The 114073-nt window shown below is 69.4% G+C and carries 113 protein-coding genes (1 of these 113 cut by a window edge); 21 read left to right on the forward strand and 92 right to left on the reverse strand.

Features of this window, described 5'->3' with window-relative positions; translation table 11 throughout:
- The 8 genes from DEJ05_RS17750 to DEJ05_RS00040 all read left to right on the forward strand — a co-directional run.
- On the forward strand, nt 1-862 hold an 862-nt coding region (locus DEJ05_RS17750; RefSeq protein WP_220036986.1), incomplete at its 5' end, for a hypothetical protein.
- A gap of 9 nt (nt 863-871) precedes the next feature.
- A complete protein-coding gene (locus tag DEJ05_RS00010) occupies nt 872-1258 on the forward strand; it encodes an SseB family protein (RefSeq protein WP_111109426.1) in 387 nt (128 codons plus the stop codon).
- A 247-nt stretch (nt 1259-1505) separates the two neighbouring features.
- Nucleotides 1506-1991, forward strand: a complete 486-nt coding sequence (locus tag DEJ05_RS00015) for a hypothetical protein (RefSeq protein WP_146244979.1) — start codon at nt 1506-1508, stop codon at nt 1989-1991.
- 1086 nt (nt 1992-3077) lie between these two features.
- The gene (locus tag DEJ05_RS17755) at nt 3078-3740 is read left to right on the forward strand and encodes a hypothetical protein (protein WP_146244980.1); all 663 of its coding nucleotides are present in this window, start codon (nt 3078-3080) and stop codon (nt 3738-3740) included.
- Nucleotides 3741-3791: 51 nt separating this feature from the next.
- Nucleotides 3792-4376: a hypothetical protein gene (locus DEJ05_RS00020; protein WP_146244981.1), complete on the forward strand. Its 585-nt coding sequence runs from the start codon at nt 3792-3794 to the stop codon at nt 4374-4376.
- A gap of 228 nt (nt 4377-4604) precedes the next feature.
- The gene (locus tag DEJ05_RS00030; RefSeq protein WP_146244982.1) at nt 4605-5348 is read left to right on the forward strand and encodes a hypothetical protein; all 744 of its coding nucleotides are present in this window, start codon (nt 4605-4607) and stop codon (nt 5346-5348) included.
- A gap of 1 nt (nt 5349) precedes the next feature.
- The gene (locus tag DEJ05_RS00035; protein ID WP_146244983.1) at nt 5350-5760 is read left to right on the forward strand and encodes a hypothetical protein; all 411 of its coding nucleotides are present in this window, start codon (nt 5350-5352) and stop codon (nt 5758-5760) included.
- 68 nt (nt 5761-5828) lie between these two features.
- Nucleotides 5829-6467: a pyridoxal 5'-phosphate synthase gene (locus DEJ05_RS00040; protein WP_111109432.1), complete on the forward strand. Its 639-nt coding sequence runs from the start codon at nt 5829-5831 to the stop codon at nt 6465-6467.
- Nucleotides 6468-6582: 115 nt separating this feature from the next.
- Here DEJ05_RS00040 and DEJ05_RS00045 read toward each other — a convergent pair whose 3' ends face one another.
- The 5 genes from DEJ05_RS00045 to DEJ05_RS00065 form a co-directional block, all read right to left on the reverse strand.
- Nucleotides 6583-8994, reverse strand: coding sequence for a GNAT family N-acetyltransferase (locus DEJ05_RS00045; protein WP_111109433.1), 2412 nt, complete (start codon nt 8992-8994; stop codon nt 6583-6585).
- Nucleotides 8991-10415, reverse strand: a complete 1425-nt coding sequence (locus DEJ05_RS00050; protein ID WP_111109434.1) for a lysine N(6)-hydroxylase/L-ornithine N(5)-oxygenase family protein — start codon at nt 10413-10415, stop codon at nt 8991-8993. Before DEJ05_RS00050 ends, DEJ05_RS00045 begins: the two co-directional genes overlap by 4 nt.
- Entirely contained in the window at nt 10412-11836 is a 1425-nt protein-coding gene (locus DEJ05_RS00055) for a pyridoxal-dependent decarboxylase (RefSeq protein WP_111109435.1), read from the reverse strand. The genes DEJ05_RS00050 and DEJ05_RS00055 overlap by 4 nt, the downstream gene beginning before the upstream one ends.
- Before the next feature lie 141 nt (nt 11837-11977).
- Nucleotides 11978-13957, reverse strand: coding sequence for a LamG-like jellyroll fold domain-containing protein (locus DEJ05_RS00060; protein WP_111109436.1), 1980 nt, complete (start codon nt 13955-13957; stop codon nt 11978-11980).
- 99 nt (nt 13958-14056) lie between these two features.
- A complete protein-coding gene (locus DEJ05_RS00065; protein WP_111109437.1) occupies nt 14057-16507 on the reverse strand; it encodes an ATP-dependent helicase in 2451 nt (816 codons plus the stop codon).
- 57 nt (nt 16508-16564) lie between these two features.
- Between DEJ05_RS00065 and DEJ05_RS00070 the strand changes: the two genes are divergently transcribed.
- Entirely contained in the window at nt 16565-17236 is a 672-nt protein-coding gene (locus tag DEJ05_RS00070) for a hypothetical protein (protein WP_111109438.1), read from the forward strand.
- On the opposite strand, the gene DEJ05_RS00075 is transcribed toward DEJ05_RS00070, so the two are convergent.
- Complete coding sequence (locus tag DEJ05_RS00075; protein ID WP_111109439.1) at nt 17201-18223, reverse strand: glycerophosphodiester phosphodiesterase family protein; 1023 nt, start codon at nt 18221-18223, stop codon at nt 17201-17203. The genes DEJ05_RS00070 and DEJ05_RS00075 overlap by 36 nt on opposite strands.
- Nucleotides 18224-18329: 106 nt before the next feature.
- Between DEJ05_RS00075 and DEJ05_RS00080 the strand changes: the two genes are divergently transcribed.
- Together DEJ05_RS00080 and DEJ05_RS00085 are read left to right on the forward strand one after the other, a co-directional pair.
- Nucleotides 18330-19352: a DUF817 domain-containing protein gene (locus tag DEJ05_RS00080; RefSeq protein ID WP_111109440.1), complete on the forward strand. Its 1023-nt coding sequence runs from the start codon at nt 18330-18332 to the stop codon at nt 19350-19352.
- A 31-nt stretch (nt 19353-19383) separates the two neighbouring features.
- Complete coding sequence (locus DEJ05_RS00085; protein ID WP_111109441.1) at nt 19384-20256, forward strand: Bax inhibitor-1/YccA family protein; 873 nt, start codon at nt 19384-19386, stop codon at nt 20254-20256.
- A 426-nt stretch (nt 20257-20682) separates the two neighbouring features.
- Here DEJ05_RS00085 and guaA read toward each other — a convergent pair whose 3' ends face one another.
- From guaA to DEJ05_RS00110, 5 genes are read right to left on the reverse strand one after another with little or no spacing between them, the layout of a single operon-like run.
- The gene (guaA, locus tag DEJ05_RS00090; RefSeq protein WP_111109442.1) at nt 20683-22263 is read right to left on the reverse strand and encodes a glutamine-hydrolyzing GMP synthase; all 1581 of its coding nucleotides are present in this window, start codon (nt 22261-22263) and stop codon (nt 20683-20685) included.
- On the reverse strand, nt 22260-22706 hold the full coding sequence (locus DEJ05_RS00095) for a DUF3817 domain-containing protein (RefSeq protein ID WP_017885467.1): 447 nt from the start codon (nt 22704-22706) through the stop codon (nt 22260-22262). Before DEJ05_RS00095 ends, guaA begins: the two co-directional genes overlap by 4 nt.
- Before the next feature lie 10 nt (nt 22707-22716).
- Nucleotides 22717-23451: an SURF1 family cytochrome oxidase biogenesis protein gene (locus DEJ05_RS00100; RefSeq protein WP_181437745.1), complete on the reverse strand. Its 735-nt coding sequence runs from the start codon at nt 23449-23451 to the stop codon at nt 22717-22719.
- 47 nt (nt 23452-23498) lie between these two features.
- Nucleotides 23499-24950: a cation:proton antiporter gene (locus DEJ05_RS00105; protein ID WP_111028990.1), complete on the reverse strand. Its 1452-nt coding sequence runs from the start codon at nt 24948-24950 to the stop codon at nt 23499-23501.
- A 3-nt stretch (nt 24951-24953) separates the two neighbouring features.
- Complete coding sequence (locus DEJ05_RS00110) at nt 24954-25484, reverse strand: cation:proton antiporter regulatory subunit (protein ID WP_017885470.1); 531 nt, start codon at nt 25482-25484, stop codon at nt 24954-24956.
- Between the two features lie 75 nt (nt 25485-25559).
- On the opposite strand from DEJ05_RS00110, the gene DEJ05_RS00115 reads away from it, so the two are divergent.
- Nucleotides 25560-26063, forward strand: coding sequence for a hypothetical protein (locus DEJ05_RS00115; protein ID WP_146244984.1), 504 nt, complete (start codon nt 25560-25562; stop codon nt 26061-26063).
- Nucleotides 26064-26288: 225 nt separating this feature from the next.
- Here DEJ05_RS00115 and DEJ05_RS00120 read toward each other — a convergent pair whose 3' ends face one another.
- The 7 genes from DEJ05_RS00120 to DEJ05_RS00150 form a co-directional block, all read right to left on the reverse strand.
- Nucleotides 26289-28175, reverse strand: a complete 1887-nt coding sequence (locus tag DEJ05_RS00120; protein WP_071245430.1) for a glycerol-3-phosphate dehydrogenase/oxidase — start codon at nt 28173-28175, stop codon at nt 26289-26291.
- 62 nt (nt 28176-28237) lie between these two features.
- Nucleotides 28238-29356 carry a GuaB3 family IMP dehydrogenase-related protein gene (locus DEJ05_RS00125; RefSeq protein WP_027466694.1) on the reverse strand — a complete coding sequence of 373 codons (1119 nt, stop codon included), beginning with the start codon at nt 29354-29356 and terminating at the stop codon, nt 28238-28240.
- Nucleotides 29357-29431: 75 nt separating this feature from the next.
- Nucleotides 29432-29623, reverse strand: a complete 192-nt coding sequence (locus DEJ05_RS00130; protein WP_111109443.1) for a hypothetical protein — start codon at nt 29621-29623, stop codon at nt 29432-29434.
- A gap of 322 nt (nt 29624-29945) precedes the next feature.
- Nucleotides 29946-30752 (reverse strand): ABC transporter ATP-binding protein, encoded by an 807-nt coding sequence (locus tag DEJ05_RS00135; protein ID WP_027466696.1) that lies wholly within the window; start codon nt 30750-30752, stop codon nt 29946-29948.
- A complete protein-coding gene (locus tag DEJ05_RS00140) occupies nt 30749-31639 on the reverse strand; it encodes an ABC transporter ATP-binding protein (protein ID WP_027466697.1) in 891 nt (296 codons plus the stop codon). Before DEJ05_RS00140 ends, DEJ05_RS00135 begins: the two co-directional genes overlap by 4 nt.
- The gene (locus DEJ05_RS00145; protein ID WP_027466698.1) at nt 31632-32618 is read right to left on the reverse strand and encodes a branched-chain amino acid ABC transporter permease; all 987 of its coding nucleotides are present in this window, start codon (nt 32616-32618) and stop codon (nt 31632-31634) included. The genes DEJ05_RS00140 and DEJ05_RS00145 overlap by 8 nt, the downstream gene beginning before the upstream one ends.
- 12 nt (nt 32619-32630) lie before the next feature.
- Nucleotides 32631-33941 carry a branched-chain amino acid ABC transporter permease gene (locus DEJ05_RS00150; RefSeq protein WP_111038505.1) on the reverse strand — a complete coding sequence of 437 codons (1311 nt, stop codon included), beginning with the start codon at nt 33939-33941 and terminating at the stop codon, nt 32631-32633.
- Nucleotides 33942-34267: 326 nt separating this feature from the next.
- Between DEJ05_RS00150 and guaB the strand changes: the two genes are divergently transcribed.
- Complete coding sequence (gene guaB, locus DEJ05_RS00155; protein ID WP_071404638.1) at nt 34268-35770, forward strand: IMP dehydrogenase; 1503 nt, start codon at nt 34268-34270, stop codon at nt 35768-35770.
- Between the two features lie 223 nt (nt 35771-35993).
- Nucleotides 35994-36890: a hypothetical protein gene (locus DEJ05_RS00160; protein ID WP_146244985.1), complete on the forward strand. Its 897-nt coding sequence runs from the start codon at nt 35994-35996 to the stop codon at nt 36888-36890.
- A 215-nt stretch (nt 36891-37105) separates the two neighbouring features.
- Here DEJ05_RS00160 and DEJ05_RS00165 read toward each other — a convergent pair whose 3' ends face one another.
- Nucleotides 37106-37906, reverse strand: coding sequence for an SDR family oxidoreductase (locus tag DEJ05_RS00165; protein WP_071404637.1), 801 nt, complete (start codon nt 37904-37906; stop codon nt 37106-37108).
- A 262-nt stretch (nt 37907-38168) separates the two neighbouring features.
- Here DEJ05_RS00165 and DEJ05_RS00170 point away from each other — a divergent pair, with 262 nt between their 5' ends.
- Nucleotides 38169-39497, forward strand: coding sequence for an ABC transporter substrate-binding protein (locus DEJ05_RS00170; protein WP_071404636.1), 1329 nt, complete (start codon nt 38169-38171; stop codon nt 39495-39497).
- 99 nt (nt 39498-39596) lie between these two features.
- On the opposite strand, the gene rarD is transcribed toward DEJ05_RS00170, so the two are convergent.
- Together rarD and groES are read right to left on the reverse strand one after the other, a co-directional pair.
- Nucleotides 39597-40559: an EamA family transporter RarD gene (rarD, locus tag DEJ05_RS00175; RefSeq protein WP_071406138.1), complete on the reverse strand. Its 963-nt coding sequence runs from the start codon at nt 40557-40559 to the stop codon at nt 39597-39599.
- Between the two features lie 165 nt (nt 40560-40724).
- A complete protein-coding gene (gene groES, locus DEJ05_RS00180; protein WP_017885484.1) occupies nt 40725-41021 on the reverse strand; it encodes a co-chaperone GroES in 297 nt (98 codons plus the stop codon).
- Between the two features lie 160 nt (nt 41022-41181).
- On the opposite strand from groES, the gene DEJ05_RS00185 reads away from it, so the two are divergent.
- Nucleotides 41182-42384 (forward strand): class I SAM-dependent methyltransferase, encoded by a 1203-nt coding sequence (locus tag DEJ05_RS00185; RefSeq protein ID WP_111028986.1) that lies wholly within the window; start codon nt 41182-41184, stop codon nt 42382-42384.
- A 63-nt stretch (nt 42385-42447) separates the two neighbouring features.
- Here DEJ05_RS00185 and DEJ05_RS17935 read toward each other — a convergent pair whose 3' ends face one another.
- The 10 genes from DEJ05_RS17935 to glmS all read right to left on the reverse strand — a co-directional run bounded on the left by DEJ05_RS17935 (nt 42448) and on the right by glmS (nt 51005).
- Complete coding sequence (locus DEJ05_RS17935) at nt 42448-43203, reverse strand: DUF4190 domain-containing protein (protein ID WP_181440615.1); 756 nt, start codon at nt 43201-43203, stop codon at nt 42448-42450.
- 86 nt (nt 43204-43289) lie between these two features.
- Entirely contained in the window at nt 43290-44345 is a 1056-nt protein-coding gene (tsaD, locus tag DEJ05_RS00195; RefSeq protein WP_111023300.1) for a tRNA (adenosine(37)-N6)-threonylcarbamoyltransferase complex transferase subunit TsaD, read from the reverse strand.
- Nucleotides 44332-44877 carry a ribosomal protein S18-alanine N-acetyltransferase gene (rimI, locus tag DEJ05_RS00200; RefSeq protein WP_111028983.1) on the reverse strand — a complete coding sequence of 182 codons (546 nt, stop codon included), beginning with the start codon at nt 44875-44877 and terminating at the stop codon, nt 44332-44334. Before rimI ends, tsaD begins: the two co-directional genes overlap by 14 nt.
- On the reverse strand, nt 44874-45509 hold the full coding sequence (gene tsaB, locus DEJ05_RS00205) for a tRNA (adenosine(37)-N6)-threonylcarbamoyltransferase complex dimerization subunit type 1 TsaB (protein ID WP_111028982.1): 636 nt from the start codon (nt 45507-45509) through the stop codon (nt 44874-44876). The genes rimI and tsaB overlap by 4 nt, the downstream gene beginning before the upstream one ends.
- A gap of 20 nt (nt 45510-45529) precedes the next feature.
- Nucleotides 45530-45952, reverse strand: coding sequence for a GNAT family N-acetyltransferase (locus DEJ05_RS00210; RefSeq protein ID WP_258376054.1), 423 nt, complete (start codon nt 45950-45952; stop codon nt 45530-45532).
- A complete protein-coding gene (tsaE, locus tag DEJ05_RS00215; protein WP_220036994.1) occupies nt 45919-46440 on the reverse strand; it encodes a tRNA (adenosine(37)-N6)-threonylcarbamoyltransferase complex ATPase subunit type 1 TsaE in 522 nt (173 codons plus the stop codon). Before tsaE ends, DEJ05_RS00210 begins: the two co-directional genes overlap by 34 nt.
- A gap of 50 nt (nt 46441-46490) precedes the next feature.
- A complete protein-coding gene (gene alr / locus DEJ05_RS00220; protein WP_181440616.1) occupies nt 46491-47657 on the reverse strand; it encodes an alanine racemase in 1167 nt (388 codons plus the stop codon).
- Nucleotides 47654-48757, reverse strand: a complete 1104-nt coding sequence (gene alr / locus DEJ05_RS00225; protein WP_071406148.1) for an alanine racemase — start codon at nt 48755-48757, stop codon at nt 47654-47656. The genes alr (DEJ05_RS00220) and alr (DEJ05_RS00225) overlap by 4 nt, the downstream gene beginning before the upstream one ends.
- Nucleotides 48754-49149 (reverse strand): holo-ACP synthase, encoded by a 396-nt coding sequence (locus DEJ05_RS00230; protein ID WP_111109447.1) that lies wholly within the window; start codon nt 49147-49149, stop codon nt 48754-48756. Before DEJ05_RS00230 ends, alr (DEJ05_RS00225) begins: the two co-directional genes overlap by 4 nt.
- 8 nt (nt 49150-49157) lie before the next feature.
- A complete protein-coding gene (gene glmS, locus DEJ05_RS00235) occupies nt 49158-51005 on the reverse strand; it encodes a glutamine--fructose-6-phosphate transaminase (isomerizing) (protein WP_111109448.1) in 1848 nt (615 codons plus the stop codon).
- Nucleotides 51006-51121: 116 nt separating this feature from the next.
- Here glmS and DEJ05_RS00240 point away from each other — a divergent pair, with 116 nt between their 5' ends.
- The 3 genes from DEJ05_RS00240 to coaA all read left to right on the forward strand — a co-directional run bounded on the left by DEJ05_RS00240 (nt 51122) and on the right by coaA (nt 53855).
- On the forward strand, nt 51122-52309 hold the full coding sequence (locus DEJ05_RS00240) for an ATP-binding protein (RefSeq protein WP_111109449.1): 1188 nt from the start codon (nt 51122-51124) through the stop codon (nt 52307-52309).
- A gap of 10 nt (nt 52310-52319) precedes the next feature.
- Nucleotides 52320-52805 (forward strand): glutathione peroxidase, encoded by a 486-nt coding sequence (locus DEJ05_RS00245; protein ID WP_071245463.1) that lies wholly within the window; start codon nt 52320-52322, stop codon nt 52803-52805.
- 105 nt (nt 52806-52910) lie between these two features.
- A complete protein-coding gene (gene coaA / locus DEJ05_RS00250) occupies nt 52911-53855 on the forward strand; it encodes a type I pantothenate kinase (RefSeq protein ID WP_111046473.1) in 945 nt (314 codons plus the stop codon).
- 109 nt (nt 53856-53964) lie between these two features.
- Here the strand turns inward: coaA and glmM are convergent, their stop codons facing one another.
- The 13 genes from glmM to infA all read right to left on the reverse strand — a co-directional run bounded on the left by glmM (nt 53965) and on the right by infA (nt 66013).
- Entirely contained in the window at nt 53965-55338 is a 1374-nt protein-coding gene (gene glmM, locus DEJ05_RS00255) for a phosphoglucosamine mutase (RefSeq protein WP_071406153.1), read from the reverse strand.
- A gap of 22 nt (nt 55339-55360) precedes the next feature.
- Nucleotides 55361-55846 carry a 30S ribosomal protein S9 gene (rpsI, locus tag DEJ05_RS00260; protein WP_027466716.1) on the reverse strand — a complete coding sequence of 162 codons (486 nt, stop codon included), beginning with the start codon at nt 55844-55846 and terminating at the stop codon, nt 55361-55363.
- A 36-nt stretch (nt 55847-55882) separates the two neighbouring features.
- Nucleotides 55883-56329: a 50S ribosomal protein L13 gene (gene rplM, locus DEJ05_RS00265; RefSeq protein WP_027466717.1), complete on the reverse strand. Its 447-nt coding sequence runs from the start codon at nt 56327-56329 to the stop codon at nt 55883-55885.
- Nucleotides 56330-56659: 330 nt separating this feature from the next.
- Nucleotides 56660-59725 carry an ExeM/NucH family extracellular endonuclease gene (locus DEJ05_RS00270; protein ID WP_111109450.1) on the reverse strand — a complete coding sequence of 1022 codons (3066 nt, stop codon included), beginning with the start codon at nt 59723-59725 and terminating at the stop codon, nt 56660-56662.
- An 85-nt stretch (nt 59726-59810) separates the two neighbouring features.
- Nucleotides 59811-60554 carry an MBL fold metallo-hydrolase gene (locus DEJ05_RS00275; protein WP_111109451.1) on the reverse strand — a complete coding sequence of 248 codons (744 nt, stop codon included), beginning with the start codon at nt 60552-60554 and terminating at the stop codon, nt 59811-59813.
- Nucleotides 60551-61459 carry a tRNA pseudouridine(38-40) synthase TruA gene (gene truA / locus DEJ05_RS00280; protein WP_111109452.1) on the reverse strand — a complete coding sequence of 303 codons (909 nt, stop codon included), beginning with the start codon at nt 61457-61459 and terminating at the stop codon, nt 60551-60553. Before truA ends, DEJ05_RS00275 begins: the two co-directional genes overlap by 4 nt.
- A 74-nt stretch (nt 61460-61533) precedes the next feature.
- Nucleotides 61534-62670, reverse strand: a complete 1137-nt coding sequence (locus DEJ05_RS00285; RefSeq protein WP_146244986.1) for an aromatic acid exporter family protein — start codon at nt 62668-62670, stop codon at nt 61534-61536.
- Between the two features lie 122 nt (nt 62671-62792).
- On the reverse strand, nt 62793-63371 hold the full coding sequence (rplQ, locus tag DEJ05_RS00290) for a 50S ribosomal protein L17 (RefSeq protein ID WP_071245471.1): 579 nt from the start codon (nt 63369-63371) through the stop codon (nt 62793-62795).
- Nucleotides 63372-63434: 63 nt separating this feature from the next.
- On the reverse strand, nt 63435-64430 hold the full coding sequence (locus DEJ05_RS00295; RefSeq protein WP_017885506.1) for a DNA-directed RNA polymerase subunit alpha: 996 nt from the start codon (nt 64428-64430) through the stop codon (nt 63435-63437).
- A 205-nt stretch (nt 64431-64635) separates the two neighbouring features.
- Complete coding sequence (rpsK, locus tag DEJ05_RS00300) at nt 64636-65034, reverse strand: 30S ribosomal protein S11 (RefSeq protein WP_017885507.1); 399 nt, start codon at nt 65032-65034, stop codon at nt 64636-64638.
- A 9-nt stretch (nt 65035-65043) separates the two neighbouring features.
- A complete protein-coding gene (gene rpsM, locus DEJ05_RS00305) occupies nt 65044-65418 on the reverse strand; it encodes a 30S ribosomal protein S13 (protein WP_017885508.1) in 375 nt (124 codons plus the stop codon).
- A 186-nt stretch (nt 65419-65604) separates the two neighbouring features.
- Nucleotides 65605-65721, reverse strand: a complete 117-nt coding sequence (rpmJ, locus tag DEJ05_RS00310; RefSeq protein ID WP_022903266.1) for a 50S ribosomal protein L36 — start codon at nt 65719-65721, stop codon at nt 65605-65607.
- 70 nt (nt 65722-65791) lie between these two features.
- On the reverse strand, nt 65792-66013 hold the full coding sequence (gene infA / locus DEJ05_RS00315; protein WP_017885509.1) for a translation initiation factor IF-1: 222 nt from the start codon (nt 66011-66013) through the stop codon (nt 65792-65794).
- 294 nt (nt 66014-66307) lie between these two features.
- Here infA and DEJ05_RS00320 point away from each other — a divergent pair, with 294 nt between their 5' ends.
- On the forward strand, nt 66308-67603 hold the full coding sequence (locus DEJ05_RS00320) for an LCP family protein (RefSeq protein WP_111109453.1): 1296 nt from the start codon (nt 66308-66310) through the stop codon (nt 67601-67603).
- A 144-nt stretch (nt 67604-67747) separates the two neighbouring features.
- On the opposite strand, the gene map is transcribed toward DEJ05_RS00320, so the two are convergent.
- From map to DEJ05_RS00535, 43 genes are all read right to left on the reverse strand, one after another.
- Nucleotides 67748-68527, reverse strand: coding sequence for a type I methionyl aminopeptidase (gene map / locus DEJ05_RS00325; RefSeq protein WP_375334827.1), 780 nt, complete (start codon nt 68525-68527; stop codon nt 67748-67750).
- Between the two features lie 59 nt (nt 68528-68586).
- Nucleotides 68587-69177: an adenylate kinase gene (locus tag DEJ05_RS00330; protein WP_110863215.1), complete on the reverse strand. Its 591-nt coding sequence runs from the start codon at nt 69175-69177 to the stop codon at nt 68587-68589.
- Nucleotides 69174-70496, reverse strand: a complete 1323-nt coding sequence (gene secY / locus DEJ05_RS00335) for a preprotein translocase subunit SecY (protein WP_027466722.1) — start codon at nt 70494-70496, stop codon at nt 69174-69176. Before secY ends, DEJ05_RS00330 begins: the two co-directional genes overlap by 4 nt.
- Nucleotides 70497-70643: 147 nt before the next feature.
- The gene (gene rplO / locus DEJ05_RS00340) at nt 70644-71108 is read right to left on the reverse strand and encodes a 50S ribosomal protein L15 (protein ID WP_027466723.1); all 465 of its coding nucleotides are present in this window, start codon (nt 71106-71108) and stop codon (nt 70644-70646) included.
- Nucleotides 71105-71290: a 50S ribosomal protein L30 gene (gene rpmD / locus DEJ05_RS00345; RefSeq protein WP_017885515.1), complete on the reverse strand. Its 186-nt coding sequence runs from the start codon at nt 71288-71290 to the stop codon at nt 71105-71107. Before rpmD ends, rplO begins: the two co-directional genes overlap by 4 nt.
- Nucleotides 71290-72138: a 30S ribosomal protein S5 gene (gene rpsE, locus DEJ05_RS00350; RefSeq protein WP_111028971.1), complete on the reverse strand. Its 849-nt coding sequence runs from the start codon at nt 72136-72138 to the stop codon at nt 71290-71292. Before rpsE ends, rpmD begins: the two co-directional genes overlap by 1 nt.
- Complete coding sequence (gene rplR, locus DEJ05_RS00355) at nt 72135-72509, reverse strand: 50S ribosomal protein L18 (RefSeq protein ID WP_027466725.1); 375 nt, start codon at nt 72507-72509, stop codon at nt 72135-72137. The genes rpsE and rplR overlap by 4 nt, the downstream gene beginning before the upstream one ends.
- A 2-nt stretch (nt 72510-72511) precedes the next feature.
- Nucleotides 72512-73048 (reverse strand): 50S ribosomal protein L6, encoded by a 537-nt coding sequence (rplF, locus tag DEJ05_RS00360; RefSeq protein WP_017885518.1) that lies wholly within the window; start codon nt 73046-73048, stop codon nt 72512-72514.
- A 6-nt stretch (nt 73049-73054) separates the two neighbouring features.
- Nucleotides 73055-73453, reverse strand: a complete 399-nt coding sequence (gene rpsH / locus DEJ05_RS00365) for a 30S ribosomal protein S8 (RefSeq protein ID WP_017885519.1) — start codon at nt 73451-73453, stop codon at nt 73055-73057.
- A gap of 153 nt (nt 73454-73606) precedes the next feature.
- Nucleotides 73607-74197: a 50S ribosomal protein L5 gene (gene rplE, locus DEJ05_RS00370; RefSeq protein WP_042537502.1), complete on the reverse strand. Its 591-nt coding sequence runs from the start codon at nt 74195-74197 to the stop codon at nt 73607-73609.
- Complete coding sequence (gene rplX, locus DEJ05_RS00375; protein ID WP_111028970.1) at nt 74197-74556, reverse strand: 50S ribosomal protein L24; 360 nt, start codon at nt 74554-74556, stop codon at nt 74197-74199. Before rplX ends, rplE begins: the two co-directional genes overlap by 1 nt.
- A gap of 3 nt (nt 74557-74559) precedes the next feature.
- Nucleotides 74560-74928: a 50S ribosomal protein L14 gene (rplN, locus tag DEJ05_RS00380; RefSeq protein WP_017885523.1), complete on the reverse strand. Its 369-nt coding sequence runs from the start codon at nt 74926-74928 to the stop codon at nt 74560-74562.
- 31 nt (nt 74929-74959) lie between these two features.
- The gene (rpsQ, locus tag DEJ05_RS00385; RefSeq protein WP_017885524.1) at nt 74960-75244 is read right to left on the reverse strand and encodes a 30S ribosomal protein S17; all 285 of its coding nucleotides are present in this window, start codon (nt 75242-75244) and stop codon (nt 74960-74962) included.
- A complete protein-coding gene (gene rpmC / locus DEJ05_RS00390) occupies nt 75244-75564 on the reverse strand; it encodes a 50S ribosomal protein L29 (protein ID WP_017885525.1) in 321 nt (106 codons plus the stop codon). Before rpmC ends, rpsQ begins: the two co-directional genes overlap by 1 nt.
- Entirely contained in the window at nt 75564-75983 is a 420-nt protein-coding gene (gene rplP / locus DEJ05_RS00395; protein WP_017885526.1) for a 50S ribosomal protein L16, read from the reverse strand. Before rplP ends, rpmC begins: the two co-directional genes overlap by 1 nt.
- Before the next feature lie 2 nt (nt 75984-75985).
- Nucleotides 75986-76798, reverse strand: coding sequence for a 30S ribosomal protein S3 (gene rpsC / locus DEJ05_RS00400; RefSeq protein ID WP_017885527.1), 813 nt, complete (start codon nt 76796-76798; stop codon nt 75986-75988).
- A complete protein-coding gene (rplV, locus tag DEJ05_RS00405) occupies nt 76798-77190 on the reverse strand; it encodes a 50S ribosomal protein L22 (protein WP_035809257.1) in 393 nt (130 codons plus the stop codon). Before rplV ends, rpsC begins: the two co-directional genes overlap by 1 nt.
- A gap of 25 nt (nt 77191-77215) precedes the next feature.
- Entirely contained in the window at nt 77216-77497 is a 282-nt protein-coding gene (gene rpsS, locus DEJ05_RS00410) for a 30S ribosomal protein S19 (RefSeq protein WP_017885529.1), read from the reverse strand.
- 11 nt (nt 77498-77508) lie between these two features.
- A complete protein-coding gene (gene rplB, locus DEJ05_RS00415) occupies nt 77509-78348 on the reverse strand; it encodes a 50S ribosomal protein L2 (RefSeq protein ID WP_027466728.1) in 840 nt (279 codons plus the stop codon).
- An 18-nt stretch (nt 78349-78366) separates the two neighbouring features.
- On the reverse strand, nt 78367-78666 hold the full coding sequence (rplW, locus tag DEJ05_RS00420) for a 50S ribosomal protein L23 (protein WP_027466729.1): 300 nt from the start codon (nt 78664-78666) through the stop codon (nt 78367-78369).
- A complete protein-coding gene (gene rplD / locus DEJ05_RS00425) occupies nt 78663-79322 on the reverse strand; it encodes a 50S ribosomal protein L4 (protein WP_027466730.1) in 660 nt (219 codons plus the stop codon). The genes rplW and rplD overlap by 4 nt, the downstream gene beginning before the upstream one ends.
- Before the next feature lie 2 nt (nt 79323-79324).
- The gene (gene rplC / locus DEJ05_RS00430; RefSeq protein ID WP_027466731.1) at nt 79325-79981 is read right to left on the reverse strand and encodes a 50S ribosomal protein L3; all 657 of its coding nucleotides are present in this window, start codon (nt 79979-79981) and stop codon (nt 79325-79327) included.
- 12 nt (nt 79982-79993) lie between these two features.
- Nucleotides 79994-80302: a 30S ribosomal protein S10 gene (gene rpsJ, locus DEJ05_RS00435; RefSeq protein WP_017885534.1), complete on the reverse strand. Its 309-nt coding sequence runs from the start codon at nt 80300-80302 to the stop codon at nt 79994-79996.
- Between the two features lie 521 nt (nt 80303-80823).
- Nucleotides 80824-81651 (reverse strand): DarT ssDNA thymidine ADP-ribosyltransferase family protein, encoded by an 828-nt coding sequence (locus tag DEJ05_RS00440; RefSeq protein ID WP_084741336.1) that lies wholly within the window; start codon nt 81649-81651, stop codon nt 80824-80826.
- A gap of 80 nt (nt 81652-81731) precedes the next feature.
- A complete protein-coding gene (locus tag DEJ05_RS00445; RefSeq protein ID WP_111023287.1) occupies nt 81732-82709 on the reverse strand; it encodes a DNA topoisomerase IB in 978 nt (325 codons plus the stop codon).
- 173 nt (nt 82710-82882) lie between these two features.
- Nucleotides 82883-84070 carry an elongation factor Tu gene (gene tuf, locus DEJ05_RS00450; protein ID WP_027466734.1) on the reverse strand — a complete coding sequence of 396 codons (1188 nt, stop codon included), beginning with the start codon at nt 84068-84070 and terminating at the stop codon, nt 82883-82885.
- 147 nt (nt 84071-84217) lie between these two features.
- A complete protein-coding gene (gene fusA / locus DEJ05_RS00455; RefSeq protein ID WP_027466735.1) occupies nt 84218-86335 on the reverse strand; it encodes an elongation factor G in 2118 nt (705 codons plus the stop codon).
- 87 nt (nt 86336-86422) lie between these two features.
- The gene (gene rpsG, locus DEJ05_RS00460) at nt 86423-86893 is read right to left on the reverse strand and encodes a 30S ribosomal protein S7 (protein WP_017885539.1); all 471 of its coding nucleotides are present in this window, start codon (nt 86891-86893) and stop codon (nt 86423-86425) included.
- Between the two features lie 5 nt (nt 86894-86898).
- Nucleotides 86899-87267, reverse strand: a complete 369-nt coding sequence (gene rpsL, locus DEJ05_RS00465) for a 30S ribosomal protein S12 (RefSeq protein WP_017885540.1) — start codon at nt 87265-87267, stop codon at nt 86899-86901.
- 228 nt (nt 87268-87495) lie between these two features.
- Nucleotides 87496-88548, reverse strand: a complete 1053-nt coding sequence (locus DEJ05_RS00470) for a hypothetical protein (RefSeq protein WP_111028969.1) — start codon at nt 88546-88548, stop codon at nt 87496-87498.
- A 190-nt stretch (nt 88549-88738) separates the two neighbouring features.
- Complete coding sequence (locus DEJ05_RS00475; protein WP_111028968.1) at nt 88739-89254, reverse strand: DUF6121 family protein; 516 nt, start codon at nt 89252-89254, stop codon at nt 88739-88741.
- Nucleotides 89255-89281: 27 nt separating this feature from the next.
- Nucleotides 89282-89815, reverse strand: coding sequence for a hypothetical protein (locus DEJ05_RS00480; RefSeq protein ID WP_111028967.1), 534 nt, complete (start codon nt 89813-89815; stop codon nt 89282-89284).
- 227 nt (nt 89816-90042) lie between these two features.
- A complete protein-coding gene (locus DEJ05_RS00485; RefSeq protein WP_111109454.1) occupies nt 90043-90753 on the reverse strand; it encodes a hypothetical protein in 711 nt (236 codons plus the stop codon).
- Between the two features lies 1 nt (nt 90754).
- Nucleotides 90755-91531: a hypothetical protein gene (locus DEJ05_RS00490; RefSeq protein WP_111028965.1), complete on the reverse strand. Its 777-nt coding sequence runs from the start codon at nt 91529-91531 to the stop codon at nt 90755-90757.
- Entirely contained in the window at nt 91528-92580 is a 1053-nt protein-coding gene (pilM, locus tag DEJ05_RS00495; RefSeq protein ID WP_111109455.1) for a type IV pilus assembly protein PilM, read from the reverse strand. Before pilM ends, DEJ05_RS00490 begins: the two co-directional genes overlap by 4 nt.
- A gap of 59 nt (nt 92581-92639) precedes the next feature.
- The gene (locus DEJ05_RS00500; RefSeq protein ID WP_375334575.1) at nt 92640-93503 is read right to left on the reverse strand and encodes a prepilin peptidase; all 864 of its coding nucleotides are present in this window, start codon (nt 93501-93503) and stop codon (nt 92640-92642) included.
- Complete coding sequence (locus DEJ05_RS00505; RefSeq protein WP_111028963.1) at nt 93500-95365, reverse strand: hypothetical protein; 1866 nt, start codon at nt 95363-95365, stop codon at nt 93500-93502. The genes DEJ05_RS00500 and DEJ05_RS00505 overlap by 4 nt, the downstream gene beginning before the upstream one ends.
- Complete coding sequence (locus DEJ05_RS00510; protein ID WP_111028962.1) at nt 95365-96018, reverse strand: PilW family protein; 654 nt, start codon at nt 96016-96018, stop codon at nt 95365-95367. The genes DEJ05_RS00505 and DEJ05_RS00510 overlap by 1 nt, the downstream gene beginning before the upstream one ends.
- Entirely contained in the window at nt 96018-97361 is a 1344-nt protein-coding gene (locus tag DEJ05_RS00515; protein ID WP_111109456.1) for a prepilin-type N-terminal cleavage/methylation domain-containing protein, read from the reverse strand. Before DEJ05_RS00515 ends, DEJ05_RS00510 begins: the two co-directional genes overlap by 1 nt.
- Before the next feature lie 78 nt (nt 97362-97439).
- Nucleotides 97440-97898, reverse strand: coding sequence for a prepilin-type N-terminal cleavage/methylation domain-containing protein (locus tag DEJ05_RS18375; protein WP_309146940.1), 459 nt, complete (start codon nt 97896-97898; stop codon nt 97440-97442).
- 185 nt (nt 97899-98083) lie between these two features.
- On the reverse strand, nt 98084-99316 hold the full coding sequence (locus DEJ05_RS00525; protein ID WP_111023277.1) for a type II secretion system F family protein: 1233 nt from the start codon (nt 99314-99316) through the stop codon (nt 98084-98086).
- Nucleotides 99316-100929: a type IV pilus twitching motility protein PilT gene (locus DEJ05_RS00530; protein WP_309146941.1), complete on the reverse strand. Its 1614-nt coding sequence runs from the start codon at nt 100927-100929 to the stop codon at nt 99316-99318. Before DEJ05_RS00530 ends, DEJ05_RS00525 begins: the two co-directional genes overlap by 1 nt.
- Entirely contained in the window at nt 100926-102593 is a 1668-nt protein-coding gene (locus tag DEJ05_RS00535; protein WP_111023276.1) for a GspE/PulE family protein, read from the reverse strand. Before DEJ05_RS00535 ends, DEJ05_RS00530 begins: the two co-directional genes overlap by 4 nt.
- A 401-nt stretch (nt 102594-102994) precedes the next feature.
- On the opposite strand from DEJ05_RS00535, the gene DEJ05_RS00540 reads away from it, so the two are divergent.
- Nucleotides 102995-103390, forward strand: coding sequence for a VOC family protein (locus DEJ05_RS00540; protein ID WP_071245506.1), 396 nt, complete (start codon nt 102995-102997; stop codon nt 103388-103390).
- 129 nt (nt 103391-103519) lie between these two features.
- Here the strand turns inward: DEJ05_RS00540 and rpoC are convergent, their stop codons facing one another.
- From rpoC to DEJ05_RS00565, 5 genes are all read right to left on the reverse strand, one after another.
- A complete protein-coding gene (gene rpoC / locus DEJ05_RS00545) occupies nt 103520-107401 on the reverse strand; it encodes a DNA-directed RNA polymerase subunit beta' (protein WP_110863230.1) in 3882 nt (1293 codons plus the stop codon).
- Between the two features lie 44 nt (nt 107402-107445).
- On the reverse strand, nt 107446-110934 hold the full coding sequence (rpoB, locus tag DEJ05_RS00550; protein WP_071406174.1) for a DNA-directed RNA polymerase subunit beta: 3489 nt from the start codon (nt 110932-110934) through the stop codon (nt 107446-107448).
- A 385-nt stretch (nt 110935-111319) separates the two neighbouring features.
- On the reverse strand, nt 111320-111964 hold the full coding sequence (locus DEJ05_RS00555) for a hypothetical protein (RefSeq protein ID WP_111028959.1): 645 nt from the start codon (nt 111962-111964) through the stop codon (nt 111320-111322).
- Between the two features lie 332 nt (nt 111965-112296).
- Complete coding sequence (locus DEJ05_RS00560) at nt 112297-112986, reverse strand: response regulator transcription factor (protein ID WP_111028958.1); 690 nt, start codon at nt 112984-112986, stop codon at nt 112297-112299.
- Nucleotides 112983-114073 carry the 3' portion of a sensor histidine kinase gene (locus DEJ05_RS00565; RefSeq protein WP_111028957.1) on the reverse strand. It continues 115 nt past the right edge of the window, so only the last 1091 of its 1206 coding nucleotides appear in the window; the start codon falls outside the window, past its right edge — the gene reads right to left on this strand; its stop codon occupies nt 112983-112985. Before DEJ05_RS00565 ends, DEJ05_RS00560 begins: the two co-directional genes overlap by 4 nt.

Here is a 114073-nt window from a genome sequence, read left to right on the forward strand (position 1 = left end):
CGAGGCGTGGGAGACCATCGTGTCGGTGGCGAAGGTCGTCGTGGCGGTGGGTGGGATCATCGCGATGATCATCCCGGGGCCGTGGACGTTGATCATCGCGGCGATCGCGCTGGTGGTGTTGGCGGACACGTTGTACAAGATGAGCAAGGGTGAAGCCGACGGGTGGGACCTCGCGTTCTCCCTGCTCGACTGCGTCCCCGCCGGCGGCGCGGTCGCCGCTGCAGCTCGAACCGCGCGTCTTGCTGAGGGAGCGGCGAAGCTCTCGAGCCTGTCCTCGACAGCAGGCCGGGTCATTGATGGCGGACGTCGCGCAGCGCAGTGGGTCGGTGGGGTGAAGAACGCCGCCGTCGGTCGCGGTCGCGATGTCATCGACCAGGTACTCTCAGGCTTGCGACGGGGCAAAGGAGACCGAAGTGAAGTGGCATTCGGGCACACGTACTTCGATCAGAATGCTGCCGAAAAGTACTACCTGGAGCCGAATGAGCCTACGGTGGGTTCATCCGGACTGCCGGTCTTCTTCATGTCAGAGAAGGAAGCCCTCGAGCACATCCACAGCCCGTACGATGCGATGGTCCGAACGGGATACGCTCCTCGCGTCCAGCGCGCCGCCGAAACGGGCGAACCGGTGTACGGGCTTCGGTTCCGAGTGGACGGTCTTGAACCAAGACTCCCCACCCGAGCCGACGCCGGGAGTAACCCGCACTTCCTGGAGGGCGGGAAGACCGCCGTTGCGATGGACGGAGGATTCATGGTCAACCCGATCCACGAATTCGTCGTCGAGGGTGGCGGTGCAGTCCGTCCCGGTGACCAAGTCTTCAAGCTGATGGACGACGGCCAACGAATCATCATCCACACATTCTGAGGAACAGCAATGCCACCGGAAGATACAGCACCCACGAACGCTGTAGAGCGCGCGATCGTCGATGGCAGAGCCGGCCGCGTCGACAGCCGATCGGTGGCGGAGGCGGTGTGGGTTGCTCCACTGATCGTGCCGTCCGGGGTCCCCGCACAGGGATTGCACGAACTCGCGCCAATTATCTTCGATCGAGAAGGCGTGCCGATGATCGCAGTCTTCTCTGACCCGTCGCGGGTCCAGGAGCTCGCTGCAGAAGCCCCGTACTTCATCGTGTTGAGCGGCCGGGAGTTGATGACCCGTATGACGCCGGGCCACGGCCTGGTTATCAATCCTCGGACACTACCGATCGGCATGGAGATATCGCCAGAAGGAGTCGCCGAGACAGTGCAGACCTTTGCCTGACCCGTTTCCGCGCCACGGTTGTGAGACCTGCCTCTGGACGTGGCAGCGCCGCGCCACCGTTTTTGATCAGCTCGGCTTCTCCGAATCATCCCGGTGCTGGTACTTCCGGTGCATCGCCTGCGATTCCTATTGGAAGGCGAGCATCGATGCGATATACCCGATCAGTCCCGCAGAAGTGCCGAGCGATCGCACGATGCCAGACGCAAGGGAGCTCGGGCGCGGGGTCGACCAGCCCGAAGGCTGGCCGTTGGAGTTCGATCTCCCCCACGAGCTACCCGAGGTAGTCGAGGTCGATGCCGTTCCCGATCGCCATTTCGAAGGGAACCGGCTCGTGATCCCTCTTGCCGAGAACATCGATACACGGGATGTCCCCGAGCGCTTTCGTGCCCGAATGGGCTTGTTGCGAGCGCTCGCGCTCACCCTGGATGCTCTCGATCCGGAAGTCGACCTGCGAACCGGCAGCACCCACACGTTCCGAAGAGCCGAGTACATGGACGAACTTGGCCATCTTCATGTTGGCTACGGCACAGTTCTCAACCTCGCGACCACCATCGAAGCGCTCCAGACCAGGGCGGTACTCCCGGAGCGCACGGATCCCGGCCTGCCACCGTCGCCCACGGAGAGCATCACCGATCCAAGCGGGTACCTCCGCTCCATCGGGCCGGGTATCGCGGCGCCGACACAGTCGGCGTTCAACCGCGTGGATTTCACATTCGAAGATGCCGACCGCTGACGGAGGCTTCCAGCACGGCGTCCTCGGGCCCGAAGCCCCCCGGGCGGTGGCGCGACGTGGTTCTCTTTGGTTCGCGTTGTCTTCCCGCTCATCCGGTATTCGGACGCCCATCACCGGCGAGCACAGACATCGGGATGCCGCCCGGGTGACCGCGTACGAGCGCACTGCCCACCGCAGGGGCGAGACGACGCCGGCCGCGATCACCGTGGACGCTGAACCGTCCGGCGCGGGCGGGCGGCCCCGCTACGCCGTGACCGTCCTCGTCGACGGTGTCGAGCATGTGGCCATTGAGGACGACGCTTTCGATGCCTTGTCGGCGGTGCGGTTGGAGCTCGAACGAGACGGCTGGCTGCTGGGCGTCGAAGGTGCGCGAGGAGACGTCTGGCCGAGCGGCATGGCGAGGGACCAAGGCGGCGGGCTTCGCGCTTACCGGCTCCGGCGAGGACGCACTCCCCGTTCGGAGGACCTGGTCGACGTGTTCGCACCGGCGACCGAGCACCTGGCGATCGTGGCCGAGCAGCGCTTGGCGGTCGGTGTCGCGCCGCTCGCCCCCAGTGCCGCCCAACGTACGAGGACGATGACGAGGCGGCGGAGGGCGCTAGGCATACTGCGTGCGACTCGGCCACTCAGCTCGAAGCGACAGCATGGTCGACGTCTTGCAACCCGTCTCGGAGACCGTGAGCCTTGCCGAGCAGCGAGCCTTCACTCAGCGATGGGAGAAGAGCCTCGGCTTCGCCGGACGGATTGCATCGGTCTTCCGTCCGAGCGGCGGCTCCCGGCGGTGATCTCTGGGCACGGTTCCGACGGCCCCCGTTACGAGGCCCTTGCCGCGGCCGCGAACGATGCGCTCCGTTCTCAGGCGAGTGCCGATCACGCGCACGGTCAGCAGTGCCTGGATCGACGAGCTTCCTGTCGAACACGCCACCTGCCAGGCCGATGAGGACGGGGCTCACGAGGGCGGGCAGGTCCCTGCTGCCGACATCGAGGTCTTGGCGGGCGCGGCCGGAGCCGGAACCCGATGGTCGTCTCCGCACGATGACGTCCCCGGACCCGCTCTGGCCGGAGTACGGTCGTCTGCTCACCTTCATGAACTGGCTCGAAGACCGCTCCTTCACGATCGCCGAGCATCGCGGGCCATTCCGTCAGCGAGGCAATGAACTCCTCGTTGACAGACGATTCACCGCCGTCGGAAGGCCGTGTTCGATCGCTGACCTCGAGAAGGACTGGTCCTTCGGCGAAGGGATTGAACTCGTCGAACGCCCGGGCGGTCCTGGGACGCCGATCGCTCGACTTCGAGACGGAGGACGAGCGGGTGACTACCGGTACTCGGTCGATCTGCGGATGGCGGTCAACGGAGATACGCTCGTGAACGACGACCGAGACACAGCCTTTCGCGCACTGATCCGTCTCGGTCCTGCGCTCGCTGCCACCCCCACGTGGAACGGTCGCGACGTCCCCGCTGAGCACCCCGCCGAGGCCGGATGGGGACGCCTGCCGTACATCGTTCGATCAATCCAACGGGAGGGCGGTCGGCTCTCGACTCGTGCTCCGAACCAGCGCTTCTCGAAGGCGGTGGAACACTCCGGGACCATCCTCATGCGGGGCCGCTCCACTCTGCAAGACCTCCGACTTCCCGACGGCATGGCGGCAGAACGTCTCGACGACGGAACGACACTGGTCCGGGACTTCCCCGGTGGGTTCGCGAGTGAGCGGGCGCGTTTTGCACTCGTCGTCCTGCCGGATGCCTGATGCCCTTGCGCAGCGCCTCAGCGCCACGAACATGCTCGTAGGGTGGTGAGCGTGCGCATCGCTGCTGTCCCCGTACCCGATGACCTGCACCTGGCGATCGACGACCGCGGCCGGCCCGCCACGATGCCGTACGACCGTGGCGTCGTCGTCGAGTTCGCGTACTCCATCGCCGGGGACCGCCCGCCGGCTGTCGGCACCGGCTCACGGCGGGTGAGTCGTCAGTCGCTGATCGAGGACGAGCGCAGCGGTCGCGCGATCGTGTTCGTCGACGTGGCCGCCGATCACTGGGAGGGATTGCCGGTCGCCGAACGCCCCCGAGCGCGGCGGGGTCTCCTGCCGATCCAGTCGCGAGCAGCACACGCCAGGCGGATGTCAGCATCCAGCGGCATCTGGGCCGAAGTGGTCCTCGGAGTGTCCGTCCCGCACACCGCATGGAAACTGTTCACCTTCAACGCCACCGGGCCGCGACTGCACCTGGTGATCGCCCCGGATCCCGCCCGGCGTCGCATGAAGATCCTCCGGGCACTCGGAGACCGACCGCACCCGGAGATCACCATCGTCGATTCCGTTGACGCCGTTCCACGTGCCTGGCGGAATGCCGCCCGCGCACTCCTCCACGGACAGCACGATGGCTGAGGCTGAGGACGAGCTCGGCCACCTCCACGTCGGGTACGGGGCCGTACTCCGCGGGAAGCCGAGCCTGCAGCTACTCAGCGATCGAGCCGCGTTGCCCGAGGAGGCCGGGGACCATCGCCCGCCCAGTCCGACCGCCCATCAATCGGACTCGGCGGGCACCCTCCTCGCGATCGGACCGGGCGTCACGGCGCCCACCGGACTCCCGTTCAACCGAGCGGTGATCAACAGATGACGATGACGAGCGCGGATCCGACGGCGATCGAGCCAGGATGTTCGGTCTGCACCGCTGCAGTGGCGCGGCACGGCAGAGTCGAGACGTCGATCGGCGTCAGCCACCAGCAGCGGACCTCGTACTTCCGCTGCGTCGCCTGCGACACCTACTGGGGACAGGACGAGCGCTCGCTCCGCGTCGTCGGGGAAGCCGACGTGCCGCTCGACCTGACGAGCGACTGGCGCGACGGCGACGGCAACCTCCGAGCAGCACCGCTTCCGCCGTACCGCCCGTTCGCGCGGCACGCCGATCTCCCGACGGAGATCACCACGACGGCCTTCGGTGACCAGGAGCACCCGCCTGCCGTCATTGACATCCCGTTCGCCCACGAACTCCTCAACTCGGTCCCCGCTGGTCCCCTCGCCGAGCGCGTTGCCGTCTGCCGACAGCTCGCGCGGTTGGCCGAAGCCGTCTCGCCGTCTCTGGGCCGGGCAGAACGAGCGTGGACCTTCCGCCGCGTCGAGTACACCGACTCGCTCGGGCACCGTCACGTCGGCTACGGCTTGGAACTCGACCGGGTTGCGACGTTCGACGAGATCGCATCCCGCGTCAGGTTCCCCGGGTTCGGACCGGGCGTCTTCTCGGCGACTCCGCGGAACGCCACGGTGTCCGAGTCGGGAACCCTGATGACCATCGGTCCGGGAGGCGCGATCGCCCACCCGGGCGTCCCGTTCTTCAATGCGCTGCGGCTCGGTGCGTGACATGACGACCTACGAACGAACCGCTCACCGGAACGGCACGAGCGCGCCGGCGACCGTGATCATCGAGATGGACCTGACGAACCCCGACCATCAGGTGCGCTACACCGTGACCGTGTTGCTGCTGGGCGCAGAGCACGCGGCCACGGCGTACGACGCCTTCGAGGCACTGAGCCTGGTGCGCGAGGCGCTCGACGACGAGGGCTGGCTCCTGGGCGTGCAGGGGGCCCGCGTCGACGTGTGGCCGAGTGGGATGGCGCGACAGCAGGGCGGTGGCATGCGGGCGTACCGACTCCGCCGCGGTCGTCGTCCCCGGTTCAAGGACCTCGTCGACGTGTTCGCCCCGGCCGACGAACACCTCGGCACCGTGCAGGCGCAACGCGCGTTCGTCGAAGCGAAGTTCCCCGACGCCTGACCGGGTGCCGGCGACGACCGTCCGTGACTCCCTGAACACCGAGCCCCCGCGCACGGTTGGGTGGGTACATGTCCTCTGCCCCGCTCTCCGGTGACGACTCCCTGCACCTGCCCGAGTTCGACAACCCGCCAGCGTCTCCGCTCGACCTCGCTCGCGAGTGGCTGTCCGCGGCGAAGGACCGACAGGTCTCCGAGCCGCTCTCGATGACCCTCGCCACGGCCGGTGCCGACGGCCGCGTGTCTGCTCGCACCGTCGACGTGAAGCGGATTGAGACGAACGGACTGGTCTTCGGGACGTCAGAGGACAGCCCGAAGGGCCGGCAGCTCGCCGAGAACCCGCATGCAGCCCTGCAGGCGTACTGGCGCGAGACGATGCAGCAGCTCCGGTTCGAGGGCCACGTCGTCCGGCTGTCGGACGCCGAGTCCGACGCCCTGTTCGCGGACCGCTCCCCGAAGTCACGCGCCGCGACGGCCATCGCCGATCAGTCCGCCGTGCTCGAGCCCCGCACCCTGCAGGACCTGATCGACGACGCGAACGACCTGCTCGACGACTCCGGCGAGGACGTCCCGCGACCTGCACGATGGGTTGCCTGGCGGCTCGAGCCCGACATCGTGGAGTTCTGGCACGGCAGCCGTGACCGGATGCACCGACGACTGCAGTACGCACTCGCCGAGGGCGCCTGGACGGCCACACGCCTCCAGCCGTAGTCGGCGCGGCTTCGGTTGGTGCGAGATTGACCACTCCGTGCGCGCTCGTTGCGCTGCACTGAGTGATCAGGCTCGCACCGAGCGCCACTGTCCCCGGCCGCCGAGCCCGCGCTCCCTACCGCCCGATCGGGTTCGCCATCGCCCCCGCCCGGATGAGCGACGCCGACTGGTCCGCCAGGTCCACCATCGACAGGGTGTTCCGCAGCTGCAACCGGTTCAGGCACGAGTGCTCGAACGTCGGCACCCGCAGGTCCAGGGGACGACGGCGGTCCGGGTGCGCGGCGGCGTGGGCGTCGATGCACTCCCCCACGACCTGCCAGAAGCGGGACTCCGGCAGCACCGCGTCGTCGTCGAGGATCGCGGCGACGAACCGGAGCACCCCGTCGAACACGTCGGTGAACACCGCGAGCGCGGCCTCGTCATCGGACACGGGGTGCACGATCCGGTCGATGTCGGCGGGTACCGGGCGGTCATCGTGTCGGCCGAGCACCGCGGCCTCCTCGCCGATGTCCTTCATCACGGCGCGGACCACGACGCCGTCGCGCACGACGAGCACCAGGTTCTCGCCGTGCGGCATGAACACCAGGTCGTGCACGGTCAGGCAGTGCACGACGGGCAGCAGGTAGGCGTCGAGCCAGCGCCGGACCCAGACGTCGGCGGGCAGACCGGATGCCTCGATCAGCGCCGAGACCACGGCGTTCCCCGAGGCGTCGCGGTGCAGCAGCGCAGCCATCGTCAGCAGTCGCTCGCCGTCCGCCACCCGCGGCAGCGGGCTCTCCCGCCACAGCGCCGCGAGCATCTTGCGCTGCGGCGAGGACACGTCGACCCGGTGGTAGGCGTCGCCCGTGTAGCCGATGGCGGCGTGCTCCCGGAGCACCGAGAACCCGGCGGTGGCGAGCGTGGGGTCGGCGGAGACGATCGACTCGACCCAGTCGTTCACGGCCGGGGTGTTCCGCATGTAGGCGGGCGACATCCCCCGCAGGAACCCCATGTTCTGCACGGCGAGCGCCGTCTTCACGTACGAGCGTGCCGGCTCGGTGCGGTTGAACGCGGTGCGGATGGACTGCTGCGGCTGGTACTCGTCGGGTCCCTCGCCCAGGTCGACCAGGTCCTGTCGGCCCAGGTCGGGTGCGAAGGTCACGGCGATCCGGTGCTGCCACTGCCACGGGTGCACGGGCAGCCAGACGTAGTCGTCGGGGTCGAGCCCGCGACGCTCCAGCGTGGCACGGAACCCGGCCACGACCGCCGCCGACAGCTCGGACTCCCAGTGCGCCTGTTCGGTCCGGTCCGCGGCGAGCGCCAGGTGCGTGTGCTCGCGTCGGGCGGCGAGCCACCGGTACCGGAACCGGCCGCCGGACTCGGGCGCGAACGCCCGGTACTCGTCGAGCCCGAACCCGATCCGGCCGTTGGCGGCGACGAACGCCGGATGCCCCTCGGTCATCGCCGCCTCGACGTCCTGGAACGACGCGACGACGTCCTCGACGGAACCGGACGAACCGGACGATCTGGACGCCTCGGCCGACCCGGCGGACCCGGCCCCGCCCCGCCCCCGCGCCAGCTGCCCAGCCGACGGTCCGCCCCGCCGGTGCTTCGCCGCCGCACTCGCCAGCGTCGACGCGATCTCCTCCAGGTACGTGCCGAGCAACTCGTCGGGGATCCCGAGCACCTCGTGCAGTTCGAGCACGAGCTCCTGCGCGCTGAGCGGCGCCGGCGCCCCCGCACGGGTCCGCGTCAGCGAGGCCTCGTCCATCGACCAGTGCTCGAGCACGTGCTGCCGCGCCCGGAACCGGTAGGTCGACTCCCCCGCCTCGAGCCGCCACCCGTCCCCGTCCGGCACGGGAGCGATCAGCCGTTCGTGGGTGAACTCCGCGATCGCCTTCGCGACGAGGTGCCGTTCGGCGGGCTCCAGATGCTCGGGCCGCAGGTGCGCGGCCGGCCCGTCGTCATCGGGAACGCCGATGCGATCGGTGTCGAGCACCGACAGCAGGGCCCGCTTGCCGTCGACGTCCACCTGTCGCAGGGCGCGGAACCCGACCTCGGCGTTCTTCGCCTGCACGGCGGCGTTCCGCACGTCCGGTTCGACGACGACCCGGCGCGCGCCGAGGGCGTCCCGGCAGTGCTCGACGACGGCACGCATCACCGCGCTGGTCAGGCCGTGCACACGACGGTCAGCGGGCACAGGCGCGACGAGCAGGTGCATGCCGACGTCGCCGGGTTCGGCCGCCCACACGTCGACGAGCAGGACGGCGGAGGGGTCGTAGGTCTCCGCCAGGAAGCACGGTTCACCGTTCCGGCGGCCGAGCCACGCTGCCTGCGCGGGGTCCGCCTGCACGCCGGCCAGGTAGGCGCGCACGCGGTCCACGTCGAGGTCGCCCATCTCCCACCACGACGACGCCGGGTGGGCGAGCCACGACTGCACGACGGCGGCGTCGCGTTCCGGGTCCACGGGTTCGACGGTCAGGAGGCCCGGCTCGGCTCCCCCAGGCGCGGTCGCGTCCGGCTCCGTGGTGGTCACGGTCGTGCTCATGCGGAGACCTCCGCGCGCTCGGTCGCGGGCCGGGCCGGCGCGCGCTCCGCCGCGCCGGGGTGGGCGGTGGACGGCGCTGCTGTTGACGGCCCCGAGGCGGGCAGGCCGAACTCCTGGAAGGCGATCCGGGCCTCCAGGCCGTACACGGGGCGACCCGTGACGGACCGGATGATCGACGCGTTCCGCCACGCACCCATGCCGAGGTCGGGCGCGGTCAGGCCGTGCGTGTGCTCCTCGGCGTTCTGCACCCAGATGCGTCCGCCCAGGGTGTCGACGTGGTGGTCGCGGGCGACGGCCAGGCGACCGCGGGAGTCGCGGGCGACGAGGTGCTCGACCGGGTCGAGGAACCGCGGGACCCGCGGGGTGTACCCGGTGGCCAGCACCAGCTGCTCGACCTCGTGCTCGTACGTCTGGTCGAGCTGCTCGTGGCGGAGCGTCAGCCGGTAGGTGCCGCGGTCGGCGAGCCAGGCGGCGTCGACGACGCTCGTCTCGGTCCGGAGCGTCGTCGGGACGGGGCCGCGCGCACTGATCCGGTAGAGCTGGTCGTACAGGTCGTCGACCAGGTCGGCGCTGATGCCCTTGTACAGGCCGCGCTGCTCCCGCCCCAGGCGGTCGCGGACGGCTTCGGGCAGCCCGTGGAAGTGGTCCGTGTACTCCGGGCTCGTCATCTCGAGGGTGAGCTTGGTGTCCTCCATCGGGAAGAACCGGGGCGACCGCGTGATCCAGTCGAGGCGGTAGCCGTCTTGCCGGATGTCCTCGAGCAGTTCGCGGTAGACCTCGGCGGCGGACTGCCCGCTGCCGACGACGGTGATCGACCCGGCGTCGCGCAGGGCATCGCGGTTCGGCAGGAACTCGGCGGAGTGGACCGCCGGTCCGCCGATCCCGCGCAGCGGGGCGGGGACGGACGGCTCGGTGCCGATGCCCACGACGACGTGGTGTGCGCGGTACGTCTCGGGACCCTGATCGGTCTCGGCGTGCACCGTGAACGTGTCGGTGACCGGGTCGTGCTCGACGGCCGTCACCCGGCGGCCCCACCGCAGGGTGTCGAGCCGGTCGGCGGCCCAGCGGCAGTAGGCGTCGTACTCGCTGCGCAGGGGGTGGAAGTCCTCGCGGATGTAGAACGGGTACAGGCGCCCGGTCTCCTTGAGCCACGCGAGGAACGAGAACGGCGAGGTCGGGTCGGCCATCGTCACCAGGTCGGCGAGGAACGGTACCTGGATCGTGGCGTCGTCGAGCATCATGCCGTGGTGCCAGGCGAAGCCGTCGGCGGCGTCGAGGAACACCGCGTCGAGGTCGGCGATCGGGTCCGTCAGGCAGGCGAGGCCGAGGTTGAACGGGCCGATGCCGATGCCGACGACGTCGTGCACGGCGGGATCGGCGGTGGCGCGGGTGCGGTCGGCGGCGGTGCGGTCGGCGGTCATCGGTTCGCTCCCTCGGTCTCGGTGGTGGCGGCTCGGACGCGCGCGGCCGTCGCGACGACGTGCTCCAGCGACGCGCGCATCTGCTCCGGCGTCGTCTCGGGGTTGAGCAGCGTGAGCTTGTTGCACGGCCGGCCGTCGATGACCGTCTTGGCGATGAGCACCCGGCCCTCGGCGAGCAGGGCCGAGCGGATCGGGGCGACCAGTGCGTCGGCGGCCTCGTCCGTCATGCCGGCGGGCTGCCAGCGGAACAGCACCGTGCTGAGCTGCGTCGGCGCGACGAGCACCAGGTCGGGGTGCTCCTCGACGATCCGGTGGGTGGCCGCGGCGAGGTCGATGACGGCGTCGAACGCCGCACCGATCGCATCGGCACCGGTCGCCCGCAGCGTGGCCCAGAGCTTCAGGGCGTCGAACCGGCGGGTGGTCTGCAGCGACTTGTCGACCTGGTTCGGCTCGGCGGCGTCCTCCGGGTTCAGGTAGTCGGCGTACCAGGCGGTGCGCCGCAGGTCCTCCGGGCGCTGCACGAGCAGGGCGCTCGACGACACCGGCTGGAAGAACGACTTGTGCAGGTCGGCGGTCACGCTCCGGGCCCGTTCGACGCCGTCGAGCAGGTGCCGCCGGGTCGGGGACACGAGCAGACCGCAGCCGTACGCGGCGTCGACGTGCAGCCACACTCCCTCCAGATCACAGACGTCCGCGATCGGCTCGAGCGGGTCGATGACCCCGCGGTCGGTGGTGCCGGCGGTGGCGACGACGGCCATCGGCGTCTGCCCGGCTGCGCGGGCGGCGGCGATCGCCTCGGCGAGGGCGGCGGGCACCATCCGGCCGGCGTGGTCGGTGGCGACGGCGACCACGGCCTCCAGCCCGAGCAGCCGTGCCGACTTCGCGATGCTGAAGTGGGTCTCCGCGGTCGTGAACACGGTGCCGCTGCTGCCGAGGGCCTCGCGCGCCAGCAGCAGGGCCTGCAGGTTCGACTGCGAGCCGCCCGAGGTGAAGATGCCGTCCCCCGCGGCGAACCCGATCCGACCGGCGAGCCAGGCGACGACGTGCCGCTCGATCTCGGTGCCGATGCGGGACTGGTCCCAGGTGTCGACCGACGGGTTCACGGCGGCCAGGACCGACTCGGCGGCGACCGCGGGCAGCGCGACCGGGCAGTTCAGGTGCGCGAGGTACGCCGGGTCGTGGAACCAGACGGCCTCGCGGACGAACAGCTCGTCGAGTTCGGCGAGCGCGCGGTCCGTCCCGAGGGGTTCGGCGTCGAGGTCGACGTCCTGCACCCGGGCCCGGAGGACCTCGGGAGCGGTGTCGGTCGTCGGACGGTCGGCGGCGGCGAAGCGGTCGGCCAGACGGTCCACCGTGGACGTCACGGCGGAGCGGTAGCGCTCGGCGGTGGCGGTGGTCAGGAGTTCGATGGGAGGTGTCACGTTAGGTAAGGCTAACCTCACTAACCGTCATCGTGCCACCCGAACGAGGGGCGCGCCGAACGGCCGGGCGTGTCAGACGCACGTCTGCCGGGCAGCCCGAGCCCCCACCCACCGCACGGGCCAGGCGTCCGCCGCCGGACGTCAGGCGTTCATGAACTCGCTCGGCTGCAGGGCCCGGCCGACGATGCGCACGTCGCCGATCGACCCGACGAACACGTTGTCGAGCTTGTCGCCGTAGCGGTACCCACCGAGCAGCCACGGCTTCCCGATCGTGCTGAGACCGCGGTTCGGGGTGGACGGGTTGCGCACGACCGGGCACCCGTCGACGTACAGCACGGTGTGCGTCCCGTCGTTCACCACGGCCACGTGCCACCAGGCGCCGAGCGGCAACTCGTGCCCCCAGTTCGTCAGCGATCCGTCCTGGCTCGTCGGGTACACGCACCACTGCAGTTCGCGGTCCCCCGACAGGCTCAGCGTCATCGCGGGTTCGTCCGGGTCACCGTCGGCTCCGGTCGCCTTCCCCACCTGGCCGGCGCTCGAGTACTGCGACAGCAGGGCGCTGAACCCGTTCGCACTCGGGTCGAACGTGGTCGGCAGCACGAAGAACGCCTCGACCGTGTAGCCCCGGGGGAAGTGGGTCCGGTTGAGCGGTGCCGTGTCGACGGTCTGCAGGTGGTCGCCGCCGGTCTTGCCGCCCTGCAGCGCGAGGCTGCCGGCGCCCGGCTGGTCGGGGTGGTGCGCCGCCGTCCAGCGCAGCGCCCCTGCGACGGCACCGGTCCGCCGGGCGACCACCAGGTCGTTGCCCTTGCCGCTCTGGTCGCGCACCCGCGTCGTCGGCGCGAGCGCCGCCCCGTCCGGGTTGCCGTCGAACCGCCAGTACGCCAGCGTCCCCGGCACCAGCATGCGTGCCGCCGGCCGGGAGGCCCGTGGTGCGACCGGCGCGAACCCCGCGAAGCGCGCGTCGAAGTCCACCGCCATGGTGAAGCGGTCGACGTCGCCGCTGAGCGCGGTCTCCTGGGCTGCGAGCTCGTTCGCGTCGCCGAGTCCGCCGGCGAGCAGGAAGGGCGACAGCGTCTCGACGTCGATGACGTTCCGCTCGAGGTCGACGTGGTACAGCCGGATCATGGCCGCTCCGCCGTAGTAGCGGTTCTGGTAGTTGGTCAGGTGCAGGGCGACGTCGTGTCCCACGGCGTTCTTCGCCGTGGTGCGGCCCGGACCCCAGTAGTGCCCGTTGAGCGTCAGGAACACCTGGTCGTGCTTCGAGATGAAGGAGTCCCAGAGCTGCTGGCCGTAGGGGTCGAACGCCGCTCCACCGCTGGCGTCCGAGTCGACGAGGGCGTGCGTCGTGAGGATGACCGGGGCGTGCGGCCGGGCCGCGAGCACGGAGCTGGCCCAGGCGAGCCCGCTCGCGCTCGTCCGCCAGTCGAGTGCCAGGACGACCCACTCGCGGCCGGCCGCGGTGAACCGGTGGGCGGTGTTGTAGCCGTCGGGGCTCGAACCGATCCAGCCAGGGGCCTTCCGGAACCGCTGCGGACCGAACACGTCGAGGTACGGGGTCCGGCCGCGCTGGTCGTCGGTCGAGGAGTCGACGTCGTGGTTGCCGGCGAGCACGCTGTAGGGCGCCCCGGCTCGGTCGAGCACGTCGAAGACCGCACCGGACGCGCGCATCTCGGACGCCGCACCGTTCTGGGTCAGGTCGCCGAGGTGCACGAGGAACACCGTGTTGTGCCGGGCCTGCTCGCGGACGACGTACTCGAGCGAGGCGCGCATCGGTGCCTGGTCGACCGCGGCGCCGTCGAACATGTACTGCGTGTCCGGCATCACCGCGACGGTGAAGCGCGGCGAGGTCGTGTCCGGGTGCCACCGTCCGGTGTGGCCGCGCACCACGGCTGCCTGCGCGGCCGCGGCCGATCCGCCGAGCGCTGCCGGAGCCACGGCGGGTGCCGCGGTCAGCGAATCGGCGACGGCCGGGGCGCTGCCGAAGCCGTTCGACGCCACGAGACCGGCGGCACCGGCGAGTCCGGACCCGACCAGGAAGCCCCGGCGGGAGACCGGGATGCGCTTGCTGCGCTCTCCGGCGTGGTCGTGGGCGTCGTCGCGGTCGTCAGGGCTGTTCTGCACAGCACCGCACCGTACGGATCGCGGGGGAACGCCCCGGGTCCGTTCCGTGAACTCCAGACCGGCCGCGACTGCCGGTTCGGTGTGGACCGGTGAGGGCTCCTACAGCTTCTCGATCGGGGCGATCTTGATGAGGAGCTTCTTGCGGCCCGCGGAGTCGAACGCGATCTCGGCGATGCGCTTGGCGCCCTGCCCCGTCACCGCGGACACCGTGCCCTCGCCGAAGTCGACGTGCTTGATGCGGTCGCCGGCGACGAGTTCCATGTCGCCGTTGTCGCGCACCTGCCCGGACACCCGGTTCGCCCACTCGGTCTTCGGACGGGTCTTCGAGGCAGCCGCTGCGCGGTCGTACGAGCCGCCGCCCCAGCCACCACCACCGCGGTAGCCACCGCCGCCGCCGCCACCGCCGCCGAAGCCGCCGTCGCGCTTGGCGTTCAGGGCACGGGGCTGCGTGCCACCGCGGCTGTTCGCCATGCCCGGGGACTGTTTCCACTCGATGAGCCCCTCGGGGATCTCCTGCAGGAAGCGCGAGGGCATCGCCACGTTCACGTCGCCGAACTGGGCACGGGTCATCGCGAGGGAGAGGAACAGGACCTTCTTGGCGCGGGTGATGCCCACGTAGAACAGCCGGCGCTCTTCCGACGGACCGCCGGGTTCGTTGGCGGACATCCGGTGCGGGAGCAGGTCTTCCTCGACGCCGGTCAGGAACACCGCGTCGTACTCCAAGCCCTTCGCGGTGTGCAGCGTCATGAGCGACACCGTGCCCGACGAGTCGTCGAGCTCGTCCGCCGCGGCGACCAGCGAGACCTCGGTCAGGAAGTCCGACAGCGTGCCCTCGGGGTTGTTCTTCTGGAACTCACGCGTCACGGCCACGAGCTCGTCGATGTTGTCGGCACGGGCGGCGTCCTGCGCGTCGGGCGACTTCCGCAGGTTGTCGAGCAGCCCGGAACCGTCGAGCAGCTGCGTCAGGGTGTCGACCACCGGCTGTGTCGGGGCCTTCTCGGACACGGCGTCGAGCAGCGCGGCGAACTCGATGATGGCGTTCCGCACCTTCGGCCCGAACCCGAGCTCCCCCGCGTGCCGCAGGGCGTCGCGCATCGTGGTCTCGTGCTCGTCGGCGTAGCGCTGCAGCGTGGTCTCGGTGACCGAGCCGATGCCGCGCTTGGGCACGTTGAGGATGCGGCGCAGCGCCATCGGGTCGGCCGGGTTGGCGACCGTGATCAGGTACGCCATGGCGTCCTTGATCTCGGCACGCTCGTAGAACTTCGTGCCGCCGAGCACCCGGTACGGGATCGCCGCACGGATGAAGATCTCCTCCAGCGCACGGGTCTGCGAGTTGGTCCGGTAGAACACCGCCATGTCGCGGTAGTCCATGCCGTCTTCACGCAGGCGCTGGATCTCGTCGGCGACGAACTGCGCCTCGTCGTGGCCGGTGTACCCGGTGAAGCCGACGATCTTCTCGCCGGCGCCGACGTCGGTGAACAGGCTCTTCGCCTGGCGGTCGAAGTTGTTCGCGATGACGGCGTTCGCCGCGTCGAGGATGTTCTGCGTCGAGCGGTAGTTCTGCTCGAGCAGGATCGTCTTGGAGTTCGGGAAGTCCCGCTCGAACTCGACGATGTTGCGGATGTCCGCCCCGCGGAACGCGTAGATGGACTGGTCGGAGTCGCCGACCACCGTCAGGGACGCGGGAGCGATCGAGCCGTCGGTCTCGCGCATCCGGGCGACGTGCTGGCCGGAGTCCTCGAGCTTGTCGACCTGTTCGACCGGCACCGGGCGGGTGAGCTCGCGGATCAGGGCGTACTGGGCGTGGTTCGTGTCCTGGTACTCGTCGACCAGGATGTACCGGAAGCGGCGCTGGTACAGGGCGGCGACGTCGGGGAAGGCCCGGAACAGGAACACCGTCTGCCCGATGAGGTCGTCGAAGTCGAACGCGTTCGCCCGGCGGAGTTCGTTCGTGTAGCGCCGGAACACCTCGGTGAACATGACCTCTTGCGGGTCGTTCACGTTGATGTTGCGCGCGTAGGTGTCGATGTCCTGCAGCTCGTTCTTGAGCTTCGAGATCTTCGACGCCGCGGCGCCGACGGTCAGCCCGAGGGAGTCGGCCTCGAGCTCCTTGATGATCCGCTTCAGCAGCGCCTTGGAGTCGGCGGAGTCGTAGATCGTGAACGACTGCGGGAACCCGAACCGCTCGGCTTCGCGCCGCAGGATGCGCACGCACGCCGAGTGGAACGTGGAGATCCACATCCCCTCGGCCTCGCCACCGACCAGGGCCCGGACGCGCTCGCGCATCTCGGCGGCGGCCTTGTTGGTGAACGTGATCGCCAGGATCTGCGACGGCCACGCTTCGCGGTTGGCGAGCAGCAGCGCGATGCGGCGGGTGAGCACGCTCGTCTTGCCGGAACCGGCGCCGGCAACGATCAGCAGGGACTCGCCGCGGTACTCGACGGCTTCCTTCTGCTGGGGGTTCAGACCCGCGGTGAACGGGTCTTCGTACGCGCGGGCACCGGCGCCCGGCTCGGGCGTCGATTCGAAGGGGTCGAGCACGATCGTCATGTTCGGGACATTCTAGGCGAGACCCCCGACAGCGACCTCGTGCGGCAGGATGGCACCGTGGCGATCACACCGGACCGACCTGACGTCTTCGTGCTCCCTGCGATGTCGGCCGCGGTCCCCACCACCCAGGACGTCCTCTGCATCCTGCCTCCGGACGGGCGTGACGACCCCGCCGCGATCATCGAGAGTCACCGTCGGGCCCGTGCTCAGCGGTCTCGACAGGACACGGCGGGGTGCCTGGTCCCGCTGTCGGTCGGCCTGGTCGCCGCTGGGCTGTGCCTGGCCGTACTCGGGGCCCTCGCTGCGTCGACGTTCCCGAGGAGTGCCCGGCTCCTCGTCGCCGTCGTGGTGTTCCTCGTCGTCTCGTCCGCCGTCGCGGTCCTCGTCGATCGACGGCGGCGCCGACAGCCACCGGTGCACGCCCTCCCGGTGACACCGATCGACCCTCGGGTCGCCCGTCTCGCGCCCGGGGACCTGCCCGCGGCCGAGGTCATCCGTGCCTCGGCAGTCCTGCAGGTGCTCGACCGTGCGCGTGCCGACCTCCGGAAGGGCGAACACGACGCCGACCTGACGGACGCGCAACGGACGGTCTCGCCCGGCGACCGGAGCTCGTGGTTCTACCGGCCCGAGGACCTGGCCGGGCTCCGCGCCGCTGCCACGTCCGCACGCGAGGAGGCCACCGAGGTCCTCCGGTCAACCGGCATCCCGCTCGAGGCGCTCGAGGACTGACCGGGCACGCACCGCCAGGTCGGGGTGGTCGGCGAACACCCCGTCGAGTCCGGTGCGGATCACGGACGTGAACCACCGCTCCCAGTCGCCGAACGCCGCGACGTCGCCGCCACGACGCAACGGCGACGGCAGGAACCGGTTCTCCGGCCGGAGGGTCCACGTGTACACCGCGAGTCCGGCGGCGTGGGCGCGGTCGACGATCGCACTGCGCACCGGCGTCGGGTCGTCGAGTGCGACGCTGTCGACGCCGGCCATCAGGGTGCCGAGGTCGACACTGATGCCGTGGAACTCGGTCGCGAACGACGCGAGCGCGTCCTCGGAACGCTCAGCGGCGTAGGTGGGGGCGAGCGATCCGTGGGACGCGACCTCGTCCGCGGCGCTGCCACGGGCCTCCTGGAGGTACACGAGCCGACCACCGGTCCCCCGCTCGCGCAGGTCCCGCAGCACGCCCTTCTCGAAGCTCTCCACCGTGAGCCGCTCGTCCTGCCGCCACCCGGCCTCGCCGAGCGCGGCGTCGACGAGTGCACCCATCGGGAACCCGGCGCGGTCGAAGAACGCGGCGTGCTTCACCTCGGCGACGAGCCCGACCGGGCGGGGCGCCGCGTCGAGGATCGCGAGCAGGTCGACGAGCCGCAGGATCGGTTGCGCACCGTCGTGCTCGGCGGATCCCGGACGCAGCACCGGCAGGCGCTCGCGGGTGCGGAGCGTCTGCAGCTCGGCCCACGTGAAGTCCTCGGTGAACCAGCCGGTCAGGGTCTGGCCGTCGACGGTCTTCGTCGTGCGCAGGTGCCGGAACTCGGGGTGGTCGGCGACGTCCGTGGTGCCCGAGACCTCGTTCTCGTGCCGGAGCACCAGCACGCCGTCCTTCGTGGGCACCAGGTCCGGTTCGATCGCGTCGGCGCCGAGTTCGATCGCGAGCTCGTACGCGCTCCGCGAGTGCTCGGGACGGTAGCCGGACGCACCGCGGTGGGCGATCACGAGGGTCATGGCGCGACCCTACTTGCCGTGGGTGACCAGCGGGGCACCTGTGTCGCGGGACACACCCGGCGCTCCGAGGCCCGTCGTTCCCAGCGACGACGCCGACCATCACCGCATGACCGTCCGTTCGCTCTCCACCGCCGTCGAGGCCCGGATCGACCGCGCCGCTCGCCGCCTGCTCGACGCCGGGCATCAACCGCACCGGCCCGTCCGGGTGTTCGTCACCGAGTTCCTGGTGTTCGGCGCGAAGCAGGCCTGGGCGTGCGCGTTCGGGGCGCTGCTGCTCGCGACCATGGCCGTGGTGCACCTGACCGTGCCGGCGGCGATGCAGAACGACGTCCTGACGATCGCGGCCGTGCTGCTGCAGGTCGGGATGCTCGTGTTCGGGCTCGAGACCGTGCGGGAGCTCCGGGTCGTCCTGCTGTTCCACGTCGTCGGGACCGCGATGGAGGTGTTCAAGACCCACATGGGCTCGTGGACCTACGAGTCGAGTGGGCTGTTCGTCGTCGCCGGGGTGCCGCTGTTCTCGGGGTTCATGTACGGCGCCGTCGGGTCGTACATGGTGCGGGTCTACCGGCTGTTCGACCTGCGGTTCGACCGGTACCCGCGGCAGTGGCTGCTGGCGGTCGTGGCGGGCGGGATCTACCTGAACTTCTTCGGCCACCACTTCGTCGCCGACGCCCGGTACGTGCTGCTCGCGCTCGTCCTGCTGCTCTTCGCTCGCACGACCATGCACGTGCGGATCCACCGGGCGACGCTGCGGATGCCCGTCCTCGTGGCGATGGCCCTCGTCGCGGTGTTCATCTGGGCGGCGGAGAACGTCGCGACCTGGGCCGGGGCGTGGAGCTACCCGGCGCAGCTCGCGGTGTGGCAGCCGGTGGCACCGACGAAGATCGTGGCGTGGTTCCTGCTCATGACGATCTCGGTCGCGCTCGTCACCTGGCTCTACCCGGCGCTGCCGTCGGGACGGGCGCGCTCGACGGGCTTGACGGGCTCGGCTGGCTCGACGGCGGACTCTCGACGTCCTCGGGGCGCGCGTGCAGCGGGCGACCCTAGGCTTCCCTCGACGGAGCCCGCTGGGCCCGCGTCCGCTCGCCGCGAATCCTCAGCCTTCCGCGACCGAGCGCCCCTAGGCTGAGAGGACTCGAATCTCCTAGGAAGAGGACACCATGGCCTTCAAGCCCGGTTTCGACCAGTCCCCCGCCTTCAACGCCCAGGGGGCAAACACCTGGGGCGGGCGCGGTGCTGGTCAGCAGCAGGCCGGCTGGGGACAGACCCCGCAGCAGGCCCAGGGCGGCATGACCCCCGAGCAGCTGCAGTACATGTATGACCGTCCGACTGCGTCCCCGGTGGACACCGACCGCATGTCGTACGAAGACACCATCGTCAAGACGCTGCTCGCGTTCGGCGTGCTCGTCGTCGGCGCGGTGGCCGGTTGGAACCTGCCCCCGGCCGTCTGGGTCGTCGGCGCACTCGTCGGGTTCGTCCTGGCGCTCGTCAACACCTTCAAGAAGAAGCCGTCGCCGGGTCTGATCCTGACGTACGCGTTCTTCGAGGGGCTGTTCGTCGGCGGTATCTCGAACTACTTCCAGACCGCGTTCCCCGAAGCCGACGGCATCGTCGCGCAGGCGGTGTTCGGCACGCTCGGTGTGTTCTTCGTCACCCTGCTCCTGTTCCGCTCGGGCAAGGTCCGCGCGACTCCGAAGGCCACGCGCTTCTTCCTGATCGCCATGGTCGGGTACATGGCGTTCTCCCTCGTCAACCTGGTCCTGATGTGGACCGGCGTGACGCAGAGCGCGTTCGGCCTGATGGGCGTGACGCTCTTCGGCATCCCGCTCGGTGTGCTCATCGGCGTCTTCGTGGTCGTCATGGCGGCGTACTCGCTGATCCTCGACTTCGATCAGATCAAGACCGGTGTCGAGCGTGGCGCACCCCGCATCTACGCCTGGACCGCGGCGTTCGGCCTCATCGTGACGCTCGTCTGGCTGTACCTCGAGATCCTGCGCATCCTCGCCATCATCGCGAGCAGCTCGCGCAACTAGTACCACCGCACACGCGAAGGGCCCCGGCGTTGCCGGGGCCCTTCGTCGTTCCCGGGCCGGTGGGCGCGAGAGCGCCAGCGGCCCCAGTGGTCACAACACCCCGCCGAACGCCCGCCGAGTGGTCACGAAGCGTCGCCCGGGCCGGGGCCAGCCGACAGTTCGTGACCCCTCGGCACCGGGCCCGCGGGGTGTCGTGACCACTCGACGGCCCCGGCAGCACCCACGCCCACAACTCCAGCCGCCCGAGGTCGCACAACACGCCGCACGCGCAGCGCCCGGGTCGCGCGAACTGCCGTCACACGTCCCGGCCGACGGCAGTTCGTGCGACTCCGGCACCGACCCCGGCACCGACTCGCGCGCCGCCACCGGACGCACGAAGGCCCGGCACGCGTGACGCGTACCGGGCCTTCGTGGCTCAGGGGAGCCCTACTCCCACTCGATCGTCCCCGGCGGCTTCGACGTGACGTCGAGCACGACCCGGTTGACGTCGGGCACCTCGTTCGTGATGCGGTTCGAGATCTTCGCGAGGGTGTCGTACGGCAGACGCGTCCAGTCGGCGGTCATGGCGTCCTCGGACGAGACCGGACGGAGCACGATCGGGTGCCCGTAGGTCCGGCCGTCGCCCTGCACGCCCACGGAGCGGACGTCGGCGAGCAGCACGACCGGGCACTGCCAGATCTCCTGGTCGAGACCGGCCGCGGTGAGCTCTTCGCGGGCGATCTTGTCGGCCGCGCGGAGCAGTTCGAGCCGCTCCTTCGTGACCTCGCCGACGATGCGGATGCCCAGGCCAGGGCCGGGGAACGGCTGGCGACCGACGATGACCTCGGGCAGCCCGAGCTCGCGACCGACCGCACGGACCTCGTCCTTGAACAGGGTGCGCAGCGGCTCGACGAGCTCGAACGTCATGTCCTCGGGCAGGCCGCCGACGTTGTGGTGCGACTTGATGTTGGCGGTGCCTGCTCCTCCGCCGGACTCGACGACGTCGGGGTAGAGCGTGCCCTGCACGAGGAACTTGACCTCGGCATCGGAGTCGGAAGCCTTGGCCTCGAGCACGAGTGCCTCGGCCGCGCCCTCGAATGTGCGGATGAACTCGCGCCCGATGATCTTGCGCTTCTGCTCGGGGTCGCTCACGCCGGCGAGGGCGTCGAGGAACTGCTGCTCGGCGTCGATCGTGATGAGCCGGACACCGGTGGAGGCGACGTAGTCCTCTTCCACCTGCTTCCGCTCGTCGGCACGCAGGAGTCCGTGGTCGACGAAGACGCAGGTCAGCTGGTCGCCGACGGCCTTGTGCACCAGGGCTGCGGCGACGGCGGAGTCCACACCACCGGAGAGCCCGGCGATGACCCGCGCGGAACCGACCTGCTCGCGGATGCGGGCGACCTGCTCCTCGATGACGTTGCTGGAGTTCCAGTTGCCGGGCAGGCCCGCGGCACGGTGCAGGAAGTTCTCGAGCACGGCCTGGCCGTACACGGAGTGCTTGACCTCGGGGTGCCACTGCACGCCGTAGAGCTTGCGCTCGTCGGACGCGAACGCCGCGACGGGCGTCGATGCGCTCGAGGCGAGCACCTCGAACCCGGCCGGTGCCTTGGCCACGGAGTCGCCGTGCGACATCCACGTCACCTGGTCCGCCGGCTGGTCGCCGAGCAGGGTGCTGGTGCCGGGGGCGAGGGTCACGTCGGTGGCGCCGTACTCGCGCAGACCGGTGTTCGCGACCTCGCCACCGAGGGCGGTCGCCATGGCCTGGAAGCCGTAGCAGATGCCGAGCACGGGGACGCCGAGGTCGAGGATGTCACCGTCGAGGGACGGCGCGCCTTCTTCGTACACGGACGACGGACCACCGGACAGCACGATGGCCGCCGGGTCCTTGGCACGGACCTCGTCCGCGGTGATGGAGTGCGGCACGATCTCGCTGTAGACGTTCGCTTCACGGACCCGACGCGCGATGAGCTGCGCGTACTGGGCCCCGAAGTCGACGACGAGGACGGGACGCTGTTCGGTCTCGCTCACCGAGCGGCCTCCTTCTCACGCTGCTGGGCAGCGATCAGCTCGTGGTAGGTGTCCATGGCCCGCTGCTGCATGCGGTGTTCGACCACGAAGGACATGAACGGGATGATGCCCCCGAGGGCGATGAGCAGGAAGCGCGACGGCCTCCAGCGCATGATGCTCCACAGACGGAAGTCCGTGAAGAGGTAGAGCACGTACAGCCAGCCGTGGGCGATGAGGATCGCGATCGACAGGTTGAACGTGCCCGGGGTCTCGCCCGCCGTGCCGTTGGGCACGAAGAACGGACCGTTGCCGAGCTGCATCTCGAGCTGCAGCGGCGTGTACTTGATGATGACCTCGACCACCAGGGCGAGCAGCAGCACACCGGTGATGTACGCCGAGACGCGGTACCACTTCACCGCCCCCGGGATCTTGGGGATGTCACGGGTTCGGACGGTCAGGGCCATGCCGGCAATCCTACCGTCGGAGCGCGTCGGCTTCGGTGGCGAGGGCTGCCTCGCGCTCCTCTTCCTGCTCGCGCTCCCAGGCGTCCTTCACGAACCGGTACCAGAGGAACACGGCGAAGCCGGCGAAGACGACCCACTCGATCGCGTAGAACAGGTTGAGCCAGTCGAACTGGACCTCGCGCGACGGTGCACGGTCGGCGATGGTGCCGAGGTCGGCGGCCTTCGCGGTGGTGCCGTCGGCGACGACGTACCCGAGGTACATGCGGTCGTCGAAGGCCTGCCAGGTGTTCACGAACCGGGCGGGGGCGACGGCGGAGTACTCACCCTTCTTGTAGGCGTCCTGGTCGGGCGACTCCGCCGGGTAGTAGCGGCCCTGGATCGTGAGCGTCTGGCCGTCCGCCAGGCGCTCGCCCCCGTCGACGGCGGCCGACCGCTGGTCGGACCACCCGATGACGACCGGGAGGCTCGCCCCACCGTCCGAGTCCACCAGGTGTCCGACGGTCTGGTACTTCCCACCCCCGGTGCGGCCGGTCAGGACGGTGGTGTCGTCGGCGACGAAGGTCCCGGTGACGGTGACCTTCTGCCCGGCGAGACTCTCGCTGACGGGGCGCTCGGGGGTGGTGACCGCCTCGAGCGTGCGGCGGGTCTCGGTGGTCGCCGGCAGGGGCTTGCCGTTGGCGATCGACCGCTCCAGCTGCCACTTGCCCAGCCCGGCGAACACCGCCGCCAGCACGAGCGCCAGCAACAGCAGCGCGATCCACCTCGGTCGTCGGGCAACGGCCCACATCTGTATCAGTACTCCGGATCGCGCTGTCGGACCGGGCGCTCGGGGCGCTCGGCGGGGATCTCGACCGGCGACGTCACGGGGGCGGACGTCGGGTCGGACCCCTCATTGTCTCGCTCGTCCCTGCCAGCCGCCTCGACGAGCGCGAACTCCTCGGCGAACTGGCGGTCCCGCTCGGCCTTCCGCGCCGCGGCGGTGGCGTCCGCCTCGGCCTCGGCCGCTTCGGCGCTCTCGGCAGCGGCTGCGGCGGCGACGGCACGTCGGCCGCCCAGGCGTCCGCGCAGGCGGATGAGCCGGCCCGGACGCACCACGAGGCGGCCGATCCGGTCCGAGTTCACCGCGAGCAGCGGCCCGAGGACGGCCATGCAGAGGACGTAGAGGCCCGCGAAGGCGGTGATCCGCGCCTCCAGCCCGGCGGCAGCCGACAGGGTCGCGAGGATCAGCGCGAACTCGCCACGGTTCACCAGGATGACGGCGGTGTTGATGCCCTGCTGGACGTTGAAGCCGTTCATCCGCGCGACGATCTGGCCGGCGACCGCGTTGAGCACGACCGTCATGCCGATGGCACCGAGGACGGGCCAGAGCACCTCGCCGAAGGTCGACAGGTCGAGGCCGAGCCCGAAGTTGACGAAGAAGAACGCGGCGAAGACGTCGCGCATCGGCAGGGCGAGCTGTTCGATGCGGTCGCGGTACCGGGTCGCTCCGCAGAGCAGGCCGATGACGAAGGCACCGATGGCGTCGGTCACGCCGAGGAGGTCGCCGATGCCGCCGAACATGACCGCGAGTCCGAAGAACAGCACCGTGAACAGCTCGTCGTCACGGGTGGCGAAGATCTTCGACACCCACTTGCCCGCGAAGCGCGCGAGCGTGAACATCACGATGAGGAACCCGAACGCGAGTGCCAACTTGCCGACGACGGCCCAGACGTTGGTGTCGCCGGACAGCACGACGGAGACGATCGCCAGGTAGACGGCGATGAAGACGTCCTCGATCACGGTGACGCCGAGGATCATCGGGGTCTCGTCGTTCGCCAGGCGCCGGAGCTCGATGAGGAGCTTCGTCACGATGGCGCTCGAGGACGTCGCCGTCATGCCGGCGATGATCAGGGCTTCGCGGGTGCCCCAGCCGAGCGAGAACCCGAAGGCGAACCCGACGCCCATGTTGATGACGACGTAGGTGCCGCCGGACACCAGGAGCTTGCCGGCGTTGCCGTAGAACTCCTCTTGGTCGAACTCGAGCCCGAGGTTGAACAGCAGCAGGATGAGCCCGAACGTCGCGATGAGCTCGATCGTGTGGGACTCGACGCTCAGCCCGAACCACGGCGTGTTCGGACTCGCGACGAGTCCGACCACCATGTAGATCGGGATGGCCGGCAGACCGATGGTCTTGCCCAGCCGTCCCAGGACGTAGGCGATGACGAAGAGCACACCGATGGTGAGCAGCTCACCACCCAGGTGCATGCGCTAGCTCTTCCGCGGGGCCTCGGCCGAGGCGGCCGCAAGCTCTCCGCTGCGGTAGAAGGAGAACGCCTTGGCGACCTTCTCGGGGGATCCGGCGACGACGATCGTGTCTCCGGGGAAGACGACGAAGTCCGACGAGGGCGCCGGGTTGGCGCTGTCGCCACGGACCACGGCGACGACGGTCAGGCCGATGAAGCCCGAGTCGTGCAGGTCGCCGAGTGGCTTGCCCGCGATGGCGTCGTCGTAGTCGACGGAGAACCAGTCGATGGACAATCCAGGGATCTCGTCGAGCTTGTCGAGGCCCTCGGTGATCCGGGTGCCGCCGAGCAGTTCGGCGAGCGTGTGCGCTTCGTCCTCGCTGAGACGCAGCGAGACCTTCTCGGACTTGTCCGCGCCGTCGGAGACGTCGGCGAACGAGATGAGGTCGGAGTGCCCCGACCGGTGCGTGATGACACCGCACTTGCCACCGTCGTCGGTGTAGAAGCTGTGCAGCACGCCGACTCCGGGGAGTTTGACGCGATGGACGTCGACCATGATGGCTCCCTCTTCGAGTACCCCCATGCTAACCACCCGGTGGTCCCGCGCATTCCTCCCGCTACTGTTCTGTGGATGGGGAGAACACGGATCGTCGTGGCCGTCGTCGGGGTGCTGGTCGTGACGCTGTACGCATCACTGCTGGCGGTGAACGCACTGGTGTTGGACCCGCTCGCCGCGGTCCCCGGTGCGACCCTGGCGGAGATCCACGCCGAGCTCTCGGAGCAGGGCTTCGCGGTCGGAGCGGACATCGCGACCGTCATCGGGATCGCCGTCGTCGGTGTCCTGTTCGCCGCGGGGCTGTCGGTCCTGCTGCTCATCACCCGGGCGAGGGCGCACGTCATCGCGGCAGTGCTGCTCGCCGTCGTCGTGATGGGGACGCCGATGTCGTTCGTGGCGGCGATCGCCCTCGGCATGGACGTCGCGGACGCCTACGGGGTCGGCGGCGGTGCCCACACGATCTGGTCGGGCGTGCTGTACGTGACGAGCCTCGTCGCGCTGATCGGGATCCCGGTGGTGCTCGTGGTCGGCCAGGCGGCGCACGTGCGCCGCGCCGCCCTGCGGGCGCACGCCGCCTGACGGACGCACCACGGGCCTCCAGTCCGGTCTTCCGTCCTTCCGGTCTGGAGGCACGGGTGGACTCCGCAAGACGCCGTCGTCTTGTCGAGACGCCTCGTCGACACCGAGACGCCGCCGGATCGGGCGGCGTCTCGACGACCAGACGGCGTCAACACGACACGACGGCGCCTTGTTCAACCCGCAGACGCCGGCGTCTCGGCGACACGACGGCGTCTGCTGGCCTCGCTACTCCGGCTCGCTCGTCTTCTCCCCCACCACCTGCTCGTCGGACGCCTTCGCGCCCTCGGCGCCGTCCGAGCGACCGCCGCCCACGACCACGTCGTCCTCGTCGAAGCCGAACGCGATGTCCGGGGCCTCGAGCCGCACGCGGTCCGCGCTCTCGTCGTCGGGCTGCAGCTGCGACTCCCGCTCGGCGGCGACGCGCTTCAGGTAGTTCGCGACCTCGTGCTCGGTCGTCTCCTGGTCCCACCCGAGCACGTCCGCCATGAGCTTCGCGGCGACGGGCGCTGCTGACTCGCCGCGGTCCCAGGCTTCGATGGAGATGCGGGTACGACGGGCGAGGACGTCCTCCAGGTGCAGGGCGCCCTCGTGCGAGGCGGCGTAGACGACCTCGGCGCCGATGTAGTCGTCGGCCCCCGGCAGCGGCTCGGCGAGCGCGGGGTCCTGCTCGACGAGCTGCAGCACCTCGGTTGCGAGGGTGCCGTACCGGTTGAGCAGGTGCTCGATGCGGACCTTGTGCACGTTGAAGCTCCGTGCGGTGCGGGCGCGTCGGTTCCACGCGGCGGGGTAGCCCTCGGCGCCGAGGAGCGGGATGTCCTCGGTCGTGGACTCGGGGATCCTGCCGTCCATGGCCGCGACGGCCTCGTCGATGGCGTCCTTGCCCATCACCCGGTAGGTGGTCCACTTGCCGCCGGCGACCACGACGAGGCCCGGGACGGTGTGCGCGACGACGTGCTCGCGGCTGAGCTGCGAGGTCTGGTCGGACTCCCCCGCCAGCAGCGGGCGGAGGCCGGCGTAGACGCCCTCGACGTCCTCGCGGGTGAGCGGGACGGCGAGCACCTTGTTGACGTGCTCGAGGATGTAGTCGATGTCCGCCGCGGTCGCTGCAGGGTGCGCCTTGTCGAGGTACCAGTCGGTGTCGGTCGTGCCGACGAGCCAGTGCCGGCCCCACGGGATGACGAAGAGCACGCTCTTCTCGGTGCGCAGGATCATGCCCGTGTTCGACTGGAACCGGTCACGGGGGATGACGAGGTGGACGCCCTTCGACGCCCGCACCTTGAACTGGCCCCGGGTGCCGATCATCGCCTGGGTGTCGTCGGTCCAGACACCGGTGGCGTTGACGACCTGCTTCGCGCGGATCTCGAACCGCTCGCCGGTCTGGATGTCGTGGGCCTGCGCGCCGACCACGCGCTCCCCGACCTTGATGAATCCCTCGATGCGGACGCGACTCGCTGCCTCGGCGCCGTACGAGGCCGCGGTGCGCACGAGCGACGCGACGTAGCGGGCGTCGTCGACCTGGGCGTCGTAGTAGGTCATGCCGCCGACGAAGGCGTCCTTCTTGAGCCCGGGCATGTTCCTGAGCACCTGCTTCCGGCTGAGGTGCCGGTGGTGCGGGACGCCGGGCGGACGGCCGCCGGACCAGCTGAACACGTCGTACATCGCCATGCCGATCCCGATGTAGAAGCGCTCCCAGACCCGGTGGTTGAGCGGGTAGAGGAAGCGCACGGGCTTCACCAGGTGCGGGGCGATGCGCTGGAGCAGCAGGCCGCGCTCGATGAGGGCCTCGCGGACGAGTGCGAAGTTGAGCTGCTCGAGGTAGCGGATGCCGCCGTGCACGAGCTTCGACGAACGGCTCGACGTCCCCGAGCCCCAGTCGCGGGCCTCGACGATGCCGACGCTCAGACCGCGGGTCACGGCGTCGAGCGCGCTGCCCGCACCGACGATGCCGCCGCCGACGACCAGGACGTCGAGCTCCTTGGTCTTCAGCGTCTCGATCGCGGCCGCACGTTCGTCCGGCCCGAGCTTCGCCGCGGGGTCGAACCCCACGCCGGGCGCGACGTCACGCGGACGTCCGGCCGTGCTGGTCTGCTTCGTCGTGCTGGACTTGGCCATCGTCGCCTCCGGGTCACGGTCGGCGCCGTGGCGTCACCCGGGTTCGTGCCCGGGTGCCACCGTCACTGGTGGTACGGCGCCACGACCACTTCTACTCGCTGGAACTCCTTGGCGTCGGAGTATCCCGTCGTCGCCATCGAGCGGCGGAGGGCACCGACCAGGTTCGCGCGGCCGTCGTGGGTCGGCGTCGGACCGTTCAGGACGTTCTCGAGCGGGGCGATCGTGCCCACCTCGACCCGGCGGCCGCGGGGCAGCTCGGGGTGGTGCGCCTCGGCACCCCAGTGGTAGCCGCCACCCGGGGCCTCGGTCGCGCGGGCGAGCGCGGTGCCGAGCATGACGGCGTCGGCACCAACGGCGATGGCCTTGACGATGTCGCCCGCGGTGTCGAGCCCGCCGTCGGCGATGACGTGCACGTACCGGCCGCCCGACTCGTCGAGGTAGTCACGACGGGCACCGGCGACGTCCGCGACGGCGGTCGCCATCGGGGCGTGGATGCCGAGCGCGGCGCGGGTGGTCGACGCTGCGCCGCCACCGAAGCCGACGAGCACACCGGCGGCACCGGTGCGCATGAGGTGCAGCGCCGACGTGTACGTCGAGGCACCGCCCACGATCACCGGGACGTCGAGCTCGTAGATGAACTTCTTGAGGTTGAGGGGTTCCTCGGTCTGGGAGACGTGCTCGGCGGAGACCGTGGTGCCGCGGATGACGAACAGGTCGACACCGGCGTCGACGACCGTCTTCGAGAACTCCTGGGTGCGCTGCGGGCTGAGCGAACCGGCGACCGGCACTCCGGCTGCGCGGATCTCGGCCAGGCGTGCGGTGATCAGCTCGGCCTTGATCGGCTCGGAGTAGATCTCCTGCATGCGCTTCGTGACGTTGCCGTCGGTGAGCGACTTGATCTCGTCGTAGTACGGGGTCGGGTCCTCGTAGCGGGTCCACAGACCTTCGAGGTCGAGCACACCGAGGATGCCGAGCTTGCCCATCTGGATGACCGTCGCCGGCGAGGACACGGAGTCCATCGGCGCCGACAGGATCGGCGACGCGAACGTGAACGCGTCGATCGACCACTGCACGCTGACGTCGCGCGGGTCACGCGTCCGCCTGGAGGGGACCACCGCGATGTCGTCGAACGCGTACGCCCGACGTCCGCGCTTGCCTGCACCGATCTCGACTTCGCTCACTCGGACAGCCTACCGGGCGGGCTCTGCGGCGTGCACGGGCCGGACGGTGCGGGCGGGGACGTCACCACGCAGCCGTCAGCGCGGACGCCGCGGGGCCCGTCGGCGCTTCCGGAGCGCCCGCAGCACGAAGCCGAGCAGGAGCGCGAGCACCACGAGGACGACGAGCAGCGCGGCCGCGACCTTGACGAGCAACGCGGCCCCGACGAAGAGCGCGATGAACACGAGCCAGACGAGGGCGTCGAGCACGAGGGGTCCGGAGGTGCGCACCCGCGGAACGATACCGACCCGCGCGGGGCGAGCCGCGCCTCCTGGCCGGGTACGACGGGCGACGCCGTCGTCAGCCGAAGACGCCGTCGTCAGCGCAGGACACCGCCACGCCGTCGAGACGCCGCCGAATCCGAGGCGTCTCGACGGGACCGCGGCGTCGACGAAACACGACGGCGTCATGCGACCACAGCCATGCAACCAGGGGCGAGCCGCGCCTCCTGGCCGGGTACAGGAGCGGGGCCGTGCGGCGCGAAGCGACCACGCACGGCCCCACCCGTCACGGATACCACCCCCACAGCGGTACCCGTAGCCGACGACAGCGCTAGCGCTGTGCGTCGACGTCCTTGGCGAGCGTCCCCAGGTAGAGCTCGATGACCTTGGGGTCGTCAGCGAGTTCCTTCCCGGTGCCCGAGTACGCGTTCTTCCCCTGGTCGAGCACGTACCCACGATCGCAGATCTGCAGACAGCGTCGCGCGTTCTGCTCCACCATGATGATCGACACACCGGCCTTGTTGATCCGGCGGGTCCGCAGGAACGTCTCGTCCTGGCGCACGGGGGACAGTCCGGCGCTCGGCTCGTCGAGCAGCAGCACCTTCGGGTCCATCATCAGCGCACGGGCCATCGCGACGGACTGCCGCTCACCACCCGAGAGCGATCCGGCCCGCTGGTTCCGCCGCTGCGCGAGGACCGGGAACAGGTCGTAGATGACCTCGAGCCGCTCGGCGAACTTCCGGGGCCGCAGGTACAGCCCCATCTGCAGGTTCTCCTCGATGGACAGCGAGGGGAACACATTGTTCGTCTGTGGTACGAAGCCGACACCGGCCTGCACGAGCTTGTTCGCCTTGAGATTCGTGATGTCGTCCCCCTGCAGGGTCACCGAACCCTCGCGGATGGACACGAGCCCGAACAGCGCCTTCAGGAGCGTCGACTTGCCCGCACCGTTCGGCCCGATGATGCCGATGAGCTCGCCCGGGTAGCAGTCCAGGTCGCAGCCGTTCAGGATGTTCACGCCCGGCAGGTAGCCGGCGACGAGGTTCTTCGCGCTGAGCACCGGCTCGCGTTCCAGCGTGGCCGCCGGGGACGGACTGGAGGCACTGCTCGCGTTCGTGGGGTCCGTTGCGTCCGTCATCGGGTCGTCTCCTCTGCTGCGTCCTCTTCGGCGACTTCCTCCGCCAGTTCCTCGAAGGTCTCCTCGGTGAGGAGCGAGTCGTCACCCAGGTCGGTGTCGTGGTGCGCACCGAGGTAGGCGTCGATCACGGCCTGGTCGTCCATCACCGTGTCTGCCGGGCCCTCGGCGACGACCTTGCCCTCGGCCATCACGACCACCCAGTCCGAGATGTGCCGGACCATGTGCATGTCGTGCTCGACGAACAGCACGGTCATGCCGTCGTCGCGCAGGGACTGGATGTGCCCGAGGAGCGACTGGGTGAGCGCGGGGTTCACGCCGGCCATCGGCTCGTCGAGCATGATCATCGTCGGGTCGGACATCAGCGCCCGGGCCATCTCGAGCAGCTTGCGCTGCCCGCCGGACAACGAACCGGCGTAGTCGTCGGCCTTGGTGTCGAGCTTGAACCGGGCGAGCAGGTCCTCGGCCTTGGCCGTGATCTCGCGCTCCCGCTTCGCCCACACCGGCTTGACCAGGGCGGCGAAGAAGTTCTCGCCGGGCTGGTCGCGGGCACCGAGCAGCATGTTCTGCATCACGGTGAGCCGGGACAGCGCCTTGGTCAGCTGGAAGGTGCGGACCATGCCCTTGTTCGCGATGTGCGTCGCGCTCGTCTTCTGCAGCGTGGCGCCGTTGAACTGCGTCTTCGCACCCGGGCTCGGCTTGTCGAACCCGGTGAGCAGGTTGAAGAACGTGGTCTTGCCGGCGCCGTTCGGGCCGATCAGGGCGGTGATGGAGCCGCGCTGGACCTCGAGGTGGTCGACGTCCACGGCGGTCATGCCCCCGAAGCGGCGGGTGACGTCGTCGACGGTGAGGATCGGGTCGGCCTTGGGGTGGCCGTAGGTCTCAGACACTGAACGTCAGCTCCTTCTTGTTGCCGAGCAACCCCTGTGGACGGAACACGATGAGCAGCATGAGCGCGACGCCGACGAGCACGTACGAGAACTGCTCGGCCTGCTGCGCGTTCATGATCGAGTCGGGGATGAAGTCGCCGGCCAGCGTGCGGATGAAGAGCCGGACGACGAAGAAGAGCACGGCTCCGAGCACCGGTCCGAACACCGTCGCCGCACCACCGAGGATGAGCGCCGTCCAGATGAAGAACGTCATCGAGCGGCCCATGGCGTCCGGTTGCACCGAACTCGGCAGCACGTAGATGATGCCCGCGATCGCACCGAGCGCCCCACCGAACACGAGCGCCTGCATCTTGTACGAGTAGACGTTCTTGCCGAGCGAGCGGACGGCGTCCTCGTCCTCGCGGATGGCCTTCACCACGCGGCCCCACGGGCTGCGCATGAGCAGGAAGAGCACCAGGGTGAACAGGGCGACCATGGCCCACGCCGCGATGCGGATCCACCAGCCGTTGACGCCGTTGTTCGCGTACGTGAACCACAGGATCGTGGTGGTGCCGTCGGGCAGCGGGCTGAGGGCGGTGAACGGGTCGCGGTAGCTCGACCCGGTGATGCCGTTCGAGCCACCCGTGGTCGAGGTGAGCAAGCTCGAGCGGCCCACCATGCGGATGATCTCGGCGCCGGAGATCGTGACGATCGCCAGGTAGTCGCCGCGCAACCGCAGGGTCGGGATGCCGAGGATGATCGCGAACACGATCGCGACCAGCAGGGCGATGAGGACCGCCATCACGAACGGCAGTCCGTTGGTGATCGAGATCGCGAAGCCGTAGGCGCCGAGCAGCAGGAACGCCGCCTGGCCCATGTTCACGAGGCCGGTGAGCCCGAAGTGCACGTTCAGGCCGATCGCGGCCAGCGCGAACGCCGCCGTGGTCGGGGCGAGTGCCTCCTGGGTGAGCGAGGACAGCAGGTTGAGGATGTAGTCCATGCGCGTGCTCCCTTAGCCGATCCGCTCGGCGCGGCCGAAGATGCCCTGCGGCCGGAACAGCAGGATGAGGATGAGGATGACGAGGGCGGTGGCGTACTTGAAGTCACCGGGGAGCACCAGGTTCGTGAGCTCCACGACGACGCCGATGATCATCGAGCCGACCAGGGCGCCGTACGCGGTGCCGAGGCCGCCGAGCGTGACCGAGGCGAACATGAGCAGGAGCAGCTGGAGCCCGGTCTGCCAGTTCACGCCGTTCAGGACGAGTCCGAGCATCACACCGGAGAGTCCCGCGAGGCCGGCGGCGAGCGTCCACACGAAGCGGATCACCCGGTCGACGTCGATGCCGGAGGCCGCGGCGAGCGCCGGGTTGTCCGACACGGCGCGGGTCGCCCGGCCGAAGCGCGTCTTCGCCAGGAAGAGCCCGGTCGCGACGAGGACCACGAGCGCGATCCCCATGGCGACGTAGGACTGCACCGTCAGGGTGACGCCGGCGAACCGCACGGTCTCCGGGTTGCCCTGCTGGATGCGGACCGTCGAGGCTCCGAAGAAGTACTGGAACGCGTACTGGGCGGCGATCGACAGACCGATCGTCACGATCATGAGCTGTGTCAGGCTGATGCGCCGTCGCCGGAGTGGGCGCCAGATCGCGGCGTCCTGCAGGTACCCGGTCGCGGCGCACAACAGCGTGACGACGATGCCGGTGACCCAGATGTTCCAGCCGAGCTGGTTGGCGAACACGTACGCCAGCAGACCGCCGAGGGTGACCTGCTCACCGTGCGAGAAGCTCGACAGCCCCGTCGTGCCGTAGATGAGCGAGAGCCCGATCGACGCCAGTGCGATGAGCAGCCCGAGCCGGAGACCGGAGGCGAACTGCTGCCAGGCCCGCTGGATGCTCACGCCCGACGAGTCCGTCGAGGTCGTGGCGCCCTTCTGGTCGGACAGCTGGAAGATCTGCCCGACGTTGGCGTTCAGGGTGGCCTGCACCTTGCGCTCGGCGTCGGCGGCGTTCGTCAGGTACTGACCCTTCGGCAGGGTGCCCTGGTCGACGCTCACGGTGTACTCGCCGGCCGTGTCGACGCTGACGGACCAGCGGCCGTCGTCGTTCGTCGTGGCCGTCTGGTCGAAGCCGCTCGGGCCGGTCACGTCGACGTCGACGCCCTCGGCCGGTTCACGCTCGGAGTCGGTGATCGTGCCCTGGATGCACCCGTTGTCGGGGCTGACGGTGCACGCCTGGCTGGTGGCCGGTGCCGAGGTGGCACTGAAGGCCGGCAGGGTGACCGCCCAGTCGATCAGGAAGGTCGCCAGGAACGCGGCGACGAGCACGGCCGCGAGGACCGGTCGTCGTCGTGCGTGGCGGAGGCGGAACAGGCGCGGCTGCGCCCGTCCCGGAGGAGTGATGGATCCCACGGAAGAGCCTCTCGTTCGGATGACGAGGAACCTATGGGGATTTTGTGACACCCGTGTTTCCAACACGTTCCCTGTGTGATTCGTACCCGAACTGTGACGTTGTGGAGGAATGCTCCGAGGCGGGCGCGATCCGTGCCTCCAGGCGGAATGCGGCGACAGCCGCTCGCGTTACCATGTCCTATCCGGAACCCGTCGTCGTGTTCCCGGTGTCTCGACACTTCACTCGCCCACGAAGGGGACCCATGGACCAGCCGGATCCGTTCGGATTCATCGGACTCACGTACGACGACGTCATGCTGCTGCCCGGGCACACCGACGTCATCCCGAGCGAGGCGTCCACGGCGTCCCGGCTCACCAAGCGGATCTCCGTCAACGTCCCGCTGCTCTCCGCCGCGATGGACACCGTCACCGAAGCCCGCATGGCCATCGCCATGGCGCGCCAGGGCGGCATCGGGATCCTGCACCGCAACCTGTCCATCGAGGACCAGGCTGCCTACGTCGACAAGGTCAAGCGCTCCGAGTCGGGCATGATCACCAACCCGGTGACCACCACTCCGGACGCCACCGTGGCCGAGGTCGACGCGCTCTGCGGCCAGTTCCGTGTGTCCGGCCTGCCGGTCGTCGAGCAGGACGGCACCCTCGTGGGCATCATCACGAACCGCGACATGCGCTTCGTGGCCACGTTCGAGCAGGCCACCACGTACGTGCGCGACGTCATGACGAAGGCCCCGCTGATCACCGCGATGGAGGGCATCGACCCCGAAGAGGCGATCGCCATCTTCGCGCAGCACAAGATCGAGAAGCTGCCGCTGGTCGACGCCGACGGCAAGCTCCGCGGCCTCATCACCGTCAAGGACTTCGACAAGAGCGAGCAGTACCCCGACGCCACGAAGGACGACGAGGGCCGGCTCCGCGTCGGTGCCGCGATCGGCTTCTTCGGCGACGCCTGGCAGCGTGCCGAGGCCCTGCGTGACGCCGGCGTCGACGTGCTCGTCGTCGACACCGCCAACGGTGAGAGCGAAGGCGTGCTCGACATGGTCCGCCGCCTCAAGGCCGACCCGACGTTCGACGCGATCGACGTCATCGGCGGCAACGTCGCCACCCGCGCGGGCGCCCAGGCGCTCATCGACGCCGGTGTGGACGCCGTCAAGGTCGGTGTCGGACCGGGCTCCATCTGCACCACGCGCGTCGTCGCCGGTGTCGGTGTGCCGCAGGTGACCGCCGTGTACGAGGCCTCCCTCGCCGCACGTGAAGCCGGTGTGCCGATCATCGCCGACGGTGGCCTGCAGTACTCGGGCGACATCGCGAAGGCCCTGGTGGCCGGTGCCGACACCGTCATGCTCGGCTCGCTGCTCGCCGGCACCGACGAGTCCCCCGGTGACCTGGTGTTCGTGGGTGGCAAGCAGTTCAAGGCGTACCGCGGCATGGGGTCCCTCGGGGCCCTGCAGACCCGCGGCAAGAAGACCTCGTACTCGAAGGACCGCTACTTCCAGGCGGACGTGCCGAACGACGACAAGCTCATCCCCGAGGGCATCGAGGGCCAGGTGCCCTACCGCGGTTCGGTCGGCAACGTCGTCTACCAGCTCACCGGTGGGCTGCGGCAGTCGATGTTCTACGTCGGCGGTCGCACGATCCCCGAGCTGAAGGCCCGTGGCAAGTTCGTCCGCATCACGGCGGCGGGGCTCAAGGAGTCCCACCCGCACGACGTCCAGATGGTCGTCGAGGCGCCGAACTACCGCAGCTAGCAGCACTCGACCAGACGCCCCCGCTCCGGACCGGTTCTGGTCCGCAAGACGCCGTCGTGTCGTTGAGACGCCGCCGAAGTCGGCGGCGTCTCAATGCTTTCCGGGCGCGGGGCGGAGACGACGGCGTCTTGCGACTCCTCCACAAGCGGCGACGGCCTGGAGGCTCTCCACCGGTCCGGCGCGCGAGTCACCTCGCACCGTGGTCGCGTTCCAGGCTGCGGGCATGAACACGCTCGCCCAGACCGTCCTGGTCCGTGTCCCGTCGGCCCTGCACGAACCGGTGCGTCTGTTCCACGGCGCCGCCGTCGAACGTCCGGAGTGGGAGGCGCTCTCACTCCTGGAACGCCGGCGCCTGTTCGTCCGCGCACGGTACGGGGCCTTGGCGTCCGAGTGCGTCGTCTCGGGGACCTCGGCCGCGGCGCTCTGGGGGTTGCCCGACTTCGACGCTGCCGACTGGCGGTTGCACGTGATCGACATCCGGCTCGACAAGACGCACACCGGTCGGGGCGTCGTCCGTCACACGGGGCGGATCCGGAACAGTGAGCGCGTGGTGGTCGACGGGATCCCGACGACGTCCCTCGAGCGGACGGTCCTCGACATCGCACGTCGGCAGTCGTTCACACACGCCGTCGTCGTCCTCGACCACGTGCTCCGGTTCGAAATGCTCCGCCGTGAAGGACTCGCCGGCGCACTCGAAGCCCTCGGACGCGTGCGCGGATGCCGACAGGCCGCCGCGGCGATCGCCTTCGCCGACGCGCGAGCCGAATCCCCTGGGGAGTCGATCAGCCGCGTCACCGCCCATCTCCTCGGGATTCCTGCTCCGGAGTTGCAGCACGAGTTCGAGACGCCGCGCGGCAGGTTCAGAACGGACTTCTGGTGGCCCGACGCCGGCGTGATCGGAGAGTTCGACGGTCGCCTGAAGTACGACGACCCCCGAGCCCTCTGGGACGAGAAGAACCGTGAGGACGCGCTCCGTCGGCTGCCCGAGGTACGCGGGTTCGCGCGGTGGACGATGCGGGAGGCCGCGGATGCACGAGCGTTGGCTGCGGTGCTGTCGGCTGCCGGGCTCCCCTTGTTCCGTGCTGAGCCGATCAGCGCACGTCGCCAGCCGGACTCGTGAGCAGCGGCCGGCGGAGAGCGCAAGACGCCATCGTGTGGGTTGGACGCCGCCAAGTCCTCGAAACGCCGCCGAATACAGCGGCGTCTCGCAAGCACCGCGGCGTCGAAGGAACACGACGGCGTCTTCCCCCCCCAGGCCGAACTCGACGAAGAGACCGCCACGCAAAGCTGACCGACGCGGCGACCGGCCGGCTGGCCGGGCCGCCGGCCGAGCCGCTACGCCGAACGCCAGTCGTTCGACGTGATGTGCGAGCCGCCGTGCGGGCCCATCTGCAGCATCCCGCCGTCCACCGGCAGGGAGACCCCGGTGATGTAGGACGACGCACGCGAGGCCAGGAACGCCACGGCGGCCGCGATCTCCCACGCGTTGCCCGGACGGCCGAGCGGCACACCGGGGCGGTCGATGGTGTGCGGGTCCTCGTCCTCTGCGCCGGTCATCCGGGTGGCGATCTCGCCGGGGGCGACGGCGTTCACGGTGATGCCGTGTTCGGCGAGCTCGATCGCCATGGTCTTCAGCAGGCCGCCGAGCCCGTGCTTCGCGGCGTCGTAGGCGCTCGAGCCGTAGCGGGGCTGGTGCTCGTGCACGCTCGTGATGCCGATGATCCGGCCGCCGGTGCCGGCCTGCACCATGTGCTTCGCGGCGGCCTGCATCGTGACGAAGGCCCCGTCGAGGTCGGTCGACACCGTGTGGCGCCACTGGTCGAGGGTCATCTCGAGGAACGGGGCGTTGTCGCCGGTGCCGGCGTCGGCCACGAAGACGTCGACGCCACCCAGCTGCGAGACGAGACGGTCGACGACGGCGGCCGCCCCGGCGAGGTCGGAGACGTCGATCTGCTCGACGAAGGCCCGACGGCCGGTCTTCCGCACCTCCTCCGCGGTCTCCTCGGCACGGTCGGGTTCGGACAGGTAGGTGATGCCGACGTCCATGCCGGCTTCGGCGAGTGCGACGGCGGTCGCACGGCCGATCCCGGATTCGGAACCGGTGACGATGGCTGTGGTGGGCTGGAAGTCGCTCATGCGGCGGAACGTACGCCGGGCCTCCCGGGCGCCCTGCCGGACCATCCGCCTGGCGCAGGTCGGGTCGCCACGACGGCACCGTCGCTCCTGCGCCGATCCCTGTCCCTGCGCACAGGAACGTCACGGCTCGGTAACGAAACACCTTTGCGTACCGCCCCGTCACACGGGCGAAACACATGGACCCTACGTTTCTCGACATCCAGTGGAGGCGTCGCATTCACCCGAAGCGGCACAGCCTCCGCGCAGAGAAAGGGCTCCACGGATGATCAGAACCACCCGTGCCACCGCGGCACTGGCGTTGGCGGGCGCAGCAGCCGTCCTCCTCGCCGCGTGTTCCACCACCGGCAGTGCTTCCCCCTCGAGCTCGGCGTCGAGCGATGCGAAGAAGGATCCCGCCGCCAGCTGCAAGGCCCCGGACACCCCCGGTACGGACGCGCTGAAGATCGGCACGATCCTGCCCCTGACCGGTTCGCTGGCCTACCTCAACCCGCCGGCCGAGTCCGGTGTCGGCCTGGCCGTCAAGGACATCAACGCCGCGGGCGGCGTCCTCGACAAGGACGTCACGATCGACCCGGCGACCGACTCCGGCGACAGCAACGACATGACCGTGTCGAGCTCGGCCGCGACGAAGCTCGTCAACGCGAAGGTGCCGGTCGCGATCGGTGCCGAGTCCTCGTCGGTCACGCTGAACGTCATCGACCAGCTGACGAGCAACTGCATCGTCGAGATCTCGCCCGCGAACACCGCGACCGACCTCTCCGGCTACTCGTCGTACTACTACCGGACCGCACCGCCGGACTCGGTGCAGGGTTCCGCGCTCGGCCAGCTCGTGACCGGTGACGGCAACGCGAAGGTCGCCTTCCTGGTCTTCAACGACACGTACGGCACCGGCCTCCGCAACTCGGTGCAGGCTGCGGTCGAGGCGTCGGGCGGCCAGGTCGTCTACGGCGGCAAGGGTGAGGGCCAGGAGTTCCCGCCCGGCCAGACCACGTTCTCGTCCGAGGTGACCGCGGCCCTGGCCGCGAAGCCCGACGCGATCGTCGTCTTGGCCTTCGACGAGACGAAGTCGATCATCCCGGAGCTCGTCTCGCAGGGCAACGAGGCGAAGATCTACATGTCCGACGGCAACACGGCGGACTACTCGAAGGACTTCGACAAGGGCACCCTGACCGGTGCCCAGGGCACCATCCCCGGTGCCTCGCCGAAGGACGACTTCAAGAAGCAGCTCGCTGCGTTCTACAAGGACTCGTCGGGCAAGACGCTCGCCGACTACTCGTACGCGGCGGAGTCCTACGACGCCACCGTCCTCGCCGCCCTCGCCGCGGTGAAGGGCAAGGGCACCGACTCCGGCACCATCCAGGCCAACATGGCTGCGGTGTCGGGTGCTGACGGCGGCACCGAGTGCGCCACGTTCAAGGAGTGCAAGACGCTCCTGGACGACGGCAAGGACATCCACTACACCGGCCCGTCCGGCATCGGTCCGTTCGACGAGAACAACGACCCGTCGGCCGCTTACATCGGCATCTACAAGTTCGACGGCGACAACAAGCCCGTCTACCAGAGCGCCATCCAGGGTGCGGTGAAGAAGTAGGGCTCAGCCCAGCACCGCTCGCGAAAGCGACAGGCCCCCACGGAACTTCCGTGGGGGCCTGTCGCTTTGGCGTCGGCCTGGAGGCCCGTGGTGCGTCCGTCAGACCGGCTCGGCCTGGGTGGGTGCGAGCGCCCGGCGACGGGACGCCCGCGCGGCGGCGAACGAGTCCGCCGTCAGCACCACGAGCGCGAGCCACACGATGCCGAAGCCGAACCAGCGTCCGGCCGACATCTCCTCGTGCTGCACGAGCACCCCGACGAGCAGCTGCATCACGGGCGCCAGGTACTGGGTCAGCCCGAGCGTCGACAGGCTCACCCGGCGTGCCGACGACGCGAAGAGCAGCAGCGGCACCGCGGTCGCCGGCCCGGTCAGCACCGTGATGACCGCGTGCCCCCAGCCCTCGCTCGTGAACGTCACGCCGCCACCGAGCCCGGTCACACCGAGCACTACCAGCGCCACGACCGCGATCGGCAGCAGCCACACGGTCTCGATCGTCAGGCCGCTCAGGGCGTCCACGGTGCCGCCGACCCGCTTCTTCACCAGGCCGTACAGTCCGAACGAGAACGCCAGGGCCAGCGAGATCCACGGCATCTGCCCGTAGCCGATCGCGATGACGACGACCGCCACGACGCTCAGCCCGACGGCCGCCCACTGCGCCGGACGCAGGCGTTCGCGCAGGACCACGACGCCGAGCGCGATGGTGACGAGCGGGTTGATGAAGTAGCCGAGCGCGGCCTCGACGGTGTGGCCGGTGGTCGTCGCGAGGACGTAGACGGTCCAGTTGACCAGGATCAGGACGGCGGCGAGCCCCATCACGAGCATCACACGGCGCTGGGCCATCAGGGTGCGGGTGCGGAGCCACGACCGGGTCACCGCGATCGCCACCGCGCAGAACACCAGGCCGAAGACGATCCGCCACGACACGATCTCGAACGCCGCCGCGGGGGCCATGGCCGCGAAGAGCAGCGGCATCAGCCCCCAGAGCCCGTAGGCCACGATGGCCTGCACCACGCCGACGGATGCCTCGCTGCGGACGGGTCGCGCCGGACTCGGTTCACTCACGGAACCATCCTAGGAACGACCGCCGACGCGTGGGACGCGCACCGGGCCTCCAGGCGAGGTGATAGCGGACCGATCAGGACCGGCGCACCCGGGTGACCGGCCCCGGACGCACGAACGCCCCGTCGGCCCGAAGGCCGGACGGGGCGTCCGTGGTGAGTACTCGACTCAGTGAACGATGACCGCGAGGACATCGCGGGCCGACAGGACCAGCAGGTCCTCGCCCGAGTACTTGACCTCGGTTCCGCCGTACTTGGAGTAGATGACCTTGTCACCCACGGCGACGTCGAGCGGGACGCGGTTGCCGTTGTCGTCGATGCGACCCGGACCCACGGCGACGACCTCGCCCTCCTGGGGCTTCTCCTTCGCGGTGTCGGGGATGACCAGACCGGAAGCGGTGGTCTGCTCCGCCTCGACCTGGCGGATGACGATGCGATCCTCGAGCGGCTTGATGCTGACGGCCACGGTGACCTCTTCTTTCTCGGTACGGACTCGGTACAGATGAAAACCGGGTTGGCACTTCGCACAGGAGAGTGCCAACGCCAACTCTAGGGGGCCTCTGGCACTCGGTCAATCCGAGTGCCAGCACATCCGGAGAACACGCAGCACCTGCGAGGATCGACGCATGGACGCCGCCGAACTCACCGCACTGCTGACCTCCGACGGGATGGCCCTGCTCGACCGTACCCCGGGTGTCTCCGACGGTGGCGAGATCGTCCGCGTGGTGTCCCGGCTGCGCGCCGAGGGACACGATCCCCGGCTGGTCGCCGCGGTGCTGACCCAGGCGAAACTGCGGCTGAAGGCCCGTAGCAAGTTCGGCGACTTCGCCTCCCGCATGCTCTTCACCGAGGCCGGGCTCGAGCAGGCCACCCGGCTGCAGGTCGCGGCCCAGCACGCCGGACGCTTCGCCGCGGCCGGCCTGACCCGGGTCGCCGACCTCGGCTGCGGCATCGGCGGGGACGCCATGGCGATGGCGGCGCTCGACCTCGACGTCACCGCCGTCGACCGTGACGAGGTGACGGCGGCCGTCGCGACCCACAACCTCGCGGTCTGGCCGAACGCGCGGGTGGAGCTCGGTGATGCCGCGTCCTTCGACCTGTCCTCGGTGGACGGCGTGTGGATGGACCCCGCACGACGCACCTCCGGCCACTCGGACACCCGCCGGCTCGCCGACCCCGACGACTGGTCGCCCTCGCTCGACACCGTGTTCGCCGCGGCGACGACGACGCCGACCGGCGTGAAGCTCGGACCGGGCATCGACCGCGACCTGATCCCGGACACCGCCGAGGCGCAGTGGACCTCCGTCGACCGCGAGGTCGTGGAGCTCGCCCTGTGGTTCGGCCCCCTCGCCCGCCCCGGGATCCGCCGCGCTGCGACCGTCATCGGTGCACACGGCATCGCCGAGATGACCGGAGCGGCCGACGCCGACGACGCCGAGGTCGGACCGCTCGGTGCCTACCTGTACGAGCCCGACGGCGCCGTGATCCGCGCACGGCTGATCGGCGACCTGGCACGAGGCCTCGACGGGCACATGCTGTCCGAGGGCATCGCCTACGTCACGTCCGACCGCGCCGTCACGACCCCCTTCGCGCAGGGTTTCCGGGTGCTCGACACGATGCCGCTCGACGTCAAGCGACTGGCCGCACGGCTCGCCGCCGACGGCATCGGCACCGTCGAGATCAAGAAGCGCGGCGTCGACGTCGACCCGGCGCAGTTCCGCAAACGGCTGCGGTTGCGCGGATCGGGTCGCGTCACGCTCGTGCTCACCCGCCTGGAGGGACGCCACACGGCGATCCTGTGCGAGCGGCTCACCGACACGGTCGGCTGACGGCCGGGGGCCGCGTGCGGTGCTGCGAGCGCGCCAGCGGCAGCGTCAGCGTCAGCGGCTGCGTCAGCTGACGAAGGCGCCGGAGTTCGAGCTGTAGTCGGAGTAGTCGGAGTAGTCCGACGCGTTCGCGATCGAGATCCACACCAGGGCGACGATCAGGATGAACAGGCCCGTCAGGATCCAGCCACCGATGATGCCGGCGAGCGCCAGGCCGCGGCCACCCTCGCCGGTCTGCTTGATCTTGCCGAGGGCGATGTGGCCCATGATCGCGCCGGCCGGGCTCGTCAGGATGATGAGCGGCCAGATGATGATGCCGCCGAACGCGAAGACGATCGACAGGATCGACAGGACGTTCGTCTTCGGGCGCTGCGCGTAGGGCTGGTACGTGTACGGGTTCGACGCGTAGGGCTGCTGCTGCTGCGCATACGGGTTCTGCTGCTGCGCGTACGGGTTCTGCTGCTGGCCGTACGGGTTCTGCGGGGCGCCGTACGCGTTCTGCTGCTGCTGCTGCTGCCCGTACGGGTTCGACGAAGCCTGCGGTGCCGCGTAGGGGTTCTGCTGCTGCCCGTACGCGTTCTGCTGCTGCTGACCGTACGGGTTCTGCGGCTGCTGCGGAGCGCCGTACGGGTTCTGCTGCTGTGGGGCCGCGTACGGGTCCTGCTGCTGGCCGTACGGGTTCTGGGGCGCTTCCGGGGCCGACGGCGCCTGCGGTGCGTCAGGAGCCTGCGGGGCGTCCGGGGCGGGCGTGCCGTCGGGCTGTCCGTTCGCCGGGCCGTTCGGCGTCTCGCCCGGCTTCGGCCACTCGTTCTGATCGGACACCGTCCACCCCTCTCGGGCGTCCGGTCTCTCCGACGCCCGTGTGAATCCTCCCACAGGCTCCCGAAGAAGGACCGGGGCCGAACTGGTCAGACCTGGACGGTCGTCACCGGCAGGGTCGAGTCGGCGGCGATGCCGAGGTCGCTCGGCGCGTGCCCCTCGGCCACGAGTCGGGCGCCGACGGCGGCGATCATCGCGCCGTTGTCCGTGCACAGGTCGAACGGCGGGATCCGGAGCCGCACGCCCGCGGCCGCGCAGCGCTCCTCGGCGACCTGTCGCAGTCGGGCGTTCGCGACGACCCCGCCACCGAGCAGCAGCCGGTCGACGCCGGTGTCGCGGCACGCGTTCAGGGCCTTGGTCAGCAGGACGTCGACGACGGCTTCGCGGAAGCTCGCGGCGACGTCGGCCACCGGCACCTCGCGGCCCTCGTCGCGGCAGCGCTCGACCCACCGTGCGACGGCGGTCTTGAGCCCCGAGAACGAGAAGTCGTACCGGTGCGCGGCCATGTCCTTCGGCAGCGTCAGTCCCCGGGGGAACCGGATCGCCGTCGGGTCGCCCTCAGCCGCCGCACGGTCGATCTGCGGGCCGCCGGGGTAGGGCAGGCCGAGCAGCCGCGCGACCTTGTCGAACGCCTCGCCCGCCGCGTCGTCGATCGTCTCGCCGAGCAGTTCGACGTCGCCGACCAGGTCCCGCACCAGCAGCAGCGACGTGTGGCCACCGGAGACCAGCAGCGCGATCGTCGGCAGCTCGATCTCACTGCCGTCCTCGCGCAGCACGTCGGCGCCGACGTGCCCGACCAGGTGGTTCACGCCGTACAGGGGCTTGCCCGTGGCCACGGCGAGCGCCTTCGCCGCGCCCACCCCGACCATGAGCGCCCCCGCCAGGCCCGGCCCGGCGGTCACTGCGACGGCGTCGAGTTCGTCGAGGGTGACGCCGGCACGCTCGAGCGCCTCGTGCAGCGTCGGGGTCATCGCCTCGAGGTGGGCCCGTGCGGCGACCTCGGGCACGACCCCGCCGTAGCGCGCGTGCTCGTCCATGCTCGAGGCGATCACGTTCGCCAGCAGGGTGCTCCCCCGCACGATGCCGACGCCCGTCTCGTCGCAGCTGGTCTCGATGCCGAGCACCAGTGGTTCAGTCGCGCTCACCGAGGGCCTCCTGTCCGATGGGTCCGACGCCGGACGACCGCTCGGCGTCCGGGCCGGGCAGTTCCGCCCGCATCACCCACGCGTCGACGCCGTCCGGTTGGTAGTAGCGCGGCCGGGTCGCGATGTGCTCGAACCCGAACGCCGTGTACATCGCCTGTGCCACGGGGTTGTCCGCGCGCACCTCGAGGAACACCTCGCGCACACCGCGGCGCTGCGCTTCGTCAAGCAGTTCCGTGAACAGGACCCTCCCGAGCCCCTTGCCGCGCTGGTCCGCGGCGACGGCGATGGTCTGCACGTCGGCGACCGGGTTGCCCGCGAGCGACGAGAGCCCGGCGTACCCGACGACCAGCGGCGCGGACGTGTCGTCGACCGTCTCGATCACGACGTAGTACCCGTGCGGTGAGTACAGCTCGCCGGACATCTGCGAAGCCGACCAGGCGTCCGTCGGGAACGAGACGTGCTCGAGCCACATGATGTCGTCGAGGTCCTGCGGGTGTGCCCGCCGCAGGCGGAGCCCGTCCGGCAGGGTCACTGCTTCACCCGCTTCGGCGCACCCGGCACCGTGACGTCGGGGTCGCGCAGGTACAGGGGCGTGTCCTGGTCGAACGCCGCACCGGACGCGAGCCGGTCCGCGGCGAGCGAGCCGAGCCTCCAGGCCGGGATGGACGCAACCGTCACGCGGTCCCAGCGCACCGCTGCGGGCCGGGAGGCGCGGATCGCGTCGTCGAGATCGGCGGGCTTGGCGAGTCCGGGGCCGGCCACGCGGACGCCGTCGGCGTCGTAGGCGCTCCAGTAGACCTCGCGGCGGCGGGCGTCCGTGAGGACGACGAACGGACCGGCGATCCCCGAGTCCCGCTGGTCGAGGGCGACGGCGTCGTGGCTGACGAGGGGCAGGACGGGGACGCCGCGAGCGGCGGCGAAGGTGCGGGCGGCGGCGATTCCGACGCGCAGGCCGGTGAAGGGGCCCGGGCCCATGCCGGCGACGACGCCGGTGACGTCGGCTCCGGTGATGCCGGCCTCGGCGAGGGTCTCGGCGAGGAAGGGGCCGATCACCTCGGCGTGCCGGCGGCTGTCCTCGGTGTCGCGGGTCGCGAGGGCCTGGCCGGTGGCCGGGTCGACGACGGCGACGGAGGTCCCGGCGGAGGTGTCGATCGCGAGCAGCACCCGTCCATCGTAGGCGGCGGTCAGCGCACCGGCAGCCCGCGGGACCACGCGACCTCGTGGTCCAACTGCCCGGTCCGGCGGAAGAGTCGGACCTGGTGCGTGTCCGGCAGCGCGGCGGCCAGTGCCTGTCGGTCGGCGGGCGTGAAGCCGAGCGACTGCCAGAACGGACCGGAGCGACGCGAGAACAGCCACGCACGCTCGGCACCGGCCTCGGTCGCCCGCTCGATCGCGAACCGCGCCAGGCGCGTACCGGCTCCGGAACCGCGGTGCTGCGGGCCGACGGCCACGCTCCGGATCAGCACGTGCAGGCCGTCTGCGCTCGCCTCGAACCCGGTGCTGCCGACCACCCTGCCGGCGTCGTCGCGGTCGATCCAGAGCCGCACCGCCGGCTCGTCGAGCCCGGCGAGGGTCAGATCCGCCCCGACGAGGAACGCGCGGAGCACCTCGACGTCGTCCGCGTCGACGGGCTGCAGGGTCGGAGGGCCACGCCTTCCCAGCGCGGGCCGGTCGCAGTGACGACGACGCGGCGGGGCTCGTCGGGGACGTCGTCCGGATCCGTGTCGTCGGCAGCTGCGTCATCGGCACCGGTGGCGCGCGTGATCTCGACGTCGAGCACGCTGTCGCTGATGCCGTCGACCATGCCGCGACCCCACTCGACGACGACGATGGCGGCGTCCCAGTCGAGGTCGAGGTCGTCCAGCTCGACCGGGTCGGACAGACGGTAGGCGTCGACGTGCACCAGGTCGGGGCCGGCAGTCGTCGGGTGCGTCCGGGCGAGGACGAAGGTCGGGCTCGACACCTGGCCGCGCGCGCCGAGTGCAGCGCCGAGCCCGCGCGTCAGGGTCGTCTTGCCGGCACCGAGCGGCCCGGTCAGCACGACGAGGTCCCCCCCGCGCAGCACCGCGGCCAACCGGGCCCCGAGCTCCCCCATCGCCTCGGTGCCGCCGACGGTGGTGTCGAGCAGGACGTGCGGCAACTCGATCACGGCCGCTCGCCCCGCAGGTACTCCCCGACCCGTCCCTCGATGTCGTGACCCTCGTAGGACCGGGGCACGCGGCTGCCGATGCGGCAGACGATCTCCTCACCGATGGTCTCGAGCGCCGCGCCCCACTCGAGCACGGTCATCTCGTCGTGCTCGCCGGTGCCGAACAGCACGACGGTGTCGCCGGTCTGCACGTCGTCCTCGCCGACGTCCACCAGGAACTGGTCCATCGCGACGCGGCCGGCGATCGGGTAGCGCTTGCCGCCGATCGCGACCTCGATGCGGCCCTGTGCCAGACGCGGGACCCCGTCGGCGTACCCGACGGGCACGAGCGCCAGGGTCGTCTCGGTCGCGGTGCGGTACGTGTAGTCGTAGGAGACGCCGGTGTCGACGGGGACGCGCTTCGTCTTCGCGACCGACGCGGTCAGGGTCATCACCGGCTCGAGTCCGAGGTCGGCCGCCGAGACGCCGTCGGCTCCGGGGATGCCGAACAGGTTCGCGCCCATCCGGACCATGTCCTTGCGGAACTCCTTGCGCTCCAACCCCGCGAGCGATGCGGCGACGTGCTCCATCGGGACGTCGAGCCCCAGGTCTTCGGCGATCTCGATCGCCGCGTCGAACACAGCGACCGCGGCGCTGTCCTCGTGGTCGGACGCCTCGGCCAGGTGCGTGTACGCGGCGACGACCTCGATGCGGCCGTTCCGCTGGGCATCCCGGGCGAGCTCGACGAGCGCTGGCCAGTCCGCCGGGGTCGCGCCGTCGCGGTGCAGGCCGGAGTCGACGCCGAGGTGCACCCGGGCCGGTCGCTGGTCGACGGCGTCGATGATGCGCTGCAGCTCGGCGACGTTCGAGACGCCGAGGTCGACGGCCGAGTCGATGGCGTCACGGAAGTCCAGGTCGGGGTCGTGCTGCCAGGTGAACAGGTGGACGTCCTCGCCGACGCCGATCGAGCGCAGCCGCAGGGCGGCGGACACCGTCAGCACGCCGATCCAGCGGATGCCGGCGTCGACGGCGGCGAGCGCGATCGGCTCGAGGCCGTGCCCGTAGGCGTCGGCCTTCATGATCGCCATCACGGCGACCGGGTCCATCCACTCGCGGACACGGTCGAGGTTGGCCCGGTAGGCGTCGAGGTCGATGCGGGCCTGGCGCAGCGGTGCGGAGCTCACGTTGTCCTCCGTTCCACGCTGCGGCCGATCCGGGCGACCACCTCGTAGTTGATCGTGCCGATGGCGTCGGCCCAGTCCTCGACGGCGGGGTCGCCGTTCGCGGGGTCGCCCCACAGCACCGCCTCGTCGCCGACCTGCACGTCGGCGTCGCCGATGTCGACGTGCATGGCGTTCATCGCGACGCGTCCGACCACCGGGAACGTCCGGTCTCCGATCCGCACCGAGACCCGGTTGCCGAAGTCGCGGTCGAAGCCGTCCGCGTAGCCGAGGCCGATCACGGCGAGACGGGTGTCCGTCTCGGCGCGCCAGGTGTAGCCGTAGGAGACACCGTCGCCCGCAGCGACCGGCACGGTGCGGAGCACGGCGGCGGTGACCCGCATCGCCGGGCGCAGCCCCAGGTCGGCCGAGGTGCGACCGTCGAAGGGGCTCAGCCCGTACAGGGCGAGTCCGACGCGGGACAGGTCGTGGCGGGTCTCCGGCACGGCGATGCTCGCGGCACTCGCGGCGAGGTGCACCACGTCCGGCACGATGCCGTTCGCGGCGAGGCCGTCCAGCGCCCGCTGCAGTGCGGCGTCCTGGTCGAGGTCGTCGGTGCGCGACGCGTTCGACAGGTGGGACATGAGCCCCTCGACCCGGGTGCGGTTGCCGCCGCGGGCCAGGGCGCCGGCGGTCGCGAAGAGCTCGGCCCACTCGGACTCGACCGCACCGTTGCGGCTCAGGCCGGTGTCGACGCACAGGTGCACGGCGCGGACGTCGGAGTCGGCTGCTGCGGAGAGCTGCTCGACGCTCGACACCGCGGGCGTGACGTCGAACTGCGCGGCGCGACGGAAGTCCTCGTCGGGGGCGTGCAGCCACGCGAGGATCCGGACCCCCTCGTCGATGCCGCCCTGACGGAGCGCGACGGCCTCGTCGATGTCGGCGACCCCGAGCCACTCGGCACCGGCATCCACGAAGGCCTGCGCGGCATCGAGGGCCCCGTGGCCGTAGGCGTTCGCCTTGACGACGGCGATGACCCCGGCCGGTGCGACCCGGTCGGCGATCGTCGCGTAGTTCTCGATCAGGGCTCCGCGATCGACGGTGATGCCGGTGAACGCACTCACCGGGCAGTTCCTTCCAGGACCACGTCTGTTCCTTCCAGGACCACGAACGCTGTCGCGATCCCTCCATCATGCGAGAGCGACAGGTGCACGCTCGTCACGCCACGCGCGTCCGCCACCTGCCGGGCGCCCTGGTGCAGGGTGAGCGACGGGTTCCGCTGGTCGTCGGACACGACCTCGAGGTCCTGCCAGCTCAGCCCGGCACTCGACCCGAAGGCCTTGATCAGGGCTTCCTTGGCAGCGAACCGTGCGGCGAGGGACGCGATCGGCCGGGGTTCGCCGTCACGGACCTGCTCGGACGGCGTGAACAGCCGCGCCAGCATCGCCGGTGTGCGCTCCAGCACCCGTTCGAACCGCTCCAGGTCGACCACGTCGACCCCGATCCCGATGATCACCGTCGCGACTACTCGACGGTGACCGACTTCGCGAGGTTGCGTGGCTGGTCGACGTCGAGGCCCTTGGCGGCGGCGAGCTCCATGCCGAACATGTGCAGCGGTGCCACGGCGAGCAGCGGCTCGAACAGCGGGGTCGCGAGCGGGATCCGCAGGACCTCGTCGGCGAAGGGCAGCACCGCGGCGTCGCCTTCTTCGGCGATCGCGATCACCCGGGCGCCGCGGGCGCGGATCTCCTGGATGTTCGAGACGACCTTCGGGTGCAGCGATCGGGGGTCGCGCGGCGACGGCACGATGACGAAGACGATCTGGCCCGGCTCGATCAGGGCGATCGGGCCGTGCTTGAGCTCACCGGCGGCGAAGCCCTCGGCGTGGATGTACGCGAGCTCCTTGAGCTTGAGGGCGCCCTCGAGTGCGATCGGGTAGCCGACGTGGCGGCCGAGGAACAGCACGCTCCGGGTGTCCGCCATCCAGCGGGCCAGGTCCTTGATGCCGGCGGCGTCCTCGATGGTCTGCTGCAGCTTCGGCGCGAGGCCCTCGAGCTCGGCGACCTGCTCGGTGATCTGCTCGGTGGTGAGCGTGCCGCGCAGCGTCGCCAGGTGCAGCCCGAGCAGGTAGAGCGCGACGCCCTGGGCGATGAAGGCCTTGGTCGACGCGACGGCGACCTCGGGCCCGGCGTGCGTGTAGATCACGGCGTCGGACTCACGCGGGATCGTGGCGCCCTGGGTGTTGCAGATCGACAGGACCTGCGCACCCTGCTCGCGGGCGTACTTGACGGCCATGAGCGTGTCCATGGTCTCGCCGGACTGGCTGATCGAGACGACCAGGGTGCGCTCGTTCAGCACCGGGTCGCGGTAGCGGAACTCGTGCGCGAGCTCGACCTCGACCGGGATGCGGGCCCACTGCTCGATGGCGTACTTGCCGAGGATGCCGGCGTAGGCGGCGGTGCCGCAGGCGATCACGATGACGCGGTCGACGGTCGCCAGGCGCTCGGCGATCGGGTCGAGGTCGGTCAGCGTGACGGCGCCGTCGTGGACGCGACCGAGGATCGTCTTCGCGACGGCCTCGGGCTCCTCGCTGATCTCCTTCGCCATGAACGAGCTCCAGCCGCCCTTGTCGGCGGCGGAGGCGTCCCAGTTGACCTCGAACTCGCTCGGCGTGGCCGGGGTGCCGTCGAAGTGGATGACGTCGACGCCGTCGGGGCGGATCGTGGCGATCTCGTCCTGCCCGATCGACAGCGCGCGCTGCGTGTAGGCGACGAAGGCGGCGACGTCCGAGCCCATGAAGTTCTCACCGTCGCCGAGCCCGACCACCAGGGGCGAGTTGCGACGGGCACCGACGACGACGCCGGGCTGGTCGGCGTGCACGACGAGGAGCGTGAAGGCCCCTTCGAGCCGCTGCACGGCCTGCTGCATGGCGGCGGTCAGGTCACCGGTGTCGCGGAAGGCGCGTCCGACCAGGTGCGCGGCGACCTCGGAGTCGGTCTCGCTGCGGAACTCGATGCCCTCGGCCTGCAGCTCGGCGCGGAGCTCGGAGAAGTTCTCGATGATGCCGTTGTGGATGAGGGCGAGCTTGTCGCCGTCGGCCAGGTGCGGGTGGGCGTTGCCGTCGGTCGGGCCACCGTGGGTCGCCCAGCGGGTGTGCCCGATGCCCGTCGTGCCGTCCGGGATCGGCGACGACTCGAGCTCGTCGACCAGGGCCTGGAGCTTGCCGGCCTTCTTGGCCGACACGAGGTCTCCGGCTGGGTCGACGACGGCGATGCCCGCCGAGTCGTAGCCGCGGTACTCGAGGCGACGGAGGCCACCGAGGAGGACGTCCTGGCTGCTGTTGCTGCCGACGTAGCCGACGATTCCACACATGGAACCGATCCTACGGTCTGCCTGGACGCCCACCCTGCGAAGCGACCGAGGGGAGCGAATCGAGCACAATCGGCAGCAGTCTGCGGAATCCGTTAGACAAGCGTAGAGTCTCCTCGATGCACGCCGCACTGAACCCGTACTCGCCAGGCGCCGGCCTGCGCCCCCCGGAGATGGTCGGACGCGACGCCGAGATCGAGGCGTTCGACCTCGTCGTGGCACGGTCGCGGCGCGCGCTCGGAACGCGCAGCATGATCCTCCACGGGTTGCGTGGGGTCGGGAAGACCGTCCTCCTGAACCAGTTCCGCATGCAGGCTGACGCCGCGGAGTGGTTGGTGGTCGACGTCGAAGGACAGACGAGCGTGTCCGGCCGAGAGGGTGCTCGACGGAGGCTCGCGCGGGAGATCGCGCTCGCAGCACGTCGCCTCGCCCGCGGCCGCTCGGTCAGCGCAGCCGTGCAGCGCGCGCTCGGCACGGTCACGTCGTTCGGTGTGCACTTCGGGAACATCGGCTTCGACCTGGGGTTCTCCGCCGTCGAGGGTCGCGCGGACTCCGGCGTCATCGAGATCGATCTCGAGGAACTCGTCGAGGACCTCGCCCCCGCGCTGCGGGAGCAGAACCGGGCGCTCGCACTCTTCATCGACGAGGTCCAGGACCTCGACCTCGAGTTGCTCTCTGCGCTGCTGTCCGTCCAGCACCGGGCCGGACAACGTGGGTGGCCCTTCGTGATGGTGGGGGCCGGTCTGCCGAACGTGCCGGCCAAGCTCACTGCGGCGCGGTCCTACGCCGAGCGCCTCTTCGACTACCGGGAGATCGGGTCACTGCCGTCGGGAGCAGCCGCTGACGCACTCACCGTTCCGGCCGCCCGCTCCGGGGTGACTTTCGACGCCGCGGCGCTCGATCTCCTCATCGATGCCTCGGGCGGGTACCCGTACTACCTCCAGACATACGGGGCGGCGGCGTGGGACCTCGCGGCCGACCGACGGATCACCCACGATGACGCAGCAGCTGCCGTCGACCGCGGCAACGCAGAACTCGACAGCGGTTTCTTCCCGGCCCGCTGGGACCGTGCCACACCTGCCGAGCGGCAGTACCTCGTGGCGATGTCGGACGATCCGGCCGGCGTCTCCGGGACTGCCGTCGTGGCATCGCGCCTCGGTGCGGAACCGAAGGGGACCAGCCCGGCACGACAGGGACTGATCGAGAAGGGCATCATCTACGCGCCCGAGCGCGGCAAGGTGGCGTTCACGGTGCCGAACATGGGCGAGTTCGTCCGCCGTCAGGCCGATCTCGACATCGTGGACTAGCGTCCGGGCCATGGGACGCTTCGACGACATCGCCATCACCACGCTGCACGGCGAGGACACCACGTTCGGCGCCTACGCCGACAAGGCCGTACTGGTCGTGAACGTCGCCTCCCGGTGCGGCCTCGCCCCGCAGTACGAGCAGCTCGAGGCCCTGCAGAAGCAGTACGGCCCCCGTGGGTTCACGGTGCTGGGCTTCCCGAGCAACCAGTTCCTGCAGGAGCTCGGCTCGTCCGAGGCGATCGACGAGTACTGCTCCACCACGTGGGGTGTGACGTTCCCGATGTCCGAGAAGGTCAAGGTCAACGGCAAGAGCGCCCACCCGCTCTACCAGGCCCTCAAGGAGACCCCGGACGCCGACGGCAAGGCCGGCCGGGTCGCCTGGAACTTCGAGAAGTTCCTCGTCGCCCCCGACGGCACCGTCACGCGCTTCCGCCCCACCACGAAGCCGGACGCCCCCGAGGTCGTCGCCGCCATCGAGGCGGCCCTCCCCGCCTGACGCATCGCGTCCTGCGGACGCGCACCGAGCACTGGACGGGAGGCCCGGGGCGCGTGAGCCGACCGGCTCACGTGCCCCGGGCCTCCCGTCTGTACGCTCGATCCCATGCCCTTCTCGGAGACCGCCGTCGCGCACCCGACCCCGTTCGTGGAGATCCCGCGTGACGAGTGGTCCCAGCTCGCCCCGAAGGAACACCTGTCGCTCACCGAGACCGAGATCGTGCAGCTGCGCGGTCTCGGCGACCGGTTGGACATGCAGGAGGTGCAGGAGGTCTACCTGCCGCTGTCCCGCCTGCTCACGCTCTACGCCGCCGGCGCGCGGAACCTGCACGCCGAGACGAGCCGGTTCCTCGGGGAGCGCGCCGGACGCACGCCGTTCGTCATCGGCGTCGCGGGCTCCGTCGCGGTCGGCAAGTCCACCGTCGCCCGTCTGCTGCGCGAGCTGACGAAGCGCTGGCCGGACACCCCTCGGGTCGAGCTCGTGACGACCGACGGCTTCCTCTACCCGAACGCCGAGCTCGAGCGCCGCGGGATCATGGACCGCAAGGGCTTCCCGGAGTCGTACGACCGCCGCTCCCTGCTGCGCTTCGTGAGCCAGGTGAAGAGCGGGGCGACCGAGGTCCGCGCGCCGTACTACTCGCACCTGGTCTACGACATCGTGCCCGATGCCGAGATCGTCGTCCGGCAGCCCGACGTGCTCATCGTCGAGGGCCTCAACGTGCTGGCACCGCCGGTGCACGGGCGGCTCGCGCTGTCCGACCTGTTCGACTTCACGATCTACGTGGACGCGAAGACGAAGGACATCGAGTCCTGGTACGTCGACCGGTTCCTCGCCCTGCAGGAAGAGGCGTTCTCGAGCCCCGACTCGTTCTTCCACCGGTTCGCCTCGCTGTCGCGTGAAGACGCGGTCCGGACGGCGACCGAGGTCTGGCGGGCGATCAACGAGCCGAACCTGCTCGAGAACGTGCTGCCCACGCGATCCCGCGCCACCCTGGTGCTCAAGAAGGGCGCGAACCACAAGGTGAACTCGGTCCTGCTCCGCAAGATCTAGCGGAGGGGCAGCGCAGCCAGCAGGGCAGCGCAAAACACCGGTGTTCGCGAGCTGAACCGCGTTCTGCGCGTGTTCAACCGGCGAACACCGGTGTCTTGCGGAGGGGAACCTACGCGGCGTCGAGCGCCAGGCGGTCCTGCACGACGGCGGCGAGCTCCTCGGCGATGCGCTGGGCATCGTCCTGCGAAGCGGCCTCGACCATGACGCGAACGACCGGCTCGGTGCCCGACGGACGGAGCAACACACGGCCGCTGTCCCCGAGCGCCTCACTGGCGGCGGCGATGGCGTCCTGCACGCCCTGGTCGGCGAGCCCGTGACGATCGACGCCCCGGACGTTGAGCAGCACCTGCGGGAACACCGTCATGCACGAGGCGAGCTCCTGCAGGGTCTTGCCCGTGCGCGCCATCTCGGCGACCAGGTGCAACCCGGTCAGGATGCCGTCACCCGTGGTGGCGAACTCGTTGAAGATGATGTGGCCGGACTGCTCGCCACCGATGGAGTAATCGCCCTCGGTCATCTTCTCGAGCACGTAGCGGTCGCCCACGCCGGCCTCGATCACGGTGATGCCCGCGTCGGCCATGGCGCGCTTCAGCCCGAGGTTCGACATGACCGTCGCGACGAGGGTGTCGTCCTTCAGTCGTCCGCGCTCCTGCAGGGACAGCGCGAGGATCGCCATGATCTGGTCACCGTCGATCGCGTTGCCCGCGGCGTCGACCGCCAGGCAGCGGTCCGCGTCCCCGTCGTGCGCGATGCCGACGTCGGCACCGTGCTCGAGCACCGCGCGGGCGAGGTTGTCGATGTGGGTCGAACCGACGCCGTCGTTGATGTTCCAGCCGTCGGGGTCGGCGCCGATGAGCGTCACGCGGGCTCCCGCGTTGACGAAGACCTCGGGCGAGACGCCGGCGGCGGCACCGTTCGCGCAGTCGAGCACGACGTGGATGCCGTCGAGCCGGTGCGGCAGCGTGCCGAGCAGGTGCACCACGTAGCGGTCCTCGGCGTCGGCGAACCGCGAGATGCGCCCGACGTCGATGCCGGTGGGGGTGGGTGCGGAGTGGTCGTGCATGGCCGCTTCGATGCGGTCCTCGACCTCGTCCGGCAGCTTGCGGCCACCCGTGGCGAAGAACTTGATCCCGTTGTCGGGAGCGGGGTTGTGCGATGCGGAGATCATCACGCCGAAGTCGGCGTCGATGTCCGCGACGAGGAACGCCGCGGCGGGGGTGGGGATGACCCCGGCGTCGAGCACGTCGACGCCGGCCGAGGCGAGCCCGGCCGCGACGGCGGCACCGAGGAACTCGCCGGAGACGCGCGGGTCACGCGCGAGGACCGCGCGCGGGCGCGGTCGGCCCGACGCCCGGCGGGCGTCGGCATGGTGTCCGTGTGTGAGGACGGCCGCGCTCGCCTGGGCAAGACCCAGTGCGAGCGCGGCCGTCAGCTCGCCGTTGGCGAGACCACGAACCCCGTCGGTACCGAACAGACGCGGCATTGCGATCTTCAGCCGGTGACGACTAGCGCTTCGAGAACTGCGAAGCCTTGCGGGCCTTCTTGAGACCGGCCTTCTTGCGCTCGATGACGCGGGCGTCACGGGTGAGGAAGCCGGCCTTCTTGAGGGTCGCGCGGTTGTTCTCGCGGTCGATCTCGTTCAGGGTGCGGGCGATGGCGAGGCGGAGCGCGCCGGCCTGACCCGAGGGGCCGCCACCGGTGATGCGGGCGACGACGTCGTACGAGCCGAGGAGCTCGAGCACCTTGAAGGGGTCGTTGATGAGCTGCTGGTGCAGCTTGTTCGGGAAGTAGTCCTCGAGCGTGCGGCCGTTCACGACGAACGTGCCGGAACCCGGGACGAGCCGGACGCGCGCGATGGCCTCCTTGCGGCGCCCGACGGCACCGCCGGAGACGTTGAGGATCTGACGGGGAGCGGCCTCGGCAGCGGCGGGTGCGCTCTCCGTGGTGAAGCTCTCCGGGGTCTGGTCGAGGGAATCAGCGATCTGAGCCATGAGTTTTCTGTGTCCTTGAAGTCGTCGTGGCCGGAACTACTGTGCGACCTGGTCGAAGATGTACGGCTTGGGCTGCTGCGCGGCGTGCGGGTGCTCCGCGCCGGCGTAGACCTTCAGCTTCTTGAGCTGCTCGCGGCCGAGGGTGTTCTTCGGCAGCATGCCGCGGATCGCCTTCTCGACGGCGCGGGTGGGGTGCTTCTCGAGCATCTCCGGGTAGGAGGTCGCCGTCAGGCCGCCCGGGTAACCCGAGTGACGGTAGTAGACCTTCTTCGCGAGCTTCGAACCGGTCAGGGCGACCTTGTCGGCGTTCACGATGATGACGAAGTCACCCATGTCCATGTGCTGGGCGAAGGTGGCCTTGTGCTTGCCGCGCAGGAGCGCCGCGGCGTGGGTGGCGAGACGGCCGAGGACGACGTCGGTGGCGTCGATGACGATCCAGTCGTGCTGGACGTCTGCCGGCTTCGGTGAGAACGTGCGAGTCACAGGAGTGCTGCTTTCGTGTCGAGGTGAGGAGTCCGTGAATCCCACTCCGGTCGGGAGTTCCACGGGCAGAAGCACGGGGAACACCTCGGTTGGAGGGCTCATCTGACTGTCCGCGCGCGGGGCGCACAGACCAAGGTGAGAGCCTAGCCGACGCCGGGTATGTCGGTCAAACGCGGCCGGCTGCCGGCCTGGAGGCGCGGGGCGGCCCCGCACCGCGCCTCCCGTCCGTCGCGCGGTCGCGCCCACCGCGCATGGTGAGCAGCAATGGTCGGGTCCGCTGTGCGAACCCGACCATTCCTGCTCACGAAGTGCGCCCGGGGGGCGTGGGGACTACTCCGCAGCGGCCGCGGTCCTGCGGCGACGCACGATCAGCACACCCGCACCCGCCGCGAGCAACAGGAACGCCACCAACGCACCGGCACCGAGCCCCGCAGCACCCGTGAACGCGAGCTGCCCGTCCGTGGTGATCGTGATCGGGGTCCACCCGATCAGACTCCCGTCCGCAGCCGCCACCGCCAGACGGTGCGCACCAGCAGCCGTGTCCGCCGGGATCGTCACCCGCACCGTCCCGTCGGATGAGACCACAGCCGTGCCGATCAGCGTCGGCTCCGAGAACAACCACACGTTCACCGTGTCACCGGCCGAAGCAGTGCCGACCGTCACCGTGATCGTCTCCCCCGCACGAGCCGACGCCGGGGCTGACACCCCGCCACGGTTCGCCTCCGTCAACAGCGACTCCGACGGCGCCACCGGAGCAACCGGCGGGGTGATCCCGTCGACCGGCGGCACCGGCGTCGGGGTCGGGGTCGGCGTCGGGTTCGGCACCGGCGTCGGGTCCGTCCCCGGGTCGGTGCCCGCGGCGTCCAGGTCGAACCCGACCAGGATCGGGTCGTGGTCGCTCGCCCGGTACACGTCGTCGGTGTACAGGTTCGTCGCGTTGTAGTTGTAGCGGCTGTACTCCAGGCCCACCGACTCGACCGAGTTGATGTTCCAGATGTCCACGCCCGTGACCGTCTCGAGCGCGGCCTCCGACGCGAACACGTGGTCGAGCGAGCCGCTCAGGCCGGAGAACACGTACGAGTACTCGGTGCTGTCGAGCGCCGGGCCGAGGTCGGTGTAGCCGGCCTCGTCGAGGACGACCACCGGGTCCTCCTTGCTGTAGGCGTTGAAGTCGCCGAGCATGAACACCTTGTCGGTGCCGTACTGCTCCTGCATCTCGGTGGAGAAGGTCACGAGGGCCTTCGCCTGCTCGACGCGGTCGGCGTTCGACGCCCCCTGCCCGTCGCCCTGGTCGGCGTTCTCGCCGGTGCCGGAGCCCTTGGACTTGAAGTGGTTCGCGATCACCAGGAAGTCGTCGTCCGCGGTGCCGCCGACCGGGCGGAACGCGTCCGCGACGGGCTGACGGGCGTTCGTGAACGCGTCGTCGAGCAGGATCGTCGACTCGCCGACGGGCTCGACGCGGTCCTTCTTGTAGATGAGGGCGAGGCGGATGACGTCCTCGCTCGCGGGCACGACGGCCGGGGACTTCGCGTAGGCCCAGGTGTCCTGGCCGGTGGCGGCGTTGAGCGCGTCGACCAGGGTGGCCACGGCGGCGTCACGGTCCTGACCGAAGCGGACGGAGTTCTCGATCTCCTCGAGCGAGACGACGTCGGCGTCCAGCCCGTTGATGGCCTTCACGATCTTGACCTGCTGGCGCAGGAAGTCCTCCTGCTCGGCGGCGCCGCGGGCGTCGCAGCCGGAGTTCACCGTGACGGGGTCACCGGCACGGTCGGTGTAGTACTTGCAGCCGGTGAGCTCGTCGCCCGTGGTCGGGAAGTAGTTGAGCACGTTGAAGCCGGCGAGCTTCAGGTCGCCACCGACGTCCTGCGGCGCCGACTGGCGCACCTTCGAGAACGACGCCGGCAGGTCGGCGGCCGGGGTCGCACCCGTGATCGGCGCGGTCGGCTGGAACTTCCACCCGTTGTTGCGGTAGTCGAGGACGACCGGCTCGGTGAAGGTGGCGGCGGCCCCGACGGTGACCGGGCCCTGGGTGAGCCACGACACCGGGATGCCCTGGTTTGCCTGGGTCAGGAAGTTGGTGCTCGCACCGTCGTCGAGCGTGACCTTGCGCGCGGCGTTGTCGGCCTCGACGGCCTTCGCCTCGGCGCTGCCCGGTCGGCCGACCTCCGTCGGCTGGACCAGGCGCTTCGTGCCGCTGGCGAGCACGACCTCGCCGTACTGGTTCGTCGTGTAGTTGTCGGCGACGGTGTACGCGCCCTGGGGAGCGACGAGCATGCTCTCGAGCGACTCCCGCTGGGCGTCGGACGACGGGAACGCGACCGCTGCGGGCTGTGGCGCCGCGACGGTGTCGTCCAGCTGCTGCAGCGACGAGGCCCCGGACACCGTGAGCTCGGTCAGGCCGAAGTACTCGGACACGGCACCGGTGACCCGGACGTGGTCGCCCTCGTGCACCAGGCCGGCGGTGGCCGACGAGAAGACGAACACCGCGTCGGACGCGGTGTGGGCGCCGAGGTCGATGGCGCCGCCGGTGCCGGGGGTCTGGATCGTGTAGCCGTTGAAGCCGCCGGTGCCGTACACCGCGGTGACGACGCCGTCGGTCGTGACGTTCTTGCCGGCGTACGGCGAGGTGTCCGTGGTGCCCTGCAGCTGGGCGATGGTCACCGTCTCGGCGGGGGTGCCGGGCGTGGGGGTCCCGCCGTCACCCGGGTCGGTCGGGTCCGTGGGCTCAGTCGGTGCCGTCGTCTCGCCCGCGGCGTTCCGTGGGGTGAGCGTCGTCGTCACGGAGAAGTCCGCACCGTTGACGTCGGTGTCCGTGGTGCCCTGACGGACCAGACCGTTCGGGACGGAGTTGTCCCCGGTCACGGTGCGCACGGCCGACTCGAACGTGTTCGAGGCGCCGTAGCCGAGCAGGTCGACCACGCCGTCGGTGCCGGTGGTGACGGGCCCGGCGGCGAGCGCCAGGGGTGCGGTGGTGTCGGACAGCACGAGCGTGCCCGTGGTGCCCGAGGGGTTGAGCGTCGCGGTGTCGTCGGCGGCGGGCAGGTCCTCGCCGGCCGGGGTGGCCCCGCCGTTGCCCGCCATCGACACCAGGAAGGTGCCCTTCGCCGGAACGGTGCCCTGGAGCGCACTGGCCGAGAACGTGCCGGTGCCCGTTGCGGAGCGGTACTGGAGCGACCACCCGTCGAGCGACACGGCGGCGTCGGTCGGGTTGCCGATCTCGACGAACTTCTCGTTGTAGAACGCGCCCTTGCTCCCCGCCTTCAGGTAGGCCTCCTCGATGACGAGGTCGGTCCCCTCGGGGTTCGCGGTCGCTGCGGTGACGGTGACGAGAGGGGCCGCGAGGAGCGTCGCGGCCGCCGTGGCGCACAGCAGAGTGCGCCCGAGGGTGTTGGCCATGCCCGCACGCTACCGACCTGCGGGGTCGTTCAGGTTGCGTCGAGGTAAATGATTGCGTTCGGCAACATCAGCCGATCGCGCGGCATCAGCCGATCGGCAGCCAGGTCCCGCCCACGCGTCGGACGGCCGGTCCGTGTCCCGGCAGCACGAGCGCCGGGAACGGCAGCGCCCGTGCCGACTCGAGCGCGCGGTCCTGGTCGGCGGTGAAGAAGGGTGTGATCATCCGCGGCCGCGGGGCCCACGACCCCGGCTGGGTGTCGTGCCGACTGACGACCGCGTCGCCCGTGACGATCGCGTCCGCCGCGGGCAGCAGGTACGCCGTCGAGCCGTCGGTGTGGCCGACGGCCGGGAACGGCGAGATCGCCCGACCCGCGAAGTCCGCACCGGTGAACGCGCGAGCGGACGGGACGGTGGTGGGTCGGAGGGCGTCGGAGCGGATCGCGCGTGCCAGCCAGGCGAGCACGCGGGGGCTGGCGAGCCGGCCGCCGATCTCCGCCGGGGTGACCTGCTGCCGCTCGGGTCCGCGCACGTTGGCGAGCTCGTCGGCGTGGGCGAGCACCTCGACGTCGGGGTACCGCTCGAGGATCCCGGGGATGCCGCCGACGTGGTCGACGTGTCCGTGCGTCACGTAGACGCGACGCAGGTGGGCGGGGTCGTGTCCGGCGGCGCGCACGGTGTCGAGCACGAGGTCGGTGTCGGCCGGGTAGCCGGCATCGATCAGCGCGACGCCGTCCTCCTCCGCCAGCACCACCCAGTTGGACACGGGGCCCTCGACGAAGACGACTCCGGGGGCGACGGACACGACGGAACGGGGTTCGCGCGGGCTCATCCCTCGACGGTACCGTCCGCCGACCGTCGGGCCCGGGTCTGCTCCGCCCGCTCCGCGAGCTCCGCGTCTGCCGGGTAGCCCACCTCGGTCAGGGTCAGTCCCTTCGCCGGCGCCGTCTTGAAGGCGCTCGTGCGTTCCTCGGCGACGCGCAGTTCCTCGAGGCGGTCCGGGCCGAAGCGGCCCTCGCCCACGGCGATGGTCGCGCCGACCATGGCCCGCACCATCGAGTGGCAGAAGGCGTCGGCCTGGAGGCGCGCCACCAGCACGCCGTCCGGCTCGCGGTCCCAGCGGAACTGCTGCAACGTCCGGATGGTCGTCGCCCCCTCGCGCGGCTTGCAGAACGTCGCGAAGTCGTGCAGCCCGAGCAACGTCAGCGCACCGCGCTCCATCGCTGCCGGGTCGAGCCTCGCCGCGTGCCAGACCGTGTGCCCACGACGACGTGGATCGCGCGGGGCGTCGGCGTCCGCGATCCGGTACTCGTACCGGCGCCAGAGCGGGGAGAACCGGGCGTCGAACCCCGCGGGTGCCACCGAGGCACCGGTGACGACGACGTCCCCCTCGGGTGCCGCGATGCCGTTGACCCGCTTGAGCAACCCGTCGAGCGGTGACCGGCCCGTCCCGCGCTTGGCGGTGAGCGCTGCCCACTGTTCTGCCGACAGGTCCAGGTGCGCGACCTGCCCGGTGGCGTGCACCCCGGCGTCGGTGCGTCCGGCGACGGTGAGCAACGGCGGTTCGCCCCAGCGGGTGAAGACGGTGGCGAGTGCGGTCTCGAGGGCGCCCTGCACGGTCCGGAGTCCGGGCTGCCGGGCCCACCCGGAGAACGCCGCTCCGTCGTACGCGATGTCCAGCCGCAGCCGCACGTCGCCCGTGCTGTCGGGGTCCTGGAAGCCGACCGTCTCGTCCACGTGACCACCGTAGCGGGGGTGATCCGTGCCTCCCGGCCCGCGATCCGTCTGCCGGACGGCGGCCGCTCGCCCGCTCAGCCGCGCGGACGGCCGAACGCCGACGGACCGGTCCGGGTGTCGAGGTCGTCGGTGGCGCGTCGCTCGGACTCGACGATCCCGCGCAGGGCGACGAGCGCTGCCGAGGTGACCGCGACGTGCGAGGGGTTCTCGCGCGAGGCGTCGAGCGCGCTCTCGAGTCGTGCGATGGCCTCTTCGGCCTGGTCCTCCGGGGAGTCGCCGCGGATCGTGCTGGCGATCTTCCGCAGTGCCTCGGCGATGGGGGTGGCGAACGCGGGGTCCGGACGCCCGACGCCCTCGGACACCGGGCCGGAGCGTGCCACGAGCTCGGTGAGGTCGGTCGTGTACCAGGCGACCCGCTCCAGTGCGCGGAAGCGTCCGCCGTCCTTCTGGAGCCGTGCCCGCGACCCGCGCAGGGCACCGCGGGGGTTGAGTCGACGGCTCTCGTGCGCGATCGCCACCCGTGACCGGACGTCCGCGATCGCACGGTCCAGGCGGTCCTGCTGGTGGTCCCACGCCTTCTCGTCGCGCTTGCCCTCCTCGAGCACGGCTGCCAGCCCGTCGAGGTGGTCCGCCAGCACGCCGTTCACAGCGTCGATGCGGTGTTCGGCGTCCCAGAAGTGCAGCGGCGGGAACACCAGGAAGTTGACCAGCAGCCCGATCACGACGCCCACCGCCATCTGCACGAGGTACCCGAGCGAGTACCCCTCGGCGTTGGCACCGCCGACGAGCAGGACGAAGAGCGCCGCGGTGGACACCCACGAGCTGCCCTCGCCCAGCACGCGGAACCCGCCGACCAGCACCCCGACGCCGACCGCGAGCGCGATCGCGAGGAAGCCAGGATCGCCGACCCACATCGTGAACGCGGCGATGAGGATGCCGAGGGCGATCCCGACCAGGGTCTGCACACCGCTCCGGATGCCCGCGAACACCGTCGTCTGCATCGCGACGACGGCGCCGAGTGGTGCGTAGTACGGGTACTCGGCCGCGACGCCCGGGATGTGCCGCGCCACGAACCAGGCGATCACCGCGGCGGCGGCGGCCTTGCCGGCGTGCAGCAGGCGCGGCTGTGTGCCCGAGGTCCGGCTCCACCGCCAGACCCGGGTCCCCAGACCCGCAACGTGCTGGAACGCCATGACTTCCTTCCGTCGCACCCGGCCCGTGACGGTACGCCGAGCAGTCGGTGTGCACGACCAGCCTCGGACGCGAGGAAGCCCCCGCGACCTGGGTCGCGGGGGCTTCCTCGTGGTGGTGCAGCGCCCCGGAGGGCACCGGACTACTTGGTGTCGGCGTCGTCCGACTTCTCGGCGGCGTCGGCCTCGACCTCGGCAGCAGCCTCGGTCTCGGACTCGGTCTCGACCGGGGCGGACTCCTCGGTGGTCTCGGTCTCTTCGACCGGGGCCTCCTCGGTGGTCTCGTCGGCGGCGGGCTCGTCGACCGGGGCGGCAGCAGCGGCCGGAGCCGAGTTGCGCTTGACCGGAGCGGGCGTGCTCGAGACGGGCTCGAGGACGAGCTCGATCGACGCCAGCGGGGCGTTGTCGCCCTTGCGGAAGCCGAGCTTCGTGATGCGGGTGTAACCGCCCTGGCGGTCCTCGACCTGGGGAGCGATCTCGGTGAACAGCGTGTGCACGACGGACTTGTCGCGCAGGATGCTGATCACACGACGACGCGCGTGCAGGTCGCCGCGCTTCGCGAACGTGATGAGACGCTCGGCGACCGGGCGGAGGCGCTTGGCCTTCGTCTCGGTGGTCGTGATGCGACCGTGCGTGAAGAGGGCGTTGGCGAGGTTGCTCAGGAGCAGGCGCTCGTGGGCGGGACCGCCACCGAGGCGGGGGCCCTTGGTGGGCTTCGGCATGTCAGTTCTCCAGTGGTGAAAGTGGTGCGCGCGGTGTCAGCGCGCTTGCGCGTGAGCGCGAGGTCAGTTGTTGGACTCGTCCTCGTCGTACCCGCTGTAGAAGTGGGCGCCGTCGAATCCGGGGACGGTGTCCTTGAGGGACAGGCCGAGCTCGGTGAGCTTGTCCTTGACCTCGTCCACCGACTTCTGACCGAAGTTGCGGATGTTCATGAGCTGCGTCTCCGACAGGGCGACGAGCTCGGACACCGTGTTGATGCCCTCCCGCTTCAGGCAGTTGTAGCTGCGGACCGACAGGTCGAGGTCCTCGATCGGGGTCTGCAGTTCGTTCGAGAGCACGGCGTCGACCGGCGCGGGGCCGATCTCGATGCCCTCGGCCGCCGTGTTGAGCTCGCGAGCGAGCCCGAACAGCTCGACCAGCGTGCGACCGGCCGACGCGATGGCGTCGCGCGGCGTGATGGCCGGCTTCGCTTCGACGTCGACGACCAGGCGGTCGAAGTCCGTGCGCTCACCGGCACGCGTCGCCTCGACGCGGTAGGTGACCTTCAGGACGGGCGAGTAGATCGAGTCGATCGGGATCTGCCCGGCTTCGCTGAACTCGGAACGGTTCTGCGTCGCCGAGACGTAGCCACGGCCACGCTCGATCGTGAGCTCGAGCTCGAAACGCGCGGTGTCGTTCAGGGTCGCGATGACGAGTTCCGGGTTGTGGATCTCGACGCCGGCCGGAGCGGAGATGTCCGCCGCGGTGACCTGTCCGGCACCCTGCTTGCGCAGGTACGCCGTGATGGGCTCGTCGTGCTCGCTGGAGACGACCAGGCTCTTGATGTTGAGGATGATCTCGGTGACGTCTTCCTTGACACCGGGAACGGTGCTGAACTCGTGGAGGACGCCGTCGATGCGGATGCTGGTGACAGCCGCGCCGGGGATCGAGGAGAGGAGCGTGCGGCGCAGCGAGTTGCCGAGGGTGTAACCGAAGCCCGGCTCGAGCGGCTCGATGACGAAGCGCGAGCGGTGCTCGGAGATCGGCTCCTCGGTCAGGGTGGGGCGCTGTGCAATGAGCACTGTGGGATTCCTTTCGGCGAAGTGTCCGCTATATGACACTTGGCGGTACGACGGGGCCGCATGGGCCCCGACGGGTCTGTTGAGTTGTGATCACGCGCACACACGTGCGCGATCGAACGACCAGGAATGGCCGCGGGCCCTGCCCGCCCTCGCCGGAACGGATCCGGTCAGGGGACGAGCAGGGCGCGGCCGGTTGCTCCTCGCGTCAGACGCGACGGCGCTTGGGCGGGCGGCACCCGTTGTGCGCCTGCGGCGTGACGTCGTTGATCGAGCCGACCTCGAGGCCAGCGGCCTGGAGGGAGCGGATCGCGGTCTCGCGACCCGAACCCGGGCCCTTCACGAAGACGTCGACCTTCTTGACGCCGTGCTCCTGCGCCTGACGCGCAGCGGACTCGGCAGCGAGCTGCGCCGCGAACGGCGTCGACTTGCGCGAACCCTTGAAGCCCACGGCACCCGAGGACGCCCAGCTGAGGACGGCACCCGACGGGTCGGTGATGCTGACGATCGTGTTGTTGAACGTGCTCTTGATGTGAGCCTGGCCCACAGCGACGTTCTTCTTCTCCTTGCGGCGCGGCTTGCGCGCGGCAGTCTTGGGGGTAGCCATCGGGGTCTCCTATCGAGCCTTCTTCTTGCCTGCCACGGTGCGCTTCGGTCCCTTGCGGGTACGAGCGTTGGTCTTGGTGCGCTGACCGCGCACCGGGAGACCACGACGGTGGCGAAGACCCTCGTAGCTGCCGATCTCGACCTTGCGGCGGATGTCGGCGGCGACCTCACGGCGGAGGTCACCCTCGACCTTGAAGTTGCCCTCGATGAAGTCACGGAGGGCGACGAGCTGGTCGTCGGTCAGGTCCTTGACGCGGATGTCACCGGAGATACCGGTCTCCGTCAGTGCCTGGACGGCGCGGGTACGGCCGACGCCGTAGATGTACGTGAGTGCGATCTCCACGCGCTTCTCGCGCGGGATGTCGACGCCTGCTAGACGTGCCATGTGATGGCTGCTCCTGTTGTCGATGGAGGTGTGGCGCAGTACCGGTGCTCGGGCCTCCGCCCCGAGGTGTCCCCCGGTCGTCGTGCGACCGGGTTCTGGTACTGCGTTGTCGATCTTCAGTTGTGGGTCGTGCTCGAGCAGCCTGGTGTCCGATGGACACCGTCGGCGCCGGTCACGCGCCCGGGACTAGCCCTGGCGCTGCTTGTGACGCGGGTTGCTCTTGCAGATCACCATGACGCGGCCCTTGCGGCGAATCACACGGCAGTGTTCGCAGATGGGCTTGACGCTGGGGTTGACCTTCATGGTTCTTTCCTCGTGCTCGCTGGCTTCGTGCTCGGCAGGATTGCCGTGCCGTTCCTTTCCAGCTCGCGGATCACTTGTAGCGGTAGACGATCCGGCCGCGGGTCAGGTCGTACGGGCTCAGCTCCACGATCACGCGGTCCTCGGGGAGGATGCGGATGTAGTGCTGGCGCATCTTCCCGGAGATGTGCGCGAGGACCTTGTGTCCGTTCGTCAGCTCAACGCGGAACATCGCGTTGGGCAGAGCTTCGAGCACCGAGCCTTCGATCTCGATGACGCCGTCTTTCTTGGCCATAGCCTCACTGTCGCTTGGTTGTGGAACAGGTGTGATCCCCGAACCGGTCTGCGGGTCGGTCGCCACACCCGAGAGGGCATGACACACCAAAGATCGATCTTATGTGGTAAACCCGCAATTGCCAAGTGGGGACGCGGAACACCCCACGTCTGGGGCTTCCGGGGCCGTGCCTGAGCGTTGCACAGTGGTTTGACGGCGCGCTCCGGGCGCACACATGCGCGCGAACCGTAGTTTTGCTCCGCAGCCACGTCCGTCGCACCCGCAACTCGCGCCGGACCACCGAACGGAGAACACGTGCCCGACGCCACCCGACGCCCCTTCGCCAGCCACGGCAAGCAGGCCCGTCGCCGGGGTTGGGGCACGCTCGTCACCGTCGTCGCGTCCGCCGTCGCCGTCCTGCTCGTCAGCGGCACGAGCGTCGCCGCGATCGCCGGGGCACAGCTCGCCACCGCGCCGCAGACCGTCGCGCTGAGCACCGACGACCAGAGCACCGCGAAGACGGCGGACATCTCGGCGATCAAGGGCGGGGCGAACATCCTGCTCATCGGGAGCGACACCCGGGTCGGCCAGTTCGACTCCGACGAGGACGTCGAGGGCGCCCGCAACGACGTCACGATGCTCATCCACATCTCGGCGGACCACCAGCAGCTCACCGCGGTCAGCTTCCCCCGTGACCTGATGGTCCCCATCCCGGCCTGCACGAACCCCGCGACCGGCACGACCTACCCGGCGTCCACCTCGGCGATGTTCAACACGGCGCTCGGCAACGGCGGTGTCTCCTGCGTCGTGGACACGGTGGAGAACCTGACCGGCCTGAGCATCCCCTACGCCGGGCTCATCACGTTCGACGGCGTGATCGAGATGTCGAACGCCCTCGGCGGTGTGGACGTCTGCGTCGCCGAGCCGATCGACGACACGTTCACCGGCCTGCACCTCACGACGGGCTCGCACTCCCTCGAGGGCTCGGACGCCCTGGCCTTCCTGCGCACCCGCCACGGGGTCGGCGACGGCAGCGACCTCGCCCGCATCAGCTCGCAGCAGGTGTTCCTGTCGGCGCTCCTCCGCAAGGTCACCTCGGACGGCACGCTCTCGAACCCGATCACGCTCTACAAGCTGGCCGGCGCCGCCCTGTCCAACATGACGCTGTCCGACGGCCTGGCCCAGACCGGCACCCTCGTCAAGCTCGCGGCAGCCCTGCGCGGGATGAGCACGGCCAACATGCTCTTCGTGCAGTACCCGGTGGCCGACGACCCCGCCGACAGCGCCCGCGTGATCGTCGACCAGGAGACGGCCCACACCCTGAACGTGGCGCTGCAGAACGACGTCCGGTCGTCGCTGAGCGACTCGAGCACCGGTCGCGCGTCCGAGGAGTCGCCGTCGAGCGGCGGGACCTCGAGCGGCACCGGGTCGTCCGGCGCCTCGGGTTCGTCCGGTACCTCGGCTTCGTCCGGGACCTCGTCGTCCGCCGGCACACCGTCGGCGACGCCGAGCGCGACCGCCACGCGGACGCCGACCGCGTCGGCGACGCCGCTCCCCTCGTCGATCACCGGGCAGAGCGCCTCCGAGGAGACCTGCTCCGTCGGCAACTGACGCGATGCCACGGCGCGTGCGCCCGGCGGTGGTCGGTGGGTCCACGCGACGTCGTCGACGCGGCTGACGTCAGCCGGGCCTCCCGGCCGTCGCGTCGTGCGGAGACACCCAGCGTGGGCGCCGCGCGCGGACTGGAGGCCCGTCCTACGGGATCGGGACGGGCGTCACACCCAGCGGGGCCAGGCCCCGAGCGCCGCCGTCGGCGGCCGTGAGCACCCAGATGCCGGCCGCGTGCACCGCGACGCTGTGCTCCCAGTGCGCGGCGTCGGAGCCGTCGAGCGTCCGGACCGTCCACTCGTCGTCGTCCGTCGAGCTGTCGATCGCGCCGGCCGTGACCATCGGCTCGATGGCGACCACCAGCCCCGGCTTGACGGCAGGTCCGGCACCGCGCACGCGGTAGTTGAAGACCGGCGGTTCCTCGTGCATCGACCGACCGATGCCGTGGCCGGTGTAGTCCTCGACGATGCCCCACGCGCCGGTCTCGTCGATCGCGTCCTCCACGGCGGAGCCGACCTCGTGCAGGTTCTTCGCGTGGGCGAGCGCGGCGATGCCGTGCCAGAGCGACCGCTCGGTCGTGTCGCAGAGCGTCTGACGGGCTGCGGTGACCGCAGCGTCGCCGCCGGGCACGACGGTCGTGAACGCGCTGTCGCCGTTCCAGCCGTCGACCTCGGCACCGGCGTCCACCGACACGATGTCGCCGGGCGCGAGCACGCGCTCACCGGGGATCCCGTGCACGATCTCGTCGTTCACCGACACGCACAGCGTTTGGCGGTAGCCGGGCACGAGCTGGAAGTTCGGGACTCCCCCGCCGTCACGGATGGTGCGCTCGGCGATCGCATCGAGTTCACCGGTGGTGATCCCCGGACGGATCGCTGCACGGACGGCGTCGAGCGCCTCGGCGGTCAGCAGGCCCGGCCGGACCATCGCCCGGAGCTCGTCCGGGGTCTTGTAGATCGAGGGCTTCTTGAACCGCACCACGCTGGTCAGACGGTCGCGGAGAGCCCGCGGCCCGCCAGTGCCGTCTGGATGCGGTCGCCGACCTCGTCGATGGCACCGAGGCCGTCGACGTCGACGACGAGGCCACGCTCGCCGTACGCCGCCACGATGGGCGCCGTCTGCTCGGCGTAGACCTGCTGGCGACGACGGATCGTCTCCTCGTTGTCGTCGCTGCGGCCCTGGTCCTCGGCACGCTTGAGCAGGCGACCGACGAGCTCGTCCTGGTCGGCGACGAGCTGCACGACGGCGTCGATCCCGGTGCCCTGCTCAGCGAGCAGCGCGTCGAGGTACTCGACCTGACCGACCGTGCGCGGGTAGCCGTCCAGCAGGAAGCCGTGCTCGGCGTCGGGCTCCTGCAGGCGGGACTTCACGAGCTCGTTCGTCAGGGAGTCCGGCACGTAGTCACCGGCGTCCATGATCGCCTTCGCCTGCACGCCGAGGGGCGTGCCCTCTGCCACGTTCTTGCGGAAGATGTCCCCGGTCGAGATCGCGGGGATCCCGAAGGAGTCGGCGATGCGGCCGGCCTGGGTGCCCTTCCCTGCTCCGGGAGGTCCGACGATGATGAGACGTGCGCTCAACGGAGAAGCCCTTCGTAGTGACGCTGCTGCAGCTGCGAGTCGATCTGCTTCACGGTCTCGAGACCGACACCCACGATGATGAGGATGCTCGCGCCACCGAACGGGAAGTTCTGGTTCGCGCCGAACAGCGCCAGTGCTGCCAGCGGGATGAGCGCGATGAGACCGAGGTAGAGCGAGCCGGGCAGCGTCACCCGGGTGAGGACGTAGTCGAGGTACTCGGCGGTCGGACGACCGGCACGGATGCCGGGGATGAACCCGCCGTACTTCTTCATGTTGTCGGCGACCTCTTCGGGGTTGAAGGTGATCGCCACGTAGAAGTACGTGAACCCGACGATGAGCAGGAAGTACAGGACCATGTAGAACCAGTTGTCACCCGAGGTCAGGTTGTTCTGGATCCAGGTCACCCACGCGGCCGGCTCGGAGCCGTCCGAGGGCTGGTTGAACTGCGCGATCAGGGCCGGCAGGTACAGCAGCGACGAGGCGAAGATGACGGGCACGACGCCGGCCATGTTCACCTTGATCGGGATGTAGGTGTTGTTGCCGCCGTACGTCCGCCGCCCGACCATGCGCTTGGCGTACTGCACGGGGATCCGCCGCTGTGACTGCTCGACGAACACGACGGCCATCATGATCACGAGTCCGACCAGGATCACGAACAGGAAGAGCTCGAACGACTGCGACTGCTCGATCGCCCAGAGCGCCGACGGGAACTGCGCCGCGATCGACGTGAAGATCAGGAGCGACATGCCGTTGCCGATGCCGCGCTCGGTGACGAGCTCGCCCATCCACATGATGAGGCCGGTGCCCGCGGTCAGCGTGACGACCATCAGCATGATGGCGTACCAGCTGTCGTTCGAGATGATCGACGTGCAGGACGCGGAGGCGTTGGTGCCGAACAGGGCGCCGGAGCGGGCGACCGTGATCAGGGTCGTGGACTGCAGCACACCGAGCGCGATGGTGAGGTAGCGCGTGTACTGCGTCAGCTTCGCCTGGCCCGACTGGCCCTCCTTGTAGAGGGTGTCGAAGTGCGGGATGACCACACGCAGGAGCTGCACGATGATCGACGACGTGATGTACGGCATGATGCCGAGCGCGAAGACCGAGAGCTTCAGCAGCGCGCCGCCGGAGAAGAGGTTGATGAGGTCGTAGAGACCGCCGGAGGACGACGCGCTGGCGAGACAGCTCTGCACGGCGGCGTAGTCGACGAACGGTGCCGGGATGTACGACCCGAGACGGAACAGCGCGATGATCGCGAGGGTGAAGCCGATCTTCTTGCGAAGATCAGGGGTGCGCATGATGCGCGCGACCGCTCTGAACACGATGACTCCGAACTTGTGGGACCGGGGCCGTCGATCGCGGCCGGACCGGTTTCGGTCGGCAGGGCCGACCCGGCTGGCGGATGCCGGCCACTGTCAAGGAAACCGTAACGGCGGCCCGTGCGCAAACGCACGGGCCGCCGACGGGGGTTACTGGGAGACGGTGCCGCCAGCAGCCACGATCTTCTCGGCGGCGGACGCCGAGACCTTGTCGACCGTGACCGTGATCTTCACGGTGATGTCACCCTGACCGAGAACCTTGACCTTCTCGTTCTTGCGGACGGCGCCCTTGGCGACCAGGCCCGCAACGGTGACGTCGCCACCATCGGGGTAGAGCTCCGAGATCTTGTCCAGGTTCACGACCTGGTACTCGACCCGGAACGGGTTCTTGAACCCGCGGAGCTTCGGGGTGCGCATGTGCAGCGGCATCTGCCCACCCTCGAAGCCGACCCGGACCTGGTAACGGGCCTTCGTGCCCTTGGTACCACGCCCAGCGGTCTTGCCCTTCGAGCCCTCACCGCGACCAACACGGGTGCGGTCCTTCTTGGCGCCCTCTGCAGGACGGAGGTGGTGCAGCTTCAGCACCTGCACGCGCTCGTTCTTCTCGTCGCTCATGCGTCGACCTCCTCGACCTTCACGAGGTGCGCCACCGTCGCGATGTACCCGCGGTTCTGGGAGTTGTCCTCACGCTCGACCGAACGGCCGATGCGCTTGAGGCCCAGGCTGCGCAGGGTGTCGCGCTGGTACTGCTTCTCGCTGATAACGGACTTGATCTGCGTGATCTTCAGCATCGCCATCACGCACCTGCCTTCTCGGTCGCGGCACGCAGGGCTGCGGCCTCGGCCTGGAGCAGACGGGCCGGGACGACCCGCTCGACGTCGAGGCCACGACGGCTCGCGACGGCGCGGGGCTCCTCGAGCTGCTTCAGGGCCTCGACGGTCGCGTGCACGATGTTGATGGTGTTCGACGAGCCGAGCGACTTGCTCAGGACGTCGTGGATGCCGGCGCACTCGAGCACGGCGCGGACCGGACCACCGGCGATGACACCGGTACCGGGGCCGGCCGGACGCAGGAGGACGACGCCAGCGGCGGCTTCACCCTGCACCGGGTGCGGGATCGTGTTGCCGACGCGGGGGACGCGGAAGAAGTTCTTCTTCGCCTCTTCGACACCCTTGGAGATCGCCGTGGGGACCTCCTTGGCCTTGCCGTAGCCGACGCCCACGAGGCCGTTGCCGTCACCGACGACGACGAGCGCCGTGAAGCTGAAGCGACGACCACCCTTGACGACCTTCGAGACGCGGTTGATGGTCACCACGCGCTCGAGGAACTGGCTGTCGCCACCGCGGTTGTTGCGGTCGCGGCCCTGCTGGCGGTCACGACCGCCACCACGACGGCCACGGTTGTCAGCGGAGTCGCGGTTGTTGGACGCGGAGCCCGCGGCGGTCTCGACCGGACGCTCGGCGACGGCAGGTGCCTCCGCCTCCTTGCCGGTCTTGGCGCCCTCGGTGGTCGCCTCGGCGCTTGCGTCGGTGGCCGTGGCCTCCGTGCTCGCCTCGGTGGTCTCCGTGGTCTCGACAGCCTCGGTCTCCGTGGCCTCGACGGCCTCGGTCTTGGCGTCTTCGTTGGTGTTCGCGTTGTCGCTCACAGGTTCAGCCCTCCTTCACGGGCACCATCGGCGATCGCGGCGACGCGACCGGCGTACTTGCTGCCACCGCGGTCGAAGACCACGGCCTCGACGCCAGCCGACTTCGCGCGCTCGGCGAGGAGCTCACCGACGCGACGGGCCTTGGCGGTCTTGTCGCCGTCGAACGAGCGGAGGTCTGCCTCCATCGTCGAGGCGCTTGCGAGGGTGTGACCCTTCGAGTCGTCGATGACCTGCACGAACACGTGACGCGACGAGCGGGTAACGGCGAGACGGGGACGAGCCTCGGTGCCGGTGATCTTCTTGCGGAGACGGTTGTGACGACGCGCCTTGGCGGCCGCCTTGCTCTTGCCTCGTGTCTTGAGGAGTCCCATGATCACTTACCTGACTTTCCGGCCTTGCGGCGCACGTTCTCGCCGGCGTAACGGACACCCTTGCCCTTGTAGGGCTCGGGCTTCCGGAGCTTCCGGATGTTCGCGGCGACCTCGCCGACAGCCTGCTTGTCGATACCGGCGACGGTGACCTTGTTGTTGCCCTCCACCGCGAAGCTGATGCCCGCCGGCGGCTCGACCGTGATCGAGTGGGAGTACCCGAGGGCGAACTCGAGGTTCGAGCCCTTGGCCGCGACACGGTAACCCGTACCGACGACCTCGAGGCCCTTGGTGTAGCCCTGGGTCACGCCGATGATGTTGTTGGCGATGAGCGTCCGGGTCAGTCCGTGGAGCGAACGCGACTCGCGCTCGTCGTCCGGACGGGTGACGAGGACCTGGTTCTCCTCGACCTTGGCCTGGATGGGCTCCGCGATGACGAGCGCGAGCTCGCCCTTCGGGCCCTTGACCGCCACGTTCTGACCGTCAACGGAGACGGTGACGCCGGCGGGGATGTCGATGGGGAGACGTCCGATTCGTGACATTGTCGATCACCACACGTAGGCGAGGACTTCCCCACCCACGCCCTTCTGCTCGGCTTCGCGGTCGGTCAGGAGGCCGGAGGAGGTCGAGAGGATCGCCACGCCGAGGCCACCGAGGACCTGGGGGATCTCCGTCGACTTCGCGTAGACCCGGAGGCCCGGCTTCGAGACGCGCTTGATGCCGGCGATCGAACGCTCGCGCTCGGGGCCGTACTTCAGGTCGATGGTGAGGGTCTGCCCGACTCGGGCGTCCTCCACCTTCCACTCGCTGATGTAGCCCTCACGCTTGAGGATGTCGGCGATGTTCTTCTTGAGCTTGGAGCTCGGGAGCGCGACTGCGTCGTGGTGCGCGGAGTTCGCGTTCCGCAATCTGGTCAGCATGTCTGCGACCGGATCGGTCATCGTCATGATGTTCGTCCATTTCTCGCCTGGTTTCGACACCCGTTCCACGAATGCCGACCTGAGCGATCGAGTGATCCCGGGGCGGTTCCCCGAGATCGGTGTGTTCGTGCGTGCGGGCCGGAGGACGTGAATCCTCCGGCCCGCACCGCCCGAAGTAGTTTAGACCGTCTGCTCGTTGGAGCGGAACGGGAAGCCGAGCTGGCGGAGCAGCGCGCGTCCCTCGTCGTCCGTCTTCGCGGTGGTCACGACAGTGATGTCGAAGCCGCGGACACGGTCGATGCGGTCCTGGTCGATCTCGTGGAACACGGACTGCTCCGTGAGACCGAACGTGTAGTTGCCGTTGCCGTCGAACTGCTTGTCGCTGAGACCGCGGAAGTCGCGGATGCGGGGCAGTGCGAGCGTCACCAGGCGGTCCAGGAACTCCCACGCGCGGTCACCACGGAGGGTGACGTGCGCGCCGATGGCCTGACCCTCGCGCAGCTTGAACTGTGCGATGGACTTGCGGGCGATGTTGACCTGGGGCTTCTGACCCGTGATCGCCGTGAGGTCCTTGATGGCCCCCTCGATGATCTTGGAGTCACGAGCGGCCTCGCCGACACCGGTGTTCACGACGACCTTGACCAGGCCGGGGACCTGGTTGACGTTCGCGTAACCGAACTGCTCGGTGAGGGCCGTCTTGATCTCGGCCAGGTACTTCTGCTTGAGGCGCGGCTGGATCTTGCCAGCGGGCGCAGCAGTCGTGTCAGTCATCAGAGCTTCTCACCAGACTTCTTCGCGTAGCGGATACGGACGGTCTTCTTGACGCCGTCCTTCTCCACCTCTTCGGTGCGGAAGCCGACACGCGTCGGCTTCTTCGTCTTCGGGTCGACGAGTGCGACGTTCGAGACGTGGATCGAGGCTTCGTGCTGCTCGATGCCACCGGTCTTCGAACCACGCTGCGTCTGACCGACGCGGACGTGCTTCGTGACGAAGTTCACGCCCTCGACGACGACGCGGTTCTTGTCCTTGAGGACCTCGATGACCTTGCCCTGCTTGCCACGGTCGCCGCCACGCTCCTGCGTCGCGCCCGTGATGACCTGGACGAGGTCACCCTTCTTGATGTTCGCCATGGCTTACAGCACCTCCGGCGCGAGCGAGATGATCTTCATGAACTTCTTGTCACGGAGCTCGCGACCGACCGGACCGAAGATGCGCGTACCGCGCGGGTCGCCGTCGGCCTTGAGGATCACTGCCGCGTTCTCGTCGAACTTGATGTAGGAGCCGTCCTGACGACGGGTCTCCTTCTTGGTGCGAACGATGACTGCCTTGACGACGTCACCCTTCTTCACGTTGCCGCCGGGGATGGCGTCCTTCACCGTGGCGACGATGACGTCACCGAGGCCGGCGTAGCGACGACCCGAGCCACCGAGCACGCGGATGGTCAAGATCTCCTTGGCACCCGTGTTGTCGGCGACCTTCAGGCGGGATTCCTGCTGAATCACTGCTGTCTCCTATTCCGAAGCAGGCCGAGGCCTACTTGGCCTTCTCGAGGATCTCGACCAGGCGCCAGCGCTTGGAGGCGCTGAGGGGACGGGTCTCGCTGATCACGACGAGGTCGCCGACACCAGCGGTGCCGAGCTCGTCGTGGGCCTTCACCTTGGACGTACGACGGATGATCTTGCCGTAGAGCGCGTGCTTCACGCGGTCCTCGACCTCGACCACGATGGTCTTGTCCATCTTGTCGCTCGTCACGTAGCCGCGACGCGTCTTGCGGTAGCCGCGAGTGAGGGCGGCGGAGTTCTTCTCTTCGTTCGCCATTACTTCTCCTCGGCGGTCTCGGCCTCGGTCGACTCGGCCGGCTTGTCAGCCTTCTTCGTCGTCTTCTTGGCCTTGGGGGCGGTCTCGACGGGCGCGGGAGTGGCACGGATGCCGAGCTCGCGCTCGCGGAGGACGGTGTAGATGCGGGCGATGTCGCGCTTGACGGCACGGAGACGACCGTGGCTCTCCAGCTGGCCGGTGGCCGACTGGAAGCGGAGGTTGAAGAGTTCCTCCTTGGCCTTCTTCAGCTCGTCAGCGAGACGCTCGTTCTCGAACGTGTCGAGCTCCGTCGGACGGAGCTCCTTGGAACCGATCGCCATTATGCGTCGCCCTCCTCGCGCTTGATGATGCGTGCCTTGAGGGGCAGCTTGTGGATTGCACGAGTCAACGCCTCACGGGCGATCTCCTCGCTGACGCCGGAGAGCTCGAAGAGCACCCGGCCCGGCTTCACGTTCGCGACCCACCACTCGGGCGAACCCTTACCGGAACCCATGCGGGTCTCGGCGGGCTTCTTGGTCAGCGGACGGTCCGGGTAGATGTTGATCCAGACCTTGCCACCACGCTTGATGTGACGCGTCATGGCGATACGAGCGGACTCGATCTGACGGTTGGTCACGTACGCCGGGGTGAGGGCCTGGATGCCGTAGTCGCCGAAGCTGACCTTGGTACCACCGGTGGCCTGACCCGAACGCTTCGGGTGGTGCTGCTTGCGGTGCTTGACTCGACGGGGAATAAGCATGGTTACGCCTCAACTCCTGCGCCGGCCGGCGCGTCCTGCGGGGCCTGCTGCGGACGACGGTCACCGCGGTCGCCGCCACGACGGTCGCCGCCACGGTCGCCACGCTCACCGCGCGGGCCGCCACGACGCTCCGGGCGCGACGAACGCTGGTTCGCCTGCTCGCGAGCGAGCTCCTTGTTCGTGATGTCGCCCTTGTAGATCCAGACCTTCACGCCGATGCGGCCGAACGTGGTCCGGGCCTCGTAGAAGCCGTAGTCGATGTTCGCGCGGAGGGTGTGCAGCGGCACACGGCCTTCGCGGTAGAACTCCGAACGCGACATCTCGGCGCCGCCGAGACGACCCGACACCTGGATGCGGACACCCTTGGCGCCGGCGCGCTGTGCACCCTGCAGGCCCTTGCGCATGGCGCGACGGAACGCGACACGAGCGGAGAGCTGCTCGGCGATGCCCTGCGCGACGAGCTGAGCCTCGGTCTCGGGGTTCTTGACCTCGAGGATGTTCAGCTGGATCTGCTTCTTGGTGAGCTTCTCGAGCTCACCGCGAACGCGCTCCGCCTCGGCGCCGCGGCGGCCGATGACGATGCCCGGACGAGCCGTGTGGATGTCCACGCGGACACGGTCACGGGTGCGCTCGAGCTCGATGCGTGCGACGCCGGCGCGGTCGAGGGTCTTCTTCAGGTACTCGCGCACCTTGATGTCCTCGGCCACGTAGTCGGCGTAGCGCTGACCGGCCTTCTTGCTGTCGGTGAACCAGTGCGAGACGTGGTCCGTCGTGATCCCGAGACGGAAGCCGTACGGGTTGACCTTCTGGCCCATTACTTGCTCGCCTTCTTGCTCGTCGCGGCAACCTCGGCCTCGTCGGGCGTCGCGAGGACGACCGTGATGTGGCTGGTGCGCTTGTTGATGCGGAAGGCGCGGCCCTGGGCGCGCGGCTGGAACCGCTTCAGGGTCGTGCCCTCGTCGACGAAGACGCGGCTCACGTAGAGGTCGCGCTCGTCGAGGAAGCTGTTCGTCGAGTCCGCCTTGACCCGTGCGTTCGCGATCGCCGAGGCGACCAGCTTGTACACGGGCTCCGAAGCGCCCTGGGGGGCGAACTTCAGGATGGCGAGGGCCTCGTGGGCCTGCTTGCCGCGGATCAGCTCGATGACGCGACGGGCCTTCTGAGGCGTGACGCGGATGTGTCGCACGCGTGCGATCGACTCCACCATTTCGTTCCTCCTCTGCGTCGCCGCCTCAGCGGCGACGGCCCTTCTTGTCGTCCTTCACGTGACCACGGAAGGTGCGGGTCGGCGCGAACTCGCCGAGCTTGTGACCGACCATCGACTCGGTGACGAACACCGGGATGTGCTTGCGGCCGTCGTGGACGGCGATCGTGTGCCCGAGCATGTTCGGGACGATCATCGACCGACGCGACCACGTACGGATCACGTTCTTGGTGTTGGCCTCGTTCTGCGTGACGACCTTGCGGAGCAGGTGCTCGTCGACGAAGGGGCCCTTCTTCAGACTGCGTGGCATCTTCTGAACTCCTACTTGCGCTTCTTGCCGGCGTTACGGCGACGGACGATGAGCTTGTCGCTCGGCTTGTTCGGCTTGCGCGTACGGCCCTCGGACTGGCCCCAGGGGCTGACCGGGTGACGACCACCGGACGTCTTGCCCTCACCACCACCGTGCGGGTGGTCGACCGGGTTCATGGCGACACCACGGACGGTCGGGCGGACGCCCTTCCAGCGCATGCGGCCGGCCTTGCCCCAGTTGATGTTCGACTGCTCGGCGTTGCCGACCTCGCCGATCGTGGCGCGGCAGCGTGCGTCGACGTTGCGGACCTCGCCCGACGGCAGACGGAGCTGCGCGTAGGGGCCGTCCTTGGCGACGAGACGCACCGAGGCGCCGGCGGAGCGAGCCATCTTGGCGCCGCCACCGGGGCGGAGCTCGATGGCGTGCACGACGGTACCCACGGGGATGTTGCGCAGCGGCAGGTTGTTGCCGGGCTTGATGTCGGCGCCGGGGCCCTGCTCGATGACGTCGCCCTGCTTCAGCTTGTTCGGCGCGATGATGTACCGCTTCGTGCCGTCCACGTAGTGCAGGAGCGCGATGCGCGCAGTGCGGTTGGGGTCGTACTCGATGTGAGCGACCTTGGCGTCGACGCCGTCCTTGTCGGAGCGACGGAAGTCGATCACGCGGTACTGGCGCTTGTGGCCACCACCGATGTGACGCGTGGTGATACGGCCGGAGCTGTTGCGACCACCGGTCTTCGGCAGCGGACGAAGCAGTGACTTCTCCGGAGTCGAACGGGTGATCTCAGCGAAGTCGGCGACCGACGAGCCGCGACGACCGGGGGTCGTCGGCTTGTAGTTACGAATAGCCATGATTTATCCCTCTGGTCCTCAGCCGACAGCCGTGAAGATGTCGATCGAACCGGACTTGAGCGTCACGATGGCGCGCTTGGTGTCCTTGCGCTTGCCGAGACCGAACTTGGTGCGACGGGTCTTGCCCGGGCGGTTCAGCGTGTTGATGCTCGCGACCTTGACGTCGAAGATCTTCTCGATGGCGAGCTTGATCTCGGTCTTGTTCGAGCGGGGGTCCACGATGAACGTGTACTTGCCCTGGTCGATGAGCGCGTAGCTCTTCTCCGAGACGACCGGCGAGATGATGACGTCGCGCGGGTCCTTGTTGAAGCCGCTCATGCGGTGATCTCCTTCGCGGTCTTCGACGCGATGAAGGCGTCGAGGGCGCTCTTGCTGAAGACGACGGCGTCCGAACGCAGCACGTCGTAGGCGTTGAGCTGGCCGTACGAGAGCGCGTGGACGTTCGACAGGTTGCGGATCGACTTGAGCGTCAGCTCGTCGTCCGTCTCGAGCACGACGAGCACGTTCTTGACGGGCGCGACCTTCTCGAGGAGCGTGCGGGCGGTCTTGGTCGACGGCAGTTCAGCCGCGACGAAGCCCTCCACAGCGGAGATGCGGCCACCGCGGGCGCGGTCCGAGAGCGAGCCGAGCAGAGCAGCGGCGATCATCTTCTTCGGGGTGCGCTGCGAGTAATCGCGCGGGGTCGGTCCGTGGACGACGCCACCGCCGGTGTGCTCCGGAGCACGGACGGAACCCTGACGGGCGCGGCCGGTGCCCTTCTGCTTGAACGGCTTGCGACCGGCACCGCGGACTTCGCCACGGTTCTTGGTCTTGTGGGTGCCCTGACGCGCGGCTGCGAGCTGCGCGGTGACGACCTGGTGGATCAGCGGGACGTTGGTCTCGACGTCGAAGAGAGCTGCGGGGAGCTCGACGGTGCCGGACTTGGCACCCGATGCGTCGAGGACGTCGATCGTGGTTGCGGTCGTGGTGGCCATGATCACTTACCCTTCACGGCGGTGCGGACGAAGACGGAGCGGCCACGAGCACCGGGGACGGCGCCCTTGACGAGCAGCAGACCCTTCTCGGCGTCGACGGCGTGCACCGTGAGGTTGAGGACGGTCACGCGGTCGCCACCCATACGACCAGCCATGCGCATGCCCTTGAAGACGCGCGACGGGGTCGAGGAAGCACCGATCGAGCCGGGCTTGCGGTGGTTGCGGTGCGCACCGTGCGAGGCGCCGACGCCGTGGAAGCCGTGGCGCTTCATGACACCGGCGAAGCCCTTGCCCTTGGAGGTACCGACGACGTCGACCTTCTGGCCCGCCGTGAACGTGCCGTCCACGGTGAGCTCCTGGCCGAGCGTGTACTCAGCGGAGTCGTTGGTACGGATCTCGGTGAGGGTGCGACGCGGGGTCACGCCAGCGGCCTCGAAGTGGCCAGCGGCCGGCTTGTTGACCTTGCGCGGGTCGATGGCGCCGGCGGCGATCTGGATCGCCTCGTAGCCGTCGCGCTCAGCGTTGCGGATCTGGGTGACCACGTTCGGGCCGACCTCGATCACGGTGACGGGGATGAACTTGTTGTTCTCGTCCCACACCTGGGTCATCCCGAGCTTCTTGCCGAGGAGGCCCTTGACGGTCTTGGTTGAGTTCGCCATTGGTCAGCCCCCTTACAGCTTGATCTCGATGTTGACGTCGGCCGGCAGGTCGAGTCGCATGAGCGAGTCCACGGCCTTCGGCGTCGGGTCGACGATGTCGATGACCCGCTTGTGCGTGCGCTTCTCGAAGTGCTCGCGCGAGTCCTTGTACTTGTGAGGGGAACGGATCACTGCGATCACGTTCTTCTCGGTGGGGAGCGGCACCGGGCCGACCACGGTTGCACCGGCACGGGTCACCGTGTCGACGATCTTCCGGGCCGACGTGTCGATGACCTCGTGGTCATACGACTTGAGCCGGATGCGGATCTTCTGTCCCGCCATGTGTCTCTTGTCCTCTCTGCGCCGCGCACCCTCTGGCCGCCTGACGCCGCTCGGTTCCGCATTCCTGCGGACCGTGCTGTTTTCCTGAACCAACCGGCCGCATCCACTGGGGATGACCGCTGTTCACCTGTCAACCTCGCGGGCGACCGTGGCCGTCCAGCGTGGGCAATCGACTGCCTCGTGCTCCGGGCGCAGCAGTGGTACACCGCGTCCGTCACCCTTCGGGGAGTCGTGTTCTGCTGCCTGCGGCCCAACCCAGCCCTGCTGAACAAGGGGGTTGTGCACTGCCAGAGCAGTGATCCTGTGGGCATACACCCACGGGGAATTCGGAACCGGACAAGTCTCGCATAGCCCCGGCCCACGTGCAACCCGGGCGTGTCGCGAATTGCCGGGCGTGTCCCGCCGGCTCGCTTGCCCGGATCCACGCGGATCGGACGGCCTGGAGGCCCGGCTCGGCCCCGCAACGCGACGCACCCTCCGGACGGGGTCCGGAGGGTGCGTCGACACGGGTCAGGAGACCGTCACTCGGCGGTCACCGGGGGCACGAACCACGGCGGGAAGACGGCCACTCGCGGAGCGTGTCCACCGTGGTCGGCGAGCACGGCGCGGACGGTCTGCCGGGCCTTGTCGTTCGGGACGCCGATGACCGCGACGGACGTGAACGGCACGCTCGGTCCGGCGAGCAGCTCGAGGCCGTGCATCTCCGGGTCCGTGAAGTCGGTGCGACGGATCAGGTTCGTGCCGGCGTCGGGACCGACGGCGAACCGGACGTCGTCAGCGTCGGCGTCCTGGTCGGCGACGATCACCGAGGCACCGAACGCGGAGACCGGCACGACGAGCACGACGTAGTCGATCGCCCGGGTGCGGCGGGCGGCGTCCGACCAGCGCTCGCCCTCGGCGCCCGTACGGAGCTCGTCCCAGCGGGTGGCGTCGGGCGACAGCGTGAACGGCACGTGGCCGGCGATCGAGGAGCCGTCGGGCGCCTCGGCCTCGGCGCGGGCAGCGCGGGTGTCGGCGGAACTGACGTCCACGACCGGCTCGGCCTGGTCGGACGCCAGGATCGCGCCGGCGCCGACGATGCCGTCGAGGTTGTCGATGTGGGTGACGTGGTGGGCGCGGAGCGCTGCGAACTCACGTGCTTCGGGCAGGTCGGCGGACGACGAACGGAGCGACGTCGGCGACCGGAGCGACGTCCCGGGCCCGGAGGCCGGCGGGTCGACGCGCAGGTTGGTGGTGATGCGGGTCCGGCGGGGTGCCGGGGTGGCTGGGATCTCCGACGCCTCGCGCTGCCGGGGTGCGCAGATGTCGCAGAGCTCGGTGGGGAATCCGTGGATGCACTCGTCGGTCACGACTGTTGTGGGTCCTTCCGTGCCGTGTGGGGGTGGTCCGGCACGTCGACCAACGCTACGTCATCCGGACGGCCCCCGGGTCATTGTCGGTAGAGCAGTGCCCGGACCTCGGCCTCGGCGGACGCCAGGCGGTTCGGATCGATGGTCTCGCCGTGGTCGTACGCGTCGAGCAACCGGGGGTCGATGTAGCTCTGTCGGCACACCGTCGGGGTGTTGCCGAGCTCGTCGCTGGCGGCCTTCACCGCGTGCGAGACGGCCTTCTTCCGCTTGGCCTGGGACGACTGCGGTCCGGTCTTCGCCAGGTCGACCGCGGCCGCGACCGTGCCGTGCAGCGTCCGGAAGTCCTTCGCGGTGAACTCGTCGCCCGCGCGTTCCTTCACGTAGGCGTTGATGTCCTCGGCGGAGAGCGGCTCCCACTCCGCACCGCGACGCTCGCGGAACGAGAGCAACCGCGCGTTGGGCCCGCGACGCTTCATGCCGGCGATGACCCGCGCCAGGTCGTGGTCGTGGATCGACGACGACCACTCCTGCCCACTCTTGCCGGGGAAGTCGAGCTCGATGTCGTCGCCCGACACGTGAGCGTGCGCGCAGAGCAGCGTCGACAGCCCCCGACTGCCGTGCTCGGTGGCGTACCGCTCGGACCCGACCCGGAGGGACCCCTGGTCGAGCATGCGGAACGCTGCAGCCAGCGCACGGCGGCGGTCCGGCTCGGGGCGACGGAGGTCCTGCGTGACACCGCGGCGGGCGACCGGCAACGACTCGGCCAGTGCCAGCGCACGGTCGTACTTGATCCGGTCCATCCGTTCACGCCAGGACGGGTGGTACATGTACTGGCGGCGCCCCGCACCGTCCGTGCCGGTGGCCAGGATGTGGCCGTTCGCGTACGGGGAGATCCAGACGTCGTCCCACGCCGGCGGGATCACGAACTCTTCGAGTCGACGGCGCTCGTCCGGGTCGGTCACGGTGTTGCCGTCGGGGTCGCGGAACGAGAAACCGCGTCCGGAACGGACGCGGTGGTAGCCGCGACCGGAGGTCGCGGATCTGCGGAGGCGGGTCACGACGTCGAGCCAACTCCGTGACGCCTGTGACGGGTCACGGGGCGGACAGGAGGCCCGTGGCGGGCGCTGCCACGGGCCTCCTGTCCGGCGCCCTGTACGGCTCGCCAGTGGCCGCGTACGACGAAGCGGGGCCGGGCCCGAAGGCCCGACCCCGCTGTCGCAAGGAACCGGAGTTACTTGATGATCTTCTCGACCGTACCGGCACCGACCGTACGACCACCCTCACGGATGGCGAAACGGAGGCCCTCTTCCATGGCGATCGGCTGGATCAGCTCGACCGTCATGGCGACGGTGTCGCCGGGCATGACCATCTCGGTGCCCTCGGGCAGCGTGATGACGCCGGTGACGTCCGTGGTGCGGAAGTAGAACTGCGGGCGGTAGTTCGCGTAGAACGGGTTGTGACGCCCACCCTCGTCCTTGGTCAGGATGTACGCGTTCGCCTGGAACTCGGTGTGCGGCGTGACCGAACCCGGCTTCACGACGACCTGGCCGCGCTCCACGTCCTCGCGCTTGAGGCCACGGATGAGCAGACCGGTGTTGTCACCGGCGACCGCCTGGTCGAGCAGCTTGCGGAACATCTCGATGCCCGTGACCGTGGTCTTCTGCGTCGCGCGGATGCCGACGATCTCGACCTCGGCGTTCAGGTTGAGCGTGCCACGCTCGACGCGGCCGGTGACGACCGTGCCACGACCGGTGATCGTGAAGACGTCCTCGATCGGCATCAGGAACGGCTGGTCGGTGGCGCGCACCGGGTCCGGCACGTGCTCGTCGACCTGGGCCATGAGGTCCTGGACCGACTTGACCCACTTCTCGTCGCCCTCGAGCGCCTTGAGCGCCGAGACCTGCACGACGGGGGCGTCCTCGTCGAACTGCTGCGAGCCGAGGAGCTCGCGGACCTCGAGCTCGACGAGCTCCAGGATCTCCTCGTCGTCCACCATGTCGGACTTGTTCAGTGCGACGACGATGTAGGGGACGCCGACCTGGCGGGCGAGCAGGACGTGCTCACGCGTCTGGGGCATCGGGCCGTCGGTGGCGGCGACCACGAGGATCGCGCCGTCCATCTGTGCCGCACCCGTGATCATGTTCTTCACGTAGTCGGCGTGACCGGGGGCGTCGACGTGCGCGTAGTGACGCTTCTCGGTCTGGTACTCGACGTGCGAGATGTTGATCGTGATGCCGCGCTGGCGCTCCTCGGGAGCGTTGTCGATCTGCGCGAAGTCGCGGGCCTCGTTGAGGTCCGGGTACTGGTCGTGCAGAACCTTGGTGATCGCCGCCGTGAGCGTGGTCTTGCCGTGGTCGACGTGACCGATGGTTCCGATGTTGACGTGCGGCTTGGTGCGCTCGAACTTGGCCTTGGCCACTGTGGGTCCTCCTCAGGACTCGGAAGCGTCACCCCCGGCCGGCCCTGGATGGGCTCGGGACCGTTGGTGCGCGGTGTGTGTCTGTACTTTACTTGGTGGCGAGGGGCCCGTCGCCGGGCGCCCCCGCCTGTGGAGAAGCGCTGAGCGCTACTCCCCCGCGTTCTTCGCGATGATCTCCTCGGCGACCTTGGCCGGGACCTGGCTGTAGGTCTCGAAGGTCATCGAGTAGACCGCACGACCAGAGGTCTTCGACCGCAGGTCGCCGACGTAGCCGAACATCTCGGACAGCGGCACGCTCGCGCGGACCACCTTGACGCCCGAGGCGTCCTCCATCGAGGCGATCTGGCCACGACGGGAGTTCAGGTCACCGATGACGTCGCCCATGTACTCCTCAGGAGTACGGACCTCGACGGCCATGATCGGCTCGAGGATCGCCGGACCGGCCTTGCGAGCCGCTTCCTTGTAGGCGATCGAACCGGCGATCTTGAACGCCATCTCGGAAGAGTCGACGTCGTGCGCCGCGCCGTCCTTGAGGATGGCCTTCACGCCGACCGTCGGGTAGCCCGCGAGGATGCCGACCTGCATGGCGTCCTGGATACCGGCGTCGACCGACGGGATGTACTCGCGCGGGACACGGCCACCGGAGGTCGCATTGACGAACTCGTAGACCTTCTCGCTCGTGACCTCCATCGGCTCGAGCGCGATCTGCACCTTCGCGAACTGGCCGGAACCACCGGTCTGCTTCTTGTGGGTGTAGTCGTAGCGCTCGACGATCTTGGTGAGCGTCTCGCGGTAGGCCACCTGGGGCTTGCCGACGCTCGCCTCGACGTGGAACTCACGCTTCATGCGGTCGACGAGGATGTCGAGGTGGAGCTCGCCCATGCCCTTGATCGTCGTCTGACCGGTCTCGGCGTTGAGCTCGACGCGGAACGTCGGGTCCTCTTCGGCGAGCTTCTGGATGGCCGTGGAGAGCTTCTCCTGGTCGGCCTTCGTGTTCGGCTCGATGGCGACCTCGATGACCGGCTCCGGGAACGTCATCGACTCGAGGACGACCTGGTTGGTCGGGTCGCACAGGGTGTCACCGGTGGTGGTGTCCTTGAGGCCGATGACCGCGTAGATGTGGCCAGCGGTCACGTTGGCGACCGGGTTCTCCTTGTTGGAGTGCATCTGGAAGATCTTGCCGATGCGCTCCTTCTTGCCCTTGGTCGAGTTGATGACCTGGGCACCGGACTCGATCGAGCCGGAGTAGACGCGCACGTAGGTCAGACGACCGAAGAACGGGTGCACCGCGACCTTGAACGCGAGGGCCGAGAACGGCTCCGACGCGTCGGGCTTGCGGATGATCTCCTTCTCCTCGTCCTTGACGTCGTGGCCGATCATCGGCGGCACGTCGAGCGGGGACGGGAGGTAGTCGATGACGGCGTCGAGCATCGGCTGGACACCACGGTTCTTGAACGCGGAACCGCAGAGGACCGGGTAGAGCGTGCTGCTCACCGTGAGGGCACGGATGGCTGCCTTGATCTCGGCGACCGAGAAGTCGGTGTCGCCCTCGAGGTAGCGCTCCATGAGGACGTCGTCCGCCTCGGCCACGCGCTCGATGAGCTTCTCGCGGTACTCGGCGGCGCGGTCCTGCAGGTCGGCCGGGATCTCTTCGATCTCGTACTTCGCGCCCATCGCGACGTCACCCTTGGCGTCGCCGCGCCAGGTGAGTGCACGCATCTGGACGAGGTCGACGACGCCTTCGAACGAGCTCTCGGAACCGATCGGCAGCTGGAGCACGAGGGGCTCTGCGCCGAGGCGGTTCACGATGGTGTCGACGGTGTAGTAGAAGTCGGCGCCCAGCTTGTCCATCTTGTTGACGAAGCAGATACGCGGGACGTCGTACTTGTCGGCCTGACGCCAGACGGTCTCGGACTGGGGCTCGACGCCCTCCTTGCCGTCGAAGACGGCGACCGCACCGTCGAGGACGCGGAGCGAACGCTCCACCTCGACCGTGAAGTCCACGTGACCGGGGGTGTCGATGATGTTGATCTGGTTGTTGTCCCAGAAGCAGGTCGTCGCGGCCGACGTGATCGTGATGCCGCGCTCCTGCTCCTGCGCCATCCAGTCCATCGTGGCAGCGCCGTCGTGGACCTCACCGATCTTGTGCGTGATGCCCGTGTAGAACAGGATGCGCTCGGTCGTCGTGGTCTTGCCGGCATCGATGTGCGCCATGATGCCGATGTTGCGGACCTTGTTCAGGTCGGTGAGCACGTCCTGTGCCACAGGGTTCCTCCGGAAGAGTTGTAGGAGAGGTTGGCGGCCGTCCGGGCGCCGGGGTTCTTGACCACCGGCACCCGGACGGTGCCGGGACTACCAGCGGTAGTGGGCGAAGGCCTTGTTCGACTCGGCCATCTTGTGCGTGTCCTCGCGGCGCTTGACCGCGGCACCGAGACCGTTCGACGCGTCGAGGATCTCGTTCATGAGACGCTCGGTCATCGTCTTCTCGCGACGGGCCTTGGCGTACGAGGTGAGCCAACGGAGCGCGAGGGTGTTCGCGCGGTGCGGCTTGACCTCGACCGGGACCTGGTAGGTCGAGCCACCGACGCGGCGGCTACGGACCTCGAGGGTCGGACGGACGTTGTCGAGCGCCTTCTTCAGCGTCACGACGGCATCCTGCTGGTTCTTGGCGGAAACGCCCTCGAGTGCACCGTAGACGATGCGCTCGGCGAGGCCCTTCTTGCCGTCGAGCAGGATCTTGTTGACGAGCTGGCTGACGATCGGCGCACCGTAGACCGGGTCGGCGACGACGGGACGCTTGGGGGCGGGACCCTTACGAGGCATCTAACTCAACCCTTCTTCGCGCCGTAGCGGCTACGAGCCTGCTTACGGTTCTTGACTGCCTGGGTGTCCAGGGCGCCACGGATGATCTTGTACCGCACACCCGGGAGGTCCTTCACACGACCGCCGCGGACGAGCACCATCGAGTGCTCCTGGAGGTTGTGGCCCTCACCGGGGATGTAGGCCGTGACCTCGGTGCCGTTCGAGAGCTTGACACGAGCGACCTTGCGCAGTGCCGAGTTCGGCTTCTTGGGGGTGGTGGTGTAGACGCGGGTGCACACACCACGCTGCTGGGGGTTCGCCTTCAGGGCGGGCGCCTTGGTCTTGGTGACCTTCGGCGTACGACCCTTGCGAACCAGCTGCTGAATAGTAGGCAACTGTTCTCCTGGTTCTTCGCTCGTGCTCTCTGGCCGGCGCGTTCCGCCGGCTTCCTCGTCCCACGCTGAGCACCGCCGGACGGCGGGTGTTCGAGTGGGGGACGGAGTGGTCCGGCTGGGCGATCCCGCTCGCCGGACTTTTCGGGCGCGCCCGAGGGCGCACACCCGGTAGAGACTACCCGCGTAACGGGACGAAATCAATCCGGGTCACCCCGGGAACCGACACCGTCATGAGCCGGTGTCGGACGACCCGTTGCCCACTGCCGAGCGGAACGTGGCGCCGTCGCTCGAGAAGCCCGTGACGTACCCGCTCGCGTTCACGTTGAGCGGCCCCGCGGAGGCCGTCCCGGTGCCGGCAGCCCCCGAGATGTCGGCCGTGTACTTCGCCCGGCCGGGTGCCGTCGTCGTGATCAACCAGCCGTTCGTCGTCCAGCTGCCGACCCGGACCGTCGGCCGCGTCTCGAGCGTCCACTTCTGGTTCGAGTACGTGTACGCGGGGTTCTGCCCGTACGCGTAGAAACTGCACCCGGCGGGGGCGGCGTCGGTGGAGGCGATGCAGCCGTCCACCCAGTCGTCCACCGCCCGCTTGGCGGCCTGCTGCCCGGCGGTGGTCAGGGTCGTGGTCATCTGGACCGGGGTCGAGGTCGACCGACCGAACCCGCTGACGCTCGCCGATCCCCCACGCGCCGTGGTCCACTTGCCACCGTCGAAGGCGACGTCGTACGTGCCGGGCAGTGCACGGAGGCTCACCGTGCCGTCCTTCGCGGTCTCCACGTTCCGGCCGGCGACGGTGACCGCCGCACCGGACGGCCCCCGCACGGCGACGTCGACCGACCCGAGCTCGGGGGCCTGCAGCTCCCAGATGGGGAACACACCCCAGTCCGTCCCGGTCTTGTCCAGCGTGAAGGTCGCAGCGACGTCCTGCCCGCCCTGGCGCAGGTACGCGCGGACCGTCGCGGTGTCGCCGTCCGTCCGCGTCGCGGCGACGCGGTAGCCGGTGACCTTGTCCGATGCCTTCGCGTAGGCGGCTTCGCCGAGCAGCACGTCGGTCTTCTCACGTTCGATGCCCGCGTCGTCGAGGGCGTCGGCCACGCGTCCGGCCGTCAGGTCGTCGAGGAACGCCCGCACCGGGCGGTCCGCCGAGTGCGAGGAGGAACCGACCGAGTACCCGACGACACCGGCGACGAGCAGCAGGACGACCGCCGTGCCGCCCGAGATGATGCCGATGAGCTGGCCGCGACGGAGCTTCCGGCGAGGACGCTGCGGGACCGGTCCGGGCATCCCGGGGAATCCGGGGGCTCCTGCGCCGGGACCCGGACCGAACCCCTGGGCCGTTGCCCCGGACGTTCCGTCGGTTCCACGGATCGAGGCCACCGGCGGGACGGCACCCCAACCGCCCTGCTGGTCCGGATCCTGCGCGTGCTGGTCGCTCATCGTTCCCCCGTTGCGTGTGCGTCGTGCCCTGCGAACACTACCGTCCGGCGGGTTCCTCGCCCGCGTTCGTCCGGTTCGGCCCGGAGCGCTCGTCAGGCCCGTCCGGACGCGCCGCCCCGGCCGTACCCGCGCCGCCATCGGTCCGTACCTGGTGGCGAGCCATCGTGATCCCGCCGAGCACCGACAGGAGTGCCACCACGACGGACCCGACCACGAACGGCCCGAGGGCGTACCCCGCGGGGAAGACGAGGAGCTCCGTCGCGTCCGAGCGGACGAGCGCGTAGCCCACGGCTCCGACGCCGAGCATGACCAGGTAGACCGTCGCTGCGGCCACCAGCGCGGTGACCCCGGGGTTGCCGTCGCGCACGCCGGCCGCGGTCGCGAGGAAGACCACCACCGCGCCACCCACCACCATCGCGGGCCCGAGGTACGGGGTGGCGTCGGGCTGCGAGATGACCTCGACGTCGGCGAGCAGGGCTTCGAAGCCCGTGACGGCGATCACGAGCGCGATGAAGAGGACGGACGTCATCGTCGCGATCAACCACCGGGACATGCGCCGATCGTATCGTCGACCGGCTGGTCAGCGAGCGGGTTCGGCGTGGTCCGTGTCGTCCGCGTGCTCGCGACGGTCCGCCCGGTCGGACTGCTCCTGCGCTGCGGCGACCAGGGCGAGCGCGATCGTCGCCGTGATGATCGGGACGGTCTCCGTCATGGGGGCGGGCGCGGGCGCGGAATCCGGCATCGTCGCGGCCGTCTCGTCCGTCGCGTCCGTCGGGACGTCGGACTGGAGGCCCGTGGCGGCGTCCGCCTCGGCGCTGCCCTCCGGCTCGTGGTCACGCAGCGCCGGGCCGATGACCGGCAGGACCCCGGTGGTCGCGGCCGGTTCAGCGTGCAGGACCGGCGGCTCGGTGGACACGGATCCGTCGCGCTTCGCCGCGCGGCGCGCTCGGCCCATCTTCACCAGGACGACGACGGCGACGATCGCCCAGATCCCGTTGACGATGGTCGAGGGGACAGCGTGGTGCGCGGCAACGTTGATGGCCACTGCGAGGCCGCCGACGAGGTTGAACAGCTGGTAGAGCGGGCCGTTCGGGATCTTGCCGGTGGAGAACAAGATGTAACCAGCTAGAACGGTTACCGCACCGAACCAACCCAGGAATTCAACGATTCCGACCAACACGCGCGACTCCGGGCACGACGAGGAACGGCCGGTTCGAGCCGACCGTTCGAGAGGGGATGAGCAGCCGCGATCACGGCGTCTGGTGCATCGTAATCACAACGACGGGTGTCGCGGAAGTGGGGTCGGCGTGGCGCGGACGACCCCAGTCCGTGGGGGTCGGGTCAGCCCTTCGCGGCCGTGTCCGAGTCGGCGGCCAGGACGTACACGTAGCCACCGAACGTCCACGTCGTCGCAGCCGCCGCGGCCGGGTCGGTCGACTCCTGCGAGATGGAGGACGACACCGTGGTGACGAGGAAGAGTCGAGCGCCGTCCTGCATGCCGCCGACGAAGGACAGGGCCTGGTCGAACGACCCGTCGACCGACACGGAGACGGGGATGGCCGAGAAGTTCGCGGCCGAGATCGCCGGGTCGGTCACCGGCGCCGTCGCGGCGCCGGTGGATGCCGCGGTCGGCTCGGGCGTCGCCTCGTCCGTCGCGGAGGCCGACGAGTCCTCGGTGCCCGCGGCAGTCGAGGCTGCGACGGGGGCGGTGTACGCCACAGCCTCCGACGTCGTGATCGCGGACACCTTCACACCCGCCCGGGCCGCGACGCTGTCGACAGCACCGTAGAAGGCGGACATGTTCGCACTCGACGGCACCGAGGTGGTGAGCTCCGCGAGTTCCGCCTTCATCGCCGGCAGGGACTTCGCGCGGTCCTTGAGCCGGGCGAGTTCCGCCGCCGTCGTCCGGTTCGTCGCGTCCACCGACACCTGGTCGGTACGGTCGCTCGCGGCCTGTGCGAGATGTGGCTGCACGCCGAGGAAGAACCCCGCGAGTGCCACCACGACCATCGCCACGACGGCGAGGAGCATGTTGAGTCGGTTGCGGGTCATCTCACTCGCCCTTGTCCTGGTACTTGCCGTCGAAGGCGGCCTGGTCGACGTGGATCGTCATGTTCACCGTGTACGTCCCGGTCGTCGGGTCGAGCGTGACCGAGTTCGCGGTCGCGTCGACGAAGCCCTTGAGCCCCTTGACGGCATCGAGCCACGACGGAACGGACGGCAGCGTCGGGCTCTGCGCGTCGATGGTCAGGGTCGCGACACGCTGCCCCTGGAGCGGGGTGTCGGCCTGCGCGTAGGTCTCCAGCGGCGTGGCCGAGTCGATCGCGACGCCGGTGATCTCGACTCCCGCCGGGAGCGATGCCTTCAGCGAAGCGAGGTACGGCTGCCAGGCGATCTCCGTGGCCCCGCCGACCGACTGCGCGGCTTCACGCAGCGCGGTACCGGCCTCCGTGTCCCGGACCTCGCGGTAGTTCGCCTGCTGCTGCAGGAGCGACAGAGTCTCGTCCTGCGCGTGGGTCAGGTCGTCGTGCGCCTGGCTGGACAGGAGGCTGGCTCCGGCGGTCACGATCCCGACCACGATCGCCACGAGGACGACGCCCGCCCACATCCGACGGACGACACGGCTGCTGCGTCGATCGGCGAGGACCTCGGTGGGCAGCAGGTCGACACTGGGGCGGCCCCCGACGACGATCTCGCTGGGCGTGGTCCGACGCTGACGCTTGACGCGCTCCGCGGTCTCGGCGGCGACACGCAGGGCCGGGTCGGGCGCCGCTCCTCGGCGGCGACTCCGTCCAGAGCGCGAGGGCTTCGACTTGGTCGACTGGCTCATGCTGCCTTCCCTCCCGCGGCGAGTCCCCATGCCACGGCGATCGATGCGCCGTGCGCGTGCAGGTCCTCGACGCGGATGGACTTCGCGAGCGCGACGTTCGCGAACGGTGCCCCGAACCGGACGGGCGTCCGGGTGAACTCCGAGAGCGCTGCGGCGAAACCGGTGAGCGCAGCTGCAGCGCCGCAGAGCAGGATCTCGCCCACGGGCTCGGCAGGGTGGGTGTTGACGAAGTAGTTGACGGTGTTGCGGAGACTCGAGAGCAGTTCGCCCATCGTCTCGCGGACTGCCGCGACCGCGAGCGCATCGTCGCCGGTCCGCGCCCGCTCCGGATCCATGCCCAGGTGGCGCTTGACGGCTTCGGCCGCTCCCTCGTCGATCGTCAGCCGGCCGGCGAGGAGCCGCGTGATGTCATCGCCGCCGGTCGGCACGATGCGGACGAACTTCGGGACGCCGTCGGTGACGATGACGACGGTCGTCGTGTTGCCGCCGCACTCGACGATGGCCACGGTGCCCGGCCTGTTCGCCGGCGCGAGGACACGTGCCAGGGCGAACGGGATGAGGTCGACACCGACCGGCTTGAGCCCGGCGTTCTGGACCGCGCGGACGTTGGCGAGCACGGCGTCCTTCACGGCGGCGACGAGGAGACCGCTCACGGTGGAGCCGTTCTCCCCCGTCTCCTCGCTGGTCGGGTAGAAGTCGAGGATGGCGTCGCCCACGGGCACCGGGAGCATGTCCTGCACCTGGAAGGGCAACGATTCACGGATCTGCGCGATGGGGGCCTTCGGGACCGTCAGGTCGCGCGACAGCACTCGCTGGTTGCCCATGCCGAGCACGACGTCCTTCGAGCGGAAGCGCCCGAGCGACCAGAGCTGTCGGAGCGCACCCGCGACGGTGTTCGGCTCGAGCACCTCCCCCTGCTTCGTCGCGCCCGGGGGCACGGGCACCTCGGCGAACCGCAGGATCGTCGGTCTCGGCTTGTCGGCGTCCTGGACCTCGACAGCACGGATCGCGGCGGCGCCGATGTCGACGCCCACGATGCTCTTCGACATGGGTGGTCCTTCCGTGACCGTCTTCGGGTCGGTCTGGTGGGTCAGCGCGCGACGAGGCGTCAGGCGAGTCCGAGGAGGCGCAGGTAGCCGTCCCATGCGGGGGCACCGACGGCGATGCCGAGCCAGGCACCCGCGAGCATCCAGGGGCCGAACGGGATCCCGCTGCGACGGCCCGCCCGGCGCACGACCAGGAGGACGACTGCGAACGTACCTCCGAGCAGGAACGCCGCGAAAGAACCCACTGCGAGGGGTCCCCATCCGAGGTACGCCAGCACGAGGCCGAGCACGCCGGCGAGCTTCACGTCACCGAGCCCCATCCCGCCGGGCACCGCCAGCGCGAGCACGAGGTAGACGCCGCCGAGGACGACCAGGCCGATGAGGCCCCGGAGCGCGGCGCCCCAGTCCCCGGACGCCGCCGACGCCGCCAGCAGGAGCACGGGCAGCACGACGTAGGCCGGCAGCACGATCCGGTTCGGCAACGTGTGGGTGTCGAGGTCGATGAGCGTCAACGAGATGCTGATCGCCATCAGGTACAGGAGTGCGACGAGCAGGATCGCAGCGTGGATCGTTCCGGGGACGCCGTCCGGCGCCGCCAGCGGCGACCACGGTGCGAGTACCGAGAGCAGCGTCACCGCGACGAACAGGAGGCCCGTGGCGGCTTCGACGAGCGGGTACCGGGCCGAGATGGGCGCGCCGCAGTCGCGGCACCGGGCGCGCAGGACGAGCCATGAGATCACGGGCACGTTGTCGCGACCTCGGATCGCGTGACTGCATCCGGGGCAGGAGCTGGCCGGCGCGACGACGGACATGCCCGCGGGCACCCGGTACACGACGACGTTCAGGAACGACCCGATCGCGAGACCGAGCACACCGACCAGCGCGGCGACGAGGGGCGCCACCGAGGCGAAGGAAGCCACGGTCACTTCCCCGTCGGGGTGCCGTCGGCGCGGAAGGCCGTCGCGGACTCGGTCTCGGTCGTCACACCGTAGGTGGTCGAGACCGGCTGCAGGAACTTGGGCGGGGCCGAGGACTTGAGTCTGCTGTCGTACGAGTACGCCTTCGCGTACCCCGTCAGCAGGCCGTTGCCGTACGAGGTGCGGACCGAGCCGCGGAACTGCTGGGCGATCGATCCGTAGATCGTGAGGATGCCGAGGTTCGACCCGTACTGGCTGTTCTGGACGTTGAACGTGCCGAGGTTGCTGGCGATGGCCGCGTCGATCTCGATGTTCTTGGTCGGCGCCGTGTTCGTCGAGTAGGAGCTGCTGCCCGTGTTGCACACCGTGTTCGACCAGCCGGAGTAGCTCGAGCACGACACGGGGTTGTAGACGGAGACCGCCTTCTGCCCGACGAGCCCGAGCATGTCGTCCGAAGTCCGGCCGTTCTGGTAGACGATGTTCCCGGTGACGTACAGGAAGTTCTCCGCGGCGAGGGTCATCTGTCCGCCGAAGGACCCGGACACGAAGGCATCACCGCTGCGGCACCCGTAGTACCCGGCATCCCCGCGCGTTCCGGTGAACTCGCCGTTGAGCGGGTACCCCAGGCCGTTGCCGTAGTCCGAACTCGTCGAGTTCCCCGACTTGACCGTCTGCTGGCAGTAGACCGGCGAACCCGCGTTCACGGTCCCGTTGACCGTGCCGGACGGTGTCGCGCTGGACGCCCAGTAGTTCGGGTCACCGACCGTCGACGGCACGCTCTGCACGTAGACCAAGTTCGCGGGCAGCGTGGGGATGACGGCACCGGTTCCCCGGAGGGCAGCGACCGAGCCGCACAGGGCGTCGTTCCCCGGACCCGGCGCGATGGCGCTGCCCGTGGCGTTGCCCTTGACCTGTGTGGAGATGGTCCACGGTGAGACCACGCGCATCTTGCCCCCGGCGAGGAACGTGATGGACGTCGGACCGGTGTACAGGCACCCGGGCTTCGCCACCTTCTCGGGGATGTCGGTCCGTGCCTCCTGCTTCATGTTCGCGTTGGTGCTCGGCATGGGGAGCGTCCCGACGTTCTTGATCTTCCCGCCGATGAACTTCGTGGACGAGCGGCAGGCGGAGTCGATGGTCGTCGCCTTGCTCGTGTAGAAGAAGTCGGCGGGCCCCGTGTCCTGCACGCTCGAGTTGAACGTGGCTCCGCAGGCGGTGATGACGTCGTTCGACCGGACCGGCCCGTCGAGGACGTCACCGCTGGCGAACGTGACCGCTTCACAGCTGCTGCTGGAGCTCCAGTCGTCGTCGTTGCGGTGGTTCGAGACGCAGCCGGCGTTCGTCAGGCTCGGGTCCTGGGACTCGTAGTTCGTGAAGTACAGGTAGTTGACGAAGCCGTCACCGCGGAGGTCCACGACGATGGTCCTCGTCGTGGCACCGGCCTTCCCCGTCACGCGCAGGCGGACCTTGCCGGTCGTCGAGTAGTCGGAGTTGTCGACCTCGTACCGGTAGGACTGGTCGGTGCTCCCGACCACGTTCGCCCACGAGCCGTCCTTCGCGGTGCCGAAGGCCTTGTTCGCCGGATCTGCCGTGTACGTGCTCGTCGACGAGAACGCGGTGCGCACGCCGTACTTGACGTAGGCGTTGTCGGCTGCGAGGCGGCCCTGGTAGTCGGAGAGACCCGCGTACGCGGCCGCGATCGCCTTGTTGTAGTTCGTGTCGGTCGTCGCCTTCGTCGCACCGCTCGTCGCGGTGGCGACGACGAGGGACAGCACGATCATGAGCACCGCACCGATCCCGATGACGGCCGCGAGGGCGACCCCGCGTTCGTCGTCTCGGGCACGCAGGCCTCGGAGGATCCGGATGAGCATCATGACTCCGTGGCTGCGCCGTAGTCGAGGTTGCGCAGGTTGATGGTGGCCTGGAACGTGCTGTCGTTGGTGGTCACGCCGTCCGTCGACCCCACCGTCAGCGCCACGCGGACGGAACGGATCGTGTCGTAGGTGGCGTTCGCCGGCGCAGACACGGGGCCGTTGTCCGCGTCGACGTACGAGAAGAGCGTGCCGGCACGGACCACGTCGGCGAGCCACAGCGTCCGGGTGGCGCCGGTGAACGTGCAGTACCCGCCGGCCGGGCAGTCGCCCCGCTGCAGCTGCATGCGCAGCCGGTTCGACACGACGTCGACCGTCACCTTGGTGAGCCCGGCCCGTGCGCTCGACAGGTCGACACCCGAGTAGAACTGCACGCTCCTGCCAGTGGCGCTCACGAACGCGGGCGCACTGACCGTCTTGCTCACCTGCCACCGCGAGGCCTCACGCAGGTACCGGCTGAGCTGCGTCATCGACGTGGTGCCCTGTCGGGTGCTGTCGTTGACCGAGGACACCGTGCGCTGCGCCTTCGAGATCGACACGAAGAAGCTCCCGACCAGGGTGAGCAGCAGCGACGTCACGAGCATGGCGACGAGGAGCTCCACGAGCGTGATCCCGCGTTGATCGCTACGCAGACGACGGAGGAGGGCGCGCATCAGCTGGCCGGCCTCGGGTCGACGAGCACGACGCCATCGGTGACGGCTCCGTTGCTGACCATCGCGGTGTTGGTGGCGGTGACCGTGAGCGGCGTCGTCGCCGCGCCCGCGGTGCCGCCCGTGAACAGCTTCCAGGTTCCCCACGGCAGGGCGATCGTCATGCTGTCGGACGTCGGCTTCGGGAAGCTCAGGGTCATCCCCTTCGCGCAGCCGGGATCGCCGTTCACGGCTGTCGTGGTCTTCGCGGTGATGAAGAGCGCCTTGTCCGGCTTGGCGAGCGTGATCGCGCCCATGCTGATCGAGATCGGCCCGGTCGCGTCCTTGAACTCCGTCGCCGTCCCCTTCTTGCCGGCCTTGTTGGCGGTCGTCCAGGCACCTGGTTCCGGGCCCAGGCAGGTCGCTGCGGCGTCGGACGACACGTCTGCGGAGTACAGCCCCGCGACCGCCTGGTACCCCGAGGGGAACGGGAACAAGGCCGCGCTCGTCGGGGCGGGGTTCAACACGGTCGTGCCCGACGTCCCGTTGGTGATCGACAACGGCAGGTTCGTCGGCAGGATAGCGGACGATGCCGGCGAGGTCAGGTACTTGAACGAGTAGGTCGTCACCTTGTCGAAGGTGAAGGCGGCGGCACCGGAGCTCCCGACCGACACCGTCACCGACTGCGACGACGGACTCGGCTGTTGGGTCGAGTCGATGTACCCGGTGCGGGCGACCGACACCTTGTAGGTCCCCGGCGCGACACCGGCCACGTAGGTGCAGCCCTCCGCGTCCGTCGCCGGGAACGTGACCCCGGCGGGGCCACCGCTCACGGTCGGCACGATCCCGGACACACCGATCCCGTTCGCGTTCGTCACGCCGACGAGGATCGAGCCCGTGGTGTCCGAGTTGATGTTCGTGAGTGGAGCGATGGCACTCGACATCTCGACCTGCTGGGTCCCGGACGCTGCGGCGCTGGTCTTCCAGCGCACCGTGACCGTCACGGCCTTGTACGACAGGCTGCCGTCACCCGTGCCGCAGGCGGTGGCCGCGCCGGACGACCGGGTCCATGACACCTTCCGGGTCAGGTCGAAGACCTGGTTGCCGACCTGCTTGGTGGCGGTGCCGCTCTTCACGTTGAAGATGCTCGGGGTGTCCCGGAGGTCGTCGATGTCCTCCATCGCGATCGTCGATGCGACCTCGCGCGCACGGGTGTCCTTCGACAGCACCAGTGAGGCAGCGATGCCGGCGGCGATCCCGGCGACGATCAGGGCGAAGATCGTCATCGCGACCATCACCTCGATGATCGTGAAGCCGTCCTCGTTGTCCCGTGCGGAACGCAGTCGCTCGGCGATGCGCGAGATCATGGCGTCCCTTCTGGATGGAGTGCCTGGACGTCGGGGCGGACGACGACCGATCAGTCGCCGCCCGCCCCGAGTGCTGTGTTAGGAGGCCTTCTTCGTGAACACGCCCGAGGCGCAGGTGCCCTCGGCGACACCCGAGGAGTCGGTTGCGCCGAAGGTCTTGGTGGTCGCCGTGCTCCTGCCCTGGATGCAGAAGGCGGTCTTGTCGGCGTTGACCGTGTAGGTCAGCGTCGTGTCCGACCCGGCAGTCGAACCAGCCTTCTTGTAGTCGGCCGAAGTCAGGTCAGCGCTGTCCGGGAACGCCCCGGTGCCATTGGTCGCGATGCTCACCACGGCGGTCTTCGCGTTGGTGACGTCCGACTTGACTGCCGAGTCCTTCGCGTTGTTCTGCACGCCGATGTACACCGGGATGGCGATCGCGGCGAGGATGCCGATGATGATGACGACGACGAGGAGCTCGATGAGCGTGAAGCCCTTCTCGCCGTCCTTCAGGAGACCCTTGCGGCGAGCGTCGAGCTTGCCCATGAGAGCGAAGTACATGGTTGTTTCCATTCTGCGGGGAATGTCGGGGAAATGGGTTCGGGGCTTGCTCGGCCGCCGCAGATCAGCGTATTGGGGGTGCATCGAGCGGCCAATCCCGAGAACGGGGGCCACGCTGGGCACAAAACACCCCCAGTGCGGGGGAGGGTCGATATCGACAATGCCCCCGCATGGGGGTGGAATGACTAGGAAGCGTTCTGCACGACGTTGGTGATCTGGAAGATCGGCATGTACAGCGCGATGATCATCCCGCCCACCACAACGCCAAGGAACGCGATGAGCAGCGGCTCGATCAGCGAGGTGAGGGCATCGGTGGTCGCCTCGACTTCGGCGTCGTAGAACACCGCGATCTTCTCGAGCATGATCTCGAGGGAACCGGCGTCTTCACCGACCGCGACCATCTGCGTCACCATTGCCGGGAAAACCGATTGTGCGGCGAGCGGCACCGCGATTGATTCACCTTTCCGCACGGCCTCTGCAACATTGTCGAGCGCGCGCTTCACGACGAAGTTGTTCGACACTTCCCCGACGATCCGTAATGCCTGCAGAATGGGCACACCGGCGCCGATCATGTTCGAGAAGTTGCGAGCGAACCGAGCAATGACGATCTTCTTCTGCAGCGGACCGAAGACCGGCAGTTTCAGGGTGATCGGATCGATGAACGCTCGGACGCGTTCGGTGTTCTTGTTCGCTCGCCACCACAGCCACGCCAGCACGACGACGATCGCGAGCGGGATCGCGACGTACCGCATGGCGTGTGACAGCGTCACGAGGATCTGCGTCGGCAGCGGGAGCGTGCCGCCGAGCGACGAGAACATGTCCTGGAAGATCGGGACGATGAAGATGAGCATGATGGCGACCGCCACCAGCGACATCACGAGCACGACCACCGGGTAGGTCATCGCCGACTTGATCGTCGAGCGGAGCTTGTGCTCCTTCTCGAAGTTCGTCGCGATGGAGTCCATGGCCTGGTCGAGGAACCCGCCGGTCTCCCCTGCACGGATCATGTTGATCATGATCGGCGGGAAGTCGACCGGGTACTTCGCGACGGCGTCGGAGAACGAGACGCCGCGCTCGACGTCGTCGCGGACCTTGCCGAGGATGTCCTTGAGCTTCTTGTTCTCGGTCTGGTCGGACAGGATCGTCAGGGTCCGGAGGAGCGAGAGCCCCGAGGTGAGCATCGTCGAGGCCTGCCGCGACATGATCGCGAGGTCCTTGAGGCCGACGCCCTTCTCGAACCCGGGGATCTTGATCTCGGTCTGGAGCCCGGTGCCGGCCTTCGCCTCGGTGATGGCGATCGGTGAGACGCCCATCCCCCGGAGACGCTGGACGACGGCCCCCTCGGACGCGGCGTCGAGGCGACCCTTGACGAGCTTGCCGGCGCCGTCACGCCCGCGGTAGTCGAACGCGAGTGACATCAGTAGCCTCCGGAGAACTTGTCGCCGAAGTCGATGCCGCTGGCGGCGATCGCGGCGGCCGAGGAGTCGGACGGGGACTCGACGCGCTGGACGAGCCGGTCGAAGCCCTCTTCGTCGTGCACCTTCTCCATCGCGGCCTTGCGCGAGATGGTGCCGACGTTGACCAGTTCGGCGAGGTCCTGGTCCATGGTGTGCATGCCGAGGTCACGGCCGGCCTGCATGGCGGAGGTGATCTGGTAGGTCTTGCCCTCGCGGATGAGGTTGCCGATGGCCGGGGTGATCGTCATGATCTCGGTGGCGACGACCCGGCCGACGCCGTTGGCCTTCGGGACGAGGGTCTGGCAGACGACGCCCTGCAGGGTGGCCGCGAGCTGGGTGCGGATCTGCCCCTGCTGGTGCGGCGGGAAGACGTCGATGACGCGGTCGATCGTGCCGGGTGCGCTCTGCGTGTGCAGGGTGGCGAACACCAGGTGGCCGGTCTCGGCGGCGGTGAGCGCGACGGAGATGGTCTCGAGGTCGCGGAGCTCACCGATCAGGATGACGTCGGGGTCCTGCCGCAGCACGTGCTTGAGCGCGGAGGCGAAGGAGTGGGTGTCGGCGCCGACCTCGCGCTGGTTGATGATCGACCGCTTGTGGTCGTGCATGAACTCGATCGGGTCCTCGACCGTGACGATGTGGTCGGCACGGCTCTCGTTGACCAGGTCGATGAGCGCCGCGAGGGTGGTCGACTTGCCCGAGCCGGTCGGGCCGGTGACGAGGACCAGGCCACGAGGCAGGCCGGCGAAGTCACCGACGTGCGCGGGGATGCCGAGCTGCTTGAGCGTCTTGATCCTGGTGGGGATGATGCGGAACGCGGCGCCCCAGTTGCCGCGCTGCTGGTAGTAGTTCACGCGGAAGCGGTACTCCGGCGACAGCGAGTACGCGAAGTCGAGCTCCTGGTCGTGGTCGAACTGCCCGGCCTGTTCGACGGACAGCAGCGTCTTGAGTGCCGCGATGACCTTGCCACGCGACCACGCGCCTCCGGGCACAGCCGGCCGGAGTGAGCCGTCGACGCGGACGGTGGGCGGGGCGTCGGCCGTGACGTGCAGGTCGGAGGCCCCCTGGTAGACGACCTGTGCGAGTGCGGTGATGAGGTCGGGGTCGGCGACCTCGCGTGCGTGCCGGGCGAAGTCGATGTCACCCGCCGAGGCCGCGGCGGGGGCCGGAGCAGGTGCCGGCGGTGCGGCGTGGTGCGCGCCGCTGTAGGCGATGGCCGGCAGCTGCTGGGTCGCCGGCTCGGCGTAGCCGTAGGTGGCCGTCGACGACGGCACCGCGGCGGGCGGCGTCGCCGGAGCAGTGGCGGACTGCGCCACGGGAGCGGCGACCGGAACGCCCACGGGCCCGGCAACCGGGCTCGCCACGGCCGTGCCGGTGGGCGCGGGCCACACCGCCGAGTCGTCCGTCAGGTCGTAGACCTGCTCGGGCGGAGCGGCGGCGGCGGCCAGACGCGCGGCACGGCGGGAGCCGACCTCGGCGCCGGGGGTGCCGGGGTGCCACCCGGCGACGGGCTCGTCGCCGGGCATGGTGATGTCGTACACGGAGTCGGTCATCTGCTCGTCCTGTTCCCCGGTCACGCGACGACGCGCAGGATCTCGTCGACGCTCGTCATGCCGAGCTTGACCTTCTCGAAGCCGTCCTGGCGGAGCGTGAGCATGCCCTGCTGCTGGGCGACGCGGCTGATCTCCGCGCTCGAGGCACGACCGACGGCGAGCCGCTCGATCTCCTCGGTCACGGTCATGACCTCGTGCAGGGCGATGCGGCCGCGGTACCCGGTGTTCGAGCAGACGGCGCAGCCGACCGGGGCGAAGAACGCGGGCATCTCGTCGCCGGGGGCCAGGAACCCGAGCGCCCGGAGCTGCTCGATCTCGTACACGGCGGGCGCCTTGCACCGGTCGCACAGCCGACGGGCGAGTCGCTGGGCGACGACGGAGTCGAGGGCGGACCCGACCAGGAACGGCTCGATGTCCATCTCGGTCAGACGGGTCACGGCCGACGGGGCGTCGTTGGTGTGCAGGGTCGAGAGCACGAGGTGCCCGGTCAGCGACGCCTCGATCGCGATCTGGGCGGTCTCGTGGTCGCGGATCTCACCGAGCAGCACGACGTCGGGGTCGGAGCGGAGGATCGAGCGGAGCGCGGAGGCGAACGTCAGGCCGGCCTTCGGGTTGACCTGCACCTGGTTGATGCCGGCCATCCGGTACTCGACCGGGTCCTCCACCGTGATGACGTTGATCTCGGGCTTCGCCACGGCGTTGAGGGTCGTGTACAGCGTCGTCGACTTGCCCGAACCGGTGGGACCGGTGACCAGGATCATGCCGTACGGCTTCGAGTAGGACCGCTGGTACGCCTGGAAGTTCTGCTCGAGGAGGTTGAGGTCCTTGAGGGTCAGCGAGGTGTTCGTGTTGTCGAGGATCCGCATGACGACCTTCTCGCCCCACACGGTCGGCAGCGTCGCGACACGGAGGTCGATCTGCCGGCCGCCGTGCCGCACGGACATGCGGCCGTCCTGCGGCTTGCGACGCTCGGCGATGTCGATGTCGCTCATGATCTTCAGGCGGCTGATAACGCCGTTCTGGATGTTCTTCGGCGCCGGCGCCATCTCGTGCAGCACGCCGTCGATGCGGTACCGGATCCGGACCTCGTGCTCGCCGGGCTCGATGTGGATGTCGGACGCGTGGTCCTGGATGGCCTGCGACACGAGCAGGTTCACGAACCGGACGATCGGGACGTCGTCGAGGGCGCCGTCGGCGATGTCGATCTGCGCCTTCGAGGTCGTCGACGCTTCTTCTTCCAGCGACGACGTCAGGTCGTTCAGCTCGTCGTCGGCGCGCAGGTACCGGTCGAGGGCAGCGACGAGGTCACGCTCCTCGACCTGCAGCGGCTTGATCGCGCGACCAGACGCCGTCCGGGCGTCGTCGATGGCGAGCACGTTCGTGGGGTTCACCATCGCGAGGATGAGCAGATCGCCCTCGAACCCGACGCCGAGCACACCGTGACGACGGCACAGCGCCGCCGGCAGGATCGACACCGCGGTGCCGTCGACGGGGTAGTCGCTCAGCGGGACGGTGCGTGAGTTGTTCGACGCGGCCCGGGCGGTGATGAACTGGGCCTCGCTCACGACGCCCTGGTCGACCAGGCCACGGATGGCGCGCTCGTCGAGGTCCTCGTCACCCGTCATCGCATCGAGGTGCTCGATGGGCAGGGCGCCGTTCAGGATGAGGATCTCGGACAGGGTCGCCATGAGTCCCGTGCCTCCTTGGACTCGCGCACGGCGAGACGTCGTCGGGTGATGCGCCACCAGGGATGTGGCGCCCGACCACGCTACTTCTGGGGCCCTCGCCGACCGCAGTCCCAGAAAGAGGGGGCGGAGGGGGTCCGGCTGCACCCAGAACTGGGGTCCACGACCGGTTCGGCCCCGGTCCGGGGGACGCCTGGGCCGGTTCGCGGTGGCCGTCGGAGGGTGCATGTCCGCCAGCCTCCCGGACCCCGCACGGCTGCCGGAGTCCTGGCGAGCGGTCCGTGGAGAACGTCGGTGTCACACGGGGGTGTGGAGGAACGAGGCCGTCGTCCGACGCGGGCCGGACAGCGCGGCGCCGCGGAATCCCTCTCGACGCGCGCCCCCACCCGGGCACATGATGAGACATGGACATCACGAGCGTGACCGTGGGGTTGCCCGTCAGCGACATCGAGGCGTCCTGCCTCTGGTACGGCGCGGTCTTCGAGCGCACCGAGCCGGACCTCGAGCCCGAGGACGGCGTCGCCGAGTACGAGGTCGGCGGCATCTGGATCCAGCTCTACGTCGACGAGCAGGCCGAGGAGAACCCGGTCAGCGTCCGCTTCGGCGTCGACGACGTCGCCGCGCAGCACGCACGAATCGGCGCGCTCGGCATCGACATCGGCCCCGTCGAGTGCGTCGACGGTGCGGTCGACTGGTTCGACGTCCGCGACCCCGACGGCAACGTGCTGAGCCTGTTCTCGCTGGTCGACGAGACCGGACGCGGTTCCGGCCGCGACAACGGCGCGGGCCGCGCGCTCTAGCCGCGACCCCACGGCGGACGGGAGGCCCGTGGCGGCCCCGCACCGCGCCTCCAGGCCGTCACGTGGTGACGACACGACGAAGGCCCCGCCTCCTTGCGGAGACGGGGCCTTCGTGGGATCACATCAGGCTCAGTTGTACGTGCCCGGCGTGAAGTCGTCCGACGAGAAGCTGTCGAAGTCGACGAAGCTCAGGTCGGCGTCCGAGAACGACGAGTCGTCAGCGAAGATGCGGTTGGGGTACCGCTCCGCCTTCGCCTCTTCGGTCGCGTTCACGTCCACGTCACGGTACCGGCTGAGGCCCGTCCCGGCGGGGATGAGCTTACCGATGATGACGTTCTCCTTGAGGCCGACGAGGTGGTCCTGCTTGCCCTCCATGGCCGCCTGCGTGAGCACGCGGGTGGTCTCCTGGAAGGAAGCGGCGGACAGCCACGACTCGGTCGCGAGGGACGCCTTCGTGATGCCCATGACCTCCTGGCGAGCCGAGGCGGTCTTGCGACCCTCCTGCAGCGCCGCACGGTTCAGCGCGTTGTAGCGCGACCGGTCGACGAGCTCACCCGGCAGCAGGTCGGTGTCGCCGTGGTCGACGACGGTGACCTTGCGGAGCATCTGGCGGACGATGACCTCGATGTGCTTGTCGTGGATCGGCACACCCTGCGAGCCGTAGACGTCCTGCACACCGTTGACCAGGTGCTTCTGGACCTCTCGGACACCCTTGACCCGGAGGACTTCCTTCGGGTCGACGGTGCCGGCGATGAACTGCTCGCCGAGCTCGACGTGCTGGTTGTCCTCGATGAGGAGCGTCGCACGCTTGAGCACCGGGTAGATGAACGGCTCGTCGCCGTTGTCCGGCGTGAGGATGATCCGACGACCCTTGTCCGTGTCCTCGACCACGACGCGGCCGGGGGCCTCGGCGATCGGGGACGCGCCCTTGGGGGTACGCGCCTCGAAGAGCTCCGTGACACGCGGCAGACCCTGGGTGATGTCGTCGGCCGAGGCCGAACCACCCGTGTGGAAGGTACGCATCGTCAGCTGGGTACCGGGCTCACCGATGGACTGCGCGGCGATGATGCCGACTGCCTCACCGATGTCGACCAGGTTGCCGGTGGCGAGCGAACGGCCGTAGCACTTCGCGCAGACACCGACGGCCGACTCGCAGGTCAGGACCGAGCGCACCTTGATGCTCTCGACACCGGCTGCCAGCAGCTTCTCGAGGAGCACGTCACCGACGTCCTCGCGAGCCTCTGCCACGACCGTGCCCTGTGCGTCCACGGCCTCGGTGGCCAGGGTGCGGGAGTACACGGTGTTCTCGACGCGCGGGTCGCGGACGAGCTTGCCGTCGGCGTCCACGGTCGCGATCGGCAGCTCGAGGCCACGCGTCGTACCGCAGTCGTCCTCGCGGATGATGACGTCCTGCGAGACGTCCACGAGACGACGGGTGAGGTACCCGGAGTCCGCGGTACGGAGCGCGGTGTCGGCAAGACCCTTACGAGCACCGTGGGTGGCGATGAAGTACTCCGCCACGGTCAGGCCCTCGCGGTACGAGTTGATGATCGGGCGGGCGATGATCTCGCCCTTCGGGTTGTTCACCAGACCACGCATACCGGCGATGTTGCGGACCTGGAGCCAGTTACCACGAGCACCGGACGACACCATGCGGTTGATGGTGTTGTCGACCGGGAAGTTGTCGCGCATCTCCTGCGCGATCTCGTTCGTGGCCTCGGTCCAGATCTTGATCAGGTCGGCGCGACGCTCGGAGTCGGTGATCAGACCCTTGTCGAACTCGCCCTGCACCTTGGCGGCCTGGATCTCGTAGCCCGCGATGATCTCCTTCTTGCGAGGAGGCGTCACGACGTCCGACAGGGCGACGGTCACACCGGAGCGGGTGCCCCAGTAGAAGCCGGCGTCCTTGATCCGGTCCAGCGCAGCGGCCGTCTCGGTCTTGGAGTAGCGCTCGGCGAGGTCGTTGACGATCGCGGAGAGCACGCCCTTGTCGGTGACCTTCTGGACGAACGGGTAGTTCGCCGGGAGGGTCTCGTTGAAGAGCGCACGGCCCAGGGTCGTCTCGAGCAGCACGGTGTCGCCCTGCTCGTAGCCCTCGGGAGCTTCACCCTCGGCGAAGTGGACACCCGTCATGCGGATCTTCGCCATCGCGTTGAGGTGCAGCGTGTGCTGGTCGTTCGCCAGGATCGCCTCGGCGACCGAGGAGAACGCACGGCCTTCACCGACGGCGCCCTCGCGGACGGTCGTCAGGTGGTGCAGACCGATGATCATGTCCTGTGCGGGCAGGGTCACCGGACGGCCGTCGGACGGCTTCAGGATGTTGTTCGAGGCGAGCATCAGGATGCGCGCCTCGGCCTGGGCCTCGACCGACAGCGGCAGGTGCACGGCCATCTGGTCGCCGTCGAAGTCCGCGTTGAACGCAGCACACACGAGCGGGTGGAGCTGGATGGCCTTGCCCTCGACGAGCTGCGGCTCGAACGCCTGGATGCCCAGACGGTGCAGCGTCGGCGCACGGTTCAGCAGGACGGGGCGCTCGCGGATGATCTCCTCGAGCACGTCCCACACCTGCGGACGCGAACGCTCGACCATGCGCTTGGCCGACTTGATGTTCTGCGCGTGCGACAGGTCGATGAGGCGCTTGATCACGAACGGCTTGAAGAGCTCGAGCGCCATCTGCTTGGGCAGACCGCACTGGTGCAGCTTCAGCTGCGGGCCGACGATGATGACCGAACGGCCCGAGTAGTCGACGCGCTTGCCGAGCAGGTTCTGGCGGAAACGACCCTGCTTGCCCTTGAGCATGTCGCTCAGGGACTTCAGGGCGCGGTTGCCGGTACCCGTGACCGGACGACCACGACGACCGTTGTCGAACAGCGCGTCAACGGCTTCCTGCAGCATGCGCTTCTCGTTGTTCACGATGATCTCGGGGGCACCGAGGTCGAGCAGGCGGCGGAGACGGTTGTTGCGGTTGATCACACGACGGTAGAGGTCGTTGAGGTCCGACGTGGCGAAACGGCCACCGTCGAGCTGCACCATCGGGCGCAGCTCCGGCGGGATGACCGGCACGACGCCGAGCACCATCGCGGCCGGCGAGTTGCCGGTGGCGAGGAAGGAGCTGACGACGCGCAGACGCTTGATCGCGCGGATCTTCTTCTGGCCCTTGCCCTCGGCGATCTGCAGACGCAGCGCCTCGGCCTCGGCGGCCAGGTCGAACGCCTCGAGCCGGAGCTTGATCGCCTCGGCGCCCATGTAGGCGTCGAAGTAGATCCCGAACCGGTCCTGGAGCTCGTGGAAGACGGCGTCCTCGGGCTTGAGGTCGCCCACCTTGAGGTTGCGGAAGTCCTCCCACACACGCTCGAGACGGGTGATGTCCTCGTCGAACGACTTGCGGACCTGGGACATCTCCTTCTCGGCGGTGTCCTTGGTGCGGCGCTTGACGTCGGCCTTCGCACCCTCTTCCTCAAGGGCTGCGAGGTCGTCCTCGAGCTTCTTGAGGCGGTCAGCGATGATCGAGTCGCGCTGGCCCTCGAGGGTCTTGATCTCGAGACGCATCTCGTTCTCGAGACCCGGCATGTCCGCGTGACGGCCCTCTTCATCGATGTCGATGATCATGTACGCCGCGAAGTAGATGACCTTCTCGAGGTCCTTCGGCGCCATGTCGAGGAGGTACCCGAGGCGCGACGGGACGCCCTTGAAGTACCAGATGTGCGTGACGGGGGCAGCGAGCTCGATGTGGCCCATGCGCTCACGACGGACCGAGGACTTGGTGACCTCGACGCCGCAGCGCTCGCAGACGATGCCCTTGAACCGGACACGCTTGTACTTGCCGCAGGCGCACTCCCAGTCGCGGGAAGGACCGAAGATCTGCTCGCCGAACAGACCGTCCTTCTCGGGCTTCAGGGTGCGGTAGTTGATGGTCTCCGGCTTCTTGACCTCGCCGTACGACCACTGACGGATGTCCTCGGCGGTCGCGAGGCCGATCCGAATGGCGTCAAAGGAAGTTGCTTCGAGCAATGTTCTTCTCTCTTGCTGATTCAGGCTTCGATGTACGGGCGGGATCAGATGTCGTCGACGGAGGACGACTCGAACCGCGAGGAGATGTTGATGCCCAGCTCCTCCGCAGCGCGGAAGACCTCGTCATCGTTGTCGCGCAGGCTGACCGCCTGGCCGTCGGCCGAGAGGACCTCGACGTTCAGGCAGAGCGACTGCATCTCCTTCATGAGGACCTTGAAGGACTCGGGGATGCCAGGTTCCTGGATGTTCTCGCCCTTGACGATCGCCTCGTAGACCTTCACGCGGCCGAGGATGTCGTCAGACTTGATCGTCAGGAGCTCCTGGAGGGCGTAGGCGGCGCCGTACGCTTCGAGCGCCCACACCTCCATCTCACCGAATCGCTGTCCACCGAACTGCGCCTTACCACCCAGGGGCTGCTGCGTGATCATCGAGTACGGACCGGTCGAACGCGCGTGGATCTTGTCGTCGACCAGGTGGTGCAGCTTGAGGATGTACATGTAGCCGACCGAGACGGGCTCCGGGAACGGCTCGCCGGAGCGGCCGTCGAAGAGCTGCGCCTTGCCGGACGAGCCGATCAGGCGCTCGCCGTCGCGGTTCGGGAGGGTCGAGTCGAGGAGGCCCTCGATCTCGCGCTCGTACGCACCGTCGAACACCGGGGTGGCGACCTTGGTGCCGGGCTCGGCGCTGTGCGCTGCCTCCGGCAGGTTCTCGGCCCAGTCCTGGATGCCCTCGACGTTCCAACCCTGCTTGGCGAGCCACCCGAGGTGGATCTCGAGCACCTGGCCGAAGTTCATGCGGCCGGGGACGCCGAGCGGGTTGAGGACGATGTCGACGGGGGTGCCGTCGGCGAGGAACGGCATGTCCTCGACCGGGAGGATGGTCGAGATGACGCCCTTGTTGCCGTGACGACCGGCGAGCTTGTCACCCGCGGTGATCTTGCGCTTCTGGGCGATGTAGACGACCACGCGCTGGTTGACACCAGAGCCGAGTTCGTCGTCACCGTCCTGCGAGTCGAACACCTTGACGCCGATGATCGTGCCCTCTTCACCGTGGGGCACCTTGAGCGAGGTGTCGCGGACTTCGCGCGACTTCTCGTTGAAGATGGCACGGAGCAGACGCTCCTCGGCGCTCAGCTCGGTCTCGCCCTTCGGCGTGACCTTGCCGACGAGGATGTCGCCGGGGCGGACCTCGGCACCGATGCGGATGATGCCGCGCTCGTCGAGGTCGGCCAGCAGGTCCGGGCTGACGTTGGGGAGGTCACGGGTGATCTCCTCCTTGCCGAGCTTGGTGTCGCGGGCGTCGACCTCGTACTCCTCGATGTGGATCGAGGAGAGCGTGTCGTCCTTGATGAGGTTCTGCGACAGGATCATCGCGTCCTCGTAGTTGTAGCCCTCCCACGGCATGAACGCGACGAGGAGGTTCTTGCCGAGCGCGAGCTCGCCGTTCTCCGTCGCGGGACCGTCGGCGATGACCTCGCCCTGCTCCACGCGCTCGCCTGCGGAGACGATGACGCGGTGGTTGTAGCTCGTGCCCTGGTTGGAGCGGTCGAACTTGCGCAGGTAGTAGGTCTGCGTGCCGCCCTCGTCGAGCTGCAGGGTGACGGCGTCGGCCGAGACCTCGGAGACGACACCGGCCTTGTCGGCGGTGACGACGTCGCCGGCGTCGATGGCCGTGTAGCCCTCCATACCGGTACCGACGAGCGGCGACTCGGAACGGAGCAGCGGGACGGCCTGACGCTGCATGTTCGCACCCATCAGGGCGCGGTTCGCGTCGTCGTGCTCGAGGAACGGGATGAGCGACGTCGCGACCGACACCATCTGGCGCGGGGAGACGTCCATGTAGTCGACCTCGTCCTTGGCGACGAGTTCGACCTCGCCACCCTTCTTGCGGACGAGCACCTTGTCGTCGGCGAAGTGGAAGTCGTTCGTCAGCGGGGCGTTGGCCTGCGCGACGACGAAGTCGTCCTCTTCCGAAGCGGTGAGGTAGTCGATGGTCTTCGTGACCTCGCCGTTGACGACGCGACGGTACGGGGTCTCGATGAAGCCGAAGGAGTTGATCCGACCGAAGGACGCGAGCGAACCGATCAGGCCGATGTTCGGGCCTTCCGGGGTCTCGATCGGGCACATGCGGCCGTAGTGCGACGGGTGGACGTCACGGACCTCGACGCCGGCACGCTCACGGGACAGACCACCCGGGCCGAGGGCCGAGAGACGACGCTTGTGCGTCAGGCCCGCGAGCGGGTTGTTCTGGTCCATGAACTGCGACAGCTGGGACGTTCCGAAGAACTCCTTGATCGCGGCGACGACCGGACGCACGTTGATGAGCGTCTGGGGGGTGATCGCCTCGATGTCCTGCGTGGTCATGCGCTCGCGGACGACGCGCTCCATGCGGGACAGACCCGTGCGGACCTGGTTCTGGATGAGCTCGCCGACGGCGCGGATGCGACGGTTGCCGAAGTGGTCGATGTCGTCCACGTCGAGGCGCAGCTGCACCGGCTCGCCGTCACGGACGCCGTCGATCGTGGTGCGCTCAGCGTGCAGCGACACCAGGTACTTGATCGTCGCGACGATGTCCTTGACGGTGAGCACCGAGTCGGACAGCGGGGCGTCCATGCCGAGCTTGCGGTTGACCTTGTAGCGGCCGACCTTCGCGAGGTCGTAGCGCTTCGGGTTGAAGTAGAAGTTGTCGAGGAGCGCACGCGCGGCCTCGGCAGCGACCTGCTCGCCGGGACGGAGCTTGCGGTAGATGTCCTTGAGCGCCTCTTCCTTCGTGAGGACGGCGTCCTTCTCGAGGGTCGACTCGATCGACGCGAAGCCCTGGAACTCGTCCATGATCTCTTCGCTCGTCAGGCCGAGGGCCTTGAGGAAGACGGTCACGGACTGCTTGCGCTTGCGGTCGATGCGCACGCCCACCTGGTCGCGCTTGTCGATCTCGAACTCGAGCCAGGCGCCACGCGACGGGATGATCCGCGCCGAGTAGATGTCCTTGTCGGAGGTCTTCTCCTGCTGGCGCTCGAAGTACACGCCGGGCGAACGGACGAGCTGCGACACGACGACGCGCTCGGTGCCGTTGATGATGAACGTGCCGCGTTCGGTCATGAGCGGGAAGTCGCCCATGAAGACCGTCTGCGTCTTGATCTCACCCGTCATGTGGTTCATGAACTCGGCGTTGACGTACAGCGGAGCGGCGTAGGTCTTGCCGCGCTCCTTGCAGTCGTCGATCGAGTACTTCGGGTCTTCGAGCTCCGGCGCGGTGAACGAGAGCTGCATGGTCTCGCCGAGGTCCTCGATCGGGGAGATCTCCTCGAAGATCTCCTCGAGCCCCGAGTGCAGCGCGAGGTCGGTACGACCCTGCTCCTGCCCTTCGGCGAGGCGGGCCTTCCAGACGTCGTTGCCGACGAGCCAGTCGAAGCTCTCCGTCTGGAGTGCGAGCAGATCAGGAACCGTGAGGGTGTCCGTGATCTTGGCGAACGAGAGTCGCGAGTGGTTGCGACCGTTCTTGGGGTTGGTGGATGCGTTGGGCGCAGCAGCCAAGGGTGTGACCTCCGGTAGGCCCCGTCGGGCCGACACTGACGAGCAGTGTGTAGGTGAGTGGATTGATCGCTCGGCGAACCCTGAGATGCAAGCCCTGCGACCACGCCGACGCGTGCCTTGACGCGGAACGTCGGTGCACGTGTGGGATGATCTCCGTGAGCGGTACCCGCCGCCATATACGGGTCCGGCTGCACCAGGGCGAGATGAGTTTCTGTCTCAGAACTCTGCGTCGACCGCAATATGACGACACGGATGCCAGGGAGCGCGAACTGTCATCATAGTTCGCTCCGTGGCGCGCTGTCCAGTCCCGGCTTGACCGGATTCGGCAGTGGCGTGTATAAGCCGCCACACGCCGCTTCCATTCCCCTGCTCAGCCGGGCTCTGATCAACCCAGACGCTCGCGCTCGACGCGATCCGCGCCTCCCGGCAGTCCGGCCAGCGCACGGAACGCGTCCTCCGGTCGACGCGTGCGGACGAACGTGACCCGGCCCCGGTCGTCCGTGAGTTCGATCCCGAGCCCCGGCGTGAGGATGAGCGCACGCTCGCCGCGGCGGATCCGCAGGCCGACACCGCCGTATGTGGCCGCGTCCGCCTCGACGAGGCGGACGTCGGTGATCCGCCGGCGCGGGATGCGCCGCGGCGGGAGCGGACGGAAGTGCAGGGTCACGTGCCGCTCGGTGACGGTGAACCCGGCCCGGGCGAGCAGGAGCAGCGACCCGAGGGCGACGGCGAGCAGGGCCGGCACCAGCAGGGCGACCTCCGGCGCGTCCCCGGGCCAGCCGAGCACGGCGGCGGACAGCCCGGCGCCGCCGAGGAGCAGCGCCGTGCCGACGACCCGCATCCAGGTGGGTGCGGTCTCGCGGTCGGCGTGGAACGGCAGGGCGGCGCGGAACGGCAGGGCGGCGCTGGACGGATGGGCGGCACGGGACGGCCGGGAGGCCCGGATCACCCGGGTGGGTCGGGTCCCGGACCGGCGCGTGTCCGGGGTGGCGAGGCGTGCGGTGGGCACGCTCATGGTGTCGGCGGTCATGACGGAGGTCTCCTGCGGCGGATCAGCAGTGGTGCACTCGTCATCGGGTGCGGTGCGTTCGACGGCCAGCGCGCGCGGGTGGCCGGAGGGGTGGCGCGCAGCAGCACGCCGACGGCGCGCACGCTCGAGCGGTGGGGGCGCTCACGGGCACGTCGTGGTCACGGTGTCCGGGCGGACGCGTGGAGTGTGGGGCACACACGCATCGACGCTCTGGCGTCGTGACGACAGGCGTCAACGGTACGCAACGAGTCTTGGCGTCCGCTGGTCGTCCATGTGTACGCATTCACGTGTCCGCAGTGCGTCGCCCGGGGACGACGGGGTGCTGCGGACGGTCAGCGCAGGACGCGGGCGACGGCCTCGGCCCGGGTCCGGACCCCGAGCTTCGCGAACACCTGGTTCACGTACGACTTCACGGTGGGCACCGTCAGGAACAGCTCGGCGGCGATCTGCGGGTTCGTCCGGCCGTCCGCGATCCGCTCGAGGACGTCCACTTCGCGCGGGGTGAGGTCCGGGAACCGAGCACCGAGCGACGGACCGGGATCGGGATCGGGTGACACAGGCGCCGCGGAACCAGCAGCGACACCGGCACCGGCACCGGCACCACCGGCGAGGCGCGCCACCAGCCGCGCCCCCACGGTCGCGTCGAAGGTCGACTGCCCGGCGGCCACCGCACGCACCGCAGTCGCGATCTCCGCCCGTCCGGCGTCCTTCGTCAGGTAGCCGCGGGCTCCCGCCCGCAGCGCGGTGGTGATGGAGTCGTCGTCGGCGTAGGTCGTCAGCACCAGGACCGCGACCCCGGGGTGCTCGGCGACGATCCGCGCGGTGGCGGTCGGCCCGTCGACCCCCGGCATCCGCAGGTCCATCAGGACGACGTCGGGCACGTGCCGGTCGACGGCGGCGATCGCCTCGGCACCGTCGGCCGCCTGCCCGACGACCTGCAGGTCGGGCACGAGCGACAGCACCGTCACCAGGCCGTCGCGGACGATGGCCTGGTCGTCGACCACGAGCACCCGGATGGTCACGAGCGGTCGTCCTCGGCGGCGACCGTAGCGTCCGCGTCGCGCGTGCCGTCGACGGGCAGGTGCATGGCGACGACGAACTCGTCGTCGGAACGCTCGGCCTCCACCGTGGCCTCGCTGCCGAGTTCCGCGAACCGTTCGCGCATCCCGAGCACCCCCTGCCCGCCGCTCGGCAGCGGGTTGGCCACGACGACGTCCACGGCGTCGCCGTCACGGATCACGGACAGGGACACGGGGCGGCCGGGAGCGTGCCTGCGGGCGTTGCTGAGGGCCTCCCGGACGACCTGGACCACGGCGGCACGGTGGGCGTCGTCGAAGACCGCGAGGGTCGCGTCACCCTGCACGACGACCTCGCCGCCGAACGAACGGTGCGCGTCGAGCAGGGCCGTCAGGCCCGACGCGTGGTCGGCGGACGGACTGGAGGCACGGGTCGGCTCCGGCTGGCCGGGCTGCGGTTCGTCGCGGAGCGCGTGCACCGCACGCCGTGCCTCGGCCAGGCCGTCCGCGGCCAGCGCGCGGGCCTCGCCGGCTCGGCGGGTGGCCTCGTCGACGCGGCCGGCCTCGAGCAGGGCCTCGACCGCGTCGAGCTGCAGCACCAGGCCGCCGAGCGAGTGGGCGAGGACGTCGTGGATGTCCCGGGACGCCCGGGACCGGTCGGCGAGGAGCCGTGCGCGCTGCTGCTGCCGCTCGGTCTCGCGAGCCTGCGCCGTCGTGATCCGGACCTGCCGACGGCTGAAGCCGACGAGCACGCCGAGCAGCAGCCCGCCGCTCACGCCGAGGACGAACTGCACCGACGTCTGCTCGAGCGTCGCGGTGACGGCCACCACCACGACGGCGGCGAGCGCGGCGACCGCGGCCGTCCAGACCGGCAGACGCAGGTCCGCGCCGAGGATGACGAGCCCGACGATCACCGGGACCACCAGCAGCGAGTCGGTCGGCACCACTGCGAGCGATCCGGCTGCGATCATCACGCCGGCTGCGGCGACGAGGACGAGGGGCGTGCGTGCCGCTTCGCGGACGGCCCAGGCGGCGAGCGCCACGGCCCCGACGGCCCAGACCCACGCGGGGTGGTGGAGCAGGAGGCCGTTCC

Source organism: Curtobacterium sp. MCLR17_045 (assembly GCF_003234405.1).
In the GTDB taxonomy this organism is placed as follows: domain Bacteria; phylum Actinomycetota; class Actinomycetes; order Actinomycetales; family Microbacteriaceae; genus Curtobacterium; species Curtobacterium flaccumfaciens.

Bases quoted from the DNA above. Each gene is read 5' to 3' on its own strand.
- DEJ05_RS00010 (WP_111109426.1), top strand. From the start codon at position 872: ATGCCACCGGAAGATACAGCACCCACGAACGCTGTAGAGCGCGCGATC.
- DEJ05_RS17755 (WP_146244980.1), top strand. From the start codon at position 3,078: ATGAACTGGCTCGAAGACCGCTCCTTCACGATCGCCGAGCATCGCGGG.
- DEJ05_RS00030 (WP_146244982.1), top strand. From the start codon at position 4,605: ATGACGATGACGAGCGCGGATCCGACGGCGATCGAGCCAGGATGTTCG.
- DEJ05_RS00035 (WP_146244983.1), top strand. From the start codon at position 5,350: ATGACGACCTACGAACGAACCGCTCACCGGAACGGCACGAGCGCGCCG.
- DEJ05_RS00040 (WP_111109432.1), top strand. From the start codon at position 5,829: ATGTCCTCTGCCCCGCTCTCCGGTGACGACTCCCTGCACCTGCCCGAG.
- DEJ05_RS00045 (WP_111109433.1), bottom strand. From the start codon at position 8,994: ATGAGCACGACCGTGACCACCACGGAGCCGGACGCGACCGCGCCTGGG.
- DEJ05_RS00050 (WP_111109434.1), bottom strand. From the start codon at position 10,415: ATGACCGCCGACCGCACCGCCGCCGACCGCACCCGCGCCACCGCCGAT.
- DEJ05_RS00065 (WP_111109437.1), bottom strand. From the start codon at position 16,507: ATGACGATCGTGCTCGACCCCTTCGAATCGACGCCCGAGCCGGGCGCC.
- DEJ05_RS00075 (WP_111109439.1), bottom strand. From the start codon at position 18,223: ATGACCCTCGTGATCGCCCACCGCGGTGCGTCCGGCTACCGTCCCGAG.
- DEJ05_RS00080 (WP_111109440.1), top strand. From the start codon at position 18,330: ATGACCGTCCGTTCGCTCTCCACCGCCGTCGAGGCCCGGATCGACCGC.
- DEJ05_RS00085 (WP_111109441.1), top strand. From the start codon at position 19,384: ATGGCCTTCAAGCCCGGTTTCGACCAGTCCCCCGCCTTCAACGCCCAG.
- DEJ05_RS00095 (WP_017885467.1), bottom strand. From the start codon at position 22,706: ATGGCCCTGACCGTCCGAACCCGTGACATCCCCAAGATCCCGGGGGCG.
- DEJ05_RS00105 (WP_111028990.1), bottom strand. From the start codon at position 24,950: ATGCACCTGGGTGGTGAGCTGCTCACCATCGGTGTGCTCTTCGTCATC.
- DEJ05_RS00110 (WP_017885470.1), bottom strand. From the start codon at position 25,484: ATGGTCGACGTCCATCGCGTCAAACTCCCCGGAGTCGGCGTGCTGCAC.
- DEJ05_RS00115 (WP_146244984.1), top strand. From the start codon at position 25,560: ATGGGGAGAACACGGATCGTCGTGGCCGTCGTCGGGGTGCTGGTCGTG.
- DEJ05_RS00120 (WP_071245430.1), bottom strand. From the start codon at position 28,175: ATGGCCAAGTCCAGCACGACGAAGCAGACCAGCACGGCCGGACGTCCG.
- DEJ05_RS00135 (WP_027466696.1), bottom strand. From the start codon at position 30,752: ATGACGGACGCAACGGACCCCACGAACGCGAGCAGTGCCTCCAGTCCG.
- DEJ05_RS00145 (WP_027466698.1), bottom strand. From the start codon at position 32,618: ATGGACTACATCCTCAACCTGCTGTCCTCGCTCACCCAGGAGGCACTC.
- guaB (WP_071404638.1), top strand. From the start codon at position 34,268: ATGGACCAGCCGGATCCGTTCGGATTCATCGGACTCACGTACGACGAC.
- DEJ05_RS00160 (WP_146244985.1), top strand. From the start codon at position 35,994: ATGAACACGCTCGCCCAGACCGTCCTGGTCCGTGTCCCGTCGGCCCTG.
- DEJ05_RS00165 (WP_071404637.1), bottom strand. From the start codon at position 37,906: ATGAGCGACTTCCAGCCCACCACAGCCATCGTCACCGGTTCCGAATCC.
- DEJ05_RS00170 (WP_071404636.1), top strand. From the start codon at position 38,169: ATGATCAGAACCACCCGTGCCACCGCGGCACTGGCGTTGGCGGGCGCA.
- DEJ05_RS00185 (WP_111028986.1), top strand. From the start codon at position 41,182: ATGGACGCCGCCGAACTCACCGCACTGCTGACCTCCGACGGGATGGCC.
- tsaE (WP_220036994.1), bottom strand. From the start codon at position 46,440: ATGGGGGAGCTCGGGGCCCGGTTGGCCGCGGTGCTGCGCGGGGGGGAC.
- glmS (WP_111109448.1), bottom strand. From the start codon at position 51,005: ATGTGTGGAATCGTCGGCTACGTCGGCAGCAACAGCAGCCAGGACGTC.
- DEJ05_RS00240 (WP_111109449.1), top strand. From the start codon at position 51,122: ATGCACGCCGCACTGAACCCGTACTCGCCAGGCGCCGGCCTGCGCCCC.
- DEJ05_RS00245 (WP_071245463.1), top strand. From the start codon at position 52,320: ATGGGACGCTTCGACGACATCGCCATCACCACGCTGCACGGCGAGGAC.
- coaA (WP_111046473.1), top strand. From the start codon at position 52,911: ATGCCCTTCTCGGAGACCGCCGTCGCGCACCCGACCCCGTTCGTGGAG.
- glmM (WP_071406153.1), bottom strand. From the start codon at position 55,338: ATGCCGCGTCTGTTCGGTACCGACGGGGTTCGTGGTCTCGCCAACGGC.
- rpsI (WP_027466716.1), bottom strand. From the start codon at position 55,846: ATGGCTCAGATCGCTGATTCCCTCGACCAGACCCCGGAGAGCTTCACC.
- DEJ05_RS00270 (WP_111109450.1), bottom strand. From the start codon at position 59,725: ATGGCCAACACCCTCGGGCGCACTCTGCTGTGCGCCACGGCGGCCGCG.
- DEJ05_RS00275 (WP_111109451.1), bottom strand. From the start codon at position 60,554: ATGAGCCCGCGCGAACCCCGTTCCGTCGTGTCCGTCGCCCCCGGAGTC.
- rplQ (WP_071245471.1), bottom strand. From the start codon at position 63,371: ATGCCGAAGCCCACCAAGGGCCCCCGCCTCGGTGGCGGTCCCGCCCAC.
- rpsK (WP_017885507.1), bottom strand. From the start codon at position 65,034: ATGGCTACCCCCAAGACTGCCGCGCGCAAGCCGCGCCGCAAGGAGAAG.
- rpsM (WP_017885508.1), bottom strand. From the start codon at position 65,418: ATGGCACGTCTAGCAGGCGTCGACATCCCGCGCGAGAAGCGCGTGGAG.
- rpmJ (WP_022903266.1), bottom strand. From the start codon at position 65,721: ATGAAGGTCAACCCCAGCGTCAAGCCCATCTGCGAACACTGCCGTGTG.
- infA (WP_017885509.1), bottom strand. From the start codon at position 66,013: ATGGCCAAGAAAGACGGCGTCATCGAGATCGAAGGCTCGGTGCTCGAA.
- map (WP_375334827.1), bottom strand. From the start codon at position 68,527: ATGGTCCGGCCGGGCCTGCTGACCGCCGAGGCGCTCGACGCCGTCCGT.
- rplO (WP_027466723.1), bottom strand. From the start codon at position 71,108: ATGAGCGACGAGAAGAACGAGCGCGTGCAGGTGCTGAAGCTGCACCAC.
- rpmD (WP_017885515.1), bottom strand. From the start codon at position 71,290: ATGGCGATGCTGAAGATCACGCAGATCAAGTCCGTTATCAGCGAGAAG.
- rplR (WP_027466725.1), bottom strand. From the start codon at position 72,509: ATGGGACTCCTCAAGACACGAGGCAAGAGCAAGGCGGCCGCCAAGGCG.
- rplF (WP_017885518.1), bottom strand. From the start codon at position 73,048: ATGTCACGAATCGGACGTCTCCCCATCGACATCCCCGCCGGCGTCACC.
- rpsH (WP_017885519.1), bottom strand. From the start codon at position 73,453: ATGACGATGACCGATCCGGTCGCAGACATGCTGACCAGATTGCGGAAC.
- rplE (WP_042537502.1), bottom strand. From the start codon at position 74,197: ATGACTGACACGACTGCTGCGCCCGCTGGCAAGATCCAGCCGCGCCTC.
- rplX (WP_111028970.1), bottom strand. From the start codon at position 74,556: ATGGCGAACATCAAGAAGGGTGACCTCGTCCAGGTCATCACGGGCGCG.
- rpsQ (WP_017885524.1), bottom strand. From the start codon at position 75,244: ATGGCGAACGAAGAGAAGAACTCCGCCGCCCTCACTCGCGGCTACCGC.
- rpmC (WP_017885525.1), bottom strand. From the start codon at position 75,564: ATGGCGATCGGTTCCAAGGAGCTCCGTCCGACGGAGCTCGACACGTTC.
- rplP (WP_017885526.1), bottom strand. From the start codon at position 75,983: ATGCTTATTCCCCGTCGAGTCAAGCACCGCAAGCAGCACCACCCGAAG.
- rpsC (WP_017885527.1), bottom strand. From the start codon at position 76,798: ATGGGCCAGAAGGTCAACCCGTACGGCTTCCGTCTCGGGATCACGACG.
- rplV (WP_035809257.1), bottom strand. From the start codon at position 77,190: ATGGTGGAGTCGATCGCACGCGTGCGACACATCCGCGTCACGCCTCAG.
- rpsS (WP_017885529.1), bottom strand. From the start codon at position 77,497: ATGCCACGCAGTCTGAAGAAGGGCCCCTTCGTCGACGAGCACCTGCTC.
- rplB (WP_027466728.1), bottom strand. From the start codon at position 78,348: ATGGCTATTCGTAACTACAAGCCGACGACCCCCGGTCGTCGCGGCTCG.
- rplW (WP_027466729.1), bottom strand. From the start codon at position 78,666: ATGAGCGGCTTCAACAAGGACCCGCGCGACGTCATCATCTCGCCGGTC.
- rplD (WP_027466730.1), bottom strand. From the start codon at position 79,322: ATGGCCACCACGACCGCAACCACGATCGACGTCCTCGACGCATCGGGT.
- rplC (WP_027466731.1), bottom strand. From the start codon at position 79,981: ATGGCGAACTCAACCAAGACCGTCAAGGGCCTCCTCGGCAAGAAGCTC.
- rpsJ (WP_017885534.1), bottom strand. From the start codon at position 80,302: ATGGCGGGACAGAAGATCCGCATCCGGCTCAAGTCGTATGACCACGAG.
- rpsG (WP_017885539.1), bottom strand. From the start codon at position 86,893: ATGCCTCGTAAGGGTCCCGCCCCCAAGCGTCCCGTCGTCGCCGACCCG.
- DEJ05_RS00470 (WP_111028969.1), bottom strand. From the start codon at position 88,548: ATGCCCGGACCGGTCCCGCAGCGTCCTCGCCGGAAGCTCCGTCGCGGC.
- DEJ05_RS00475 (WP_111028968.1), bottom strand. From the start codon at position 89,254: ATGTCCCGGTGGTTGATCGCGACGATGACGTCCGTCCTCTTCATCGCG.
- DEJ05_RS00485 (WP_111109454.1), bottom strand. From the start codon at position 90,753: ATGACCCGCAACCGACTCAACATGCTCCTCGCCGTCGTGGCGATGGTC.
- DEJ05_RS00490 (WP_111028965.1), bottom strand. From the start codon at position 91,531: ATGAGCCAGTCGACCAAGTCGAAGCCCTCGCGCTCTGGACGGAGTCGC.
- pilM (WP_111109455.1), bottom strand. From the start codon at position 92,580: ATGTCGAAGAGCATCGTGGGCGTCGACATCGGCGCCGCCGCGATCCGT.
- DEJ05_RS00505 (WP_111028963.1), bottom strand. From the start codon at position 95,365: ATGCTCATCCGGATCCTCCGAGGCCTGCGTGCCCGAGACGACGAACGC.
- DEJ05_RS00510 (WP_111028962.1), bottom strand. From the start codon at position 96,018: ATGCGCGCCCTCCTCCGTCGTCTGCGTAGCGATCAACGCGGGATCACG.
- DEJ05_RS00515 (WP_111109456.1), bottom strand. From the start codon at position 97,361: ATGATCTCGCGCATCGCCGAGCGACTGCGTTCCGCACGGGACAACGAG.
- DEJ05_RS18375 (WP_309146940.1), bottom strand. From the start codon at position 97,898: ATGTACTTCGCTCTCATGGGCAAGCTCGACGCTCGCCGCAAGGGTCTC.
- DEJ05_RS00525 (WP_111023277.1), bottom strand. From the start codon at position 99,316: ATGTCACTCGCGTTCGACTACCGCGGGCGTGACGGCGCCGGCAAGCTC.
- DEJ05_RS00535 (WP_111023276.1), bottom strand. From the start codon at position 102,593: ATGGCGACCCTGTCCGAGATCCTCATCCTGAACGGCGCCCTGCCCATC.
- DEJ05_RS00540 (WP_071245506.1), top strand. From the start codon at position 102,995: ATGGACATCACGAGCGTGACCGTGGGGTTGCCCGTCAGCGACATCGAG.
- DEJ05_RS00555 (WP_111028959.1), bottom strand. From the start codon at position 111,964: ATGACCGCCGACACCATGAGCGTGCCCACCGCACGCCTCGCCACCCCG.